The sequence below is a fragment of the Pantoea sp. genome, assembly GCF_032114055.1.
Lineage (GTDB): Bacteria > Pseudomonadota > Gammaproteobacteria > Enterobacterales > Enterobacteriaceae > Pantoea.
This window is the reverse complement of the sequence record NZ_DAMCTB010000007.1, coordinates 12,669-127,019: the sequence shown is the minus strand read 5'-3', so window position 1 is coordinate 127,019 and position 114,351 is coordinate 12,669. Positions and strand designations below refer to the sequence as shown.

The following is a 114,351-nucleotide window of genomic DNA, read 5'->3' as shown; positions in this document are numbered from 1 at the left end:
AGATGCAGCCATAGCGTAGTGCCAGGCTGGGGCCGTTCACTGTGGGACAAGCGTACCACCAGCGGCGTCTCACCGATGCGGCCATGCACCAGATTATCGGCGCCCAGCATCTCCAGCGTATCGACCCGCAGTGGAACGCCGCCCTGCTCACGGCTGCTCTGGCGGATATGTTCGGGCCGGATGCCCAGCACCACGGCGCGGTTGGCCCACTTCGCTTTCATGTCGCTGAGTGGCAGCGCGTGTGAGGCGTCGAGATTAAAGCGCGAGCCGTCGCTGCTGAACTGCCCTTTCAGCAGATTCATGGCGGGCGCGCCGATAAACGAGGCCACAAACTGGCTGGCAGGACGTTCGTATACCTCCGCCGGTGAACCAATCTGCTCCACCACCCCTTTGTTCATCACCATCACCCGCTGCGCCAGCGTCATCGCCTCAACCTGGTCGTGCGTCACATAGAGACTGGTGGTCTGCAGGCGGCGATGCAGCTGCTGCAGCTCCAGCCGCATCTGCACCCGCAGGCGGGCATCGAGATTGGAGAGCGGCTCATCGAACAGAAACACCGCCGGTTCGCGCACGATGGCCCGGCCCATCGCCACCCGCTGGCGCTGTCCGCCGGAGAGTTCGCGCGGCCGACGCATCAGCAGGTGATCCAGCTCCAGGCTGCGCGCCGCCTCCAGCACCCGCTGACGGATCTGCGCTTTGCCCATGCCACGGATTTTCAGGCCATAAGCCATATTCTGCTCTACGGTCATGTGGGGATAGAGCGCATAGTTCTGAAACACCATCGCGATGCCGCGATCTTTTGGCTCTTCCTGCGTCACGCGACGGTTATCAATGTAAATATCCCCGGAGCTGACGCGCTCCAGTCCGGCGACCATCCGCAGCAGCGTAGATTTACCACAGCCGGAGGGACCGACCATCACCATAAATTCGCCCTCATTGATGGTGACGTTCAGCGGCTGGATAATCTGATTCTTGCCATCGTAAGACTTGGTTACTGCCTGAAGGGTTACACCTGCCATCTTATTTCTCACTCTCAACCAGACCGCGCACAAAGGCACGCTGCATGACTAACACCACCGCCAGCGGTGGGATCAGGGTCAATAACATTGCCGCCATTACTTCGTTCCACTGGGTCGGCGAACCGCTGGTGGAGATCATGCTTTTGATACCCGCCACCGCCGTGCCAAGGCTGGCGTCATTGATGATCAGCAGTGGCCAGAGATACTGGTTCCAGCCGTAGATAAAGGTGATCACAAACAGCGCCGCCAGATTGGTTTTCGACAGCGGCAGAACGATGTCGATGAAAAAACGCATGGCGCTGGCACCGTCGATGCGCGCCGCTTCCACCAGCTCATCCGGCAGCGACATAAAGAACTGGCGGAACAGAAAGGTGGCGGTGGCGGACGCCATCAGCGGCAGGGTTAAGCCGCTGTAGCTGTCGAGCAGGTTGAGGTCAGCAATCACCTGCACGGTAGGGAAAATACGCACTTCGACCGGCAGCATCAGCGTGACAAAGATCAGCCAGAAAAAGAGCGTGCGCAGCGGAAAGCGGAACCAGACCAGCGCAAACGCCGACAGCATCGACACAGTAATCTTGCCGAACGTGATCCCCAGCGCCATGATCGTGCTGTTAAGTAGCATCAGGCCAAACGCCGGGCCGTTGCCGTTAACGCCATGAGTCCAGATGCGTGAGATGTTCTCCCACAGGTGTGTGCCGGGCACCAGCGTCATCGGCACCTGATAAACCGCCTCGTTATCCAGCGTGGCCGCCACAAAAGCGACATAGAGCGGAAACAGGATGGTGAGCACGCCCAGCACCAGTACGATGTGGCTGAAGAGATCCAGCCCGCGTCGATTCTCAATCATTGATATTGCACCTTACGTTCGACAAAGCGGAACTGGAGCACCGTCAGCCCGATGACCAGCAGCATTAGCACCACCGACTGTGCCGCGGATGAAGAGAGATCCAGCCCGGTAAAGCCTTCGCGATAGATTTTGTAGATCAGCGTCGTGGTCGCCTGCACCGGCCCGCCGCCGGTGGCGGCATCAATCACCGGGAAGGTGTCGAAGAAGGCGTAGATCAGGTTGACCACCAGCAGAAAGAAGCTGACCGGCGCAATCAGCGGCAGCGAGAGGTTGAAAAAGCGCCGTACCGGCCCCGCGCCGTCAATCGCGGCAGCTTCCACCAGCGATTTCGGGATCGATTGCAGGGCGGCAAAGAAGAACAGGAAGTTGTAGCTCATCTGCTGCCAGATCGACGCCAGCACAATCAGGAACATCGCCTGGCCGCTGTTCTGCGCGTAGTTCCAGTTGTAGCCGAGGTGGTTCAGCAGGTAGCTGAACAGGCCCAGTCCGGGATTAAACAGGAACATCCAGAGCACCGCCGCCACTACCGGCGCTACGGCGTAGGGCAGCAGCAACAGCGTCTGATAGAGACGGCGCAGGCGCACCACATAGTCCACCAGCGCCGCCAGCAGCAGAGACGAGAGCATACCGAACACCGTCACCATCCCGCTGAATGTCAGGGTGGTCCAGAGGGTGTCGAGGTAGTAGGGATCGGCAAACAGCCGCCTGAAGTTTTCCAGTCCGACAAAGCGGCTGGAGATGCCAAAGGGATCGAGGCTTTGCAGCGAATACCACAATGCTTCACCGGCGGGCCAGAGAAAGAAAATGGCGGTAATCAGCAGCTGCGGCAGCACCAGAAGATAGGGTAACAGGCTGGTGCGAAAGACCGGACGGGATGAAGACATGGCGTACCTGGCATCAGAAAGCGCGGGCCAGCTCAGGCTGGCCCGCAAGGAGAGATTATTTCACCTGCTGTTCAAAGCGGCGCAGCAGTGCGTTGCCGCGTTTCACTGCGTTATCCAGCGCGTTTTGCGGAGACTGCTTACCGGTCCAGACGCTTTCCAGCTCTTCGTCGATCACGGTACGGATCTGCGGCATGTTGCCCAGACGCATCCCTTTCGTGAACGGCAGCGGCGGCTTGTTCATCATCTGGCGGGTGGCGATATCCGCCCCCGGATTTTTGTCGTAGAAGCCCTGCTGCTTCGTCAGCGCGTAGGCGGCGGTGGTGATCGGCAGGTAGCCGGTTTTCTGGTGCCACTCTGCGGCGATTTCCGGCTTAGCCAGGAACTGCATGAATTCGGCGACGCCTTTGTAGGTTGCTGCATCCTTGCCTTTCATTACCCACAGGCTGGCACCGCCGATCAGGGCGTTCTGCGGCGCCTCCGGCACGGTATCGTCATAAGGCATCATGCCCACGCCGAAGTTGAATTTTGCGTAATGGCGGATATCGGCCAGCGATCCTGATGAGGCGGTCGTGATGCCGCAGTCACCGTTGTAGAACTTGGCGGTGGACTCATCCTTGCGGCCAAAGTAGGTGAAGTCCCCTTTTTTGTTCATCGCTTCCAGCAGTTCGATGTGGCGAACCTGCACCGGCTTGTTGAACTCCAGCACCGCATCCAGCCCGTCAAAGCCGTTGTTTTTCGTCGCCACCGGCAGGGCATGCCAGGCGCTGAAGTTTTCAATCTGAATCCAGCCCTGCCAGCCGCTGGCGTAGCCGCAGCTCATGCCCGACTTGCGCAGTGCGGCGGCATCCGTCGCCAGCTCCTGCCAGGTTTTCGGCGGCTGATCCGGGTTCAGGCCCGCTTTTTTAAACGCGTCTTTGTTGTAATAGAGCACCGGCGTTGAGCTGTTGAACGGCTGAGAGATCAGCTGGCCTTTGCTGTCGCTGTAGTATCCCGCCACCGTGGGCACGAACTGCTTCTCGTCGAAGGGGATGCCCGCGTCTTTAAACACCTGATGCACCGGCACAATCGCCTGAGAAGCCATCATGGTTGCCGTGCCGACTTCATAGACCTGCAGCACCGCAGGCGCTTTCCCGCTGCGCACTGCCGCAATCCCGGCGGCCAGGCTCTGCTCGTAGTTACCTTTGTAGGTCGGAACGATTTTGTAATCGGGATGCGTCTGATTAAAACGCTGTGCCAGCGAATCCACTTCTTTGCCTAACTCGCCTTCCATGGAGTGCCAGAAAGGGATCTCAGTGGCGGCAATCGCCTGGCCGCTGATCGCCAGACCGAGCAGCGCGCTCATCAGGCTACGACGAAAGATAACGACGGACATAAAGTTTTCCTGTGCAGGTAAATACGCGTGAAATCACGGATTTCTGGTTCGCGAAGTAACATGACACGGAAAAATGACGGATTAATAACAGGCAGATGACAGACGGGTGACAGGCTTTATTGAGGAAAAGAGGACGCTGGCAGCGCGGCGGCAAAACGCCCACGCTGCCAGTTTTTAGTGACATAAATTGCAGAGCGATTGAAGGCTGAAAAGAGCTGACTGAGGTTTTAAATCACGCCCATCAGGCCATCCTCACCGACACGCAAGGCCGTCAGCGGCGCAGGCAGTTCGACACCGGCCGGCGCACAGCATCCGGAGCGTACTGAAGTACGTGAGGAATGCGAGCACTGCCCGGTGTCGAAATGGCAAGTAAGCCAGGCCGCTAAATCTTAAGCACCCAAATAAGCGCTGCGGACGGCTTCGTTGGAAAGGAGCGCTGCACCGGTGTCTTCAAGTACGACATGCCCGTTCTCCAGCACATAGCCGCGATCCGCCAGCTTCAGCGCCTGATTAGCATTCTGCTCTACCAGGAAGATAGTCATCCCCTCGCTGCGCAGCTGCTCAATGGTGTCGAAGATCTGCTGGATAATGATTGGTGCCAGCCCCAGCGAGGGCTCATCCAGCAGCAGCAGACGCGGCTGGCTCATCAGCGCCCGGCCAATCGCCAGCATCTGCTGCTCACCGCCCGACATCGTACCGGCGCGCTGGATTTTACGCTCCTCCAGCCGCGGAAAGAGTTCATAGACACGCCGGATGCGCGTCAGATACTCCTGCCGGCTGGCAAAAAAGCCGCCCATCGCCAGGTTCTCTTCCACCGTCATGCGTGAAAAGACCCGTCGTCCCTCTGGCACGATGGCAATCGCCTCACGCATAATGCGCGACGTTTGCCAGTCAGTAATGACCTTGCCATCAAAGGTAATGGTGCCCTGGGTCGCGCGCGGTTCGCCACACAGCGTCCCCAGCAGCGTGGTTTTTCCGGCGCCGTTGGCGCCGATCAGGGTCACGATCTCGCCCTGGTTGATTGAGAGGCTGACGTTATGCAGCGCCTGAATCTTGCCATAGTGCGCACTGACGTTTTCAATGGTTAACATTGTCTCTGCCATCTCAGGCCTCTCCTAAATAGGCACGAATGACATCCGGATTATTACGAATCTCATCCGGTGTACCGTTAGCCAGTGGCGTTCCCTGATTCACCACGTAAATGCGGTCAGAAATCCCCATCACCAGTTTCATATCATGTTCAATCAGCAGCACCGACACCTTGTGTTCGCCCCGCAGTTCCGCAATCAGCGCATCCAGCTCATGTGTCTCTTTAGGGTTGAGACCTGCGGCCGGTTCATCCAGCATCAGGATCGCCGGGCGCGTCACCATGCAGCGCGCGATCTCCAGCCGGCGCTGCTGACCATAGGCCAGGTTGCCTGCCTGGCGGTTAGCCAGATCGAGCAGACCGACCCGCTCCAGCCAGGTCGCGGCACGGTCCAGCGCCTCACTCTCACTGCGGCGAAACGCCGGGGTTTTCAGCAGGCCGGAAAACACGCCGCTCTTCAGATGCTGATGCTGTGCGACCAGCAGGTTTTCAATGACCGTCATCTCACGGAACAGACGCACATGCTGGAAGGTACGAACGATGCCCATCCGTGCAATCTTCTGGCCCGGCAGACCTTCCAGATGCTGCTCACGCAGTTTAATACTGCCGCCGGTGGGTTTGTAAAAGCCGGTCAGGCAGTTAAATACGGTGGTTTTACCGGCACCGTTTGGCCCAATCAGCGACACGATCTCCTGCGGACGCAGCTCCAGCGCCACATTGTTTACGGCTAACAGGCCGCCGAAGCGCATCATCAGGCCTTCAACGGCTAATAAAGGCTTCATGCCTGCTCTCCTTTTTTACCGGTTCTGAGTTTCAGATGCGGACGTTTCATCGGCAACAGCCCCTGTGGACGCCAGATCATCATCAGCACCATCAGGCCGCCCAGCACCAGCATGCTGTACTCATTCAGATCGCGCATCAGTTCACGTGATACCACCAGCAGAATGGCCGCCAGGATTACCGCAAACTGAGAACCCATGCCGCCCAGAACCACAATGGCCAGCACAAAGGCGGATTCGACAAAGGTAAAAGATTCCGGACTGACAAAGCCCTGACGCGCCGCAAACAGCGTACCCGCGAAACCGGCAAAAGCGGCACTGATGGTAAAGGCGGTCAGCTTGATACGGGTCGGACTCAGGCCCAGTGAACGACAGGCAATTTCATCTTCACGCAGCGCTTCCCAGGCACGGCCCAGCGGCATCCGCAGCAGCCGGTTGATCACAAACAGCGTCAGGGCGACCAGCAGCAGCGCCACCAGATAGAGGAAAATCACGCGGTCGCTGGGGTCATATTTCAGGCCAAAGAATTCATGAAAGGTGCTCCAGCCCCCCTCAGAGACTTTGCGGCCGAACTCCAGACCAAACAGCGATGGCTTAGGGATCTGCGCAATGCCGTTAGGCCCGCCGGTGATCGCCGTATTATTCAGCAGCAGAATGCGTACAATCTCACCGAAGCCGAGCGTCACGATCGCCAGATAGTCGCCGCGCAGACGCAGTACGGGAAAGCCGAGCAGCAACCCGAACAGCGCCGAGACGATACCTGCCAGCGGCAGGCACTCCCAGAAGCCAAGGCCAAAATAGTGGTTCAGCAGTGCGAAGGTGTAGGCGCCGATGGCGTAGAAACCGCCATAGCCGAGCACCAGCAGTCCGGAAAGGCCAACCACGACGTTCAACCCCAGACCAAGCATCACATAGATCAGCGTCAGCGTGGCAATATCCACTGCGCCGCGCGAGACGAAAAAGGGCCAGGCGACGGCCACGACGATAAGCGCCAGCATAAAAATCTTCTGCTTCGGCGTGGAGCCGTCAATACCTGGCAGTACCAGCGCCGGGCCGGACACTTTTTTCAGACCACGCTGCCAGAACGGACGTAACAGCTGAAACAGGAAGACCACGCCGCAGCCGACAAAGATCCAGTTCCAGCGCACCTCGCCTGCACTCTGCACCACCAGGCGGGTGCCGTCGAGACCCAGGCGCAGACCCATAAAGAAGCTGGCCAGCACCAGCAGCATAACGGCAGAGAGCAGCGCGTTGATGAAGGAGGATTTCATACTTTTTCCACCTCCGGGCGACCCAGAATGCCGGTCGGCATCACCAGCAATACCCCAATCAGCAGCGCAAAGGAGACCACATCTTTATATTCCGTACTGAGATAGGCGGAGGTCAGCGCCTCGGCGATACCCAGTACCAGGCCACCAATCATCGCGCCAGGAATGCTGCCAATTCCGCCCAGTACGGCGGCGGTGAACGCTTTCATACCGGCCATAAAGCCGATAAAGGGGTTAATTGAACCGTAGAACTGACCCAGCAACACGCCAGCGACCGCGGCCATCGCGGCCCCGATGACAAAGGTCAGAGAGATCACGCGGTCGGTATTAATGCCCAGCAGGCTGGCCATTTTCAGATCTTCTGCGCAGGCGCGACAGGCGCGGCCCATGCGGGAATAGCGGATAAAGGTGGTCAGGGCCAGCATCGCCAGGAACGTCACGACCCAGATCACCACCTGCATGGTGGAGATGGTGGCGGCAAAGCCGTTGCTCTCGCCCACCGTCCACTGGCCGGTGATCAGCCCCGGCAGCGCCAGATCCCGTGAACCCTGCGTCAGGCTGACGTAGTTCTGCAGGAAGATCGACATACCGATAGCGGAGATGAGTGCAATCAGACGCTTTGAAGAGCGTACCGGTTTATAGGCAACGCGCTCAATGCTCCAGCCATAGGCGCTGGAGATCAGGATCGCCATGACGAAGCCCGCAGCAATCATCAGCCAGCCGGTGTCGATACCCATCATCATCAGGGCGGCAATCACAATAAAGGAGACATAGCTGCCGATCATATAGACTTCGCCGTGAGCGAAGTTGATCATGCCGATAATGCCGTAAACCATGGTGTAACCAATGGCGATCAGCGCGTAGGTGCTGCCCAGGGTAACCCCGTTAAGCATCTGCTGAATGAAATAAAGAAACTGCTCGGACATAGTGAAGACCTGCATGAGAACGGGAAAATCCCCTGCCGACGCGACAGGGGATTGCTCTGCTGATAAAACGCTTACTTAACTGCGGTAGACGAACCGTCTTTGTGCCATTTGAATACGCCGAACTCGAAGCCTTTCAGATCACCCTTCTGATCCCAGCTCAGGTTACCCATTACTGTCGGCACCGGCGCGCCACTCTTCAGGTTTTTCGCAATGGCTTCCGGCTCATCGCTCTTACTACGTTCGATGCCCGCCACCAGTGACTGAATAGCGGCATAGGTCGTCCAGACAAACGGGCCGGTCGGATCTTTACGGTTCTGTGCGCTGTTCGTTTTAATCGCGTCAACAATCGCCTTATTCTCTGGCAGCTGGTCATAACGCTTCGGCAGCGTCACGTAGATGCCTTCTGAAGCATCGCCTGCAATGTTGGAGAGCGAGGCGTTACCCACGCCTTCAGGTCCCATAAAGCCCGCTTTCAGGCCAGCCGCTTTCGCCTGGCGCAGGATCTGCCCCATTTCCGGGTAGTAGCCACCGTAGTAAACGAAGTCGACGTTCTCTTTTTTCAGGCGGGCAATCAGTGTGGAGAAATCTTTATCACCGGCCGTGATGCCTTCAAACAGCACGACATTGCCGCCTTTCTCTTTCAGGGTTTTCTGAACCGATTCCGCCAGGCCCTGGCCATACTGCTGCTTGTCATGCACCACAGCGATACGCTTAGGCTTGATCTGGTCGAGGATATAGTTGGCAGCGGTCGGGCCCTGATCGGAGTCCAGGCCGGTGGTGCGCATAATGGTTTCATAACCGCGTGCGGTCAGCTCCGGTGCCGTGGCCGCTGGCGTGATCATCAGGACGCCTTCATCGTTATAAATGTCAGAAGCAGGCTGGGTCGAAGAGGAGCAAAGATGGCCGATAACATATTTGATGCCGTCGTTAACAACCTTGTTTGCTACCGCCACAGCTTGTTTTGGATCGCAGGCATCATCATATTCCACGCCCACCAGTTTATTGCCGTTTACGCCGCCTTTAGCGTTGATATCCTTAATGGCCTGGGCGGCACCGGTGAACTGCATGTCGCCATACTGCGCGACCGGCCCCGTGACAGCACCGACGATAGCGATTTTGATATCGGCAGCCAGAGCAGCATGGCTCATTGCCAGCGCAACGCAACCCGCCAGTAATGCGCGGCCTTTACTCATTTTCATGCGGACTTCCCCATCTTGTTGTGTCTGTGATTTGTGGTTTGCAATGCCTGCCGGATAAAGCCGAAAAATGATGTTTATGAATGATTTAGCGCGCTTTTCCGGTATTTTCTGATAATAAGGCTATATTTTTCAGTTCATTAAACAGGAATTTTCTTCTTTAAATCAACTGACACATTGGGAAACAGCCCACCAAAGCAGCATAATCATCTGGTTGTTATGCAGCCATTTCAGTCGATTCTCCAGCGCGTTATGCTGGCATTTGCGCCGCTTATTGTTCTTTATCTCCTCAATCCTGGCATCCAGACCCGCTTTTGACCTGTTTTTAACTTAAAAAAGTGACGGCGCTCTGACTGTATAAATTCGCTACACTACGCCCTTTCGACCAGTACAGGTGTTTGTTATGAAACTCACTATTCAGCGCGTGACTATGCTGACCGCACAGGACCGCATCGATCTCGGTAAAGTCTGGCCGGATCTGGAGATAGAAAAACTGGAACAGCGTCTGGATGAGCGACATCGTCTTTATGCTGCGCGCTTTAACGATCGTCTGCTGGCTGCTCTGCAACTGGAAATCTCCGGCACGCACGGCAGGATTCACCGGCTGACAGTCCGTGATGTCACCCGGCGTCGTGGCGTTGGTCAGTATCTGCTGGAGGAGACGATCAGGCAGAACGGCTCTATTGCAGACTGGTGGATTGCTGATGATGGCAGTGACGATCAGCAGGTACGGGCGGCCTTTATGCAGGCATGCGGTTTTCGGGCGCAGAGTGATGGCTGGATATGGAGGGCAGAGTAAGCGTCCGGTGCTGAACGAAAAGAGAGCAGACAGGCGCCGGGTGGAGAAACAAAAAGGGCGACATCTTATGTCGCCCCTTGCGGTGTTGAAGTGCGTTACGCTTCGATCGCCATTCGCAGTTTTTTCATGGCGTTCTTTTCCAGCTGCCGTACACGTTCGGCGGAGACGCCATACTGGTCGGCCAGTTCCTGCAGCGTGGTTTTATTATCTTCGTCCAGCCAGCGGGCACGGATGATGTGCTGACTACGCTCATCCAGACCTTCCATCGCATAACTCAGCTTGTCAGCCGCGTGTGCATCCCAGTTGTCCTCTTCGATGCCGTCAGCAAAGTCAGAGGTTTTATCCTGCAGATAAAGCACCGGCGCCATCGAACGGCCTTCGCTGCTCTCGTCGTCGGCAGACATATCAAAGGTCATATCCTGCGCGGCCATACGCGACTCCATTTCGCGCACGTCTTTACTGCTGACGCCCAGCTCGCGGGCCACCATCTCGACCTCATCCTGGTTAAACCAGCCCAGACGCTGCTTGGTTTTACGCAGGTTAAAGAAGAGTTTACGCTGTGCTTTGGTGGTCGCGACTTTCACGATGCGCCAGTTACGCAGCACATATTCGTGGATCTCGGCTTTAATCCAGTGCACGGCAAACGAAACCAGACGTACGCCTACTTCAGGATTGAAGCGACGCACTGCTTTCATCAGGCCGATATTACCTTCCTGCACCAGGTCCGCCTGTGGCAGGCCATAGCCGGAGTAGTTACGAGCGATATGAACTACAAAGCGTAGGTGAGACAGGATCAGCGTCTTGGCTGCATCCAGATCGCCCTGGTAATGCAGCCGTTCAGCCAACGCTTTTTCCTCTTCAGCCGAGAGCATCGGCCAGGTGTTCGCCGCCCGGACGTAAGACTCCAGGTTGCCAAGAGGAGCAATAGCTAAAGTTTGCATTTCTTTGGTCATTCAAACCCTCACAAATTCAGTGGAATTGCCGCACATTTCCCTGCGCAGACGATACAGTAAGTCAACGTCGCGCGAAATCCGAAAGCAATCTGTGCTACTTAGAGTGGCAAAGTTATCCACAAGTTCAATTTAACGGGTGAATATTTTACACACAGATGACACGAAGGGAAGAGGGGAAGTGGTCCTCTGCACCCTATGTCGGTAGCAGAGGACTATTATAACAAAAAAATGTTGCAGGCGTTTACTGCGGCGTAAATCGACGTAAATGTTGTACGGTTGCGAGCCAGGCCGCGACCCAGCCAATGATGGCCGCAATCAGCAGCAGCAGCAGTGCTTCATCCCACGAAAAGCCCTCCAGCGAGAAGGTAGTGCCAAACACGGTTGCCACGCTGGCCACCACCGACTGCAGTCGCAGCACCAGAACTTCTGACAGCAGCAGCGACAGCACCGCGCCACTGAAGCCCAGCAGCGCCCCGCCATAGAGGAACGGACGCAGGATAAAGCCGTCGGTCGCGCCGATTAGCTTCTGCACGTTGATGGTGTCACGCCGGGCAAAGATACTGAGCCGGACGCTGTTGCCAATCACCAGGAACACCGCCACGATCATCAGCACGCCGATCATAGAGGCAACCTGCCCGACCAGGCCGGTCAGCGCCGCCAGACGGGCAAACCAGCTATCGTCCATGCGCACTTCATCCACGCCCTGCACTTTGGTGACCCGCTCGCGCAGGCTCTGCATGGTGTCTGCGTTCTGGAAATTCAGTTTCGGCGTAATGATGGCGACCGCAGGCAGCGGATTCTGCTCCAGCATATCCATCGCGCCGCCAAAGCCTGACCAGTTGCGAAACTCGTTCAGCGCCTCTTCGCGCGTCAGGTAGTTGACGTTATCCACCCCTTCGACCTGCCTGAGCTGCGCCACCACGTTTTCTGCCGCCGAGTCATCCAGGGTTTTGGAGAGGTAGACCGTTAGCTGCGGGGCCGGATACCACTGCGTGGCCGCCTGGCTGACATTCTTCCAGACCATATAGCAGACGCTGGGCAGCGTCAGGGAGATAGCGATGACCATCACCGTCAGCAGGGTGGCCAGCGGCTGACGCCACATGTCCGACAGCGTGCCGCGCAGCGCATAACGCCACTGCTCCTGCCAGCCGCCCTTCAGGGCTTTGCTCTTTGACGGCTGCTTCGTTTTCGGCGCAGCCGGGCGTTTAATACGTTTATTGACCATCGTGGCCTCCGTGCAGACGTCCCTGATTCAGCGTCATCATCCGGTAGTTGCGCCGGGCGATCAGGCCGCTGTCATGCGTCGCCATCAGAACGGTGACGCCGACGCGGTTAAACTCTTCGAACAGGCGCAGAATGTCTTCGGAGAGCGCGTCGTCGAGGTTACCGGTCGGTTCATCGGCCAGCAACACGGCCGGCTTGTTCACCACCGCACGGGCAATGCCCACACGCTGCTGTTCACCGCCAGAGAGCTGGATCGGAAAACTTTTCGCTTTGTCGAGCAGCCCGACTTTATCGAGTGCCGCCGAGACGCGACGGCGGATATCTTCGCCGCTGGCACCAGAGATAATCAGCGGGATCGCTACATTGTCATAGACCGAACGATCCATCAGCAGATGGTGATCCTGAAAGATCATGCCAATCTGACGACGCAGGAACGGCACCTCGCTGTTACGCAGGCGGGAAATGTCATGACCGCTGAACCAGATCTTTCCGGCACTCGGGCGCTCAATGCCACAAATCAGCTTCAGCAAGGTACTTTTACCGGCACCGGAATGGCCGGTCAGGAACGCCATTTCGCCAGGGCGCAGATGAAAATCGACCCCCTGTAGCGCCTGACGTCCGCCGAGATATGCCTTACTGACCTCTTCAAAGCGAATCATCCTAATTAGTCCTCTCGGGCAAACAGTGCCTCAATAAAATCGTCCGCCTTAAACGGTCGTAAATCTTCAATGCCTTCTCCGACGCCGATGTAGCGAATCGGAATACCGAACTGATCGGCCACCGAGAAGATCACGCCGCCTTTGGCGGTGCCGTCCAGCTTGGTGAGCGCAATCCCGGTCAGGCCGACCGCTTCGTTAAAGAGTCGGGCCTGGCTGACCGCATTCTGTCCGGTGCTGGCATCCAGCGTCAGCATCACTTCGTGCGGGGCTGACTCATCCAGCTTTTTCATCACGCGGGTGATTTTTTTCAGCTCTTCCATCAGGTGCGATTTGTTCTGCAGACGACCCGCGGTATCGGCGATCAGCACGTCAACGCCGCGCGATTTGGCGGCCTGAATCGCATCGAAGATCACCGATGCCGAATCTGCACCGGTATGCTGTGCAATCACCGGAATGTTGTTGCGCTGGCCCCACACCTGCAGCTGCTCAACCGCCGCCGCACGGAAGGTATCGCCCGCCGCTAACATCACTGACTTACCTTCAGCCTGATACTGGCGCGCCAGTTTACCAATGGTTGTGGTTTTACCGACACCATTGACGCCTACCATCAGGATGACAAACGGCGTTTTGCCTGAGACGTCCAGCGGCGCATCAACTTTCGCCAGAATTGAGGCCATCTCTGCCTTCAGCAGACCATACAGCGCTTCCGCATCACGCAACTGCTTGCGGTTCGCCTGCTGAGTCAGATGGGCAATGATGCGGCGCGTCGTTTCCACCCCGACATCGGCAATCAGCAGCTGCTCTTCCAGCTCGTCAAACAGATCATCATCAATCTTTTTGCCACGGAACAGGCTGACAAAACCGGAACCGAGGTTTTGTCGGGTTTTCACCAGGCTGCGCTTCAGGCGGGCGAAGAAGCCCTCTTTGCCCGGACGCTCCTGCTCCTGCGCGATGAGTGGCGCGGCGGCGAGCGGAAGGTCGCTGACGGTATCTGCTGACGGCTCTGTGGGTGCCGCCTGCGCTGCGTCAGCGTCATCCAGCGCCAGCGCGGTCAGTTCATCCTCAGACAGCGGCGCCTCTTCTTCGCGGTGCGGGGTTTCCACGACGTCAGCGTCATCCAGCGCCAGCGCGGTCAGTTCATCCTCGGACAGCGGCGCCTCTTCTTCGCGATGCGGGGTTTCCACGACGTCGGCGTCGCCCAGCGCCAGTGCGGTCAGCTCTTCTTCGCTTAACGGTGCGTCTGCCGGTTCTTCGTTGGCGACGGGGGTAATCACGCTGTCGGCGTCGATAACTGGTGCGGTATCGTGTTCAGGGGCGGCCTCAACCGGCTCAGCCTCATCCAGTAACTCAGGTGCCGCTTCATAAGGCGCGGCAGCGGTGACGTCCGCTTCACGCTGCTGTTCAGCCACCGTTTCGGTGATAGCAACCGTCTCTTCCGCCTGCGTTTCAGCCTGGCGGAGTGCCGGATCGTCCTGTTCTGTCTGCTGCGGAGCGGGTTCAGCAATTGCCTGGGTCTGCTCTTCCGCTACAGGTTGTTTCTCTTCCTCTTTGCCAAATCCCAGCCAGGAAAAAAAGCCACGTTTTTTCTCTTTTGCCATTGTGTGACGACACTCCTCGATGGCTTTGTCCTGGTCGCGCGTGGTTTCCAGGGGTAAATCAATGAAAGTTAGTCAGCGCCAGACCGGCGTAAACCACAGAATAATGCATGACTTCAGCAACTCAGTAGTCTAACACTTTCCTGCCAGCTCACCACAGCACCCTTTTTTAACGTTTCTTCTCGCCGATTCGCCCGTTAAACTACGCAACAAATTATGACGAGTTGTGAGCAAGATGAATAAAAACCCCCGCAGTACAGGCGGTGCCGGGCAGATTCGCATCATTGGCGGCCAGTGGCGCGGACGTAAATTGCCGGTGCCGGACAGTGCCGGACTGCGTCCGACGACCGATCGGGTGCGTGAGACGCTGTTTAACTGGCTGGCCCCCGTGCTGCCAGAGGCGCGCTGCCTCGACTGCTTTGCCGGAAGCGGCGCGTTAGGTCTGGAAGCCCTTTCGCGTTATGCGGGCTCGGCGACGCTGCTGGAGCTGGAACGTCCGGTCGCGCAGCAGCTGACAAAAAATCTGCAGACGCTGCGCGCCACAAATGGCACCGTGATTCAGACCAATGCGTTAAACTGGCTGGCCCAGCCCGGTGAACCCTTTGACGTGGTGTTTATCGATCCGCCGTTTCGTCAGGGACTCCTGGCGCAGACGTTACAGCTGCTGGAGAACAATCACTGGCTGGCCGATCAGGCGCTGATTTATGTAGAAAGTGAAGTGGAAAATGGCGCGCCGCCGGTGCCGCCAGCGTGGGACCTCTATCGCGAGAAAATAGCCGGACAGGTCGCTTATCGTTTGTATCAACGTCAACAGGAGACGCAGGATGTTACTTAATTTGGGGCGTCTGTTGATGCTATGCGTATGGGGATATTTACTGGCTAACGTGGTGCATCCCTACCCAAAACCGCTGACTTATTTCATCAACGTGGCGCTCTTTTTCATGATCATGATGCATGGTCTGCAGCTCGTCCTGCTGCGCGCAACGCAGACTAAAGATGCACCGCCGATTGACCGCGCCACACAGATCAAAGTATTCCTGTTCGGTGTTTTTGAACTGGTGGCCTGGCAGAAAAAGCATTTCCCACGCAAAAAATAGCGCGGGCAGGCATTCTGCACGTGGTTTACTGCAGGGGCGTGAAACGGATAAAGCGCGTTCCCTGCATCGTCAGCTCTCCCCTGGCACCTTTATCCAGCTGATGATACTCGCCCTCCTTTAGCTGCACTCTGATATCGCTGGCCCCGTTCAGTGGATGAAACAGCACCTCATACCGCATCTCTTCCCCGGCAATGACTTCGCGCTGACGTGAACGACGATTGGGCGCCGGGAATTCGCGTTTGCTGCGGACCTCGGCCTGCAGAGAACGCGCAGGTGCGGCGTCATTCACCGCGCCTTCGCGGCGCTGCTTGATAAACTGACGGGTCGCCAGCACGGCGATGATCGCCAGGACGATAACAAAGATTAACGGCGGTTTACTCATCGCATTCCCGTAGCGGTGAAGAGGAATCAGGCGGCAAAGCATACAACCAGAGTTGCCTGATTGTCACATCGCAGAGGCGTAACCTAAACTGGAAGGGATATTTTGGGATCTTTCACCATTCTGAGTAAAAAAGGGAGAAACAATGCTCTGGTCTTTCCTCGCTGTCCTGTTCTCCGGCTGGCTCTATGTCGATGCCAGCTATCGCGGCCCTCAATGGCAGCGCTGGCTGTTTAAACCGGTCACCCTGCTGCTGCTGGTCGGACTCGCCTGGCAGGCCCCGGTGCTGCAAAGCACAGACTATCTGATTCTGGCTGGTCTGGTCGCCACGCTGATTGGTGATGCGTTAACGCTGCTGCCGCGTCAGCAGATGCTCTATGCCATTGGGGCCTTTTTCCTGTCGCACCTGCTCTATACGCTCTGCTTCGCTGCCAGTATGACCATGACCTTCTTCTGGCCGATTCCGCTGACGCTGCTGATCATCGGTGCTGCCGTGATCGCTATCATCTGGAGCCGGCTGGAAGATCTGCGCTGGCCTGTCTGTACCTTTATCGGTATGACACTGGTGATGACGTGGATCGCCACTGAGCAGTATTTCTTCCGTCCGACCGATTACAGCTTCTCTATCATGGTTGGTGCCGGTCTGCTGTTGCTGGCCAATGTCGTCTGGTTCCTTTCGCACTATCGTCGTCGCTTCACCGCCGACAGCGCCATTGTCGCCGCCTGTTACTTTGCCGGGCACTTTATGATCGTGCGCTCGCTGTGGGTGGTCTGACAAAAGCGCCTTGACTCTGGAGTCGACTCCAGAGTGTAGGATGATGGGATGGGCAGCGTCGCTCATCCCTTTATCCGGAGGTCGTATGCAACATCACCATGCCTGTGGCTGTGGCAAACCCCGCGCCAGCCACACTGCCGTAAAACCGCTGTGCCAGGTGCCCCAGGCTCATCCCCTCACTCTTTCCCTCCAGGCTGCTACACCTGTGACGTCGGACAAGGCAGAGTGCTGCTGTGACAGCGCCTGCAGTGGCGGCAGTGACGCCGACGCGGCAGAGGAAAGTGACCGGCGAGGCCGCGTTTATCCCTTTAGCTGGCAGATTCAGGGAATGGATTGTCCCGCCTGCGCCCGCACCGTTGAAACCGCTGTTCGTCAGGTAAGTGGTGTCACCGACGCCCGCGTCCTCTTCAGCAGCGAGAAGCTGATGGTCAGCGCCGACACCGATGTGCAGAACGCGGTTGAACAGGCCGTGGAAAAAGCCGGATTCCGGCTGGCGCCTCCTTCTTCTCCCTCCGGCTCACCGGTCACGCCAGACTGGCAGCAAAACCGGATGCTGATTGTGCTGGCGCTGCTGGTACTCGCCAGCACCCTGCTCAGCCAGCTTGCGCCGGTCTGGGGCGATCGCCTGTTTGTGGTGACCACGCTGGCGGGCCTGCTCCCGGTGGCGCGCGCAGCCTGGCAGCGTCTGCGCAGCGGATCGCCGTTTACCATTGAGACATTGATGACCGTGGCATCGGCGGGCGCACTGATGATTGGCGCACACGCAGAAGCGGCGATGGTGCTGGTCCTGTTTCAGCTGGGCGAACGGCTGGAAAGTTACGCCGCCTCGCGGGCGCGCAGCGGCGTCACCCGCCTGATGGCGTTGCGGCCCGAATCGGCGATTCGCCTGCAACAGGGCAAAGGTGTTGAGGTGTCGGTTGCCGCGCTGCAACCCGGCGACGTCATTGAAGTCGCGGCGGGCAGCCGTTTACCGGTTGATGGCCGCTTACTCAGCCCGATGGCCAGTTTCGACGAGAGCGCCCTGACCGGCGAATCCCTGCCGGTGACGCGGAGCTGCGGCGAAACGCTGTCTGCCGGTGTCACCAGCGTTGACCGGCTGGTGCAGCTGGAAGTGGTGTCGAAGCCCGGTGAGAGCGCAATCGATCGTATCCTGCAGCTGATTGAAGAAGCGGAAACGCATCGCGCCCCGGTTGAGCGTTTCATCGACCGCTTCAGTCGTATCTATACGCCGCTGGTGATGCTGCTGTCGCTGCTGGTAATGGTGGTGGTGCCGCTCTCTGGCGCAGGCGACTGGCAGCCGTGGATCTACAAAGGGCTGACCCTGCTGCTGATTGGCTGCCCCTGTGCGCTGGTGATCTCTGTTCCGGCCGCCATCACGTCCGGGCTGGCGGCGGCGGCGCGTCAGGGTGCGCTAATTAAAGGCGGAGCGGCGATGGAGCGGCTGAGTTCGCTGCGCTGCATTGCGTTTGATAAAACCGGCACGCTGACGCTGGGCAAGCCCGAACTGACGCAGATCCTGCGGTTTGGCGCAGGCGACGAGACAGCGATCCTGACACTGAGCGCCGCCGTGGAACAGGGGGCAACGCATCCGCTGGCCAGCGCCATCGTGGCGGCCGCGCAGACACGCCATCTGACGCTGCCTGAGGCACACGATCAGCAGGTGCTGGCGGGACGCGGCATCAGTGCCCGCATCGCAGGCCAGCAGGTGCAGCTGCTGGCACCCGCGCATGCACCCGGCCTGACGGCGGCGCAACGCGCGCAGATTGCGCAGCGGGAAGCGGAAGGGGAAACCCTGGTCGTGCTGCTGCGCAAGGATGAGGTACTGGGTGCCCTGGCGCTGCGCGATCGGCTGCGCGACGACGCGGCCGCTGCGGTGCAGGCGCTGAAAAAACTGGGAATCGAAAGCCTGATGCTGACCGGGGATAACCCGCGGGCCGCCGCCACGATCGCGCGCCAGCTACAGATTGATTATCGCGCCAGCCTGCTGCCTGCCGACAAGGTTGCGGCGGTGCGCGAACGGAGTCAGCAACAGCCGCTGGCGATGGTCGGGGATGGCATCAACGATGCGCCCGCCATGAAGGCGGCGACCCTGGGAATTGCGATGGGCAGCGGCACCGATGTGGCACTGGAAGCGGCCGATGCGGCCCTGACGCAAAATCAGCTCGGCCACCTCGCACCCATGATTGCGCTGGCCCGCCGGACCCGCCGCATTATCCGTCAGAATATCGGCATTGCGCTGGGATTAAAGGCGATTTTCCTGGTCACCACCCTGCTGGGGCTGACCGGACTCTGGCTGGCGGTCGTGGCCGATTCAGGGGCCACCGCGCTGGTCACCGCCAACGCGCTGCGGTTACTGCGGCGACGTGCCTGAAGAGGGAGGTTAACGGCGGTCTGGCCCGCCGTCGTTAACCCGCCATGCCTTTGCGGATCAGAAACTGATAGGGCAGCGTGTCGGTCTGCTGTGCCAGCAGGCCGTGTTCCATAAAGCGACAGAAACCAGGAATATCGCGTGTGGTAGCCGGATCATCGGCGATGATCAGCAATGTCTCGCCATCCTGCAGGCTGCGTACGGTTTTGCGCACCATCATGACCGGCTCCGGGCAACGCAGGCCGCGGGCATCCAGCTGATGGTCGGCAGAGGAAAAAGCATCGCTCATAATCGACTCGGTTCAGGTAAGGGGCGCTCATTCTAGCGCGTGCAGGCGGCGACGCAAGGCGATAACGATTGCGTTAAAATTAACCATTGCATAAAAAGCACAACGCGGTAAGATGCCGCCGCTTTTTGCTCATAAAACTGCCCGTCACCGCTCGAACGGTGTCGCGCAATGGGTTCCCTCACCCCAACATTAAAAAGGTCGACTATGCTCGCATTTTCTTCACGTCAGCGCATGCATGCGCTTTTCTGGTTATCGCTGTTTCACCTGCTGGTGATCACCTCAAGTAACTATCTGGTCCAGCTGCCGGTTGCCATTTTTGGTTTCCACACCACCTGGGGCGCGTTCAGCTTTCCGTTTATCTTCCTGGCGACCGATCTCACCGTGCGTATCTTTGGCGCACCGCTGGCCCGACGCATTATTCTGGCAGTAATGATCCCGTCGCTGTTCATCTCCTATGGCATCTCTGCCCTCTTTTATCAGGGTGAATGGCAGGGCTGGCAGGCGCTGGAACAGATGAACCTGTTTGTCGCCCGTATCGCCTGCGCCAGCTTTATGGCGTACGCGCTGGGTCAGATCCTTGACGTTCACGTCTTCAACCGTCTGCGCCGTCTGCCCCAGTGGTGGGCCGCACCGGGCTGCGCCATGTTTCTGGGTAACATCAGCGATACGCTGGCCTTCTTCTTTATTGCCTTTTACAAGAGCCCCGATGCGTTTATGGCGCAGCACTGGGTCGAGATCGCCCTGGTGGATTACAGCTTCAAAGTGCTGATCTGCATGGTCTTCTTCCTGCCCGCTTATGGTGTGCTGCTCAATGCGGCGCTGAAACGACTGGCCGAACGTCAGGCCACCCGCCAGGTCAACTTCGGCTAAGCCGGGTTCTTCAGACGTCAGGGACTGACGGACAAACAGGCGTCTGACTCACCCGACGACTGGCCACCCTGCCATTCCGGCAATTATCCGCTAAGATCTTCTGACAATCATCAGGTTGCGTTTGCAGCCTGATTCCTGTTGTATTAGTGCCTGACCGGAAACTGAAAAAGGGATTCTGATGCGCAAGCTGGTGAAATATGTAGGAATGAGTTTACTGGTACTGGGCTTAGCGGCCTGTGACCAGAAGAAAGAGGACGCGGCGAATGACAACGGCGTCAGCGCCAGTCAGTCAGCGCAGACCGTCACGCTGATGGATGGCAAGCTGAGCTTCTCACTGCCACCCGGCATGTCAGATAAAAGCGGTAAGCTGGGTTCACAGACCACCAATATGCACGTCTATGCGGATGAAACCGGCGCACGCGCCATTATCGTGATTGCGGGCGAACCAACCAGCGACGGGTTGGATGTGCTGTCACAGCGTATGGAGCAGCAGCAGCGTAACCGTGACCCGCAGCTGCAGGTCGTGTCGAACAAATCTGTGACGCTGAAAGATCAGCCGGCGCAGCAGCTGGATACCGTGATTTCCGCCAACAATCAGACCTCCTGGTCTTCGGTGATTCTGGCGAAAGTTGATGGCAAGCTCGTGACACTGCAGATTACGCTGCCAGGCGATAATCAGCAGCAGGCGCAGAGCGACGCTGATGCGATTGTGAAAAGCATTACTCTGAAGTAAATCGGCTGGCTGGCTTCCCTGCCTGGCAGAGAAGTCAGCCTGTCAGCTTAAAACCGTTTTATAAACCTGCATTCTCGCGAATATATCTGCGGGCTTTCACCGCATATTCGAAGGGATTCGCCAGCGCCGGATCCTGTTCCGCTTCCACCACCATCCAGCCTTTATAACCGTAATCATCCAGAATCCTGAACACCGGCGTAAAGTCGATCACGCCATCGCCCGGTACGGTAAAGGTGCCCTTTTTAACGCCTTCCAGAAACGAAAGATGATTCTCCCGGACGTCGGCGACCACCTCATCACGCACATCCTTGAGGTGAACGTGGAAGATACGCGGCAGATGCGTTTCCAGCACTGCCAGCATCTTCTGCTGTGAGCCCTCAGAATAGTAGACATGGCCGGTGTCGTAGAGCAAACCGACCTGCTCATCGGTCATCGCCATAAAGCGATCGATCTCTTCCGTGGTCTGAATACCGGTGCCCATGTGATGATGCAGCGTCACGCGCATCCCCTTCTCCGCCGCGATCCGCGCCAGCTCGTTGTAGCCTTCTGCGGTTAAGCGCCACTCTTCATCCGTGAAAACGGGTTTCTGTTCAAATACCGCCAGTTCGGTGCCCTGAATACTTCTGCTCTGCTCTGAACAGCCAACCACCCGCGCGCCCATCGCATGCAGGAAGTTTATATGCTCCATGAACTCATTAAGGGTTTTCTCTCTGTCGCCACGGGCGAAAAAGGTACTGAACCAGGCGTTACAGATCTCAATACCGCGAATGTCGAGCATCGGTTTCAGAATCGCCGGGTCGCGGGGATATTTACTGCCGACTTCGCTGCCGGTAAAGCCAGCCAGTGCCATCTCGCTGACCGTCTGCTGAAAAGTATTTTCACTGCCAAGCGCCGGCATATCGTCATTGGTCCAGCCGATCGGCGCGATCGCCAGTTTTACGTTCTCTTTGTTCATTGTCGTGTTCCCGGGCCGCATTCAGGGCGAAATCAGTTGTAAAAAGCAGGACGCGGCGGCATCTCTACCGGCTCAATGGCACCGCTGTTTTGCGCTTTGATGCAGGCATCTGCGGCCACGGAGGCCGCAAAACCATCCCAGGCGGACGGGCCGGTCAGCTGACCTGCCTGGATATCGTTGATAAACGCCTGCAGCTCAACGTCATAGGCCTCGATAAAGCGATCTTTCCAGTCCACCAGGATGGTATTCGACAGACGGGCATCTTTGCGCAGTTGCACCGAAGAGGGTTCCGGCAGACGGGCAATGCCCTCTTCGCCGACCACTTCGCACTGAATGTCATAGCCATACGCGCAGTTCACGAAGATCTCGACGTCGATGCGCACCCCTTTCTGAGTTTCAAACAGCACAATCTGCGGATCTTTAAGCTGACCGTGTGACTTCGACGTGACACGAGGGAAGATCACCTGCACCGTTTTGTAGTCATCGCTGGTCAGCCAGCGCAGCACGTCCAGTTCGTGGATCAGGGTATTGGTAATCGCCATCGGCGTGGTGTAGCTCTCCGGCACGGTCGGGTTGCGGTGCGCGCAGTGCAGCATCAGCGGCTCACCAATGTCGCCGTCGGTGATCACCTTTTTCAGCGCACGGTAGCCTGCATCGTAAGGACGCATAAAACCGACCTGTACCAGACGTTTTCCCGCCTTGATCTCCGCATCAACAACCCGGCGGCAGCCCTCGGCGCTCATCGCCAGCGGCTTCTCGCAGAACACCGGTTTACCGGCAGCAATTGCCGCCAGGGTAAACTCTTCATGGGTCGGGTCCCATGAGGTCACCAGCACCGCATCGACATCGGGCGACTGAATCACATCATGGCCGTTCTGAAACACCTCCGCCTCGATGTTCAGGCGCTGGAGTGCGGCACGCGCGCCGTCGACGTTAATGTCAGAGACGGCCACAACCCGGGCGCCCTGCAGCACATGGCTGCAGCGGCGAATATGTTCCTGACCAATTGCACCTGTACCGATAACACCAAGCCTTAAAGTCATAATCACACCTGTGTAGGGTTCGTACGGAGAAGAGGAAAAAGGGTTTTAATTAATACTTTCGTGCCTGGCCCAGATGGCTGTTGAGCTTTTCTGCCACCGCCTGCGCACGTTCAGTTTTCGAGGCCTGCGCCACGCCGACATGCCACCAGCTGAAATATTTGTGGATCATGGTTTTTGGCAGCACTTTGATGTCAATAAGGGTGGAAACCGTCTGGGTACGTGCATCTTCCAGCGCGGCGTTGAGTTCCTCCAGCGTGGTCACACGGTAGGTTTTACAGCCGTAACCGGCCGCAATCGCAGCAAAATCGACCGGGATGAAGCCGCCGTCCAGTCTGCCGCTCTCCGGGTTACGGAAGCGGAACTCGGTGCTGAAACTGTCCATGCCGTGTTCCATCTGCAGGTTATTGATGCAACCGTTGGTCATGTTATCCAGCAGCACCACATTGATCTTCGCGCCTTCCTGAACCGACGTGACCAGCTCAGAGTGCAGCATCATGAAGGAGCCGTCACCGACCAGCGCATAGACCTCACGCTGCGGCTGGGCCAGCTTCGCGCCCAGTGCTGCATTGACCTCGTAGCCCATGCAGGAGTAACCATATTCGACGTGATAGGCGTTGTAATCCCGGGTGCGCCAGACGCGCTGCAGGTCGCCCGGCAGACTGCCTGCGGCCGCCACAATCACGGCGTCTTCTGGCAGCTGCGCATTGAGGGTGCCGACTACGCTGCTCTGCGTCAGCAGGGACTTCGTCAGACGGCGAAATTCAGCGAACACCGCTGCGCGATCAAGATGGTCAGCGATCTCCGGCACAAAGTCGTCATCGTGACAGGCGACCTGATAGACGCGCTGCGTCTCCTCCAGCAGCTGGCGCTGCGCCTGTGCAATCTGGCTGCCCCAGTCGTTGCTGTAGTGCTGTGAGGCCAGGCCAGCCGTCAGCGCCGTCAGCCCCTCGCGGGCGTCGGCCAGCAGCTGGACACCATCCAGCTTATAGCTGTCAAAATTGCTGACGTTAACGTTCAGGAAGCTGACATCGGGATGCTGGAAAATCCATTTCGAGGCGGTGGTGAAGTCGGTATAGCGGGTGCCGATACCGATCACTAAGTCGGCCTCTTTCGCCAGCAGATTAGCAGCCAGCGAGCCGGTTTCACCGATACCGCCCAGATTCAGGGGATGGTCTGAAACCAGCGTACCTTTGCCCGCCTGCGTTTCAGCGAAAGGGATCTGATAGCGTTCAGCGAACTGGCGCAGCGCCTCGCCCGCTTCGGCGTATTTCACCCCGCCGCCGCAGATAATGATCGGTTTACGCTTACGGGTGATCAGCGTCAGCGCATCGGCCAGCTGTGCCGCTACGGGCAGACGACGATCCAGCCGGTGTACCCGTTTCTGGAAGAAATAGTCCGGATAATCCCAGGCTTCGCCCTGCACATCCTGCGGCAGCGACAGCGTTACTGCACCGGTTTCGGCCGGATCGGTCAGGACGCGCATGGCATTAATGCAGGCAGACATCAGCTGCTCGGGACGGCTGACGCGATCCCAGTATTTGCTGACGGCACGAAAAGCGTCGTTGGTGCTGATACTGAGATCGTAGCTCTGCTCGATCTGTTGCAGCACTGGATCGGGCTGGCGGGTAGCGAAGACATCGCCGGGCAGCAGTAGCAGCGGAATACGGTTGGCGGTCGCGGTCGCCGCCGCAGTGATCATATTGGCCGCGCCAGGGCCCACAGATGAGCTGCAGGCGATAATCTGACGACGCAGTGACTGGCGCGCGAAACCGGTGGCGGCGTGGGCCATGCCCTGCTCGTTGCGGCCCTGCCAGACCACCAGATCGCCGCTATCCTGCTCCAGCGCCTGGCCCAGCCCCAGCACGTTGCCGTGACCGAAGATGGCGAAGATGCCTTTGACAAACTTCGTTTCGACACCGTCCACATCAATAAACTGATTATCCAGAAATTTAACCAGCGCCTGTGCCGTGGTCAGTCTGATTGTGCCCATATTCATCCTTACATGCTGGTGGACCCCGACCTGCGCGACATCCCGCCTTATGTAGTCATCGACGGAACAGGCGACCGGAATAACTGAAACGTGAGGCGATTATAAACAAATATATTTTTCATAAAACATGATTACAGAAGAAACATTTCATTTTGCGAGTGAGATCAAATTTAGTCGCTGCAGCGGGTCTGGCGGGGGATACCGGCCGGGAAATCCGGAACGTTTTATTGTGCCGGAATCGGGATGAAAAAATTCGTTTCAGTCATGCAGGGTGCCCTGGCCACAGCGAGATTCCTGCGATCGCCCTCACAAGCCTGATATAACACGCCTCGCGATAGCCGTTCCCGCACCCGCAAGTAAGGATGAGGAGTTTTACCTGGTTCACATATTTGCGACAGATATTTCATTCTGTATTGTATATGGAATTTTTATTCCTCATACTGCCGCTACAGTCCGTCAGACATTCACAGACCCGGGAGCCGTGCGTGCGTGACTCGTTACACCCGCCCGGCTAATCACAGAAGGAAACCACAGGTATGCGTACAGAACAGAAGCCGCTTGATGTGATTTGTATCGGGCGAATAGCCGTTGATTTTTATGGCCAGCAGATTGGGGCGAGACTGGAAGATGTCACCTCTTTTGCGAAATACCTGGGAGGATCGTCTGGCAATGTCGCCTATGGCACGGCCATTCAGGGACTGAAATCGGCGATGCTGGCGCGCGTAGGTGATGAGCACAATGGCCGCTTTCTGCGCGAAGCGTTACAGCGTGTGGGCTGTAACACCGATGCGCTGATCACCGATCCCCGGCGTCTGACTGCCCTGGTCATCCTCGGTATTAAAGACGAAGAGACGTTCCCGCTGATTTTCTACCGTGACAACTGTGCCGACATGGGTTTAGTGCCGGAGGATATCGACGAGGCCTTTATTACCTCTTCCCGCGCGGTGGCGGTAACCGGTACTCATTTGTCCCATCCACAGACGCGGGCAGCGGTGCTGAAAGCGCTGGATATCGCCCGCCGTCACGGCCTGCGCACCGCGCTGGATATTGATTATCGTCCGGTATTGTGGGGGCTGACCTCGCCGGGCGATGGCGAAACCCGTTTCATTGAGTCCTCTCAGGTCACTCAGCAGCTTCAGGAAGTGGTGCACTATTTCGATCTGATCGTCGGCACCGAAGAGGAGTTTCATATTGCCGGTGGCAGCACCGACACCCTGACCGCGCTGAAGAATGTGCGTCAGGCGAGCCAGGCGACGCTGGTCTGCAAACGCGGTCCGCTGGGTTGCGTGGTGTTTGAGGGTGACATTCCGGATAGCTGGGACCAGACGCAACTGCACACAGGCGTACGGGTGGACGTGCTTAACGTGCTGGGTGCGGGCGACGCCTTTATGTCCGGCCTGCTGCGCGGCTGGCTGAACGATGAAGGCTGGGAACAGGCGTGCCGCTACGCCAACGCCTGCGGTGCGCTGGTGGTTTCCCGCCACGGCTGCGCGCCTGCCATGCCAACCAGAGCGGAGCTGGATGATTTCCTGAGCCGCGATGACGCGGTACAACGTCCCGATCTCGACCCTCGCCTCAACCACCTGCACCGCGTTACCACCCGCAGGCAGTCGTGGCCGGAGCTGAATGTCTTCGCCTTTGACCACCGTAAACAGCTGGCGGAGATGGCTCAGGAAGCAGGTGTCGATGAAAGCCGTATCCCGCCGCTGAAGCTGTTATTGCTGAAAGCCGCACAGCAGGCGGCGGAAGAGGCGGGATTAGAGAATAAAAGCGGTATTCTGGCCGATACCACGTACGGGCAGAAAACGCTGAATGCGATCACCGGTAAGAACTGGTGGATTGGTCGCCCGATCGAGCTGCCAGGCTCCCGTCCGCTGCGCCTGGAGCATGGCAACATCGGCTCTCAGCTGATCGACTGGCCTGCGGAGCACGTTGTAAAATGTCTGGTCTTTTATCATCCCCATGACAGCGCTGAACTGCGAAATGAGCAGGACGCGCTGCTGCTCGATGTCTGGAAGGGCTGTAACAAAAGTGGTCACGAGCTGCTGCTGGAGGTGATCCTCCCTGAGCACCATCCGGACAAGAGCGAGGCCTTTTACGTGGAGATGCTGAGCCACTTCTACAGCCTGGGCATTAAGCCTGACTGGTGGAAGCTGCCGCCGCTTTCAGCTGAATGCTGGCAGACAATTGGCAGCCTGATTGAGCAGCAGGACCCTTACTGTCGCGGCATTCTGCTGCTGGGTCTGGATGCGCCCGAAGAGAAGCTGAAAGCCGGTTTTGCAGCGGCAGCGAATGCGCCCTGGGTAAAAGGCTTCGCGGTAGGTCGCACCATCTTTGGTCAGCCTTCGCGCCAGTGGCTGCAGGGTGAGCTGGACGATGAGGCGCTGATTGAAACCGTGAAAGGCAATTATCTGCGCCTGATTGCGTACTGGCGCGCTGCCCGCGCCTGATTTCCTGTTCTGCCCGACGCCATCCCGGACGGGATGGCGTTAATCTTTCTGACCCTATCTGCGTGGGCTGCTGTGGACCCGTGCAGTCCCGGGGAATCGTCCGGCAGGACGCAGAAGCCGCTATCCCTGGCATGTCCGGCCCGCGACGCGCTCCTTTTCTGACCCCGCTCCCTGTTCATGAAGCGCATCCGTTGCTGCCAGACCCGATTTTTCAGCATTCTGTCGTCATCCAGCCTGAAGCGTGTTTTTACCCGCTATATCCTTCTTCACCGCAGACGTTCAGCGCTGGTTTTTACACGGTTAGTGCCTGCAAGGCAGCGCAACCCGGCAGGCTGGGCTAATCTGTGAACCATTTCATAAAGGCATGAAATAAACCGTGCTGCTGACGCAAACAAATGAAATTTTCCATCCATCTGGTACTATAGCGCTCATTATGCAGCCATTATTCTCAGGACATGGGCAGAATTGATGAACAATAATCCCACCCAACTTTCTCTGTTGCAGGACGATATTCGTCGCCGCTACGAAACACTGAGTAAGCGGCTTAAACAGGTTGCGCGCTACATCCTTGATAACAGTAACAGTATCGCCTTTGATACCGTCGCCTCGATTGCTCAGCAGGCCGATGTGCCGCCTTCTACGCTGATCCGCTTTGCCAATGCGTTTGGCTTCAGCGGCTTCAACGAAATGAAACAGGTTTTTCGTCAGCACCTGATGGAAGAGACGGTCAACTACACCGAGCGCGCACGCCTGTTCCGTCAGACCGCGACCGACGACAGTGCCAGTGCGCCGGAGAGCCCGGCGGAGATCCTGAATGTCTTTACCATGGTGAACAGCCAGGCGCTGCAGCAGCTGGCGATGCAGGTCAATCCGGAGCAGCTCAATAAAGCGGTGAAGCTGCTGAACGAGGCCGAGAATATTTATGTCATCGGCCTGCGCCGCTCTTTCAGCGTCGCCTCTTATCTGGTTTATGCACTGCGTCATCTGGAGCGCCGTGCGTTCCTGATTGATGGCCTGGGCGGAATGTTTACCGAGCAGCTCAGCCTGGTAAACCCGAAAGATGTGGTCATCGCGATCAGCTATTCACCTTATGCGCGTGAAGCGGTTGAAGTGGTGGAGATGGGAGCCAAACGCGGCGCACATCAAATCGCGATTACCGACAGCCAGGTCAGCCCGCTGGCCGCCTTCAGCGATGTCTGCTTTGTGGTGCGTGAGGCCCAGGTCGATGGCTTCCGTTCTCAGGTCGCCTCTCTCTGCCTGGCACAAACGCTGGCGGTTTCCCTGGCGCTGAACAACGCTGAAACCTCCTGACGCCAGCCTGTTCGCATAGCACAAAGGGCAGCCCCTGGGCTGCCCTTGTGACTGCCTGAAACCGTTCAGGCACTATTCCGTGCGTGGATAGGCGTCGCTGTTCACCCAGGCGTGATCGTGCTCCCAGCTGAATTTCCACAGCCGTACCGGCCCTGCCATCACGTTCAGATAGTAGTTGTTGTAACCCGCCAGCGTCGCCACCGGATGATAGCCGCGCGGCACCATCACCACGTCGCGATTGTAGGGGGCCATACAGACATCCAGCGAACGGTCGTCGGTGTAGACGCGCTGCATAGCAAAACCCGGCTCCGGATCGAAACGGTGATAGTAGGTCTCTTCCAGATAGGTTTCGTTTTCACTCTCTTCCTGGTCGTGCTTGTGGCTGGGATAAGAGCTGGTGTCGCCCTCATTGGTGTAGACCTCAACCACCAGCAGAGTGTCTGCCGGTTCACTGTCAGGCAGAATATTGTGAACCAGACGCTGATTACGGCCTTTTCCGCGATGTTCGACGCCGACATCTGCGGGTGCAATCAGGCGAGCCGGGAGGTTTCCCTGGCCGGGTGCGTTACAGACGGCCAGCTCGAGATCGCTGTCTGCAAAAACAACCACTTCATCATCATGCGGCACATAAACGGAATAGGGCGGCACACGCTCAAAGGGCGACATGCGCTGACCAATACCGGGAAACTCAGCATGGCGGGTTTTGACTGAAGCCAGCCCGGCAACCAGCACCAGGCACAGCTCTTTGTCGCCGCTGCTCAGGTGCAGGGTTTGCCCTTTTTTCAGCAGATAAGCATCAAAGCCAACATAACGCCAGCCTGCCCGCGCAGGCGTGACATGCTGGATACGGCCCTGCGCGTCAGGGGCCTGAGCTTTTGCCAGTAAAGACATCCTGATCCTCCTCTCTGTCACCATTAACGCTGCGGGACCTCGCGGCACAGTGCCAGCGAATAGCGCGACCGGCAGAGTAGCCTGCCGGTCGCGCATCCTGAACAGCGTGGAAATTGATTAACCTAACGTTGGCATACTGAACTCAGAGACGGTCTGCTGGCCGGAGGGCCAGCGCACGGTGGCGGTTTTCATGCGGGTATAGAAGCGCACCCCATCCGGCCCGTGGACATTGAGTGCGCCAAAGACGGAACGTTTCCAGCCGCCGAAACTGTGAAACGCCATCGGCACCGGCACCGGCACGTTGACGCCCACCATGCCCGCTTCAACGTTCTGCACAAATTCACGCGCGGTATGCCCGTTGCTGGTGAAAATCGCGCTGCCGTTACCAAACTCATGGCTGTTAACCAGCTGCAGCGCCTGGGAGTAGTCCGGCGCGCGCATGATGCTCAGCACCGGTCCGAAAATCTCCTCACGCCAGATCACCATGTCCGGAGTAACGTTATCGAACAGCGTGCCGCCGACGTAGTAGCCTTCGGCGTGGCCTTCAACCTGGACGTGACGGCCATCGACCACCAGCTTCGCCCCTTCCTGTTCGCCTTTGTCGATGTAACCCAGCACTTTTTTCTGATGCGCCGCCGAGACCACCGGTCCCATCTCATTCTCATCCGCGCCCTGATTCATGCCGGGACCGATGCGCAGCGCCTTCACCAGCGGCGTCAGGCGGGCAATCAGTTTGTCGGCCGTATCGTCGCCCACCGCGACCACGACCGGCAATGCCATGCAGCGCTCACCGGCCGAACCAAATGCCCCACCCATGATGGCGTTAACGGTGGCATCCAGGTCGGCATCCGGCATAACAATGGCGTGGTTTTTCGCCGCGCCAAACGCCTGAACGCGTTTGCCGTGTGCGCTGGCCGTTTTATAAATATGTTCTGCTACGCCCGACGAGCCGACGAAGCTGACCGCCGCAATACGGGGATCCTTATAGAGCTGTTCGGCATCGTCATTTGAGCTGTGGACCACGTTGAAGACCCCATCAGGCAGGCCCGCTTCGGTCAGCAGTTCAGCCATGCGCACCGAGGCCGACGGGTCCAGCGCCGGGGGCTTCAGGACAAAGGTGTTGCCGCAGGCCAGCGCGATCGGGAACATCCAGAGCGGCACCATCGCCGGAAAGTTAAACGGCGTAATCCCCGCCACCACACCAACCGGCTGCATCAGCGAAAAACTGTCCACACCGCCGCCGACGTTCGGCGAATATTCGCCTTTGAGCAAGTGCGGGATCCCGCAGGCAAACTCAATGACTTCAATGCCGCGCGTCAGTTCGCCCAGCGCATCTGACCAGACTTTGCCATGTTCAGAAACAATCAGCGCCGCCAGCTCATCGCGATGCTGCTCCATCAGGGCTTTAAAGTTGAACAGAACGCGGGCGCGACGCAGCGGCGAGGTTTTCGACCAGTCGGCAAAGGCCTGATGGGCCACACCAATTGCCTGGGCTACTTCATCAGCGGTGCTTTGCGTCAGTTCGCGGATAACGTTTCCCGTGGCGGGATCGTAAACAGGAATGGTTTCGTTGCTGGCGCTGAGGGTGGTTTTACCACCAATGAAGTTACCTATGATCGTCATGATGTTGCCTCTTTAAATGGTGAAGTTCCCTGCAGACGGCCCCTGCAACCTGCCACGCTGCCTGACCAGGCAAACCTGAAAGCGTGGTACGAAGCTATTACAGTGGAATAAATTTTTCAAATAGTTATTTTTGGAAAATTTACTTTTAGCGGCACAGATCGCATTTTCTCTGCCGCTCTCGCGCTGAACAGCGCCTGTTGCCCGCAGGCCGCCATCCCCGGGCAACACCTGCCTCGCCGGGCCATTACCGGCGCGCGGATAAACCTGACTGCTGCCAGGCCCGTCTGGTTATCAGGCCTCTGCCTGGACTACGATAAATAATTAATGCGAGACCGATCTAAAAATTACCATTCCACAATTAACAATTAATGAAATAAATGTTTTCTTTAGCCCCATCCCCTCTCCCTTCCTGGAGTCATTGCATGGCTATCGATCCCACCCGTTTCTGTATTAATCGTAAAATTGCACCCCGGCTTTCACTGGAAGCTTTTTTCCAGCTGGTTCAACGCCTGGGACTGAATAAAGTTGAACTGCGCAATGACATGCCGGGAGGCAGCGTCACTGATGACCTCAGCGTCGACCAGCTACGGGCGCTGACCGACAGATATCAGATTGATATCGTCACCATTAATGCGCTCTATCCGTTTAACCGCATCGATGACGATCTGCTTGAACGCGCGGAGGCGCTGCTTCAGACAGCACAGCAGATTGGCGCCAGGGCGCTGGTGATGTGTCCGCTGAATGAGGGTGTCGTCCTCTCTCCTCAGCAGACCCAAGCGGCGATGCAGCAACTGGCACCGCGCTTTGCGCATTACGGCATTCAGGGACTGGTGGAGCCGCTGGGTTTCCCTGTCAGTTCGCTGCGTTCAGGCGTAGAAACCCAGCAGCTTATCGCGGCGGCAGGCGTGCCCTTTAAGCTGTTGCTGGACACCTTCCATCATCATCTCTTTGAGGAAGCGGAACAGACGTTTTCAACGGACATTGACGTGACACAGATTGGGCTGGTGCATCTGTCTGGCGTGGAAGATCGACGTCCGACCGCCGAACTTACCGATGAGGAGCGGATCATGCTGAGTGACAAGGATGTGCTGAAAAGCGTGGAGCAGGTCAGACGCCTGGAGAGGCTGGGCTATAAAGGAATCTACGCCTTTGAACCTTTCTCCAGCCAGCTTAACAGCTGGACCCCGGCAGAAACTGAACGCCAGATCCGCCACAGTATTGAGCTGTTGCAGGCCTGAGTGCGGCGTTGTGCAGGCCGCGGGCGGGGGAGACTACAGGGCGAACCGCCGCCCTGCCCGCTGCTAGTCTGAAGCTCCATCTGCCGCCTGCGGCGCCTGACGCCGCTGCAGGCGCAGCGTGCAGAAAAACGCAACACAGACCAGCAGCGCCGTCAGCAGATAGACGCGGGAGACGCCGGCGTAGGTCATGATGAATCCGGCCAGCGGGCCGGTAATGCCCAGCGAGAGATCCATAAAGGCGGTATAGGTTGCCAGCGCGCTGCCCTGGTTCTGCTGCGGCATCACCTTTACGGCTACCACCCCCAGCGCCGGAAACACCAGTGAGAATCCGGCCCCGGTCAGAAAGGCGCCCGCTTTAGCCATCCAGGGCTCGCCTGCTGCAGCGACCAGAAACAGCCCGGCAGCTTCAACGGCCAGGCAGACGCTGGCGACCCGCAGACCGCCGTGACGGTTAATGGCATTCGGGAAAAGCAGGCGCGCGCCGACGAAAGCGCCGCTGAACAGAGAGAGGGCAAAGGCGGCCCCTTCCCAGCCTCTCTCCTGATAGAACAGCGTAATAAAGGTGGCGATGACGCCAAACCCGGCCGAGCCCATCGCCAGAATGGCACCAAAACCAGCGACCTTGCCCAGTACCGCCCGAAACGGCAGCGGTCTGGCCCGGCTCGCTTTCACCGCCGGGCGCGGCACCGCGCAGGCGATGCCCACGACGCAGATAGCCACAATCACCAGCGAGAGCCACAGCAGCCCGCCCGCACGGAATATCATGACGCCCAGCGGCGCGCCTATCGCCATCGCGCCGTAGGTGACGATGCCGTTCCACGAGATGACACGGCCGATGTGCAGCGAACCGACCCGCGCCACGCCCCATAGCGAGGTGCCGGTACCGGTAAAACTCTGGCCCACGCCCAGAATCAGCCTGCCCAGACAAAGCAGCGTCAGGCTTACCAGCGGCGAGGCGATCAGCGCCGCCAGCAGAATACACAGCCCACTGATCAGACAGCCCACCAGGCCCGTCACCACCACTTTTTTGGGCCCCCAGAGATCGGCATAGCGTCCGGCATGCGGTCGGCTCAGCAGCGTCGCCACATACTGCAGGCTGATGACGAGCCCGGCCCAGAACGCGCTGAAGCCCAGTTGCTCATGAACCCATCCCGGCAACACTGCCAGCGGCAGACCAATAGTGAGATAACTGACAAAGTTGTAGGCTACGATCGAGAGGATCAGCAGAGAGATGCTCAGGTTTCCGGCTGGCGTATTCGGTTCCGCTGCAGGCTGTTCAGGCATGTGTCCTCACGCGCATATTTGGCTGAATGATAAGGTTTATCTTTTCACTATACCTGCTTTCATCACCGGTGCATCAGAATGGCCCGGCAATCGGGTGGCTGGCCCTGCCCCATCAGGCCGCCGTTAATCGGAAAACCTTCCTGCCAGTGCGACCGCAACAACAGACCAGGGTGGCGCTGATTCGCCAGCCGTTCTGCCGTTGTGATTTACCGTTTCTCTGATAAATCAGCTTGTTAATTTTCTTTCAGCTAAACTGGTAAAGCCAATTGACGTCACGGGAGAGGGCATGAGCGAGCTGCAGCGGGAAAAGATCGGGCAAAATATTCTGATTAAACTGGCGATGCTGGTCATCATCCTCGCTGGTATCCGGGCTGCGTCCGATATTCTGGTCCCGCTTCTGCTGGCGGCTTTCTTTGCTATTGTCCTCAATCCGCTGGTCACGATGCTGATGCGACGGGGCTTTCGTCGCGGACTGGCGATCGGGCTGGTGATCACGGTAATTTTCTGTGTAATCGTCCTGCTGGGTGCGGTCATCGCCAGCTCGATGAGCGAGTTTTACGATCTCTACCCGCAACTGCGCGCCACCATGGAGCAGAAAATGACGGTGCTGCAACATCTGGCTGCGGGCTTTCATCTCAATATTTCCACCAATGCGCTGGTTCAGCATTTCGATCCGAATACCATGATGAACCTGGCCAGAGCGGCGCTGAGCGGCTTTTCCGGCGCGATGACCAACACCGTCCTGCTGGTGCTGACCGTGGTTTTTATGCTGTTTGAGGTCCACCACCTGCCTTACAAAATGCGTAACGCGCTGGTGAACCCGAAAATCCGCATCGCCGGGCTGCATAAGGCGCTGAAAGGGGTCACCCACTATCTGGCACTGAAAACCCTGGTGAGCCTGATTACCGGGCTGTCGGTCTGGCTGACGCTCTTTCTGCTGGATGTGAAGTTCGCACTGCTGTGGGCCGTTGTGGCGTTTATCCTCAACTTTATTCCCAACATTGGCCCGATTATCGCCGGGATTCCGCCTTTCCTGCAGGCGCTGCTGCTGAACAGCCTGTTTGATGCGGCGATGGTGGCGGCGCTGTTTACCGCAATCCACATGGTGTTCGGTAACATGCTGGAACCACGTCTGATGGGACGCGGGCTTGGCCTGTCGACACTGGTGGTGTTCCTGTCGCTGGTGTTCTGGGGCTGGCTGCTGGGGCCGGTCGGCATGCTGCTCTCGGTGCCGCTCACCAGCATCACTAAAATCCTGATGGAAACCACACCAGGTGGCAGCCGTCTGGCGATCATGCTGGGTACAGGCAGACCGAAGCGGGCGCGCGGATTAACCAAGTAGCTGCTGCTGAACGTGCTGCAGATGGCGCGCCATCGCCTGGCGGGCTGCCGGTTCATCACCCGCGACAATCGCCTGAGCGATCTGCTGATGATCGTCATTCATCCCCTGCGCGACGCTATTATCGGCAAAATAGCGTTCCAGTCGCTGCACATGCGGGCTGTAGCGCCGGTTCCACAGCTGCTCCAGCATCTCACGCAGCAGATCGTTACCGCTCATCTCGCTGATTAACAAATGAAAGCGTTTATCCTGCGCCAGAAAAGCCGCATCGTTCTCATTGTGCTGCTGCAGTTCTGCGGCCAGCGCCAGCAGTGCTGCCCGCTGCGCATCGGTACCATGACGGGCCGCCAGGCCCGCCAGCATCGCCTCAAATGCCTCACGCGCCTGCAGAAGGTCCTGCAGACTGCAGGTTTCACGCTCCTGCGGCATGGCGCGCTGCGGCAGCGGCTGTGCAACAAAGACGCCAGTGCCGGTGCGGATGTCGACCCAGCCGGTCATCTCCAGTGCAATCAGTGCCTCACGCACGGACGAGCGGCTGACGCCCAGCTGCTTTGCCAGCTCGCGCTCCGGCGGCAACAGCCCTCCCGCCACAAAGTCGCCGCGCGCGATACCCTCCATGATGGCGTTAGCAATCTGGCGATAAAGACGCTCAGTTTTGATTACCGTCAGGCTCATTAGCCTCTCCTTTATTCTGCTTAACGCCCGTTACGGCCGCTGCAGTTTGTCACGCTGAGATCCGGATCACGGCCCGGTTTTGCCCGCTATCATACTCTTGGTCCAGCGGCCTGACCACTGGGCCATATCACAGTTAAGGAGTAAAGATGGAACATACATGGCGATGGTACGGCCCGAACGACCCGGTTTCACTGGATGATGCGCGTCAGGCAGGCGCAACCGGCATCGTGACGGCGCTGCACCATATTCCTAATGGCGAAATCTGGCCGGTTGAGGAGATTAAAGCGCGTCAGGCATTGCTGGCGGAAAAAGGGCTGGTCTGGTCGGTGGTGGAGAGCATTCCGGTTCACGAAGCGATCAAAACCCAGCGCGGCGACTACCTTCGTTATATCGCCACTTATCAGCAGTCGCTACGTAATCTGGCCGCCTGCGGCATTGATACCGTCTGCTACAACTTTATGCCGGTACTGGACTGGACGCGCACGGATCTCGCCTGGACGCTGCCGGATGGCGCAAAAGCGCTGCGCTTTGACGCCGACGCGTTCGCTGCCTTTGAGCTTTACCTGCTCAGGCGGCCGGGCGCAGAACAGGATTACAGCGCGGCTGAGCAGCAGGCCGCCGCTCAGTGCTTCGCCGCCATGAACGAAGAAGAAAAAAATACCCTGGTTCGCAATATTATCGCCGGGCTGCCGGGCGCCGAAGAGGGTTACACCCTGGAGCAGTTCCAGGCCCAGCTGGCGCAGTATGACGGCATTGATAAAGCAAAACTGCGCGAACATCTGGCGACCTTCCTGCGCGCCATCGTGCCGGTCGCGGAAGAGACGGGCATCCGGCTGGCGGTGCATCCGGACGATCCACCGCGTCCTATCCTGGGCCTGCCGCGCATTATCTCTACTCAGGAAGATATGCAGTGGCTGAAGGAGACGGTAGACAGCCTGCATAACGGCTTCTGTTTCTGCACCGGCTCCTATGGCGTCCGGGCCGACAACGCGCTGGTTGAGATGGCAGAAACCTATGCGGATCGCATTAACTTCGTTCACCTGCGCGCCACCAAACGCGAGGAGAATCCGGCCAGCTTCCATGAAGCGGCCCATCTGGCGGGTGACGTCGATATGGTCGGCGTGATCAAAGTCATTCTGGCGGAAGAGCAGCGCCGTCGCCGGGCCGGCCAGCAAAGGGCGATCCCGATGCGGCCCGACCATGGTCATCAGATGCTGGATGACCTGCATAAGCGCACCAATCCCGGCTACTCTGCCATCGGCCGCCTGAAAGGGCTGGCTGAACTGCGCGGCGTCGAAGTGGCACTGAAACAGATCTTTTTTTCCGATCAGGTGTAAAGTGAACGCTGGCCCGCCCGCAGGCAGGCCAGCGTTTTGCTATCCGCTGGCATGAATGCCGCTTTACCCTCCATGTTACCTCTCTTTGTCCACGTTATACGCCACACCAACGCCGGTAAAACAACCTGTCAATAAATGCAAAATCTGGTCGATAATTGACATGAGTCAGTTTCGTGATTAGTCAAAACGCTAATCTGCACCGCCCGGAGAAATGCTATGCTGCGCAACTGATTAGCCCCTCCCTATGAAACTCATAATTATTCCGAGGAGTTAATAGTGCCGCGACTCAAACATAAACAGGACTATGCCAGGCTGATTATTGTAATTGCCGGTCTGTTACCGCTGCTCATTGGCATTTTCTTTACGGGTATCGACGCGCGGCATACCGTCCAGCAGCAGCAAATCAACGCGGCCAGCACCCTGCTATCTCAGGCCGAGAGAATGAGTGACAGCGCCTGGGATATGGTGACAAAACTCCGCCAGTTTCAGCATCAGCCCTGTCAGAAAATCGCAGGTCAGCTTCAGCGAATCGGTGCCCTGAATGCGTATTTCCGTACCATTGGCAAAGTGGAACAGGGTAAAATCGTCTGCTCATCAGCGTTTGGCTCAGCGCCAGGCGAACTGAAAGAGATGATCATGCGCGACCCGCCAGTCACGGGTAAAGCCTGGTGGAGCCTCTCCATTGCCGGAACATCGGGTGTACCGGACCGTCCGGCTGTCATTTTTATGCGCCAGCTGCCTGATGGCGAAGGCTTCTGGTCCGTCATTGATGGTCAGTATCTGATTGATTTTATGCGGGCTATCAGCAGCACACATCTCTATTATTTCCGCATGGTGTTCAGCGATGGTGCGCCCATCTCATTTGGCGATCCGCAAATCGCCACATCCGGCTGGTTTGAACCGATGGTTTATCAGGCGGCGTCCAGCCGCTATCCCATATCGGTGACGCTGGTGGCCTCGCCGGCTGAGCTGATCGCCGCCTGGCGTCAGGTCATTTTTATTATCATGCCAATGGCCGCTATTTTCTCTGTTGTGCTGATGCTGGTGGTGGCGAACTGGCTGCAACGACGCCTGTCATGGCGCGATGAAATCCGGCGGGCTATCACCAGCGGTCAGTTCAGGGCCCATTATCAGCCGGTCTATGATAACCGGCTGCAACGCTGCAGCGGCGCAGAAGTGCTGCTGCGGTGGGTAACACCTGACGGCAACGGCGTACGGCCGGATATTTTTATCGGGGCAGCAGAAGCCGAAGGCATGATTGTGCCGCTGACCCGGCATCTGCTCGATCTGGTCGTAAAAGATGTGCAAAGCTGGCAGGTTGTGCCCCAGTTTCATCTGGCCATTAACGTCGCGGCAGATCATCTGCAGCATCCCGAATTTGTCAGCGATATGCTGCACTTTGCCGAGCGGGTAAAGCACAAGCAGTTTCTGATTACGCTGGAGCTGACCGAACGCAGTCTGATTCAGGAAGGCCATGAGGTCGCCCGCAAACTGGATCGATTACGGGGGTATGGCATGAAGGTGGCCATTGATGATTTTGGGACCGGCCACTGTTCGCTGAGCTACCTGCAAACCTTCACGCTGGATTATCTCAAGATTGATCGCGGCTTTATCAATGCAATCGAATCCCTTGAAGGCAGGACCCCGGTGCTGGACGCGATTATCCAGCTCAGCCATCAGCTGGAACTGAAAGTGCTGGGTGAAGGTGTTGAGAGCGCATTGCAGTTCCACTATCTGCAACGGCGCGGGGTCGTCTTTATTCAGGGCTACTACTATGCCCGCCCGATGGGCAACGCGGCACTCATCGCCTGGCTGACAGAACAGGGTATGCAGCCTGTGGAGGATACCTCTACCCTTCAGGCGCTGCAGGGAATCAGTGCCTGAATGCAGGCGACACCCACGTTGCTGGTTACACAACAGCCATTCACGCTGTGTTCAGCCTTTTCGCCTGTTCTGCCGGGCTGGCTGTCCGGCCTGACCAGAACGCAACGATCTGCGCTATCGGTCACATCCGCTCTTACCCCTCCTGAGGCCTGATGCGCTGAAAAAACCAGCACTCGTCACTCAACGTGATAATTTTTTAGCGTTGCTAAACAGCGCAAATTCCTCCTTACAAAGGTCAGTTATGGCTCAAACATGACAGATATCACACAAAAACGGTATACTCTGTCGCTGTTCGGGATAATTACAACAGTAATTATTGTGTCAACGAACGCCTGAGTAGCGCTTATTTACGGCTATGCTTAAATTTCTCAACGCAGCGGTCTGACTGCTTTATACCGGCTCGCGCCGTTGAGAACTTTCGTGTTCCATTACAGGGTAATTCTATGAAATTGCGTAGGAAGCGTGTAAAACCAATGGGGATCAATGATGTCACCATCATTGATGATGCCCGTTTACGTAAAGCTATCACCGCGGCCTCTCTGGGTAACGCGATGGAGTGGTTCGACTTTGGGGTTTATGGCTTTGTCGCCTATGCGCTGGGTAAGGTCTTCTTCCCCGATGCGTCGCCGGGTGTTCAGATGATTGCAGCACTGGGGACCTTCTCCGTACCCTTCCTCATCCGTCCGCTGGGTGGTCTGTTCTTCGGTATGCTGGGCGACAAATATGGTCGTCAGAAAATTCTCTCTATCACCATTATCATCATGTCGATCAGCACCTGCTGTATCGGCCTGATACCCTCCTATGCTTCTATCGGCATCTGGGCGCCGATTCTGTTGCTGCTCGCCAAGATGGCGCAGGGCTTTTCCGTGGGCGGTGAGTATACCGGTGCCTCAATCTTTGTGGCCGAGTATTCACCGGACCGCAAACGCGGCTTTATGGGAAGCTGGCTCGACTTTGGTTCCATCGCAGGCTTTGTGCTGGGCGCGGGACTTGTCGTACTGATCTCCTCGATTATCGGCGAAGAAAACTTCCTTGAGTGGGGCTGGCGTCTGCCGTTCTTCGTGGCGCTGCCGCTGGGGATTATCGGTCTTTACCTGCGTCATGCGCTGGAAGAGACGCCCGCTTTCCAGCAGCACGTCGATAAACTGGAACAGGGCGACCGTGAAGGCCTGCAGGATGGCCCGAAAGTCTCTTTTAAAGAGATTGCGACCAAACACTGGCGCAGCCTGCTCTCCTGTATCGGTCTGGTTATCGCTACCAACGTCACCTACTACATGTTGCTGACGTACATGCCAAGCTACCTCTCTCATAACATGCACTACAGTGAAGATCATGGTGTGATGATCATCATCGCCATTATGATCGGTATGCTGTTTGTTCAGCCGATGATCGGCATGATGAGTGACCGTTTTGGCCGTCGTCCCTTTGTCATTATCGGCAGTCTGGCCCTGTTAATCTTCTCGATTCCCGCCTTCATGATGATCAACAGCGGCGTGCTGGGTATGATTTTCGGTGGTCTGCTGCTGATGGCGGTCATCCTCAACTCCTTTACGGGCGTGATGGCTTCCTCCCTGCCGGCCATGTTCCCGACGCACATTCGCTACAGTGCGCTGGCCAGTGCGTTTAACATTTCGGTGCTGGTCGCCGGTCTGACGCCAACCCTGGCGGCCTGGCTGGTCGAAACGACCAATAACCTCTACATGCCCGCCTACTATCTGATGGTGGTGGCCGTGATTGGTCTGATTACCGGTCTGTTCATGAAAGAGACGGCGAACAAGCCGCTGAAAGGCGCGACGCCGGCCGCCTCCGACATGGAAGAAGCCCGCGAAATTCTGCAGGAGCATCACGATAACATCGAGAATAAAATCGAAGATATCGACGCAGAGATCGCCCGTCTGGAAGCGAAACGTAAAAACCTGGTGCAGCAGCATCCGGATATTAACGAGTAATCGTTCTGCTCTCCCGCCGCCCGGCGGGAGAGCACCTTTCCCCGCGCATTACCGCACACAAACCTTCATGCTGCACGGATAATGAGAGTAAACTGTCGTTACTTTTTTCACCTGTGTAAGAATGAAAATGTCTGATTATTCCCTTATCCAGCGCCCAAGAAGATTGCGCGCCAGCGCCTCAATGCGTGAAATGTTCCAGGAGTCCTCGCTGAGCCTGAACGATCTGGCTCTGCCTATCTTTGTTGAAGAAGAAGTCGACGATTACAAACCGATTCAGGCGATGCCTGGCGTGATGCGTATTCCGGAAAAGCGTCTCGCTTATGAGATCGAGCGTATCGCTAAAGCAGGTATCCGCTCGGTGATGACCTTTGGTATTTCGCACCATACCGATGCTACCGGCAGCGATGCCTGGAATGAAAACGGTCTGGTAGCGCGCATGTCCCGTATCTGTAAGGAGACGGTGCCTGAAATGATCGTGATGTCCGACACCTGTTTCTGTGAGTACACCAGTCACGGCCACTGCGGCGTGCTGTGCGATCACGGCGTCGATAACGATGCAACCCTGGCTAACCTGGGCAAGCAGGCCGTCGTCGCAGCCGCAGCCGGTGCCGATTTTATCGCCCCCTCGGCCGCGATGGACGGTCAGGTTGAAGCGATTCGCCGGGCTCTGGACGCAGCAGGCTTTACGCAGACGGCGATCATGTCCTACTCCACTAAGTTCGCCTCTTCGTTCTATGGCCCGTTCCGTGAAGCCGCCGGCACTGCACTAAAAGGCGACCGCAAAACCTACCAGATGAACCCGATGAACCGCCGGGAAGCGATCCGTGAATCTCTGCTCGACGCGGCACAGGGTGCCGATTCGCTGATGGTGAAGCCGGCAGGCGCCTATCTGGATATCCTGCGCGATATCCGTGAGCGTACCGAACTGCCGCTGGCGGCTTATCAGGTGAGTGGCGAATACGCGATGATTAAATTTGCGGCTCAGGCGGGTGCCATTGATGAGCGTAATGTGGTGCTGGAGAGCCTGGGCGCGATCAAACGTGCCGGTGCAGACCTCATTTTCAGCTATTTCGCTCTTGATCTTGCAGAACAAAAAGTGCTCTGATTCCCTCCTTATCAGGAGCGTGGCCGCTGTGCCACGCTCTTCTCCGCCGTAAGGCAAACACCAGAACCTGGCTTCAGTTCAGACAAAAGGTCTCTGTGATGAAAGCACCTGGAATTCCTGCCGACGAGGCACAACGTTTATCGCAGTTGCGTGCGCTGAACATCATGAACACCCCAGCGGAAGAGCGTTTTGATCGCCTGACCCGCCTGGCACGTCGCCTGTTCAACGTTCCTGTCGCGTTAGTCAGCCTGCTGGAGGCTGACCATCAGTGGTTCAAATCCGCCCAGGGCTATGAAGCCGCCGGATCGCCACGCAGTATCTCGTTATGCGGTCACGCCATCCTGCAGGATGAGATCATGATTGTCGAAGATACGCACAACGATGTACGGTTTCATGATAATCCACTGGTCACAGGCGAGCCACACATCCGCTTTTATGCGGGCTGTCCGCTACGCGCACCTGGTGGTGCCAAAATGGGCACGCTTTGTATTATCGGTCGTGAGCCGCGTCAGTTTAATGAAGAGGATCAGGCCACCCTGCGTGACCTGGCGGCGATGGCCGAAGCAGAGCTGGTCGCATTTCAGACCGCCACCTGTGATGAACTGACGCAGATTACTAATCGTCGCGGCTTTATGACGCTGGGAGAGATGGTGCTGAATGAGTGCCGGATGAAAAACCAGCCAGCCTGCCTGACCTTTCTCGATCTCGACAAATTCAAGCAAATCAACGACACGCTTGGCCATCGTGAAGGCGACCGCGCGCTGATGGACTTTGCTGATGCCATGAAGGTGGTGTTTAAGCACTCCGATCTGTTTGCCCGTCTGGGTGGCGATGAGTTTGTAGTGCTGCTGAATGGGCGTGGCCAGGCGCAGAGCGAAGCCCTGTTAGCGCAGTTTGCCCGCTATCTGCGCCAGCAGTCGATCAGCCTGAATCGCCGCTATCACCTGCAATTCTCTTCCGGCATCGTGGAGTTTGACGCGGCACATCCGCAATCACTGGAGCAGTTGCTGCACGATAGCGATAAGCAGATGTACCTGAGCAAAAAGCAGAAACAGGTCACGATATAAGGTCGGGCATCGCCGCGTCGGCGGGATCAGGGGCGTGCCAGATCGTCGATCAGCGCCTGATTAAATTTCGCCGGTTCTTCCATTTGTGGCGCGTGTCCCATGCCGGGAAATTCAATTAACCGCGCGCCGGGGATACGTTGCGCCGCCGCTTTACCCAGTACCGCATAATCTCCCAGTCGCGCTTTGACTTCCGGCGGGGCGATATCACTGCCGATAGCGGTGGTATCGGCGGTGCCAATCATCAGCGTTGTGGGCACCCTGATGTCACCCAGCTCATAGAATACGGGCTGCGTAAAGATCATGTCGTAGAGTAAAGCGGAGTTCCAGGCGACTTTCAGGTGCCCGGGCCCACTATTCAGACCAGCCAGCATATCGACCCAACGGTCATATTCGGGTTTCCAGCGTCCCGCATAGTAGGTCTGCTGCTCATATTTCCTGATGCCTGCTGCGCTGACGCTGAGCTCGCGCTGATACCACTGATCGATGGAGCGCCACGGTGCGCCCTTCGCTTTCCAGTCCTCCAGCCCAATCGGATTGACCAGCACCAGCTTCTGCGTCTGCTCCGGATACATCAGGGCATAGCGGGTAGCCAGCATCCCGCCTGTAGAGTGGCCAACTATCACCGCCTGTTTCACACCCAGCTGTGCAAGCAGCTGATGGGTATTGGCGGCCAGCTGCTGAAAACTGTACTGGTAACGATCGGGCTTGGTGGCGCTACAAAAACCAATCTGGTCAGGAGCAATCACGCGATACCCCTGCTGGCTCAGTGCCTGAATAGTCTCTTCCCAGGTCGCGCCGCAGAAGTTTTTGCCATGCATCAGTACCACCGTTTTGCCGTTGGCCTGTTGCGCCGGGCTGACATCCATATAACCCATGCTCAGCGATTGCTGCTGAGACTGAAAATTGAAATGGTGCAGCGGCCAGGGCCAGGTAAAGCCTTCCAGCTGTTCACCATAAACCGGCGGGACACTGGCTAAGGCCTGTGCAGATAAAGCCAGCGAGGTAAGCAACGCGGCAAGCGGTTTTTTTAACACATAAGTCGGGCTCATCCGATGTTCTTCCGGGGAAAAGTAAATCCTAAGCCTGGCATATCACCGTCAGAAGTCGATTGATCCCCTGTGTGATAGCAGCAGAGAGGGCTGAAAAGGCGGTGCCGTTTCATCATTAAGCCACAGCCTGTCGCCCGCTCATCATTTACTTCACAACTATCAACACAACAATTACAACTCACCCCTTTTTATTAAAAACAGATCGTCAAATGAATATCCTTCGAAATAAAGATTCAAATGCTGAAAAATCTTTACGCAAAGAATAAGCACATTAAGATAAAAAATTCATTATTGCCGGACCTGAAACAGGGAGGCGCTATGACCCACCATAAATATAATGAAAGTATAATTATCTCTATCACCGAGTGGATTAATAACAATCTTGACCAGCGTTTAAGCGTGAATGATATTGCGGAAAAGGCAGGCTACTCAAAATGGTATTTGCAAAAGCTCTTTACCCGTTATCACAATGAAACGCTGGCGCGCTATATCCGCAGGAGAAAACTCAATGCCAGCGTCAATGATTTAAAGCACAGTGGCACACCGATCATTACTCTGGCGCTGAAATACCATTTTGAGAGTCAGCAATCCTTTACCCGCTCCTTCAGGCAGATTATGGGCTGTACGCCCAGCGCCTGCCGAAAGCGTCGGCTGCGCGACGGTGCGAAGCAACAGTCGGGCAATGCGGATAATCTCTGTGCGCAGTGCAGTTACAGACAGCACGAGAGCAGCGAGCCGGTGTCAGTCTCCTCACACGGCACTGCACAGACAGTGGCGCTTCACGACGCCGGATAATCAGGACTCATCCGGCTGATAATATTGCACACCAATCTGAATACGCTCACGCCCCTGGCTGATGCGATGACGATTGGTGTCGCGCAGTGAATAGACACAGCCGCAATACTCCTGTTGATAAAAGCTTTCGCGCTTACTGATTTCAATCATGCGCGATGAACCGCCGCCTTTACGCCAGTTAAACTCCCAGTAAAGCAGATCCGGATAGGCGGCTGCGGCACGTACACCGCAACTGTTAATCTGCTTCATATCTTTCCAGCGCGAAATCCCTAAACAACTGGTCATGACCGGAAAGCCGTTTTCATGCGCATAGAGTGCCGTGCGCTCAAAGCGCATATCGAAGCACATGGTGCAGCGCTCGCCCCGTTCCGGCGACCATTCTAACCCGCGCGCGCGTTCAAACCAGTTATCCCGGTCGTAGTCAGCATCCACAAAGGGTACGCCAAACTTTTCAGCAAAGCGGATATTCTCCTCTTTGCGCAGTTCATACTCTTTAAGCGGATGAATGTTCGGGTTGTAGAAGTAGATCGTGTAATCAATGCCGGAGGCCAGCATGGCTTCCATCACTTCGCCCGAACAGGGCGCGCAACAGGAGTGCAGCAGGACTTTGTTATGACCATCCGGCAGAGGTAATGGCTGACGCTGGAAAGGTTCAGACATAAGCACCTTCAATCAATGACAGAAAAGCGGCAGTGTAATGCCACAGGCGGAGAGTTGCAAAAGCTGACCAGGCCGGCCCTGCTTTGCGTAATCGTGCCGCCATTCCGTTTTCCTGCCGCTGTGCCATCCCGCTGATCTCTTGCGGTTTCTCTCCCCGGTTTCCTCTGTCAGAGCGCGTGATGTGCTGAAGTGTGATCGGCGCCACACTGGTATCGGCTATGTTTACATAACGTTAACAATATTGACATTACATCGATGCAGGGAGATTCAGTATGGGCGTAGCAAAGCGGTCAGGACATCAACAGAACCGGTTCACCTGGTTCGTCTGTTTTATGGCGGCGCTGTCCGGCCTGCTGTTTGGCCTGGATATCGGCGTGATTGCGGGGGCTCTGCCCTTTCTGGCAAAGGATTTGCAGATCACCAACCATCAGCAGGAGTGGGTGGTCAGCGCGATGATGTTTGGCGCCGCGCTGGGGGCGCTGGTCGCAGGCTGGATGTCGTCAAAGCTGGGGCGTAAAAAGAGTATGCTGGCGGGCGCGACGCTGTTTGTCATCGGTTCGCTGTGGTCGGCCTTTTCCCCCGATGTCACCTCGCTGGTCTGCGCCCGCGTGATGCTGGGTCTGGCTGTGGGGATCGCCTCTTATACCGCCCCGCTCTATCTGGCGGAGATCGCACCGGAACGGATCCGTGGCTCGATGATTTCGATGTATCAGCTGATGCTGACGACCGGGATTGTGGTGGCTTACCTCTCTGACACCGCTTTCAGCTACAGCGGCAACTGGCGCGCGATGCTGGGGATTATCGCTATCCCGGCAGTGATCCTGTTTATCGGCGTGCTGTTTCTGCCGAACAGCCCGCGCTGGCTGGCTGCGCACGGACGCTTCAACGAGGCACAGCGGGTACTGGATCGCCTGCGCAGCAGCAGCGAACAGGCGCGTGAGGAGCTGGAAGAGATTCGCGAGAGCCTGCAGGTAAAGCAGCGCGGCTGGTCACTGTTCCGCTCGAACGGTAACTTCCGCCGTGCGGTGTGGCTGGGAATGCTACTGCAGGTGATGCAGCAGTTTACCGGCATGAATGTCGTGATGTACTACGCGCCTAAAATCTTCAATATTGCCGGTTTCTCCAGCACCAGCGAACAGATGTGGGGCACGGTGGTTGTCGGACTGGTCAACATGCTGGCCACGCTGATTGCTATTTTCTTTGTTGATCGCTGGGGCCGCAAACCGATGCTGACAACCAGTTTTCTGGTGATGGCGATCGGGATGGGTGCGCTGGGTACACTGTTGCACGTCGGCGTTGAAACCGATTTTCGCAAATATTTCGCCGTGGCGATGCTGCTGATGTTTATTGTTGGCTTTGCGATGGCGGCCGGGCCGGTGATCTGGCTGCTCTGCTCAGAGATACAGCCGCTGAAAGGGCGTGACTTCGGTATCACCGCCTCCACTACCACCAACTGGGTCGGCAATATGATAGTGGGCGCCACCTTTCTGACGCTGCTGGACCAGCTGGGCAATGCCAACACCTTCTGGTTCTACGGCGCGCTTAATCTGGTGTTTATCCTGCTGACGCTGATGCTGGTGCCCGAAACGAAACATGTGACGCTGGAGCACATCGAACGCAACCTGATGAAGGGCAAGGCGCTGCGTGATATCGGGGCGTAAACGCCCCGCGTCAGCTTACCATTGCAGCGTCTGGCCAGCGTAGTCGACGTAGTGATGGCCGCCACGTCCCTGCCAGTGAGAGAGCTGCTGAACAATGCCCGCGGCGCTCTCTTCAGCGGTCAGGGGAGCATTTTCTCCCCCCATGTCGGTTTTCACCCAGCCGGGATGCAGCGTCAGCAGCGTCCCGCGCTGCGCGTCCACCGCGCCGGTCAGCGTACGGCTCAGCATATTCAGCGCGGCTTTGCTGGCTGCGTAGATCGGCATCTGCGCCGTGGGATTTTCGTTCAGGCTGCCGAGCTGCGAAGAGGTAATCGCCAGCACGCCCTCCGGCTGCAACAGTGGCAGCAGAATCTCTGCACTGCGAACCGGCGCGATCGCATTGGTCAGGAAGAGCTGTGCCAGCGCCTGATCGTCACTCTGCACCAGCGTCTGATGTGCAGGGCCGCTGATACCTGCGTTGATCAGAATCGCTGCAAACCTTTCCTCACGCAGCTGACCGGCAAGCTGCTGCACCGCCGCCGCGTCGGTCATATCCAGCGCATGCCAACGGATGCCGGGCTGGTTACCCTGCTCCGGAATGCCACTGCGGTGCGTGGCCGTGACCTGCCAGCCCTGCCCGGCGAACGCCTGTGCGACGGACAGACCAATACCGCGCGATGCCCCAATAATCAGAACCGCTTTTTGCTGAGCCATATTCACTCCTGGTTGATTGTCTCATGACAAGCTTAACGGCTAATCCGCTCACGCCATGGCCAGGTGTGCGGTCGGGCGAAAGTATCGTTTGCGCGCGGAGAGAACGTCATCCGTCTCCGGTTTATTACTGGCAGGCAAAAACGCTGAAACAACTTAACCCGGCGTGTCCTGGCTTTTCGCATCCGGGCTGTCGCTATCCTCACTGCCCTGGCTCTTTTCGACCTCCTGAGGATGTCCCATAGAAAGTGCGGTGGCACTGGCAGGATCGAACAGCGACAGACTCTCAATCTGGTCAACCATAATCACTTTGCGGAACGACATGGCATCCTTGGGCGAAGAGTCGAGCGTGATGTTGTGCTCGGCATACCATTTGCTGTAGTTATGCTCCACCGCCAGCTTCAGTGTCTTACTGTCGCGATAGCCGCTCAGCATCGGAATCAGCACGATATTTTTGGTGCTCTCATATTCAAAGGTCGAAGCGTGAACCATGCCGATGTAGATACGGCGCGACTTCAGGGTAATCCACGCCAGCTCCCCCTCTTCCATACACTGAAACAGCAACTGCTCTACGCCATTGGAGCGCGACAGGCGCTGATAAAGATCTTTACGACCTGAGACGTTGAGCCGCGCGCTGCCCGCCCAGTTTGAGCGATAGAGGCAGAGCAGAATGGCAAAGGTGAGCATTACCACCACCGGCGCCTGGATGCCAAGGAAGCTCCAGTTCATAAATTCCACCTGCCACTTCAGGTGGACACCGGGGATCATCTGTACGGCATTGGCGATACCGGAGACGCAGAGCAGCAGTAACCAGACCAGTCCGGTCGCGAATACCCCCTGCAGAACGAAGATACAGCCGTAAAGCGCCACCAGGAAATAGACATCCCAGCCTGACGAGCGGCGGACTTTAAAACGGCTGTTCAAATCACGGCTGGTATACCAGTAACCACTGACCATCAACACCATAAATATCGCGGTACCCACCTCATACTCCCTTTAACGTGTTCACATGGCGGGCAAAATCTTCATGAACTTCCTCGCTCAGCGTATTAACTGAGATATTGCCGTTTTCATCAACGATGATCCTTTCACCCTCTGCGATGGAGTCATTAATATCCTGACGGCTCATGATCTGCAGAAATTTCTCGGGACTGGCAAAGACCGACTTAATCAATTTGAACATTACGATCCACCTGATAGCCTGAAAACATGAAGTATGTGACCGAATCCACACTCTCGCCTGATTAATTTCAGGTGATATTTCTTAAAATCAATTAATTAGCGAAGCGGTAAGCGGTCAGAAGGCGCCGTTTACCGCAGAAAACTTCAACGTTACCAGCAGCCTGCCGTTACATCCTGCCATTATGCTGCACAGACCTGCCGCGTTATCTGGTCATCTCTGCGCCAGAAAGCACTAAGCTCAGTAGTCAGCCTTTTTCTGTCACCCTGTCTGAAACGCATCGAGGAATGTTTGCATGAAACTACGAACACTGGGCCGTACCGGCCAGCGCGTCTCTGAAATTGGTTTTGGCGCCTGGGCCATTGGCGGCACCTGGGGAGAAGTGAGCCTGGAGGATGCCAGGGCCGCCCTCAACGCCGCGCTGGATGCGGGTGTCACGTTTATCGATACCGCCGATGTCTATGGCGATGGCCGCTCCGAAAAAATCATTGCGGAGGTGCTGAATGCACGTGGCGGGGAACGCCCTTTTGTGGCCACCAAGCTGGGCCGTCGCCTCTCGCCCCACGTCGCCCAGGGTTATACGGCAGACAACCTCAACGCCTTTATCGACCGCTCACGGGAAAATCTGCAGACCGACACCCTGGATCTGGTGCAGCTGCACTGTCCGCCCACGGAGGTTTACTACAACCCGGATGTTTTCGCCGTCATGGATGAGATGGTGGCCGCCGGGAAGATTCGTCACTATGGCGTCTCCGTTGAGAAGGTCGAGGAAGGCCTGAAGGCGCTGGAGTTTTCCAACGTCTCGTCCATTCAGCTGATCTACAACATTTTTCGCCAGCGTCCGGCAGAACGGCTGCTGCGTGAAGCAAAACAGCGCGATGTGGCGATCATTGCCCGGGTGCCGCTGGCCTCTGGCCTGCTGACCGGCAAGATGCGCGCCGACAGTGTGTTCGCTGCTGACGACCACCGCAGCTTTAACCGCGAGGGTGAGGCGTTCGATAAAGGCGAAACCTTCTCAGGCGTACCCTATGAGATTGCACTGGACGCGGTCGGGGAGATTCGGCGACGGGTGCCGGGTGATATCACGATGGCAATGTTTGCGCTGCGCTGGATCCTGATGAACGAGGATGTCAGCGTGGTCATCCCTGGCGCGAAAAACCGTGAGCAGGCGGAAGCCAACGCCCGCGCCAGCAGCGTGGAGGCTCTCTCTGCAGAGACGATGACCGCGCTGAAGCAGATCTATCAGGAAAAGATTGCGCCGCATGTGCATCAGCGCTGGTAAAGGCGCGTTACAACGCCTGGGCGCAGGCCCAGGCGGAACTCCATGCCCACTGAAAGTTGTAGCCGCCCAGCCAGCCAGTGACATCGGCGACTTCACCGATAAAGTAGAGGCCCGGCACCGCGCGCGCTTCCATCGTTTTCGAAGAGAGCTGGGTAGTATCCACGCCGCCAAGCGTGACTTCCGCCGTCCGGTAGCCCTCGGTGCCATTTGGCTGAATGCGCCAGGCGTGCAGCGCCTGCGCCAGCTCGCTTTGCTGTCTGCTGTTAAGCTGCTTCAGGGTGACATCCGGCACTATCTTCATCCCCTGCAGCACTTCCACCAGGCGCTTCGGCAGGATCTTCGCCAGGCTGTTTTTCAGGCTCAGGTTGGGGTGCGCGTTGCGCTGTGCCGTCAGAAACGCCTCCAGCGGGGTCGCAGGCGACAGATCGACCGTGACAAACTCACCCGGCAGCCAGTAACTGGAAATCTGCAACACCGCCGGGCCGGAGAGGCCGCGATGGGTAAACAGCATCGCTTCCTTAAAGCGTGTGCCGTCCTGCGCGTCAATCGTGGTGTCCAGCGCGACACCTGACAGCGTCTGCAGCTGCTCCAGCAGGGGTTTGTGCAGCGTAAAAGGCACCAGTGCGGCGCGCGTTGGATAGACGCTCAGGCCGAATTGCTCCGCGATTTTGTAGCCAAACGGCGAGGCGCCCAGACCGGGCATCGACAGGCCGCCACTGGCGATGACCAGCTTCTGCGCCTGAACGGTGCTGCCGTTGAGCTGCAGCGTATAACCGCTGTCTTCGCGCGCCACGCTGAGCACTTCGCTGCGCAGCCGCAGCTTGACATTGCCTTTATCACATTCAGCCAGCAGCAGATCGACAATCTGTTGAGCAGAATCATCGCAGAAGAGCTGGCCCAGGGTTTTCTCGTGCCAGGCGATACCGTGGCGATTAACCAGGTCGATAAAATCCCACTGGGTGTAACGCGCCAGCGCCGATTTACAGAAGTGGGGATTGTGCGACAGATAGGCCGCCGGTTCAGTGTAGAGATTGGTGAAGTTGCAGCGGCCCCCGCCAGACATCAGAATCTTACGTCCTGGCTTTTTACCGTTATCCAGCAGCAACACGCGCAGGCCTCGCTGTCCCGCCTGAGCGGCACAGAACAGCCCTGCGGCACCGGCACCAATAATGATAACGTCAAACTGTTCCACTGCGGTTTACTCACTTAACTGGAAAGGCGCAGATTGTAGTGGTCTGCTCTCTGAGACGCCAGCGTCAAAAAATTGCCGTAAATGTGTCATATTGTATCTGACTGATATCTGACCCTTTTTCACCTCTCTGCCTGATCCTTTTACGACGAAAGGCCAAATTAGCACTATATTTTGCTTTCCCATACCGCACGTTGTCGCGGATAATGCGCCGCGTTCATGTCCTCCAAAAATGGCGTAACGTTTATGCTACATCTGTTTGCTGGTCTAGACCTCAGTACTAGCCTGTTATTGGTTCTTGCCCTGCTGTTTGTATTGTTTTACGAAGCAATCAACGGTTTTCACGACACGGCCAACGCAGTTGCGACGGTCATCTATACCCGTGCTATGCGGGCCCAGCTTGCTGTGGTCATGGCCGGTGTATTCAACTTCTTTGGCGTGCTGCTCGGTGGATTGAGCGTCGCTTACGCTATTGTTCACATGCTTCCCACCGATCTGTTGCTGAATGTAGGATCGGCGCACGGTCTCGCCATGGTGTTCTCTATGCTACTGGCGGCGATTATCTGGAACCTCGGCACCTGGTATCTCGGGCTGCCTGCCTCCAGTTCCCATACGCTGATTGGCGCTATCATCGGTATCGGTCTGACCAATGCTCTGATGAACGGAACGTCGGTCGTTGATGCGCTTAACATTCCGAAAGTGCTGAATATCTTCCTCTCGCTGATCCTGTCGCCGATTATCGGTCTGGTGCTGGCAGGTGGCCTGATCTTTATTCTGCGCCGCTACTGGAGCAGCACCAAAAAACGGGCGCGTATTCACATGACGCCTGCCGATCGTGAAAAGATCGACGGCAAGAAAAAGCCACCGTTCTGGACCCGTATCGCCCTGATTGTTTCGGCAATCGGCGTGAGTTATTCGCACGGCGCGAACGACGGTCAGAAAGGGATTGGCCTGATTATGCTGGTGCTGATCGGCGTGGCGCCCGCCGGATTCGTGGTCAACATGAACGCCTCCGGTTATGACATCACGCGCACCCGCGACGCAGTCAATCATCTGGAGCAGTATTATCAGCAGCATAATGCATCGCTGACGCACATCATCCAGATGGCACCGCCTGAGCTGCCTACCCCGGAAGAGGTGCCTGCGACCAGCCCGAAAGAGTTCCACTGTGACAGTGCACGCGCCTTGCAGGCGGTACAGAGTGCGCAGATGCTGCTGAACAACCTGCAGAGCTACGATCAGCTGACCGTAGAACAGCGCGGTCACATGCGTCGCCTGCTGCTGTGTATCTCTGATACCGCGGATAAAGTGGCCCGACTGCCGGAAACCTCCGCAGATGACAAGCGCTTCCTCAATAAGCTGAAAAGCGACCTGCTTGGCACCATCGAGTACGCGCCGATCTGGATTATTGTGGCCGTCGCGCTGGCGCTGGGCACCGGTACGATGATTGGCTGGCGTCGTGTTGCCACCACCATCGGTGAGAAGATTGGTAAAAAAGGCATGACCTATGCGCAGGGGATGTCAGCGCAGGTCACCGCGGCGCTGTCAATTGGCATCGCCAGCTACACCGGTATGCCGGTTTCCACCACGCACATCCTCTCCTCTTCTGTCGCTGGCACCATGCTGGTCGACGGTGGCGGATTGCAGAGCCGGACCATCAAGAATATCGCCATGGCATGGGTCTTTACCCTGCCGGTCTGTATTCTGCTCTCCGGTTCCCTCTACTGGATTGCCCTGAAACTGGTGTAATCTCCGCGAAAAAGGGCGACTCAGGTCGCCCTTTTTTAATGCCAGATCGCCAGCCCCACCAGACTGATCATCACCAGCCCGCACAGCGCGCTGGTCAGAATGAACTGCCCCCGCACCCGCTCACAGCGCCGGATAAACTCATCGTCGTGATGATCAAGATAACGCTTTGCCCAGATATAGGTTACCAGCCGCACCTGTTTGCTCGGCTGACCGTGAGAAGTGAAAAATCCCGCACCATCGACATACTGATACAGCAGCGGGTCACAGCCCCGCAGAACCGCCAGCAGAGCGCGCAGCGATGAAAAATAGCGCGCCATATTGACGATACACACCACACAAAGAGCCCAGAAAAGCGCAATAGTGCTGATCATCTTCTCTCCCTCCCGGCCGGTATTGCAGCCGCAGACCCCGCGTCATGCACTGAGCCCGCCTGCAAATATCACCAGCCACTGAATCACCGGACTGCAAAAATTTTCGACCCCCTGAGCGGCTGCGAATCGGACCGCCTTTTTTCAGTGTAGGAGAAATCTTTACATTTTTTCCAACGATGATTTTCGTTCAGCGCGAGTAAATTCTGAACAGTCCTGATCGGCTGCACAAGCCAGACGGACGACGGCAGCATTTGCGTTGAGAGAGGGCTATACTCTGGGGATAACAACACTATCACCTGCAACGCAGGCAGACACTTTGGTGGCGCTTATCGCCCGCTCACGCAAGGATTTCGTTAAGCTGTGACGCGGCGGGAACACCGGATGCCATCCTTAATCTCGTGAAAGGAGTTTTATCATGGCTTATAAACACATCCTGATTGCAGTAGACCTTTCCCCTGAAAGTCAGTTGCTGGTGGATAAGGCCGTCTCGCTGGCACGTCCTTACGATGCCAGAATTTCCCTGATTCACGTTGATGTGAATTATTCCGATCTCTACACCGGCCTGATTGATGTCAATCTGGGGGATATGCAGAAGCGTATCTCTGAAGAAACCCATACCGCACTGAAAGGATTATCGGATGCAGCAGGCTATCCCATCAGCGAGACGCTGAGCGGCAGCGGCGACCTGGGGCAGGTGCTGGTCGATGCGATTAAGAAATATGATGTCGACCTGGTGGTGTGCGGTCACCATCAGGACTTCTGGAGCAAGCTGATGTCCTCTGCACGCCAGCTGATCAACACCGTGCACATCGACATGCTGATTGTGCCGCTACGCGATGAGGACGACGCGTAATCCCGTTTCCCGAAGCCGGCATCCGCCGGCTTTTTTATGCAGAAAAAGCCTTTTCTGTGCCCGCTGAATAGCGGACAGCAACAGGAAAACTGAACAAACACCACCGCCGGATGACGCCCTGACAGGCGTAACGCGCCGCAGTGACGCGACGCGCTTTATCAGGCCTGGCTGACCGCCTTCCGCCCCTTTTCTTCTCCGTCGCACACCATGAATCGCCTTACTGAAAAAGCACGGAAGCGTGCCTGATCAGCCGGGCGAAATCCGTCTCTGTCATGCCCCGGTGTGAGTCTGCCCCGCCAGAGGCGGGTAGATATCAAAGCGATGGCTTTTGGTCACGACCGCTGCCTGCGTCTCTACGCCAGCCAGCGGCGGGGCGTAGTCGGGCCGTTTGACCACAATGCGCTTCTTCGCCAGCCGGCGGGCCGGTTCCAGCAACGCATCGGCGTCTTCGTCGGGGCCGACCAGCGACTGGAATACCCGCATCTCCTTTTTCACTAGCGCACTTTTCTGGCGATGAGGATACATCGGGTCAAGATAAACCACATCGGGCTGCGGCGTAATCTCACCCAGCGCCTGCGCGCTGGCGGCGTGGATCAGCGTCAGCCTTTCGCGCAGCCAGGGCCCGATTTCGGCATCCTGATAACCGCGCTGCAGGCCATCTTCCAGCAGTGCAGCCACTACCGGATGGCGTTCCAGCATCCGTACCCGGCAACCCAGCGCCGCCAGCACAAACGCATCCCGCCCCAGCCCGGCCGTGGCATCGACCACATCCGGCAGATAACTGCCTTTGATGCCGACCGCTTTCGCCACGGCTTCACCGCGCCCGCCACCAAAGCGACGGCGATGCGCCATCGCGCCGGTTACAAAATCGACAAAAATGCCGCCCAGCTTTGGCTCATCACGCTTGCGCAGTTCCAGATGCGTGCCCGTCTGCACCAGGGCCAGCGGCGCGGCGTCGTCATGCTCCAGCTGCCAGCGCTGCGCTAAAAGTGATAAGGCGCCGTCTCCGGCGCCCGCTTCATCAAGTAAACAGATTTTCACGAACCGACTTATCCCTGAATGCCGTAATGTTCCAGCATCGCATCAAGCTGTGGCTCGCGTCCGCGGAAGCGTTTAAACAGCTCCATCGGCTCTTCCGATCCCCCGCGCGTCAGGATGTTATCCAGGAACGACTGACCGGTTTCGCGGTTAAAGATGCCCTCTTCTTCGAAGCGGGAATAGGCATCCGCCGCCAGCACGTCGGCCCACAGGTAGCTGTAGTAACCGGCCGCATAGCCACCTGCAAAGATATGGCTGAAGGCATGCGGGAAACGGCCCCACTCCGGCCCCGGAACGACCGCCACTCGGCTTTTCACTTCGCGCAGGGTTTCCAGAATCTGTGCACCTTTCGCCGGGTCAAACTCGGTATGCAGGCGGAAATCGAACAGACCAAACTCAAGCTGACGCAGGATAAACAGCGCCGCCTGGTAGTTTTTGGCCGCCAGCATTTTGTCCAGCAACGCTTTCGGCAGCGGCTCGCCCGTTTCATAGTGACCGGAGATAAACGCCAGCGCGTCAGGTTCCCAGCACCAGTTTTCCATGAACTGACTTGGCAGTTCGACCGCATCCCACGGTACCCCGTTGATGCCGGAAACGCCTGCCGCTTCGATGCGGGTCAGCATGTGGTGCAGACCGTGCCCGAACTCATGGAACAGCGTAATCACTTCGTCATGCGTAAACAGCGCCGGTTTGCCTTTTACCGGGCGGTTAAAGTTACAGGTCAGGTAGGCGACCGGTTTCTGCAGGCTGCCATCGGCTTTGCGCATCTGGCCCACGCAGTCATCCATCCAGGCCCCGCCGCGCTTGTGCTCACGCGCGTACAGGTCAAGGTAGAAGCTGCCACGCAGTTCACCGGTTTCGTCAAACAGATCAAAGAATTTCACGTCCGGGTGATAAACCTCTACGTCGGTACGCTGCTTCGCCGTAATGCCGTAAATACGTTTGACTACCTCAAACAGGCCGGCGACGGCACGTTCTTCCGGGAAGTAAGGGCGCAGCTGCTCATCGCTGATGGTATAGAGATGCTGCTTCTGTTTTTCACCGTAATAGGTGAGATCCCACGGATTGAGCTGCGTGACGCCATGCTCTTTCTGAGCAAACGCGCGCAGCTGTTCCAGCTCTTTTTCACCCTGAGGACGGGCGCGCTCAGCCAGATCGTTGAGGAAGTCGATGACCTGAGACGGGCTCTGCGCCATTTTGGTCGCCAGCGATTTATCGGCGTAGGAGTCAAAGCCCAGCAGCTGTGCCAGTTCATGACGCAGCGCCAGCTCTTCCGCCATAATAGGACCGTTATCCCACTTACCGGCGTTCGGCCCCTGGTCGGAGGCGCGCGTTGCATAAGCGCGATACATCTCTTCTCGCAGCGCGGCGTTATCGCAGTAGGTCATGACAGGCAGATAGCTTGGAATATCCAGCGTCAGCAGCCAGCCCTCCTGCTCTTTGGCTTCAGCCTGCGCTTTCGCCGCCGCCAGCGCGCTTTCCGGCATACCGGCCAGTTCATTTTCGTCGGTGATGAGCTTGCTCCAGCCCATGGTGGCATCCAGCACGTTGTTACTGTAAGCCGAGCCCAGTTCGGAGAGGCGCGCGGCAATTTCGCCATAGCGCTGCTGCTTCTCTTCAGGCAAGCCGATGCCGGAGAGTTCAAAATCACGCAGGGCGTTATCTACCGCTTTCTTCTGCGCCAGATCCAGTGCGGCATACTCGTCACTTGCTTTCAGGCTGCAATAGGCCTGATAGAGCCCTTCATGCTGACCGACCCAGGTGCTGTATTCAGAGAGCAGCGGCAGCGTCTGCTCATAAGCTTCGCGCAGCGCCGGGCTGTTTTTCACCGAGTTGAGGTGGCTGACCGGGGAGAAAATACGGCTCAGACGGTCGTCGGTTTCGGCCAGCGGCTGAACCAGGTTACCCCAGGTATAGGGCGCGCCCTGTGCCACGACTTTTTCAACTTCTGCGCGACACTGGCTGAGCACTTCTGTCATAGCAGGCACGACGTGTTCAGGCTGAATGGCAGAGAAAGGAGGAAGCGTAAAAGAGGTCAGTAGTGGATTGGTCATAGCGCAGTCCTTTATGGATGTATGGGGCGCAGCGGGTCGCGCAACGCAATTTAAGTAACATGCGGCTTAGTGTAGCGAAAATCAATGGTGGTCAGAGGGCGAGGGGAAAGAAACGTGGAACGCATTGCCCGGGGCGCACGGTTTTTTTGTCTGCTACAGGCTGCGATAGCCGCGGGACATGTCAGGTTCTGCCGCCGGATGCAGCGCGGACAGAGGCCCCTGCTGACGTCAGCGTCATGCTGGCCCGATTTGTTCTCTCGCTTTCGCCCCATCCGCAGGTCATCCCTGATATAATCGCGGATTCTCATGCTTTTCCTGCGTCGGTTGCTGTGCGTCGTTCTGTGGGTAATACGTGGGGTAATAATTGGGATAAATTGATTTTCCATCAATTAAAACCTTATACATTCAACAGGATAAACAATGCTGAGTTATCGCCACAGCTTCCATGCTGGCAACCATGCTGACGTGCTGAAGCATACCGTTCTGAGCCTGATCATCACGGCGCTGAAAGAGAAAGAGAAACCGTTTTTCTACCTGGATACCCATGCTGGCGCAGGCCGCTATCAGCTCAGCGGCGAGCACGCCGAGCGTACCGGTGAATATCTGGAAGGGATTGCCCGGATCTGGCAACAGCCCGATGCGCCCGCACTGCTGCAACCCTATTTTGAGGCGATCGAAGCCCTGAATCGCGGGCCCGCGTTGCGTTACTACCCCGGCTCCCCGTTGATTGCCCGTCATCTGCTGCGTGAGGATGACAGACTGCAACTCACCGAACTGCACTCCAGCGACTATCCGCTGCTGCGTAACGAATTCAGCAAAGATAAGCGCGCCCGCGTCGATCGTGCCGATGGTTATCAGCAGTTAAAATCGAAGCTGCCCCCGCTGTCACGTCGCGGTCTGGTGTTAATCGATCCGCCCTATGAGATGAAAAGTGATTATCAGGCGGTGGTGAAAGGGATTCAGGAAGGCTACAAACGCTTCAGCACCGGCATTTTTGCGCTGTGGTATCCGGTGGTGTTACGTCAGCAGATTAAACACATGCTGCGCGACCTGGAAGCGACCGGCATTCGCAATATTCTGCAGATCGAACTGGCGGCTCGTCCGGACAGCGATCAGCGCGGCATGACTGCCTCCGGTATGATTGTGATCAACCCGCCGTGGAAGCTGGCCGACCAGATGAACACCGTGCTGCCCTGGCTGCATAAGAAGCTGGTCCCGGCGGGCACAGGGCACGTCGCCGTAAACCCGATCGTTCCTGAGTAATGTCATTATGTGGATTATGCTGGCGGCCGCACTGGCCGCACTGCAATCCGCCCGGCGGCTGGCGCTGCTGCTGGCTGCTCTCGCCGCGCTGGCAGGGTTTTATTATCAGGTGCTGACGTGGCCGGTTTTGCCGCTGCTGGCCGGAACCGCCGCGCTGGTTGCGCTGCGCCGCTATGACCCGACGCCTTCATGGCAACAGATTCTGAGCGAAGCACTGCTGGTGCTGATCGCCCTGGGATTGCTGCTTCATCTCTTTCCCGGCTTTAACAATCCTGTGCAGGTCGATGGCATCAAAGTGGGCGCGCGAAGTCTGCCGTTCAGTTTCTTCTTCAATTTCGACAAAGCCCTGATCCCCTTTGTGCTGCTGGCCTGCCTGCCGACGCTGTTCCGCGCCCGGGCCTGCCCGCCGCGTTATCCATGGGTCGCGGCGCTGGCGTTAATCGCCGCCGTGCCGCTGCTGCTCTGCTGCGCCGTGCTGCTGGGCGGTCTGGCGTTTGAGCCGCACTTTCCCTCGTGGCTGCCCGCTTTTATGCTGGCGAATCTGTTTTTTGTCTCGCTGGCCGAAGAGGCGCTGTTTCGCGGTTACCTGCAACAGCGGCTCAGGGAGGCGCTGGGCGGGCTCCCCGCGCTCGCGATCAGCGCGCTGCTGTTCGGACTGGTGCATTTCACCGGCGGGATACTGCTGGTGATTTTCGCCACGCTGGCGGGCCTGCTGTACGGCCTGGCGTGGCACTGGAGCGGTCGTTTATGGCTGTCGACCGCCCTGCACTTTGCGCTTAATCTCACGCATCTGCTTTTCTTTACCTACCCGGCTCTGCATCACTAAACCGTGAAGACGGCCAGATCTGAAGCCAGTTCGGTGTGGGGAAAAATCGTCTGGCACTCCGCCAGCAGGCGGCTCATGTCTCTGGCCAGATAGCGGGAGCTGAAGTGGGTAGCGATCAGCCGTTTTGCCCCGGCACGTTTAGCCAGATCGGCGGCCTGCAGGGTGGTGGAGTGGCCGCGTCCGTTGGCCTTTTCCATCATCGCCGCCTCCAGCGTGGTTTCATGTACCATCAGGTCAACATCCGACGCCAGTTGCAGCGCGACCCCGGTGGGGGCGGTGTCGCCAAAGATAGCCAGTTTTTTGCCGGGCGTCGCTGGCCCCAGATAGTCCGCGCCGTTGATCACCCGGCCATCCTCCAGCGTGACGCGCTCGCCCTGCTTCAGCTGCTGAAACCACGGGCCGCGCGGCACCCCTTCGGCCTTAAGCCGCTCCGCATCTAGCAGGCCCGGTTTGTCATGCTGTTCAATACGGTAGCCATAGCACTCCACCGGGTGGTTCAGCGGCCAGGCGCTGATGCGGAACTCCCCGTCATCCAGCGTCCAGCCCGCCTCAATCTCAATAAGGGTCAGCGGATAGTCGGTGTAGGAGCCGCTGATCGACAGCGCCGTCTCCACAAAGGTTTTTAACCCCTTAGGCCCATAGACCGTCATCGGTGTGGTCAGCCCGGCCATCGATCGGCTGGTCAGCAGGCCTGGCAGCCCGAAAATATGGTCGCCATGCAGGTGGGTAATAAAAATCTTGTCCACCTTGCCCGGTTTCAGGCTGGAGCGCATAAACTGTAATTGCGTCCCCTCCCCGCAGTCGAACAACCAGGTTTCACCGCTCTGCGCACGGGTAAAAGCAATGGATGTGACGTTACGTTGCAGGCTGGGAGCACCGCCGCCGGTGCCAAGAAAAGTGAGGTGCATGGTATGCTTCCCTGTCAGCGATGAAAAAACAGAACCCTATTACAATCATAGGCGCAATCTTTGCGTCATTTCGACCCGCAGCGTTACACTCAACCCCAATTTTTATGCAACCGGATGGATACTTCAATGACCCGACATTTCGACTATCTCGCCATTGGCGGCGGCAGCGGCGGCATCGCCTCAATTAACCGTGCAGCTATGTATGGCCAGAAATGCGCCCTGATTGAAGCGAAAGAGCTGGGCGGCACCTGCGTGAACGTAGGTTGCGTGCCGAAAAAGATCATGTGGCACGCCGCGCAAATCGCTGAGGCTATCCATCTCTACGGCCCCGATTATGGCTTCGACACCACGGTGAACCGTTTCGACTGGGCCACGCTGGTGAAAAACCGCAGCGCCTATATCGATCGTATCCACAACTCCTATGACAACGTGCTGGGTAAAAATAAAGTTGAAGTGATCAAAGGCTTTGCCCGCTTCGTCGATGCGCACAGCGTGGAAGTGAACGGCGAGATTATTACGGCCAACCACATTCTGATCGCCACTGGCGGTCGTCCGGTTCACCCCGCGATTCCGGGCGCAGAGTACGGCATTGATTCTGATGGCTTCTTTGAGTTGGATGCACTGCCAAAGCGCACAGCGGTAGTCGGCGCGGGCTACATCGCGGTCGAGCTGGCGGGCGTGGTCAACGCACTGGGCTCGGAAACCCATCTGTTCGTGCGTAAACACGCGCCGCTGCGCAGCTTCGATCCGCTGCTCTCCGAAACGCTGGTCGAAGTCATGAATACCGAAGGCCCGGCGCTGCACACCGAAGCCGTGCCGGAATCGGTCACGAAAAATGAGGATGGCAGCCTGACGCTGCGACTGGAAAACGGCAGCGAATACACTGTGGATTGCCTGGTCTGGGCGATTGGCCGTGAGCCTGAAACGGACAACCTTAATATTCAGGCCGCTGGCGTGGCGCTGGACGAAAAAGGCTATATCCGCGTGGATAAATTCCAGAACACCAACGTGTCAGGCGTCTACGCGGTGGGCGATAACACCGGTGCGGTCGAGCTGACGCCGGTGGCGGTAGCCGCAGGCCGCCGTCTCTCTGAGCGCCTGTTTAACAATAAGCCGGATGAACATCTGGACTACAGCAATGTGCCAACCGTGGTCTTCAGCCATCCGCCGATTGGCACCGTGGGCCTGACTGAGCCGCAGGCGCGCGAACAGTATGGCGACGATCAGGTCAAAATCTACAAATCGTCGTTTACCGCGATGTACAGCGCGGTCACTCAGCATCGCCAGCCGTGCCGCATGAAGCTGGTCTGCGTCGGTGCCGATGAAAAGATTGTCGGCATTCACGGTATCGGATTCGGTATGGATGAGATGCTGCAGGGCTTCGCCGTGGCGCTGAAGATGGGCGCGACCAAGAAAGACTTCGACAACACCGTGGCGATCCACCCGACCGCAGCGGAAGAGTTTGTGACCATGCGCTAAGCCGCACGGGCTTCAGCAACAGAACAGGCGACCCCGGTCGCCTGTTTTTTTTACCTCTCTTCCGCCGGTCGGGCTTGCTGAGCGTGCAGCGGCGCACCGCGCCGGGGCAACTCAGCCGACCCGCTCCAGCCAGCGGACATAGGCCTGATCCCACAACGCCGCAGGCGTTCCCGCTTTGCCCAGACCAAATCCATGCCCGCCTTTGCTGATCTGAATCAGCTCAACCGGCACACGATTGCGGCGACAGGTGTCGCGCATCAGTTCGGTATTAAAGGGATTGGAGGTGTGATCGTCCTCGGCCTGGGCCAGGAACGTCGGCGGATAGCGCCGGGTGACAAAGTTCTGTACCGACCAGTTCGCCTCATCCTGCGGCGTGGCATTTTTGCCGACCATCATCAGATGGGTGCTGGTGTGCTGATAGGGGGCTTCCAGGGTAATCACCGGATAGATCAGCCCGACGCTGTCGACGCTGGGTACCACCTCATCCAGCGAATCGATGGCAGGATAGGATGCAAAGTCCGGCCGCGCCGCCGCCAGCCCCAGCAGGTGGCCGCCTGCCGAAAAGCCCAGCACATGCACCTTGCGTTCGAAGGATCGCACCAGCCGGATGGCGCGCTGCGCATCCTGCAGCGGAGCCAGCCGGCCCGCCTGCCACTTCTCATGCGGCAGCCGATAGCTGAGCACGTAGGCGGTGTAGCCACTGGCGTTAAGCCAGCGCGCCACCGGCCAGGCTTCGCGTCCCATGCCGATCCAGCGATAGCCGCCGCCTGCGGCGATTAATACCGCTTCGCCATTGGGATTCTCAGGCTTAAAGCGCTGAATCGCCGGGCTGACGATATTTGACCAGGAACCGGTACTGTTAATCCGCAGCGGCCCCGATGGGCCGCCGCCGCCTGGCGGATCGTCCGGCCAGAGGGGAATAATGTCATCGCGGGCAAATAATTTGCCGGTGGTCATGGAGAGCCCAAGCGCTCCCGTGCCGAGAATAAAGCGTCGACGCGTAATCATAATGCCTGTTAAGTGATGCCAGAGTAATAAGCCAGCCGTTGCGGCGGGCTGAAGGAGAATCAACAGATGCAAGGCTGATGCCATGGCTGGCGATTATGTACGCAATACTCCCCGAAAAGCCATAAAAAAACGCGCCCGGCAGGCGCGTTTTTTTCTCATGCAGCGCGGTTAATCTTCCTGCTGAAACTGCGCCATGACCGCCTGTTCACACTGCTGCTCATTGACGCGCAGTTTGGCGCGCTCATCATCACCCAGCTGCAGCCAGGCGCTGGCGACTTCGCGCGCGGACTCTTCATCGAATTCAGGCTGATTCATCGCCGACGGCGACTGACTGCTGGCCACGGCCGACTTCATCTGCTCGACATACTGGTCCGCCGTCGCAACTTTTTTTTCACCGCTGACGATGTGGCACAACTGGCTGGCATAAACATTCTGTTCCGTGTCAGCGTCGTCTGCTGCCAGCGCGCTGCCGGAAGCGAGGATGCTCAGCAGCACTATCTGAGTCACTTTCATTTTTTAACTCCTGTTCTTATGGGTTACGCCTTGCGCTGACGGGCTTCAATGCGCTTCTGACGCCAGTTCAGCAGCGGGGATACGGTGGTGCCATGGATCACTACGCTGCAGACCACCAGTGTTAACGCCATGTTCGTCATGATTTCCATCTGGGGGCCTTCCATGCCGTGCGTCCAGGCGTAGGCGATGTAGTTCAGACTGCCTATTCCCCGGATGCCCAGCCAGCCGATCAGCAGACGCTGACCCAGCGGCAGTCCGGCGCGCAGCGTCACCAGCCACACAGCCAGCGGTCGCACCACCACGAACAGCGCCAGCCCGAGCAGCACGCCGTAGATATTCCAGTGCTGCGCCAGCGTGACGCCGAGCACCACCATCATGCCAGCCGCCAGCAGACGCTCAATAGTATCGCCAAAAGAGAGGGCGTCGCCTACTACAAACCCAATCGATTTCACCATATTGCTGGTGCCCTGATTCGCCAGCCGTTTATTGGGATTAACCAGCGCCTCGGCGGGCAGTACCCGCTCGTCGTCAGAGAGATCGTCGGGCTGATGACGCCGGAAAACGCCCAGCTCTGCCCGGCGCAGCCCCAGCCCGGCGGCAAAAGCGGCCAGGAAGCCCGAGGCGCCCAGCCACTCCACCAGCGAATAACTCAGCGCGATTAGCGCCAGCGCGAGGAAATCGTTGGGCGCGACGTCGCCATTGGCGTTGCGCAGGCGGGTCGCCAGTACCCCAATCAACTGTCCCAGAACAAAGCCGATGATCAGCCCGCCACCGATTGCCCAGACCACCTCAACGGCTCCCCAGTGCGCCAGCATCGCGCCGCTCAGGGGCTCGCCATTGAACAGCAGCAGCGCCAGCATCAGCAGCGGCAGCGCAGAACCATCGTTCATACCCGCTTCGCTGGAGATCGCCACCCGCAGCGAATCATCATCCTGCGCATCATTCACCGAGATTAAGCTCGCCAGCACTGGATCGGTGGGCGCGACGATCGCCCCAAACGCCAGCGCGATTGGCCACGCGAGTCCCACCACGTAGTGCGCCAGCAGGGTCATCGACGCCACCGTCAGCAGCATGGCGGGAAACGCCAGCTTCAGCCCGGTGTGCCAGCAGTGATTCTGCAGTGGCAGCCGCAGCTTAAGGCCGGTGATAAACAGTGAGGCGGCCATGGTGATCTCAGTGATGTGCGCCACGGCTTCAGAGTGGGTGACGATATCGATATGGATAAGGTCGAACCCCCACGGACCACACAGGATCCCGGCGATAAGAAACAGGCCAAATGAGGTCACGGGGCCCCGGTGAATCCATCCGGAAGCCAGTGACATCAGCAGCAGAAGGCCGCCCGTCGCTGCTGTCCAGGCTAAAAAGTTCATAACACTCCAGATTATTTCGGGTTTATGAATAAGCCTGGCACATTTTTTGATGAGCGAGACAATCAGTTTTTCAGGTGACGGCTGGCGAAACGCACGGCCAGACTGGCGGCACCGGCCAGGGTCGCCAGCGTCACCACGCCATTCCAGCCCCAGTTCGCCAGCGCCAGACTCCCGAGTGCGGCACCGCTGGCCATCCCGATAAACACCACGGTAAACAGCAGCGCATTAAGGCGGCTGCGCGCTTCAGGTGCCAGGCCATAGACCAGCGTCTGATGCGCCACCAGCGTGGCCTGTACCCCCAAATCAAAGCCAATGGCCGACAGCACGATCAGCGCCAGCTGGGCCGCGACCGGCAGCAGCGGCAGCAGAAACATCAGCGCAAAAGAGAGCGTCACCAGGCCTGCGCCCACCAGCGTCACCCGCGCCGGACCGATGCGGTCAGCAAAACTGCCCGCCAGCGGTGCCGCCATCGCCCCCGCTGCGCCCGCCAGGCCAAAGGCCCCGGCGATGGCACTGTCGAGATGAAAACGGTCACTGAGCATCAACGCCAGCGTCGACCAGAAGGCGCTGAAGGCGACGGAGAGCAGCCCCTGCGCCAGCGCGGCCCGGCGCAGCGTCTGGTGGTGCCGCCAGAGATGCACCAGCGACAGCAGCAGACGCGGATAGCTCACCCGGGTGCCCGGCGCGAAGCGTGGCAATACCCGCCATAGCGTCAGCGTAATCAGCAATACCGATAGCGCGGCGATCATATAGAGCGTGCGCCAGCCAAAATATTCCGCTACCACCCCGCTGACGACCCGCGACAGCAGGATCCCCACCAGCAGCCCGGTCATCACCGTGCCGACCGTTTTTCCCCGGCTGCGTTCCGGTGCCAGCGCCGCCGACGCAGGCACAATGTCCTGGGCCACGGTGGCGGTCAGGCCGGTTACAAAGCTGGCGATCAGCAGCGCGCTGAGTCCGCCGGAAAAGCCACACAGCAGCAGCGCCGCCACCAGCAGCAAGCCCTTGATAAAGATGATGGTCCGGCGGTCATGACGGTCGCCCAGCGGTGCCAGCAGCAGAATGCCCAGCGCATAGCCCGCCTGGGTCAGCATCGGCACCATGCCAACTGCGCCGATGCCCGCATTAAACTGCCGGCTGATGATCTCCAGCATGGGCTGGCTGTAGTAGATCGACGCGACGCTGAGTCCGGCCCCGGCGGCCAGAGTGAACACCAGCGGCGTGGCGAGCGGTTCGTTGTGGGAGTGGGTCTGTATGGCTGACATGGTTCTGTTCCTCGCTGTTTTCTGCCGCCATTAGAGCGCATCACGTTTATACGCGGTAGACTGACTGCAGGCAAAACCGTTATGCGTGGAACGTATGAATAACTCAAACAGCAGCGATCGCATTGACCTGATGCAGACCTTTATCCGTATCGTCGAGAGCGGCAGCTTATCCGCCGCTGCCGTTCAGCTCGGTACCACGCAACCGACGGTCAGCCGTCGCCTGCAATCTCTGGAGCAGCGGCTCGGCCTGAAGCTTATCCTGCGCACCACCCATGCCCTGAAGCTCACCGATGATGGCGAACGCTGCTACGCACAGGCGCGGGAGCTGCTGGCGACCTGGCATGCGCTGGAAGATGCACTGACCGATGCCAGTGACGATCCGGTGGGAACGCTGCGGGTGCGCGCGCCACACGCCTTTGGTCAGGATCAGCTCATCGCCCCGCTGGTCGACTATCTGAACCGCTATCCCCGGCTCAATATTGAGTGGATGCTGAATGATCGGACACCTGACTTTATCGCGGAAAACGTTGACTGCGCGATTCAGGTCGGCGCACCCACCGATCCCTCTGTCGTCGCCATTCTGCTGGCCGAAGTGCCGCGCATTGTGGTGGCGGCCCCGACGCTGCTGGCCCGGCAGCCGCCGATAGAACATGTGGAACAGCTGCGCAATCTGCCGTGGCTGGCGCTGACCAGCTTTTACCGTAATGAAGTGGCGTTGCAGAAGATTGATGACGGCCGGCCGGTAAACCTGCCGATTACGCCGCGGCTCGCCAGCGACAGTCTCTATGCCGTGCGGAAAGCGGCACTGGCAGGCATGGGTGCGGCGATTGTCTCCTCCTGGGCGGTGCAGGAGGATCTGGCTGCGGGCAGCCTGGTGCAGTTGGTGCCCGCCTGGCAGGCTCCGCCCCTGCCGGTGTGGCTGACCTATCCTTGGGCGAGTTACTATCCGGCCCGGCTGCAGCACTTTTTTGCCATGATCAAAGAGGTCATGCCGCAGCTGGCCGGCACGCGTCCGGCCTCGCCGCGCGCTCAGCCAGCGGAGTAATCAGAAAAGCAGGAAGAGCGGTTAAAACAGGTGCCCGCGTCAGCGGGCTACCGGAGGCGTGAAGTTACTTCTTATCGCTGCGCGACAGCTTATCCAGCCAGCCCATCACAAAGGCGGAGAGCACAAAGGTCAGGTGGATAATCACGTACCACATCAGCTTGCCGTTATCGACATTGCGCGCTTCCATAAACACCCGCAGCAGGTGAATCGAGGAGATGGCGACGATAGAGGCGGCCACTTTGTTCTTCAGCGAGCCGGAGTCCATTTTACCCAGCCAGCTCAGCTTCTCTTTATCTTCGTCGATATCGAGCTTGGAGATGAAGTTCTCATAGCCTGAGAGCATCACCATCACCAGCAGGCCGCCGACCAGCGTCATATCCACCAGCGACAGCAGCAACAGGATCAGATCGTTTTCCGCAATGCTGAAAATGTTGGGCAGCAGGTGAAAAATTTCCTGGAAAAATTTAATGGTCAGCGCCAGCAACCCCAGCGAAAGTCCAATGTAAACCGGAGCCAGCAGCCAGCGCGATGCATACATCAGGTTTTCGGTAAAACGTTCCATACAATCCCACACGTAATCAGACAGGTCCGGGAGTATAACCGATTCACTGTGAAGTTATTTCAGCCCTTCTTCAGAAATTTCAGGTGCGGGCGGCAGAGGCAGTGAGAGACGAAAAGCCGCGCCCCCTTCGGCCCGGTTCTCAGCCCAGATCTGCCCGCCGTGGCTCTCAATAATGGTCTTGCAGATTGCCAGCCCCAGCCCCACGCCCGGCACCGCTGACTCTTTATCACCGCGTGAGAACTTATCAAATATCCGGCTGAGATCTGCGTCCGCGATGCCCGGCCCGCCATCCCAGACCGAAATCTCCAGCCGGTTAGCGGCGCACCAGGCGCGGATACCGCGCGGCGCACAGTTACCGGCGTACTTCAGGCTGTTCTCAATCAGGTTGGTGAAGACCCGCTCCAGCAGCGTGCTGTCGCCCTTGATCAGCACAATGTCAGCCGGCAGGTCGAGCTGAACCTCATGCCCTTTCAGCGACGGTGCCATGCTGCTCAGCGCGCCGCCGATCACCTCCTCCAGCGCCAGCCACTCTTCCCGCAGATTCAGCCCGCCCGACTGGATACGAGCCATATCCAGCATGTTGCTGACCAGCCGGATGGTGCTCAGCGTCTGTTCACGGATCTGACTCGCCTGCGGCACATATTTTGAGTTATCACCGGCAAGGTCGAGCATCAGCATCTCTGCCTGACCAAACAGCACAGTCAGCGGGGTGCGCAGGTCGTGTGACAGCGCCGACAGCAGCGCATTGCGCAGCTGTTCCCGCTCAGCCGCGAGCCGGGACACCGCCTCGCTGTGCGACAGCGCCATCCGCTCCAGGGCATTGGCGATCAGCACGGTAAACGTCTCCACCAGCCGCTGCTGCTCCGGGATCATCAGCTGACGCAGGTTCTGCGGCTCCACCACCAGCAGGCCACGGCAGTGCACGCCGCTTTTCAGCGGCAGAATCTGATAAGGCACCGCCGGTAAGGTGTCCGTGCCCGCACCCGCCGGCTGGCCTTTGCTGTAGCTCCATTTCGCAATCGCCCGATCTGGCTCGCTGGTGGAAAGCGCCTCGCCGACCGGCTGCAGCTCACCCTGCTCATCCGGCAGCAGCAGCAGACAGCGCGCCTGGAGCGTGACGTCGAGTACCCGCTGGCTGGTGGCGGCGATATCCTGCGGCGTTAACGCGCTGCCCAGCGATTTCGCCATCTCGTAGAGCTGACGCGCCCGCTGCTCACGATAGCGGGCGACCCGTGCCTGATAGCGCACGCCCGCCGTGAGATTACCGACGATGACGCCCACCGCCAGCATCACACCGAAGGTCACCAGATATTGCAGATCGGAGACCGCCACCGTGCCGGTCGGCGCCACAAAGAAGAGGTCAAAGGCGACGATATTTATCATCGTGGCGATCACGGAGGGCCAGCGGCCATAGCGCAGCGCCACGATCACCACCGCCAGCAGATAGATCATCACGCAGTTGGCGGGATCGAAGTTGATCAGCACCGACTGACCAGCGGCGGTGACGACGATGCAGAGCACCAGCGCCATCATCACGCCGCGCAGTTGCATCCGCCATTTTTCGCTGCTGGCACGGCCATCCGGCAGCGGATGGGGCGCATCCCTGAGCGGCTCATCCAGCGCCACCACCAGCAGATCGAGATCCGGCCCCAGCTGCCCCAGCCGTTCGGCAAAACTGTCGCGCCGCCAGCGCCGCAGCGGACGACGGCCGGTGACAATTTTGCCCAGGTTGTGCTCGCGGGCGTAGCCCAGCACCGCCTCCGCCTCATCCGGCTCCGAGAGCGTGGCGGTTTCGGCACCCAGCTCCTGTGCCAGCTGTAAGGTACGCAGAATGGCCCGTCGCCGGGCTTCCGGCAGCCGGTTAAGCCGGGGTGTTTCGACATAGACCGCGTGCCACTCACTGCCGAGTCGCGCGGCCAGCCGGGCGGCGGTGCGCACCAGCTTTTCACTGCCGCTGTCGTCGCCAATGCAGAGCAGAATCGCGTCGCGGGTGTGCCAGACGCGATCCCGGCCCTGTTGGTCGCGCCAGGCACGCATCTGATCGTCCACCCGGTCAGCGGTGCGGCGCAGGGCCAGCTCACGTAGCGCGAACAGGTTACCTTTGCGGAAAAAGTTTTCGATGGCGCGTTCCGCACGGTCGCCAATGTAAACCTTGCCCTCTTTCAGCCGCTGACGCAGATCGTCGGGTGGCAGATCGACCAGCACCACCTCATCGGCGCTGTCGAAGAAGGGATCGGGCACGGTTTCACGTACCTGAATGCCGGTCACGCCGCCGACCACATCGTTGAGGCTTTCCAGATGCTGCACATTTACGGTGGTCAGGACATCAATGCCCGCCTCCAGCAGCTCCTCGATATCCTGCCAGCGTTTGGGATGGCGCGAACCCTGTACGTTGGTGTGCGCCAGCTCATCCATCAGGATCACCCCCGGATGGCGGGCCAGCGCGGCATCCAGATCGAACTCTGCATGGCGTGAACGCCCCGTGGCACGGCGCGGCAGCAGGGTTAACCCCGTCAGCAGCTGGGCGGTTTCCGGGCGGTCATGGGTTTCCACCACGCCGATCAGGACATCCAGCCCCTGCGCACGCAGCCGCTGTGCCTCCTGCAGCATGGCGTAGGTTTTGCCTACGCCTGCACAGGCACCAAAGTAAATTTTCAGTCGCCCGCGATGCGTTTCGCGGTTCGCCTGCAGCAGCGCGTCGGGGTCGGGACGCTGAGGTTCGTGGTTCATCGCTTTCTTAACACCCTTACAGTTCGTTGAGCGCCATATTCAGCTGCAATACATTGACAGTCGGCGTCCCCAGGAAAGGCATCAGCGGACGGTGCGTCATCTTCTCAATCAGCGCCTCTACCTGCGGCAACGGCAGCTGGCGGCTGGCAGCGATACGCGGTGCCTGCCACAGGGCAGCCTGCACCGAAATATCGGGGTCCAGGCCGCTGGCGGAGGCGGTGACCAGCTCAACTGGCACCGTGGCAGACGCCTGCGGATTGGCGGCGCGCAGCGCCGCGACGCGCTCCGCCACCGCCTTGTCCAGCGCCGGGTTGCTGGCGGCCAGATTGCTGCCGCCGGAAGAGAGCGGGTTATAGGGCTTATCGCTGGTGGCGGAAGGGCGGCCCCGGAAATAACCGGGCTGCGTGAAGTTCTGGCCAATCAGCGCTGACCCGCGATCAGCGCCCCGCTCTTCCAGCAGCGAACCGCCGGACTGAAAGGGAAACAGCCACTGCGCCAGTCCGGTGGTGAGGAAAGGATAAACCACACCGGTAACCAGCGTAAGCAGCAACAGCAGTAAAACGGCCGGACGTAACTGACTCATTTTTCTCTCCTCAGGCCATGCCTGATAACACTAACAGCAGATCGATGGCTTTGATGCCGACGAACGGCACCAGCAGACCACCCAGCCCGTAAATCAGCAGGTTGCGGCGCAGCAGGGCCGCCGCGCTGAGCGGACGATAGCTGACGCCTTTCAGCGCCAGTGGGATCAGGAAAATAATCACCAGCGCGTTAAAGATCACCGCCGACAGAATGGCGCTGGCGGGCGAGTGCAGCTGCATCACGTTAAGCATGTTGAGCTGCGGATAGGTCGCCGCAAACGCGGCCGGAATGATGGCAAAATATTTCGCGACATCGTTGGCGATACTGAAGGTGGTAAGCGAACCGCGCGTCATCAGCATCTGCTTGCCGATGTGTACCACCTCCAGCAGCTTGGTCGGGTTCGAGTCGAGGTCGACCATGTTGCCCGCCTCTTTTGCCGCCTGTGTACCAGAGTTCATCGCCACCGCCACATCCGCCTGCGCCAGGGCAGGCGCGTCGTTGGTGCCGTCACCGGTCATCGCCACTAATCGCCCTTCCGCCTGATACTGGCGAATCAGCGCCAGCTTCGCTTCCGGCGTCGCCTCAGAGAGAAAATCATCCACGCCCGCTTCTGCGGCAATCGCGGCGGCGGTCAGCGGGTTATCGCCGGTGATCATCACGGTTTTGATGCCCATTTTGCGCAGCTCGGCAAAGCGCTCTTTGATGCCGCCTTTCACGATATCCTTCAGCGCCACGACGCCCAGCACGTTCGCACCCTCGGCTACCACCAGCGGCGTTCCGCCGGTGCGGGCGACCTCTTCCACCTGGGCGTTAACCTCAGCCGGAAAACGCCCCTGATTCGCTTCGATGTGGCGACGTACCGCATCCACTGCGCCCTTGCGGATCAGGCGATCCTGCACGTTAACGCCGCTCATGCGGGTCTGAGCAGAGAAGGGAATAAAGCTGGCCCCCATGCTGCTGAGATCGCGTTCGCGCAGATTAAACTGCTGTTTCGCCAGCACCACGATGCTGCGGCCTTCCGGCGTCTCATCGGCCAGCGAGGCGAGCTGCGCGGCGTCGGCCAGCTGCTCTTCGCTCACGCCCGGCGCGGGCAGGAACTGCGTCGCCTGACGGTTGCCGAGTGTGATGGTGCCGGTTTTATCCAGCATCAGCACGTCCACATCTCCGGCTGCTTCGACCGCACGGCCACTGGTGGCGATCACGTTGGCCCCCAGCATCCGGCTCATACCGGCTACACCAATCGCCGACAGCAGGCCACCGATGGTGGTCGGGATCAGGCAGACCAGCAGCGCCACCAGCACCGTCACGCTGACCGGCGTGCCGCCCCAGGCTGAGAAAGGCCAGAGCGTCACCGTGGCCAGCAGAAAGACGATGGTCAGCGACACCAGCAGAATGGTCAGTGCGATCTCATTCGGGGTTTTACGGCGTTTCGCGCCCTCGACCATCGCGATCATCCGGTCAAGGAAGGTTTCGCCCGGGTTGGCGCTACAGGTGATCACCAGCCAGTCCGAGAGGATGCGGGTCCCGCCGGTCACAGAAGCGAAGTCCCCACCCGATTCACGGATCACCGGCGCAGACTCACCGGTAATCGCGCTCTCATCCACCGAGGCACCGCCCTCCACGACTTCGCCGTCGCAGGGAATGATGTCACCTGCCTCCACCAGCACCGCGTCGCCTTTACGCAGCTGATCGGCAGCCACCTGCTGCCACTCTGCGCCATAGCGCGCCGTCGCGAGTTTTTTGGCAAAGCTGGTCTTTTTTACCCCTTTCAGACTGCTGGCCTGCGCCTTACTGCGCCCTTCCGCCAGCGCCTCCGCCAGGTTAGCGAACAGCACGGTAAACCAGAGCCAGAGCGCAATCGCGCCGGTAAAGCTGGCGCTGCCGCTGACGCGGCCAGTCAGCATCGCCAGCGCCAGCAGCGAGGTCAGAACGCTGCCGAGCCAGACGACAAACATCACCGGATTACGGAACTGCACCCGCGGATCGAGCTTTTTCACCGCATCCCAGGCCGAGGTACGCAGCAGGGCTGCGTCAAATAATGCCTGTTGTTGACGACTCATGAGGATTGTCCCTGAACAAGTTGCAGATGCTCAGCCACCGGACCCAGGGCCAGAGCAGGAATAAAGGTCAGTGCACCCACCAGCAGAACGGTGCCGATCAGCAATGCAATAAACAGCGGGCCGTGCGTGGGCAGCGTACCGTTACCTGTCGGCTGCACTTTTTTCACCGCCATCGCGCCGGCAATGGCCATGACCGGAATAATGATGCCGAAGCGGCCCAGCAGCATGCAGGCAGCCAGTAACAGGTTCCAGAACGGGGTGTTAGCACTCAGCCCGGCAAAGGCACTGCCGTTGTTGTTGGCCGCAGAGGAGACCGCGTAGAGCACTTCGCTGAAGCCGTGAATGCCCGGGTTAGCCATGCCGCTGCGTCCGGCGTCCGTCATCATCGCCAGGGCCGTGCCGATCAGCACCAGCGCCGGGGTGACCAGAATTGCCAGCGCGGTCATCTTCATCTCCCATACATCGACTTTTTTCCCGAGGAACTCCGGGGTACGGCCAATCATCAGTCCGGCAATAAACACCGCCAGCAGCACAAACAGCAGCATGCCGTAGAGTCCCGCACCGACGCCGCCAAAGACCACCTCGCCCAGCTGCATCAGCCACATCGGCACCATTCCGCCCAGCGCGGTAAAGGAGTCGTGCATCGCATTCACCGCGCCGCAGGAAGCCGCCGTGGTAATCACCGCAAACAGGCTGCTGTTGAGAATGCCAAAGCGTGTCTCTTTGCCTTCCATGTTGACGGCGCTGTCTGCGCCCAGCCGCAGGAAGTGCGGATTACCCTGCAGTTCGGCCCACATCACCACCGCTACGGCCACAACAAACATCAGCGTCATCGCCCAGAGCAGCATGTGGCCCTGACGGCGATCGCGCACGCTTTCACCGAATGCAAAGCAGAGCGCCGCCGGGATCAGGAAAATGCTGAGCATCTGCACCAGGTTGGTCAGCACGGTCGGGTTCTCAAACGGATGGGCGGAGTTCGCGTTGAAGAAGCCTCCCCCGTTGGTGCCCACCATTTTGATCGCCTCCTGGGACGCCACTGGCCCCATCGGCAGCGTCTGCTGCACCCCTTCCAGGGTGGTGAAGCTGTGATAGGGCAAAAAGTTCTGAATCGTGCCCTGACTGACAAAGAACAGCGCCATCAGCAGGCTGATGGGCAGTAAAACGTAGAGCGTAATGCGCGTCAGGTCGCGCCAGGCATTACCCAGTGTCGCGCTGCTGCGATTCGCGAAGCCCCGAATCAGAGCAAATGCCACGGCGATACCGGTGGCGGCAGAGAGAAAGTTCTGCACCGTCAGGCCCACCATCTGACTGAAATAGCTCAGGGTGCTTTCGCCACTGTAGGATTGCCAGTTGGTATTGGTCACGAAGCTCACGGCAGTATTCAGCGCCAGATGCCAGCTCAGGCCAGGCAGCTGCCGGGGATTCAGCGGCAGCGAGCCCTGCATCAGCAGAATCGCCAGCAGCAGCACGAAACCCAGCGCATTGAACAGCAGAATCGCCAGCAGGTAGTGCGGCCAGCGCATCGCCGACTGCTGTGCGCCCAGCAGCCGCCATAATGGCGCCTCCACGCGGGCAAAGAGCGGTTTGTCCGCTATTAACGACGCCAGCCCCCGTCCCAGCGGTTGCGCCAGTACCATCAGCAGCACCAGATAAAATGCGATAAGTAAAAAAGCATTGGCCGCCATCAGAAAGCCTCCGCATTTAACAGGGCATAGACCAGATAGCCCAGTAACAACACCACCAGCACAATGCCGGTTATTACGCCCACGCTCACAGGAACCTCCAGAGGTTTGGATTGATGGCTTAGCTTGCGCGGAGACGTATAAAGAAGGGGTTAAAATGCAGCGGGCAGGCGTAAAAATTGTGTAAAAATGGCGAAATATCAGGCGACTTCCAGCGCCCAGATGCGATTCAGGTCAACGCTGTTCCATCGGGTGCTGTCCTCTGCGCCCACGATGCTGTCGGTGCAGAAACTGTCGCCCAAATCGAGCTCTTGCGGTTTCACTTCACGCTGGGCGTGCAGCGACCAGAAGACATGCACACAGGGACGCATCAGCGATTTTTCGCCCGCTTTCACCACCAGTGCCACCCGGCCGGAGGCCAGACGCACCAGCGAGCCCACCGGATAGATGCCGATGGTGCGTATAAAGGTGTGCAGCAGGGCCGGATCAAAGTGGCCACGCCAGCTCATCATCTGATGCATGGCCTCTGCCGGTGTCCAGCCGTTGCGGTAGGCGCGGGTCGAAGTCACGGCATCATAGACATCGCATACCGCCGACATGCGCGCATAGAGCGAAATCTCCTCGCCCTTCAGCCTGTGCGGATAGCCACTGCCATCATATTTTTCATGATGATGCAGGGCGATATCGATCAGATCGCTGCCCGCATCGCACTCAATCAGGATCTGTGCGCCCACCACCGGATGCTCACGCATCACCCGCAGCTCCTCGTCGTCCAGGCTGCCGGCTTTGTTCAGGATCGCCAGCGGCACGGCGGCTTTACCGACGTCATGCAGCAAACCGCCCATGCCCACCCGGCGCAATGCGTGTTCATCCAGGCCCAGCTTTTTACCCAGCGCAATCATGAGTCCGCAGACGGCCATCGAATGCAGATAGGTATAGTCATCATGATTTTTAAGCCGCGCCACGCTGAGCATGGCCGAGGGTTCACGCGTGATGGACCCGGCGATCTCATCCACCAGATCCATCATGTAGTCCAGCTTCAGGCTGTTGCCCAGCCTGGCCTCATTGAACATCGCCAGCACTTTAGGTTTACCCTGCTGAAAGATCTGCTGTGCCTGATCCAGCTCCTGAAAAAAGGGCGTCCGGACAGTGGGTTTCGTGGCGATAGGGATGGCGATCGGTACCTGAACCGATCGATCGAGATCGATCCAGAGCTGGCGGATCCCTTCATGACGTAACAGGTCGATTTGTCGTGGATCGGCGATCAGCATCTGATTATGAATGCGCTGGTCCTTTACCCACCACACTTCCAGCTTGTGGATAAACATACCGGGGCGCAGTTCATCGATAGTAATCAGCTTTATCACGCTATCACTCCTTTATATCTGCGGGTGGTAAGGTGATATCGGCAGCTGGATAAATTTTCTTCAGGCTGTTTTGGGCGAAGTACGTGGCTGCCTGTGTGGTCAGAGGAGCGGCCTCCTGCTTCACTCTCTGCTCAGTATGATTAAGTCATTGTTGCCTTTAGACTACGCGGGTCAGCACCGGCTCCCCGCGGGCAAACGCCAGCATGTTTTCAAACACCAAATCCGCCATCGCCGCCATTGTTTCGCGGGTACTGCTGGCGATATGCGGTGTAATCACCACATTGTCGTGCTGGCGCAGGGCGTCAGGAACCTGGGGCTCCTGTTCAAACACATCCAGCCCGGCACCGGCGATCTGCCCGTTTTCCAGTGCTGCCACCAGCGCATGCTGATCTACCACACTACCGCGCGCGATGTTGATCAGATAGCCCTGCGGACCCAGCGCCTGCAGCACCTCTGCGTTGATAATATGGCGGGTCGCGGCACCACCTGGCAGCGTCAGCACCAGAAAATCGGCCTGCTGCGCCAGCGCAACCAGGCTGTCATGGCGGGTATAGGGCAGATCGGGCTGCGAACGCGGGGTGTAGTAGTGAATCTGCATATCAAACGCCTGCGCACGCCTGGCCACCGCCTGACCGATATTGCCCAGCCCGACGATGCCGCACACTTTGCCGCCAATTTTGCTGCTCAGTGCAAAGCGACCCTGCAACCAGTGCCCGGCGCGCGTAAAGCGATCGGCCTCGCTGATGCGGCGCGCCACATCCAGCAGCAGCGCCATGCCCAGATCGGCGACGCAGTCATTCAGCACTTCTGGCGTGTTGGTGACGACAATACCGCGTGACCGGGCGGCTTCCATATCAATGCTGTCATACCCGACGCCGTTGCTGCAGATCGCTTTCAGGTTGGGTAGCGCGGCAATCAGTGCGGCGGAGGCGCCCATTACCGCGTTGCCGCTGGTGACCAGTATGTCGATGGCAGCGCCCTGTTCAGCCAGAAAAGTCGCCTCATCTTCCGCTTCCCACAGCCGGAAGGCAGTAAATGTCTTTTCAATATTCGCTATCAGCTGCGGTGGCAGAAACTTTCCTTTAATCAGAACATTACATCGCTTTAATGCCATTTTGTTTCTCCTGACGGGTTAAGGCTGCCGGGCGAGGAGTCTCTTCCCCGACGCGTTCAATTGGTCCCATCACCAGCAGGAACAGCAGCGCCGCCACCAGGCAGTGCGCCGCGACAAACGCCAGCCCAATGCTGTAGCTGCCGGTCAGCCCGACGATGATGCCGAACAGCAGCGGCGTGGTGAAACCGGCAATATTGCCGATGCCGTTAAAAATGGATCCCGCCAGACCGACCGCCTCTTTGGGTGCCGTGTCGCTGATTACCGTCCAGGTTCCCGCACCTGCCGCGATGCCTTTGCCGAAGAAGGCAAACGACATAATGGCGATGATGCCGCCGTTACCGGGCATGATCGCCGCCAGCACCAGGCTTGATGCCATCAGCATGCCAACGATATAGGGCGTTTTACGCGCCCAGGAGACGCTCCAGCCCCGGGCGATTAACTTATCTGACAGGTAACCGCCGCTGATGCCGCCGAGAAAACCAAACAGCGCCGGGGCAATGGTGGCGAAACCCGCCTCCATAATGTTCATGCCGCGCGCCTGCACCAGATAGATCGGGAACCAGGTAATAAAGAAGTAGCTGAGCGCGATGATGCAGTACTGGCCAAGATAGGCGCACCACAGCATGCGACTGGTAAGAAGCTTTCTGAACATCGCTTTGCTGATCGGTGGCCGCGCTTTCAGCGTCTGTGCCGCATCGATATCTACCAGTGCCCCGCCGTCTACGATATGGCGCAGTTCACTTTCCGACACGCCGGGATGGTTGCGCGGCTCGCGCATCCAGGCCGCCCAGACGAACACCGCCAGCAGGCCGATACCGCCCAGGACAAAGAACGGCCATTCCCAGCCAAAGCGCGACACCAGCCAGCCCGAAAGCGGCGAGAAGATGGCGACCGCAAAATATTGCGCTGAGCTGAACAGCGATGAAGCGCGTCCCCGCTCCGAGCCGGGAAACCACATAATCACCACGCGCGCATTGGCCGGAAAGCTGGGTGCCTCAATCAATCCCAGCATAAAGCGCAGACCAAACATCAGCATCAGCGCACCGGTCATGCTACTGGAAAACTCACCCACAAATCCCATTGCCAGCGTTGAAACAGACCAGAGTGCCAGCGTAACGCCATACACTTTTTTAGCCCCGAAGCGGTCAAGGAAGAGTCCGCCGGGGATCTGCCCGATAACGTAGGCCCAGCTGAAGGCTGAAAGGATCAGTCCCAGCTGGATCGCTGACAGACCGAACTCCTCTTTGATCGCCGACCCGGAGATCGAGAGGATCGAGCGGTCGGCGTAAGCCACAACCGACAGAAACAGGATCAGGCAGAGGATCCAGATACGAACATGGGTTGTCCGTTGAGGCATTGCGTGTTCAGGCATGGGCTGAATTCCTTAAAAAGGGGCGGGTTACGCCACGATGTTTTTTTCAGGAATAACGCTGAGATTTCCCGCTTCAGGAAATATAGATAGGACGCTAACGAAGGGATATTGTGCAGATGCTGGGATCGTCTGGCCCAATTAGACGATTTTCTGGCAACGGCCACAACCGTCCGTGCGGTGCTGCACAAAAGTCTGAAAAGCCCCGGCTTCCTGCCGCAGAGTGTGCGTCTTGTCGCGGATTTTGCAGGCGCTGCGCACTATGACGCAGTGATTTCAGGCCAAAATGTGGTATCGCCAGCAAGAGTGAAAAGGGCGGGTTGTCAAACCTCACGCCTGTCCATAAGCTGCCAATGATGCTGTTTGTCCATTCCGAATAAAAACGAAAAATCCATTTCATCCGGTTAACCTCGGGAGTCTGCAATGAAAAAACGTGCCTGGGCCCTGCTCTGTCTGCTCGCACTTTCCACCTCCGCGCTGGCGGAAAAAATCGGCGTTTCAATGGCCTATTTTGACCAGAACTTTCTCACCCTTATTCGTCAGGCGATCGACAAAGAGGCCAGAGCGCAAAAGCTTGATGCGCAGTTTGAAGACGCCCGGGGAGATGTGGGCCGCCAGACCGATCAGGTGCAGAGTTTTATCAGCGCAGGCGTAGACGCGATCATTGTCGATCCGGTTGACTCCGCCAGCACGCCTGCCCTGACCAGACTGGCACAGCAGGCGCATATTCCGCTGGTCTACGTTAACCGCACGCCGGGCGATAAAACCCTGCCGCCGGGCGTGGTGTTTGTGGGATCGGATGAACGCGAATCTGGCACGCTGCAGATGGAGGCGCTGGCGAAGCTGGCAGGTTATCGCGGCAATGTCGCCATTATGATCGGTAATCTCAGCGACGCGGGTGCGTTGCAGCGCACCCGGGATGTGGAACAGGTAGTCGCAAAGTATCCCGGGATGAAAGTGGTGCTGAAACAGACCGCCAACTATGCGCGCAACGAGGGGATGGATTTAATGCTCAGCTGGCTGTCGAACGGCGAAGCAATTGATATTGTTGCCGCCAACAATGATGAAATGGCGATTGGTGCCACGATGGCGATTGCGCAGGCGAAGCCGAAAAAGCCCATTCTGGTCGGCGGTATCGATGCCACGCCGGATGGACTCAAGGCGCTGGCGAACGGCGCACTGGCAGTGACGGTATTCCAGGATGCGCAGGGTCAGGGCAAAAAATCGGTTGAGGTCGCGCAGCAGCTGATTAAAGGTCAGAAAGTCGACTCACATCAGTGGATCCCGTTTGAGCTGGTGACACCGCAAAACATGCAGCAATACAGCAGTAAGAATCCGTAGAAGGAGGCGGAGTGGCTGTGCCGCCGCTCCGTTTCTCACTCTCCGTGCAGCAGCTTCGCCATCATCACCACATCACGTAACTGCCCTTCGCGCAGGGCAGCCTGACGCTTCACCCCTTCACGCTCGAAGCCCAGCCGCTCATAAAGGCGCAGCGCCCGGTCATTGTCGTGAAACACTTCCAGCTCCATGCGGGTAATGCCCAGCCAGTTGCGGGTATAGTCGAGTGCGGTGCGGATCAGACGCTCGCCCACGCCGCGACCGGCAAAATCGGGATGCACACCCAACCCGAAGCTGATGCAGTGGCGGGTGCGCGGTTTATTGTCCACAAACAGTGTCAGCTCACCGGCCAGCACGCCGTCGATTTCTGCCACAAAGGCGATAAAGCCCTCGGCATCCATTCTGGCGAATTTTTTCTCCCACGTTGCCACGCTGGGAAACGGCAGTTGCAGCGTCCAGGGGTAAACATCGGGATGGCTGTACAGTCGTTGATAGGCTGCTGCGTCCTGCGGTTCCCGCGCCCGAATGGTGATTTCCATATTTTCTCCTTTTAGCCTGACAGGGTTCATGCACTAAGCTGTAGCTCTTAACCGGACGGAAAGAGTATCACTATGTTGTATCGCCGTTTTGAACGCTTTATCAATATTTTTCATGACGCGCCTGCCGATTCGCCCCCTTCAACGGTCTGGTCGTTTTATTTCTACTATCTGCGGCAGGTCTGGCCGAGCTTTGCCGCCCTGCTGGTGGTGGGACTGGCGTCAGCCCTGATCGAAGTGTCGCTGTTCAGCTATCTGAGCCGCATCATTGACATGGTCAATCACTCCACGCCCGCTACGCTGTTCCGGGATAACTGGCCACTGCTGCTGTGGATGGCGACAGTGGCGCTGATTCTGCGGCCGGTGTTTATCGGCCTGCATGACATGCTGGTTCACCAGAGCATCAGCCCCGGCATGACCAGCATGATCCGCTGGCAGCATCACAACTACGTGCTGCGCCAGAGCCTCAACTTTTTCCAGAGCGACTTTGCCGGGCGCATCGCCCAGCGCATTATGCAGACCGGCAGTTCACTGCGTGACTCGGCGGTGCAGCTGGTGGACGCCATCTGGCATGTCCTGATCTACGCCGTCACCGCGCTGGTGCTGTTTGCTGGTGCTGACTGGCGACTGATGATCCCGCTGATTATCTGGATGGTGGCCTACAGCGCCTCGCTACGCTTCTTTGTGCCACGCGTGAAAACACGTTCGGTGGTTTCCTCAGAAGCCCGTTCGAAGCTGATGGGCACGATTGTGGATGGCTATACCAATATTGCTACCCTCAAGCTGTTTGCCCACAGCGACCTGGAACGTCAGTATGCGCGAGAGGCAATTCAGGAACAGACGGAGAAAACCCAGCACGCCGGCCGCATGGTTACCAGCATGGATCTGACCCTGTCTGCCCTCAATGGCCTGCTGATTGTCTCAACCTCCGGGCTGGCACTGTGGCTGTGGAGCCAGTCGTTAATCAGCGTCGGGGCAATTGCGCTGGCGACCGGGCTGGTGATCCGCCTGGTCAATATGTCCGGCTGGATCATGTGGGTGGTGAACGGGATCTTCGAGAATATCGGCACCGTACAGGATGGCCTGAAAACCATTGCGCAGCCGCTGAGCGTGCAGGATGCGCCGCAGGCGACGCAGCTTCAGGTAACGCGCGGTGAAATCCGCTTTGAGGATGTGCGTTTCGATTATGGCGGTGGCCGGCAGGTGATCGACGGGTTTAACCTCACTATCAGGCCTGGCGAGAAGATTGGCCTGATCGGTCCGTCAGGCGCGGGTAAGTCGACGCTGGTGAATCTGCTGCTGCGGCTCTATGACCTGAACAGCGGGCGGATTGTGATCGACGATCAGGACATCGCCGCTGTCACGCAGGAGAGTCTGCGCAGTCAGATTGGCATGATCACCCAGGACACGTCGCTGCTGCACCGCTCCATCCGTGAAAACCTGCTCTACGGGCGTCCCGACGCCAGCGACGCGGCGCTGCAGCTGGCGATTAAGCGCGCGCGCGCCGATGAGTTTATTCCGCTGCTCTCCGATGCGCAGGGCCGCATGGGGCTGGATGCACACGTCGGCGAACGCGGCGTCAAGCTCTCGGGCGGCCAGCGTCAGCGCGTAGCGATAGCCCGTGTGCTGCTGAAGGATGCACCGATTCTGATCATGGATGAAGCGACCTCGGCGCTCGACTCCGAAGTCGAGGCGGCCATTCAGGAGAGCCTGGAGTCGTTAATGCAGGGCAAAACCGTGATCGCCATTGCGCACCGCCTCTCCACTATCGCGAAGATGGATCGGCTGGTGGTGCTGGACAAAGGCGGCATTGCTGAGATGGGCAGCCACCATGAACTGCTGGCGAAAAACGGCCTCTATGCCCGGCTCTGGCAGCATCAGACCGGGGGATTTGTCGGCGTCGATTAATTGCCGCGGCGATAAGGCAAGGCGTCGCGGGCCTCTTCCGCCCAGCCGCGCACGCCTTCCCGCTCCTGCACCAGAAAATCAGCGACGGCATCACGCAGACCGGGATGCAGCAGATAGTGCCAGGAGTGAGTGAGCTGCGGCTCAAAGCCGCGCACCAGCTTGTGTTCACCCTGCGCGCCCGCATCAAACCGCGTGAGCCCCTGCTCAATCGCCAGTTCCATTCCCTGATAAAAACAGGTTTCGAAGTGCAGCCGGTCAAACTCCGCCAGGCAGCCCCAGTAGCGGCCATAGAGCGTCTGGCTGTCCCGCAGGTAAAAGGCCATCGCCGCCGGCTGCTGCTGCAGGCGAGCGATCACGACCACAATGTTCTGCGGCATCCGTTCTGCCAGCCGGCTGAAAAAGGTGCGCGTCAGATAGGGCCGCTGACCGCGCACCGCATAGGTGTTGGCGTAGCAGGTGTAGACAAAATCCCACTGATCTTCACGCAGCTGATCGCCCGGATAGCGGTCAAATACAAAGCCGCTCTGCGCCACCTGTTCGCGCTCTTTTCGCAGCTGTTTGCGCTTGCGCGACATCAGCGTATCCAGGAAGTCCTGAAAATCGCGGTAGCCGCGATTGTGCCAGTGATACTGACAACCGAGCCGCGACAGCCAGTCGGGCTGCCCGGCCAGCAGCTGGTCAGCCCGGGCATCGGTAAAGTTGATATGCGCCCCGCTCAGCCCCTGCTGTAACAGGCTCGCCGGCAGGGCCGACAGCAGCTGCGCAGCGGCGGCCGGATCCCCCAGCAGACGTGCGCCGCTGACCGGGCTGAAGGGGATCGCGCCCAGCCATTTCGGGTAGTAGCGGATACCGGCGCGCTGGCTGGCATCCGCCCAGGCGTGATCGAAAACATACTCGCCCTGTGAATGATATTTCTGATAGCCCGGCAGCGCGGCGCGGGTCACGCCCTCTTCCTGCCACAGCAGATGATCCGGCTGCCAGCCCGCCTCAGGCCGGACGCTGCCGCTCTCTTCTAACGTGAGCAGAAAGGCGTGGCGCAAAAAGGGCTGGTCATCGGGCAACAGCGCATCCCACTCGGCGGCCGGGATGGCTGCCAGTGACGTCAGGTGAATCAGCGACATGAAATACTCCAGACAGCGTCGGGCAGAGCGTCAGTCAAGCAGGTTTTCCGCCGCGGCGAAAGGGTTAAGGCACACAAAGTGAAGGCTGCATCCCCTGAACACAGCCTCTATACTGCGACTTTACCTCAGCAGGACTTCGCCATGGATCGACTCGATTGTGACCGGATGTTTGTCACGGTGCTGGAAACCGGCAGCTTTTCGGCGGCGGCGTTACGTCTCGGCACCAGCAGCAGCCAGGCCTCCAAGCTGGTGTCAAAGCTGGAGCAGCAGCTTGGTGTGCAGCTGTTTAAGCGCAGCACGCGCGCCCTGTCGCCGACCGACGTTGGCCGCAGCTACTATGAGCGGGTAAAACACCTGCTGGACGCCTTTGAGACGCTGGACGCCAGCGTGCGCGAAAGCGCCACCACCCCCACCGGCAGGCTGAAGATCAGCGCACCCGGCTCATTTGGTACAGCGGTGCTCTCTCAGGTGCTGGTCGCCTTTGCGCGGCGCTATCCACTGATTGAACTGGATGTCAGCTTTTCCGATCGGGCGGTCAATATCGTCGATGAGGGCTTTGATATGGCGATCCGGATCGGCAACCTCAGCGACAGCAGTCTGGTGGCCCGCAAGCTGGGCGAGGTGCATGTGCGCATCGCCGCCTCGCCGGTTTACCTTGAGCAGTTCGGCACCCCGCAGCACTGGCGCGACATGACACAGCACCAGTGCATTATCGACACCAATTTTCGCGATCCCTGGCACTGGCCGTTCAGCAGCAGTGATGAGAGCCGCGAGATTGTCACGGTGCCGGTCCGGGGCCGTCTGCGCTTCGCCAATACCGAAGCCTGCCTGCAGGCGGCGGTAGCCGGACTGGGAATTGCGCGCCTGCCCGGCTTTATCGCGGCCCCTGCGCTGCAGCGCGGGGAGGTTGTCCGTCTGCTGGAGAACTTCGACACCCCGCCGCTGGGCCTGTTTGCGGTCTATCCGCCTGCCCGTCACCTGCCCCATCGGGCGCGCCTGCTTATCGACTTTCTGGTCACCCACTTCACCCACTTTCCGCCCACGTAATTTCTTCCATAATGGAATAAATGATTGTCTTTATGACCGGATTATCAGTCATTTAGTCATCAGTTATGCTGCGACTCAAAATCACAGAGGAGTCGCACGATGTTAGTAGAAGGCAAATGGAGTAGTGACTGGCATCCGGTGCAGGCCACCGATAAACAGGGCGGTTTTGTTCGTCAGACGTCCGGTTTCCGGCATTTTATCAGCAGCGATGGCTCCACAGAGTTTGCCGCCGAACCCGATCGCTACCATCTCTATGTGGCGCTGATCTGCCCGTGGGCGTCGCGCGCCCTGATCGCCCGCAAACTGAAAGGGCTGACGTCGCTGATTAGCGTATCCGTCGTCGAGCCACAGCTCGGCGCGCAGGGCTGGCGCTTCGGTCATTACCCTGGCGCGCAGCCCGATCCGCTGAACAACGCGCAGTATCTGCATGAGATCTACACCCGCGTCGCGCCCGATTATACGGGCCGCGCCACCGTGCCGGTCCTGTGGGACAAGAAAACCGGCACTATCGTCAGCAATGAATCGGCGGACATCGTGCGCATGTTTAACAGCGGCTTTGGCGAACTGGCCGACAACCGTATCGATCTCTACCCGCTGGCGCTGCGTGCGGAGATTGATGCGCTGAATGAGCGTCTCTATCCGCGTCTCAACAATGGCGTTTACCGCGCGGGCTTTGCCACCACCCCGGTAAGCTACCAGGCGGCGTTCAGTGACGTCTTCAGTCAGCTTGATGAACTGGAAGCTCTGCTGGGCGATGGCCGCACCTTCCTGCTGGGTGAGCGGCTGACGGAAACCGATATCCGGCTGTTCGTCACCCTGATCCGCTTTGACGCGGCCTATCATGGCCTGTTCAAATGCAACCTGCGCCGGGTACGCGACTATACGCTGCTGAATCGCTATCTTAAGAGCATGCTGTCGGTTTCTGGCATACGCGAAACGGTCAATATCGACCATATCAAACAGGGTTATTATTCGATCAAGGCACTGAATCCGAACGGGATTGTTCCGGCAGGCCCCGATCTGAGTGAATACGGTTTTTAAAGGAGCAACGATGGCAAAGGCACTGGTGATTTTTCTGCATGGCGTGGGCAGCAATGGCGACGACCTGGCTCCGATTGGCCGTCACTGGGCGACGCTGTTGCCGGATGTGGTTTTTGCCTCTCCCAACGCCCCGGAACCTTTTCCCGTCGGCATGGGTTATCAGTGGTTCAGCCTGACGGACGTGACACCGGAAAACCGTCCGGGCCGGGTGCGGGCGGCGCGGGCCGCGTTTGACGCGACGCTGAGCGGGATTATCGCGCAGCACGGCTTCGCCGACCGCTGGCAGGATGTGGTGCTGGTCGGTTTTTCCCAGGGGTCAATCATGGCGCTGGATGCGCTGGCCTCCGGCCGTTATCCGCTGGCGGGCGTGGTCGCCTTTTCCGGCCGTCTGGCGGTTGATGGCGAACTGACGCCGCAGCCCCATGTGCCTGCACTGCTGATCCACGGTCAGGCTGATGAGGTTATCCCGTGGCAGGAGAGCGAATCTGCCGCCACACGACTCCGGGCCGCCGCAGTGCCGGTCGCGACGCAGTTTGAACCCGCCACCAGCCACACCATCTCTGCGCAGGGCGCGATGCACGCTGCCGCGTTTATCGCGCAATGCTTACAGGACTAGCCCCAGCAGCGGGTTAACGCCTGCCATGCCTTGTCCGCCGCGACGCCGGGCGGCAGGCGTTTCAGCGCATCATTGAAGACTTCAATGCCTACCGGCCCCTGATAGCCCGCGCTTTTCAGTTTATCGACAAAGCGTCTGACGTCGATTATTCCCTCGCCCGGCAGCAGACGCTGGTGTTTCGCCATCGCCATCAGGCTCTGCTTATCCTGAGCGGGAATAGCGGCCATATCGCAGAGCTGCACTTCATAAATGCGGTCGGCAGGGATGCCGTCCAGCTGCGAGGCATCGCCGCCCCGTGCGCAGATATGGAACAGATCGACCACCAGCCCGATGTTGGGCTGATCGAGCCGCTGCAGTCGCTGCCACGCCAGCGGCAGGGTGTTATCTACGCTGCACCACGCCATAGGTTCATACATGATGCGCATGTTGTGACGCGCGGCTTCCGACGCCATCCAGCGCAGGTCATCATCAATCTGATCGGCGCAACAATCCTCACGGGTGGTGGCCGGGGCCTGTATGGTGTCGCAGCCCAGTGCCTGAGCCATCTGAATAAACTGCCGCAGCTCGTCGCGCTTCTCTGCGCGCAGCTCACCGGGCGCGCCGCTGAAATCACGCAGCACCTGAAGGTTGGTAAAGCCTGGCCCCTGCTGTGCGGCGATCGCCGCCAGCGCCGCCGCGCCGCCGCTGTGCGCCTCAACATCTTCGCGCCAAATCTCTACCTGATCGAAACCGGCGTCACGCGCCGCCTGCAGCTTCTGACAGGGTTCACCGCTCAACAGCACCAGGTTAAGGAAGGTCGGTTGGGTTTGCATGGCTCTGCTCCTTAGTCCGGAATAATCGGTGAGTTCAGGCTCCGCGCACGCTGCGCGTCACCTGAATCCCCTCTGATCTCTGACGCGTCGCGGCCCGCTTATCGCCGGTCAGCTCAGCAGCGTTACCAGCGCAAAACCGGCAAACGCCATCAGCAGCGAGCCAATCACATGCACCAGCGCACTGGTCATCGCCCAGAGATACTTCCCTGATTGTAGCAAGCCCATTAATTCTGCCGTGAAAGAGGAGAAGGTCGTCAGCCCGCCGCACAGTCCGGTGACGATCAGCAGTTTCCAGACCGGGTCGATATCGGGATGGCGGACAAACCAGGCCATCGCCCCGCCGATCACCACACCGCCGATCAGATTCACCAGCAGGGTGCCGGGTGGCAGATTAGGAAAGAGTGCATTAAAGCGCACCGAGAAGAACCAGCGCAGCACACAGCCGGCTGAGCCGCCGATCATCACAGCCAGTAAGGGTTTCAACATATTCTGCTCCTGATTGCAGATTCACGCCGGGCTGAGGGGAAAGGCAGAGATATACAGCGCCTGACACCTCCGCTCCCGCGAAAGGATTGAGTGTCAGGCGTCATCAGCCGGTGTAAGCCCACCGGCGGTTGGGAAAGGTGGTACGCCATCACCTTGCGCCGCTGATGATACGACGCCGGTCTGCGGCTGGCAAGCGAACGCACAGGGCGGCTGAATTGCTTGACGGCGGCGCGGCTGACGGGGTAATGCTGATGCTTTACAGCCTGTTGCGGAGATCCCATGCGTACCCTGATTTTTGACACTGATATCGGCGTGGATGACGCCTTTGCGCTGGCCTACGCGGCGCGAACGCAGCATCTGCTGGGGATTACCACGGTATTCGGCAATGTGCCGGTGGGTCAGGCGGTGAAAAACGCCCGGCTGTTTTGCGAAAAAATGGCGATTGAGGCGGAGGTTTACCGCGGCTGTTCACGGCCGCTGGCACTGGCCCCCTCTGCACCCGCTGCGCTGCACGGTCAGGACGGTCTGGGCGATGCCTTTGAAAATGCGTACAGCGACCAGGCACCAGGTGCGGTGCAGTTTATTATCGACAGCGTACGGGCACAGCCGCATCAGATTACGCTGGTGGCGATAGGGCCGCTGACCAATATCGCCACGGCCATCAATCAGGCGCCGGATATCATTCCGCTGGTGAAGGAGCTGGTGATTATGGGGGGTGCCTTTGGTACCGATGGCCACAGCGGCAATGTGACGCCCTTCAGTGAATTCAATATCTGGAAAGATCCGCACGCCGCCGATCAGGTGCTCGCCTCGGCGCTGAAGGTGGTGGTGATCCCACTGGACGTCACGCATAAGGTATTAATCAGCAGCGACGATGTGGAGCGTCTGAATCAGCCGGTGCTGAGTGCCATCTGTCGCCCTTATCTGGCTTATAGCCTGGCGAAAGAGGGATTCAGCGGCATGGCGCTGCACGATACCCTGGCGGTGGCATGGCTGACCCTGCCCCAGGCCTTCACCCTCACCGAAAGCCCGCTACGGGTGATCACAGAGGGCATCGCCTGCGGCCAGACGGTGCGCAGGCTGAGCGCGCTCGCCTCACGAGCCGATCCGTTTGCCGGTCTGCCCGCCAAGCAGGTGGCGCTCGCCGTGGACGCGGATGCGGTGCGGGCGCACTTTTTTGAAACCCTGACCGCCGCGCCCTGACGCCCGTTAGCGGTCGAAATGGATCACGCCTTTGATCAGTTCACGGTTGTTGATCACCTGCGCTTCAAACGTTTCATCCAGCGTCGAGAAGGCCAGGTGATGATTCAGCATCATGTCGGCGCGTAACTGGCCGCTGGCCATCAGCGTACACACCCGGTCAAAATCCTCGCGGGTGGCGTTGCGGCTGCCCATCAGCGTGGTCTCTTTCTTGTGAAATTCACTGTCCGGGATCACCAGATCGCCTTTGTGCAGGCCGACATAGACGACAGTGCCGCCGTGCCGCATCAGGTTAACCGCATTGTTCATCGCGGCCGGGTTGCCCGTGGCGTCAATCACCTTCAGCGCCAGCCGGCCACCAAACTGTTCGCGCAGCGCCGCAATAAATGTCTCTTCAGCCGGATTAAGTGCGGTCAGGCCAAGCCGATCGGTGACATGCTGGCGACGACATTCGCTGGTATCCGCTACCACTACCTGTGCGCCGCTGGCGGCCGCAATGGCGGCAACGCCCAGCCCGATCGGCCCGGCACCGACCACCAGCACCTGCTCATCCGCCACTACCGCGGCACGCCGTACCGCATGGGCGCTGATGGCGAACGGCTCAATCAGCGCGGCCGCCTCTGGTGCCACCTCATCAACAGCCAGTAACGTACTGACCGGCACGCTCAGGTAGTCGCTGAAGCCGCCATCCTGATGCACGCCAATCACGGAAATCTGCTCACAGCAGTTGGTGCGGCCGCTCTGGCAGGCGTCGCACGTCAGGCAGGAGATGTAAGGCATCAGTGCCACCCGCTGGCCCGGCTGCACACCCTCAGCGCCACTGCCCAGCGCCACCACTTCTGCACAGATTTCATGACCCAGCACACGCGGATAGCTGAAAAACGGCTGATTGCCGGACCAGGCGTGAATATCCGTGCCGCAGATCCCGGCGGTCAGGATCTTAATCAGCGCCTCGCCAGCGGCGGGTGTCGGCAGGTCGCGGCGGGCCCATACCATTCTGCGGGGTTCTGCGATGAGCAGAGCTTTCATTGTTGTCATGGTGATTCTCCGGTTGTCCTGCAGGCAGTTAGGGCGAATCCGCTACGCCGCGCAGCGCCGGTCTGCGGGAAGTGTGAAGCACGACGATTTTTTTGGGCTTTGAATGGTTTTTAATGCATAAAAAACCGGAGAGTGCGATGAGCCGCAGTCAGAATTTGCGTCAGAACGTCATTAACCAGATGCTTGAAAGTATTGCGCAGCATCACATCCGTTCTCCCCTGCCACCGCAGGCGGCACTGGCCGAGATGTTTAATATCAGCCGCACCACGGTGCGCCATACCCTGCACTATCTGCATCAGCGTGGCGTACTCGACAAGGTGGCACAGACTTACGTGATCGTACGCGAACCCTGTGAAGATGACCGCTTCAGTGCTTTAACGCCGCCGGTTGAGCAGCAGGCCAGCCACGTCGAACAGATGTTTTTTAACCTGATTAACCAGCGGCAACTGGTGCCCGGTGACACTTTCAGCGAACTGCAGCTGGCGCAGCAGGTTAAGGTCAGTCCGGTAGTCGTCCGCGAGTTTCTGCTGCGCTTTATGCGCTATGACCTGCTGGAACCGGTCCGGCGGGGTCAGTGGCGGATGAAAAAATTCACTCAGGATTACGCAGAGAAGCTGTTTGAACTGCGCGAAATGCTGGAAACCCACGCCCTGAGCCGCTTTCTGAATCTGCCCGCCAGCGATGAGCGCTGGGTGCAGGCGCGGGATCTGCTGGATCGTCATCGATCGATGCGCGACACCATCGCCAGCAACTATCGCCACTTTGCGGCGCTTGACCGGCAGATGCACTCGCTGATCCTGTCTGCCGCCAACAACCCCTTTTTTAATCAGTCGCTGGAGATTATCTCCGTGATCTTTCACTCGCATTATCAGTGGGATGAGAGCGATCTGAAGCAGCGCAACATTGTAGCGCTGGAGGAGCACATGGCGATTCTGACTGCGCTGATTGGGCGTCAGGATATCGACGCGCTTTGTGCCTTACATAGCCATCTGGCTACGGCCAAAACCTCCATGGTCCGTTCTATCGGCCAGTACAATTAAAAACCGATTAAAAACCGCAAAGCATTAGCTCCCGCACGATTCAGAAACATCTATGCAACATCCTTATCTCTTTGCTTCTAGTCTCGACTTCAACGTCACGGCGGCCGCTTGCCGCTGCGCGCAGACCCCTTCTCACCATAACGATAAGTACCCAGTTTCGGGAGAGTGCAATGGAAAAGACCTCAGTAACCGGCCGCGACCGCGCAGCCGGTGAGATGACACCAGACCAGGATTTCGTGCCGATGCGCAGCGACGTGGTGCGCTCCCCGCGTATCCGCAAGGTGCAGGTAACAGCGATGCTGCTGCTGTTGTTCGCGGCCATCATCAACTATCTGGACCGCAGCTCGCTGTCCGTGGCGAACCTGACGATTCGCGATGAGATGGGGCTGAGCGCCACCGAAATCGGCGTGCTGCTCTCCGCCTTTTCGCTCGCCTACGGGCTGGCGCAGCTGCCGTGCGGTGCGCTGCTGGATCGCAAAGGGCCGCGCATTATGCTCGGCATCGGCATGTTTATCTGGTCGCTGTTCCAGGCCGCCTCTGGCCTGGTACATAACTTCACGCAGTTCGTACTGGTCCGCATCGGCCTCGGCATTGGCGAAGCGCCGATGAATCCGTGTGGCGTGAAAGTGATTAACGACTGGTTCAACATCAAAGATCGCGGCATGCCGATGGGGATGTTTAATGCGGCATCGATGATTGGGCTGTCGGTAGCACCACCAATCCTGGCGGCAATGATGCTGGTGATGGGCTGGCGAGGCATGTTTGTCACCATCGGTATCCTCGGCATGTTCCTCGCCATCGGCTGGTATATGATTTACCGCGATCGCGACAACAACACCCTGAGCGCCGAAGAGATCCACTATCTGCAGGCGGGCAGCGTGGCGTCACGCAAAGAGCCGATCAGCTTCAGAGAGTGGCGCGGCCTGTTTAAACAGCGCACCATGTGGGGCATGATGATTGGCTTCAGCGGCATCAACTATACCGCATGGCTCTATATCGCCTGGCTGCCGGGCTATCTGCAGTCCACCTATCACCTTGATCTGAAAAGCACCGGCCTGCTGGCGGCGATTCCGTTCCTGTTTGGTGCGGCGGGCATGCTGCTGAATGGCTATGTGGTTGACGCGCTGGTGCGTCGCGGCTTCAACGCGGTGAAAACCCGTAAAGTCTGCATCGTCAGTGGGATGCTGCTCTCAGCCGGATTTACCGCCGTGGTGACCCGTGCCACCGACACCACCAGCGCCGTGACGCTGATTGGAATGGCGCTGTTCTGCATCCATTTCGCTGGCACGTCATGCTGGGGATTGATCCACGCCAATGTTACCGCCCGCATGACCGCGTCGGTCGGCAGCATCCAGAACTTTGCCAGCTTTATCTTCGCCTCGTTCGCGCCGGTCATCACCGGCTGGGTACTCGATACCACGAAATCCTTCAGCCTGGCGCTGATGATTTGCGCCTGCGTGACGCTGGTCGGCGCACTCGCCTACCTGCTGCTGGTGCGCCAGCCGATTACCGACGGCGACTAGTCGCCGCTGACGGCGCGGCGGCTACGTCAGCGCCGTCAGGGTCACGCCATATTTCGCGCCATAACGCTTAATACCCGCCACGACCTTCTCCGTGCTGAGCGGCGGCGGCGGCGGCAACAGTGCGGCCCGTTCGCGCAATGCCGAGTCGAAGCGGGAGAAGGTCGCGAAATCACGCGGGAACCGTTCTTCATCCACCCCGATAAAGACCCCCTCATCGCGGGCATGGGCGAGCAGCGTCCGCCAGCGATCAATCTCCGCCAGCCCGATGCTCTCCGTGCCGTGAGAAAAGAGCATCATGTCGATATTGCGGAACGGCGGCTGTTTTTCGAGGAAGCGTTGCAGCGCCGCAGCGGAGGGTTCAGTGCAGAACACCAGCCAGAATGGTATCGCCTGCTGCTGCTGCGTACACCATGGGTCCATCAGCAGGAAGCTGTCCACCGTCAGCCGGGTGGGTAAAATGCCTGCCGCCAGATACCAGTCGCGGTAGATCTCTGCTACCACATAACTCATCGCCTCCGGGTCTTCATAACGAATCTCCATCAGCGTCCAGCTCTGTGCCGCCGCCAGTTTTTTCAGCGGTGAGATGAGGTAGCCATCAAGTCCCCACTCCGCTTCCGGCACGTGATCGGTGATAGCGGGTGGCGTCCAGCGCTCCCGGTCAACGCCGTAACGGGCAAGGTATTCCGCGACTCTCGGCCCGCCCTGCAGATACTCTTTTTCCGTGGCACCGCCGAGCGCGCCGAACTGGAAGAACGAGCGGTCGCTGGTGCGCGTCACCGGCCACTGACGGGTGCAGTGATTGATAAACAGCGTCGATCCGGCCGGCAGGCTGCCCATCAGAAATTCGTTGAAGGCCAGCGGCAGGTCACGCAGTTTCAGCCGGAAATAGCGCATCTGGTCCAGCATCAGGCGATCCTGATTCGGGTCATGCATGTGGTGAACCGCCAGCCGCGGCCAGGCGGCCAGCAGTGCCGCGGCAATCTCTTTGCCCTGCTCAAAACTCGCCATTGCATCGTCAGGATCGCTGCCGGACGCCCGGACAGGACAGAGAAAGGTCTGCGGCAGCCAGGGCACGCTCATCGCCGACGCCAGATGCACCAGCGCCCCGTTCGATGAACCAATAAAGGCGGCCGGATATGCCTGCTGGGGATATTCGCTCACCATCCACTCGGCAATCCCTTCCATATCCAGCTCGCCCGCCTGATGCAGGCTGATCCCCTCGGCCAGGCCGCCCAGCGCATAGCCCCACTCACGCAGCCCGGTGGGCAGACGGTTCAGCGAGGGCAGCAGGCGATCCAGCGTCGGTGACTGGCTGGGACTGGTAAAGGGACGATCGTGAAGCGCATTGGCCAGTGCCAGCAGCATGGCGGCCGCAGAGTCAAAACGGGCAATGCCTTTGGGCGGTTTACTCATGCTGATTCTCCTGCTGGATACGCGCCAGGAAGGGGCGGATGGCGTTGCAGAAACTCCACGGATAGACGTAGTGCAGCGTGTGGGTGCCGTCGCGCAGCGTCAGACGTTCACTGCGCGGCATCAGCGCGGCAAGTTCATCCAGCCAGCGCGCCGGACAGATCGGATCGCGCGAGCCGCGCAGCAGCAGCGTGGGGGCAGTGATGTAGGTGAGGCGATGCTCAATGTGATCCCGCATCATGGCACGTATCGTGCCAAAGGCGCGCCACAGCCCTGCCTTAGCATAATCAATGCGGGCCAGCGGCCCCGGTGGCCGGCGTGTTTCCAGTCGTCCATTGCGCCAGCTACGCCAGAGCTGACGCGGCAGGCTGCGGGCGTGACGATCAACCGTTGGCCCCTGCAGCACCAGCCCGGCCACTGCCTGAGGATGTTTCACCGCCAGCGCCGCCAGAATCTGACAGCCGAACGAATTCCCGACCCAGATGGCACGCTGAAAACCGTTATGCTGCAACCAGAGCCAGAGCACGTCCGCCTGTTGATCCACTGACATCAGGGGGGCTGACGCTGGCAGCGCACTGGCGCCGAAACCTGGCAGATCCGGCACCAGCACGTGGTAGTCGCGACCCAGCGCCAGCGCCAGCGGCTCCATAGCCCGGCCCGACATCACCAGACCATGGATCAGCACCACCGGCAGACCCTGATCGTCGTTTGGCGTGACGCGGGTAAACATGCGCCAGTCGCCAATCTGCTGAAAGTAACCGGCCAGTCCGGCGTGATGACTGCGCGGCGACACTGGCGGCGTCTGCTTCAGCGCCTGCCAGCGTTTCATGCCCCATAGCGTCGCCGCCAGACCCAACCCCACGCCTGCCACAATCGCTGCCTGTTTTCGTCGATGCTTCTGAATCATCCGCTGCTCCTGATTGGGGGAGAATAATTCAGTGTAGGCCGGGATCGAACAGGCGGCGGGTTTATGGTGGGTTAGTCGGGATTAGGGCAATGAGTTTTGGCAGGGGAATTCAGTTCCTGTATGGAATAAGGCTTGTCCGCTAAGAACAGGGAGTGAAAATTCGCAATTTTCAATGTGGGTTGCCCGCCTGTCGCCGGAACATTCGGGATAACTTACTTTCCTCTCCCGGCCGGACTGCAGCAAAAAGGGCCTCTGCAAGCCCTTTACTTAATCAGAAAACCGTTAAGTCCTTCTCAGAAACTTTGCCAGTTGTCATTGCCCGCAACGGCAACGGCAGGAACCGGGCGCCGGACGGCCGCGACCGGTGCGGGAAGATCAGAGGGGCGGGCTGTCACACGGGACGCTGAGAGGGTAAACGTGTTTACCAGTTGATTGAGCGCTGCAGCCTGCTCCATCAGAGAGCGTGAGGCCGCAGAAGCCTCTTCAACGAGCGCGGCATTCTGCTGTGTTACGTCGTCCATCTGATTGACGGCCTGATGCACCTGCCCTATTCCCTGAGACTGCTCACTGGCCGCCACGGATATCTCATCCACAAGGTCAGTGACCTGGCGCACGGCATCGTTCATTCTGGATATGTTTTCCCCTACGCCTTCTGCCTGAGCAGAGCCGGCTTCAACGAAGCCCATTGATGATTCAATCAGCTCCTTGATTTCGCGTGCCGAAGATGAGGATCGCTGTGCAAGATTGCGGACTTCACCAGCCACGACGGCAAAACCACGGCCCTGCTCTCCGGCACGGGCCGCTTCAACCGCAGCGTTCAGGGCGAGGATATTGGTCTGAAAAGCAATTCCTTCAATCAGCGCGATAATGTCAGTGATTTTCGCTGAGCTTCCTCTGATATCGCCCATTGTCGACAGGAGTGTGCGAACGCGACCGGCACTGTCTTCTGAGATCTCATGTGCATTCTTCGCCAGCTGGCTGGCCAGACGGGTGTTTTCAGCGGTCTGGCGAACCGTCTCGCTCAGCTCAGACATGCTTGCAGCAGTCTGCTCCAGGGAGGCCGCCTGTTCCTCGGTGCGCGATGAGAGGTCTTCGTTACCCGCTGTTATCTGTGCTGACGCAGAGCTGACGGACTGGGCTGACGCTTCAACTTTTGACAGTGATAAGGATACGTTTTCAACCAGATGGTTAAATGCCCGGGCCGTCATGCCGATTTCATCCTTGCGGGACGCGTCAACCCGGAGTGTCAGGTCAAGCTTTTCGCTGGCACTTTCCATCGTTTCACGCATACCGTTAAGCTGGCCCCGGATGCCAAAAATAGTCCTGAGTGCAAAGAAAGCCAGCGTGATGATGGCCAGCGCTGAACCGCCGATCAGACTCCACACTGTCATTTTATAGGTTCTGTCATTTTCTTTACGCAGGCTGTTGCTGACGTCTACATTGAACTTCAGTTGCTTCTGATAACCCGCAATCAACTGACGTGCAGCTTCACCAATGCCATCGCTTCCCTGAAGCGCTCCCAGTGCTACGGCATCATTCTGAGCCCGTGAGCCTGCCAGGAATGCCGGAAGCGTGGATTCAATGCGTTTCAGAATGGTGAAGGCCGACTCGGTCATCTGGCGGTCCTCTTCATTAGAAACGTCGTTCTTCAGGTAGTATTCGTTCAGTGAAGTAATGTTTCTGATGGTCGCGTCAATCTGCTTCTCAATGTCGGCCTGCCGCCGCGGCTCCGTTGCGCTCTGATGGCGGTAGAGCCAGATAATAAGGGAGTTACTTCCGTCGACCATTTTACCGATGTCCAGCAGCGACGGAACGGTATTCTCCTGAACGTACTGAAAGCGGGTCTGAAATCCTCCGGCAACGATCACTGCCACGATGACCATCGTGACCAGTGCTGCCGAAAGGAGCGAAAAGGTGAGCAGTAATCGCTGTGCAATTGTCATCTTTATTTCCTGCCGTTATAAGTCATTGATCTATTAAAAATTTTCTATAAACCAAACTTCCAGCTTATTTATCGGCAAAAAAAAGAAATTAATTATACAAAAGGAAGGCTATCGATTTAGTGAAATGTAAATGTTCATAAAATAATAATTTTTTCAATTTTTTCCGGAAACAAATCGCCTGAAATTCTGACCGCTCGCTGAATAAGCGCATGATACAGAAAAGACCCGCTGGCGGGTAAGGAAGACTGAGCCATCTCACTGCCAGCGCAGTAGCCAGCAGCTGAGAAAGTACAGTGGCGTACAAAAAACTCCCGCAATGCTCTGCAGATGGCTCTGAAAGGGTTAAAGGTCTGCGACCGGAAAGTGGTGAGGAAGCCGATAAATTCCAGCAATAACATCCCGCAGCTGGAGCTGTTAATAAAAATTAATCTGCATTTCACCTGAGTATTCAGGCGGCCAGCCTCTTTTTTTACAAAGCCTCTTTTCAGGCATAACTCAGCCCATTGTTATGAAGTTCCGCTTCTGGCACAAAGCGAAAAGCTGATAATCAGAGGAGTGGCAGCAGAACAGTTGCATCAGAAGCGCGTACAGGCGGGATTTAATCAGAAAGAGCAAAAGCAAAGGATGATAATCACCGGTCTGTCCCTGACCGCGATTATCGAGGGTTTCCTGCGGGGTGTTTAGCTCATGGCACCCGGCGGTACGTGTCTGAACGTCGCAACATAAGCGCGGAACACGTATTTGAAAATGCGTTTCATGCAGCACCTGATTCAAATTTAGTTGAAGATATACTGAAAAAGTATAGCCGCTGCGCGTTTTAACAGCAAATAAATTTGAACCAGATCACAAAAAAGGCCGCTTATAGGTCAACAGCCCTACGCCATATAGCCGAGATGCTCTAACAGGATGGTAGAGCCAATTGCAATCAGCACCACGCCGCCCAGCACTTCCGCCCATTTGCCCAGAACCGGGCCAATAAAGCGTCCAACCAGCACCCCGGTCGTTGCCATCACGGTGGTCGCGGCGCCGATAGTCAGTGCGGTGGTCACGATGTTTACCTGTAAGAAAGCCAGACCGACGCCGACGGCGAGCGCATCGAGGCTGGTCGCCACGGCGGTGGTGGCCAGCACCATAAAGCCATGGCTTTGCGGCGCTTCACAGGGCTCTGCAACCGCTGTCTGACGCAAGCCTTCCATCATCATGCGGCCACCCAGAAACGCCAGCAGACTAAAAGCTACCCAGTGATCCCACGCCATAATGTAACGGCTGGCAGCCAGTCCAAGTGCCCAGCCAATCAACGGGGTTAACGCTTCGATAGAGCCAAAAATCAGACCGGTACGCAGTGCTTCTTTAAAACCAGGACGATGCAGGGTGGCACCTTTGCCCAGGGCAGCAGCAAATGCATCCATCGACATGCCAAGCGCAAGAATCAGAGTAGCAATAAAGGTCATGATTTATTCACCTGGGGCGAAAAAGCGGCAATTCACGCTGAATTCACCACACAAAGTGTTCAGTTATAAAAAAGTGGGCGCAGTCTACCATGCAAACCGGAAGATAAAAAGACAGTAAAATCATGGATTTAAGTATAGCAAAGGCTATAACTCTTATCATTCGCTATAGATGGCGCTAAGTCGATGGCAGCAAAGCGTTTTCTGCGCTTTCCGCTGCCAGTTCTGCCCTGCCTGTGGCCCTGCTTCACGACGCTGCCATTGAACCGCGCCGCCGATTACCGGAAAATGTCGGGCTGATAAACAAGGGAACCGGTTATGAATAACCCTTTTGAAACGTTGATCGTGCCGGGTGGCATTTTGCTGCTGGGCTTTCTTTCGGCACTGCTGCTGCCTGCGCCCGCTTTCAGCCTGACGGTGGCACAGCATCTGTTGCAGATATTTCATCTGCAGGATCTGAATCAGCTCTACACGGTGGTGTTTTGCGTCTGGTTTTTGGTACTGGGCGCACTGGAATTTTTTGTGATCCGTTTTGTCTGGCGTCGCTGGTTCAGGGTCTGACGGCACAATGCGCGTCCACCAGCGCTTTTAATTGTGCGGCGCTGCGGGCGTAACCGTCACGCGGCAGATGGGCCGCGCCCAGTAACAGGCCTGCACAGTGCTGAGCCGCATCCTGATACCAGGCTGACAGCGGCGAAGGCGCCAGCCCCCACTCTGCCGCCTGTTGAGCAATAAGCTGATCCGGGGAACCCGCGGGCAGGCGGACCATTACCGCCAGCCCTGCACGCTGCAGGTCCGGAAAATGAGGCTGCAGCGCGGCGACCATCTTTTCCAGCCGATCGTGATACACCCGCTTCATCCGCCGCAGATGCCGCATGAAGTGACCTTCCCGCAGAAACGCCGCGACCGCATTGTGCAGCAATCCTGCCGATGCCGGCGCGAGTAACGCGCACACCTCACCGAATCGGGCGGTCAGTGCGGGCGGCACCACCACAAAACCGAGCCGCAGCTGCGGCGTCAGCGTCTTGCTGAATGTGCCGATATGCAGGACCCGCCCCTCGCGGTCGAGTGCGGCTAACGCAGGCGCGGCGCGATGACCCGGCTGGAGCTCACCCAGATAGTCATCTTCAATAATCCATCGCTGTTCGCGGCTGGCCCAGTCAAGCAGAGCATGGCGGCGCACCAGGCTCATCGTCATACCCAGCGGTGCCTGCTGGCCCGGTGTCACCAGCGCGAAGGCGGCCTCCGGCGCACGCGTCATTCCGACAGCGACCTGCATCCCCCTCTTCATCAACAGGTACCCCAACCGGCCTGACCCGCAGCGCTTCCACCGCGCCGCGCGCCCGCCAGAATCCGGGATCTTCCAGCCACGCGGTTTTGCCCTGAAAATCCATCGCCAGGCCAATCAGGCCCATCGCACCTGCATAGCCACTGGTAATAATGATCTGGTCTGCCTGACAGCGCAGACCGCGCGCCACGGCCAGATAGGCCACAAGCGCCTGACGCAGTGCCAGGCTACCACGGGGATCGGGATAGCTGGCTGGTCGGCTTACCTGCATTCGCGCCTGCCGCTGCAGGATGCGCAGCCAGACTTTGGCCGGAAACGCATCACTGGCGGGCGTCCCCATCTGGAAGGTCAACGGCGGCACATCAAAGACCTCGATCGCCTCAGAACAGGGCGGAGGGCACACGGCGTCAGCGCGAGCCGGTTTTAAGGGCGGCAAGGCGCTGACAAAGGTGCCCGCCGCGCCCCGCGTCTCCAGAAACTGACCATCAGCCAGCATGTCATAACTGGCACGGACGGTACCGCGAGCAACGCCGAGTTGTGCGGCCAGATCGCGGCAGGAAGGCAGACGTGCCCCAGGCTGTAAACGTCCTTCCCCAATCGCCTGCTCAATCAGCAGGCGTAGCTGTTCGCTAAGCCCACGTGACGCACCCCGTTGCAGCATCAGCGAGGAAAGGGGCGATGGACCAGTCAGACTCTCATTTTTTGGCACTTTATCTGCTCCATCCAGAGGCCGAAAATCGCTTCATCAACCCTGAACCCTGACTGAGGCAACACGATGAGCGAACGTATCAATTTTCACCAGGCAGCACCGGCAGGCATGGAAGCACTGAGCGGCGTAAACGGTTATCTGTCACAAACCGATCTGCCGCTCACTCTACTGGAACTGCTGTTCCTGCGTATATCCCAGATTAACGGCTGCGCTTACTGCATTGATATGCATACAAAAGCGCTGAACAAAGCCGGGATGAGCTGGGAGAAAATTGTGCTGACGCCGGTCTGGCACGAATCCGGCACCCTGTTCAGCGAAAAAGAGAAGGCGGCCCTGCAGTGGGCGGAGTGCCTGACGCTGATTGCACAGAACGGCGCGCCGGACGCGAACTATACCGCGCTAAGGAAGCACTTCTGTGAGAAAGAGATTGTCGATCTGAACATTGCGATTGGCCTGATGAACACCTACAACCGCATGGCGATAAGTCTGAAAAAGCTGCCCGCCTGTGCGAATGCGTCATAAGCGAAACCGATGCGTGCGCCACTGCGCGCGCATTTTAAGACTCACAAAAATGTAACATTGTTTTTACACATACAGCCGATGCGCATCTTCTGACCCTATTCCCGTTATTCCTTTTTGCATAATAAATCGCTAAATTTCAGCCAATTAAATAATTCCTCACGGTTATCACGCATTCAGGGGTTGCACCATCATGGGGCTTTTCCGCAACATCATTTTTCTGTTAACTTACTGACTTAACGATAAAAAAACGCTAATCCTGTACAGTACCTGATGATTAATTCTTATGCTGAATCATTTCTGCATTTAAAAAATAAACAAATGTTTAATTCAGATGCGAGAATGTTATATTCAGAGGACAAAGCATAACGTGCAGTTAACGCGTTATCACCGCTTTAACCTATACCTGAGACTTAACCTTTGAGAAATAGCGCAACGCGCTCATCAGAAGCGTGACTATTTCGCCTGCGAAACTGTTGGGCTTCAGGTCAACAGAAGAGGAGATGTCGCCTCATGTGCAATTCAGCTGTAAACCTTGCGCTCGCGATGAGTGCCATGGCAAAGGACACCACTACCGCGCAGGAGCGCAAAGACGTTGACGTGCTGCTGATTGGCGCAGGTGTGATGAGCGCTACCCTCGGCGCATGGCTGCAGGATTTAGAACCGGACTGGTCCATCGAAATGGTGGAGCGGCTGGATAGCGTGGCTGAAGAGTCGTCCAACGGCTGGAATAACGCCGGGACCGGTCATGCGGCGCTGGCCGAGCTGAACTATACGCCTCAGCAGGCGGATGGCAGCATCGACATCTCCAAAGCGGTGACGATTAACGAATCGTTTCAGATTTCCCGCCAGTTCTGGGCCTGGCAGGTTCAGAAAGGGAATCTGCGCAACCCGAAAAGCTTTATTCACAGCACGCCACACATGAGCTTTGTCTGGGGCGACGACAACGTCGACTTCCTGCGTAAGCGCTACAAGGCGCTGCAGAAAAGTACCCTGTTCCGTGGTATGGCTTACTCCGAAGATCCACAGCAGATTGCCCGCTGGATCCCGCTGGTGATGAATGGCCGCGATCGCCGCCAGAAAGTGGCCGCGACATGGACTGAGATGGGCACCGACGTCAACTTCGGTGAAATCACCCGTCAGCTGATTGCCGCCCTGGAGAAGAAAGCAAACTTCCGACTGCGTCTGCGTCAGGAAGTGCGTGAGCTGAAGCAGCTCGCCGACGGGCGCTGGCAGGTCACCCTGCAGTGCCTGAACAGCGGCACTCGTCGCACGCTGGTCGCAGGCAAAATCTTTATTGGCGCAGGCGGCGCGGCGTTACCGCTGCTGCAGAAAGCCGGTATTCCGGAAGCTCACGGCTACGCCGGTTTCCCGGTAGGCGGATCATTCCTGGTCACCGAAAACCCGCAGGTCGTCGCTCAGCACATGGCCAAGGTCTATGGCAAAGCCAGCGTGGGTGCACCGCCAATGTCCGTGCCGCACGTCGATACCCGCGTACTGGATGGCAAGCAGGTCCTGCTGTTTGGTCCGTTCGCGACCTTCTCCACTAAGTTCCTGAAGCAGGGTTCGCTGATGGATATGTTCACCTCGCTGAACAGCAGCAACATGCTGCCAATGGTAAAAGTGGGCCTGAAAAGTTTTGATCTGGTGAAATACCTGATGGATCAGGTACTGCAAAGCGATCGCGACCGCATGGAGGCCCTGCGCGCCTATGTTCCGCAGGCGAAGCAGGAGGACTGGCGCCTTGTCACCGCGGGTCAGCGTGTGCAGATCATCAAGAAAGATGAGAAAGAGGGTGCGGTATTACGCCTGGGCACCGAAGTCGTCGCCTCACAGGATGGCACGATTTCTGCCCTGCTGGGTGCCTCACCGGGCGCCTCTACGGCAGCACCGATTATGCTGGAGCTGCTGCATAAGGTCTGTCCTGAGCAGATGAAGACGCCGGAATGGCAGAATAAAATTCGTGCCGTGATCCCCTCCTGGGGACGCAAACTCAACGGCGATGTGGCGCTGACGGAAAAAGTGTTAGCCGAAACCAGCCGTATTCTGCAACTCGACTACTCTCCGGTTACCCCAATGGCGGCCAACGACGAAGGCCGTGAAACCGCATTCGTGGTCGGCAAGTAATTCAGCGCCATCCAGAAAAAGGCTCCGCACGGCGGGGCCTTTTTTATTGGCCGATTGCCTGGTCGTCCTGACTATTCTCTATTAGGGTTAAGGCATCTTTTCGCTGAACGCTCAAGAGGAAACGGCATGTCTTACTCCCCCGGCTCATCGGAATTCACGCTGCTTGACCGCTACTGGCGGGCGGCTAACTACCTCTCCGTCGGACAGATCTACCTGATGGATAACCCGCTGTTACGCGAACCGCTAAGGCCAGAGCACATCAAACCGCGCCTGCTGGGCCACTGGGGCACCACGCCAGGGCTGAATTTTATTTACGCCCACCTCAATCGCGCGATCCGCAGGCACGATCTGAATATGATTTATCTCTGCGGGCCAGGACACGGCGGCCCCGGCATGGTGGCAAACACCTGGCTGGAGGGCAGCTACAGCGAGATCTATCCGCAGGTTTCACAGGATGCAGCGGGCATGCAGCGCCTGTTTAAGCAGTTCTCTTTTCCCGGCGGCATCCCCAGTCACGCGGCACCGGAAACGCCGGGCTCGATCAACGAAGGCGGTGAGCTGGGCTATTCGCTCTCTCATGCTTTCGGGGCGGCCTTCGACCACCCCGACCTGATCGTGCCGTGCGTGATTGGTGACGGCGAGGCGGAAACCGGGCCGCTGGCCTCCAGCTGGCACGGCATCAAATTCCTCAACCCTGAACGTGACGGCGCGGTGCTGCCGATTCTGCACCTTAACGGCTATAAGATTGCCAACCCGACGCTGCTGGGGCGCAGCAGCGACGAGGATCTGCACCAGCTGTTCAGCGGCTACGGCTATGAGCCGCTGTTTGTCTGCGGACATGAACCGGAAAAAATGCACCCGCTGATGGCGGAGACCCTGGAGCGGGCACTGGCAAAAATTGCCGCTTATCAGCAAGAGGCGCGCAGTGGCAACGCCAGCGCCGACGTGCCGCGCTGGCCGATGATCATCCTGCGCAGTCCCAAAGGCTGGACCGGCCCCGAAACGGTCGACGGCAAAAAGGTGGAAGATTTCTGGCGAGCCCATCAGGTGCCGGTCGCAGCCTGCCGCGAAAATGAAGGACATCGCCAGATCCTGGAGAACTGGATGCGCAGCTACCAGCCCGACGACCTGTTTGATGAGCAGGGCCGGCTGAAGCCGGAGCTGCAGGCGCTGGCACCCGAAGGCGATAAGCGGATGGGCGCATCGCCTTATGCTAACGGCGGCCTGTTGCGCCGCGAACTGGATACGCCGGAGATGGCGGACTTCGCCTGCGAGGTCAGCGAACCGGGCGCGCAGGTAGCGCAGGCCACGGAACATCTGGGACGTTATCTCAGCGCGCTGTTCCTGCGTAACCGCGATAATTTCCGCCTGTTCGGGCCTGATGAAACCGCCTCTAACCGTCTGACGCCGGTTTTCGATGTGACCAGCCGCACCTGGCTGGAACGCACCGAGCCTTACGATGAGCAGCTGGCGCGCGATGGCCGGGTCATGGAAATCCTCAGCGAGCATCAGTGTCAGGGCTGGCTGGAGGGCTATCTGCTGACCGGCCGCCACGGGCTGTTCAACTGCTATGAAGCCTTTATCCACATCGTCGATTCGATGTTTAATCAGCACGCCAAATGGCTGAAGGTGTCGCGCAAGCTGGGCTGGCGTAAGCCCATCTCATCGCTTAACTATCTGCTCTCCTCCCACGTCTGGCGGCAGGATCATAACGGCTACAGCCATCAGGATCCGGGCTTTATGGATCACGTCGCCAACAAGAAAGCGGACATTGTGCGCATCTATCTGCCGCCCGATGCCAATACGCTGCTGTGGGTGGGCGATCACTGCCTGCGCACCTGGAACCGCATCAACGTGATCGTGGCGGGCAAGCAGCCTTCGCCACAATGGCTGGATATCAGCAGCGCGGTAGCCCATTGCGAAGCGGGTATGGGCGAATGGCGCTGGGCGGGCACGACGCCCGATAATGCAGAGCCGGACGTGGTGATGGCCTGTGCCGGTGATGTGCCGACGATGGAGACGCTGGCGGCAGTCGACCTGCTGCGCGGAATGCTGCCCGAACTGCGCATCCGCGTGGTGAACGTGGTCGATTTGCTGGCGCTGCAGCCGCAGGAGCAGCATCCGCACGGCAAACCGGATGAGGCATTCGACGCGCTGTTTACGCAGGATAAGCCGGTGATTTTTGCTTTCCACGGCTATCCGGCGCTGATACATCGTCTGACCTATTCGCGTACCAATCACCGCAACTTCCATGTGCGCGGCTTTAACGAAGAGGGAACTACTACCACGCCCTTTGATATGACCGTGCTGAACGAACTCGATCGCTATCATCTGGCGCAGGAGGCGATCCTGCGTGTACCGGGGCTGGCGGCGGCACATCCGGAACTGCTGGAGGATTTACAGCAGCGGCTGGCGGAACATCATCGTTATGTGCGTGAGCATGGTGAAGATCTGCCCGAGGTGCGGAACTGGAAATGGCCGTCGGCCACCGCACCGGGTGCGCCCGACTAAGCAGCCAGCAGCGCGTCGGTCAGCATCCAGACGGTGGTCGCCACCAGCGACAGCGCCATCAGGCTGTTAAAGAGCTGACGTTTCCAGGCAATCTGCAGATGGCTGCGCAGGCGATCGCCCAGCGCAGCCCAGATCAGGATGCAGGGCAGGTTCAGCAGCATAAAGCCGGTCATCACCGTCAGAACCCCGCTGCTGGCGCTGTAGAGCAATGCAACGTTGGTTGCCATCAGCCAGGCCTTGGGGTTAATCGCCTGGAAGCAGGCGCCGCCCACCAGCGTCATCGGCTGCGGCCGGTTTCGCGCTTCCGGCGCAGCGGCGCGGAAAATTTTCCAGGAGAGCCACAACAGATAGGCGCAGCCTGCCAGCGTCAGCGGCAGGCGAACCGCCGCCATCCCGTGCAGCAGCAGCTCCAGTGCCATCCCGGCAATCAGCGTCTGTATCGCACAGCCGATTAAAATGCCGAATACCATCGGCAGGGTTCGCCGCATGCCAAAATTAACGCCGGAAGTCGCCAGCAACAGGTTGTTCGGGCCTGGCGTAATAGACATCACGGTAACGTAACTGAAGAAAGAGGGATCAAGCATCATAACGCTCCTGAAAAACAGACAGAACGCTATGCTACGGCGGGAAAAGAGATGGTAACAGTGACACAAAATTACTATTGTTATGGTTACAGTTACTGTTAATTGCAATTGTACCCATTCTGTCCGGAGGCGACTGTGTCCCTTGTTCCCACATCCGATCGGCCCCTTTATCAGCAGCTGGCCGAGAGCTTCGCCGAGGCCATTCATCAGGGCACGCTGAAACCCGGCAAACGTCTGCCCGCAATCCGGCGCGTGGCTCAGTCCCATCAGGTCAGCGTCAATACGGTGCTGAATGCCTGGCAGATGCTGGAAGATCGCGGCCTGATTGAGGCGCGGCCGCAGTCAGGCTATTACGTGCGCGGCGTTTTACCCGCTGTAATCCGGCACGGTGAGCATAAAACCCGGGTACGCGATCCCGGCAGCGGCAAGCTTGATCTGATCGATAAGGTCTTTGCGGCCCAGAATCATCCCGACTATATCAACATCTCGCTGGCCTGCCCGCAGGACAGCGAACTGTTTCCGGCGGCGCGTATCGCCAGGATTACCGCCTCATTGCTGCGTCGTTATCCCGGCATCATCGGGCGTTATGCGCTTCCGCCTGGTAGTGAGCGCTTACGGGAGGAGATTGCGCGACGGGCACTTCACGCCGGGCAGACCCTTACAGCGGATGAGATTACCCTGACCCACGGCTGTATGGAGGCGCTTCAGCTCGCTCTGCGGGCGGTGACCCAGCCGGGTGACTGCGTCGGGCTGGAGTCACCGACCTACTTTTTCCTGTTTCCCCTGCTGGCCTCACTGGGCCTCAGGGCGCTGGAAATCCCTACCGATCCCCAGCAGGGGTTGTCACTGGATGCGCTGGAGATGCTGCTTCAGGAGCAGCGCATCCAGGCGCTGATTGCTATGCCTGGCGTACAGAATCCGCTGGGCTGCAGCATGTCGCTTTCGAATAAGAAGCGGCTGGCGAAGTTAGTGAATACTTACCACGTCCCGCTGATAGAAGATGGGCTCTATGACGAACTGCAGTTCGACTGGCCGCTCTCGCCGCCCGTTAAAGCCTTTGACCGCGATGGCTGGGTTATTTACTGCACCAGTTTTACCAAAACCGTCGCGCCCGATTTTCGTATTGGCTGGACCGCTGCAGGCCGTTTTCATGATGCGATCGCCCGCCTGAAAGCCGTGTCGTCAATGGCCGAATCCGCCCTGCTCTCGGAAACCCTGGCGGAGTTTCTGGCGTCCGGCGGTTATGACCACCATCTGCGCACCCTGCGTCGGCGCTACGCCGCCAATCTGGATGAGGCCCGCGGGCTAATCGCCCGATACTTCCCCACGGGTACCCGTGCGACGCTGCCGCGCGGCGGCTTCGTTTTCTGGGTTGAGTTGCCGGGCGGCGTGAATACCACCGCGATGTTTGACCGGCTGTTGCAGGAGAAAATCTGCGTCACGCCCGGCGCACTTTACTCCCTGAGTGAGCGCTATAACCATGCGCTGCGCCTCTCCTGCTGCTATCCGTTTGATGCGCGTTACACTCAGGCGATTAAACGCGCGGGCGAGATCGCCTGTGAGATGGCGGCGCTGCCAGCCGGTGAGGATCAGGGTGTGCCGTTGCGGCCCCAGACGGTGTAGCCACGCCGTTCGGTCAGGCGTTCATAATAGGTGCGCACCGCCGGATAGTCAGGATGATCGAGCGGGGTTTCAAACCAGCGATTGACGGCCAGCCCGATCGGAATGTCCGCAAGGGTGAAATTCCGTCCGGCCACGTAGCGTCCGGTTTTTTCCAGCTGCTGGTTGAGAATGTTCATGGTATGCGCCCAGCCTTTACAGGCAGCAGCCAGCAGACGCGGGTCCTGATGAGCCGGCGAGTTGCGCACTAGCGACATAAAGGCATAACGCCAGGAGGTGTTGAGTTCGGTGGATTGCCAGTCCATCCACTGGTCGACAGGCGCGCGCGTCTGGGGATGAAGAGAGTAGAGCCATTCGCCGCCATAGGCATTGGCCAGATAGCGCAGGATGGCATTGGATTCCCACATCACGAAGTCATCATCCTTCAGGACCGGCACCATCGCATTAGGATTCAGCGCCATGAATTCCGGCAGGTGCGTGGAGCGGAATCCATCACCCCACTCTTCGCGCTCGTAGTCCAGATCCAGCTCGTCACACAGCCATAACAGTTTGCGCACGTTGATTGAGGAAGCGCGTCCCAGGATCGTTAGCATTCACAGTCTCCGACAAAACCTTTAACTTATTGATAACGCTGTTGGCGGTGATAAGCAATCTTCCGGCAGAGAAAAGGCCATACTCAACCCAGAGCAAGGAGTCACCATGCAGGTCGCGTTTAAGCAAGTCGATGTGTTCACTTCATCTGCCTTTAACGGCAATCCGCTGGCGGTGATTATGGACGCGCAGGGGTTAAGCGACGGTCAGATGGCCGCGATTGCCCGCTGGACGAATCTGTCAGAAACCACCTTTGTCCTGCCCCCGCAGCACGAAGAAGCTGATTACCGGGTGCGTATTTTCACCGTGGAAGGCGAACTGCCGTTTGCCGGACATCCGACGCTGGGCACCGCACACGCCCTGCTGGAGGCGGGCTGGCCGACCCGCAACCCGGACATCATCGTACAGGAGTGCGGTGTCGGTAACGTCGCGGTCAGGCGTAACGAGGCGGGCGAACTGGCGTTTACGGCACCGGCTGCGACGCTGATGCCCTGGCAGGATGCCCTGCTGAGCAGAGCGTTAAACAGTGATGCGTTCGACCTGACGCAAAGCCCGACCGTGGTGGATATGGGGATTCGCTGGCTGCTGGTGCCTATGGTCAGCGCCGAAGCCGTGCTGGCACTGCAGCCCGGCGTCAGCGATCTTCAGCAGCTGATTCTTCAGGCGGGCGTTTCGGGTGTGATGCCCTTTGGTCGTTTGCCTGCGGGTGAGCAGGAACAGTATGAAGTGCGGAGTCTGCTGGTCGAGCATGGCAGCCTGACCGAAGATCCGGTGACCGGCAGCGCCAACGCCTGTCTGGCACGTTATCTGGCGATGACCGGCCAGACGACGCCTTACCGCGTTCGCCAGGGCACGGCGCTGCAGCGTGCCGGTCGGGTGAGCGTGACCTTTGCCGGAGAAACGATCTGGATAGGAGGTCATACTCTGACCGTCATCGACGGCACGATCGCCCTGTAAGAGAGGCGGCATTCGCAGACGGGTTATCGCGACGCCGCCCGCCGTTAAATTCCCTGCCCGCCTGACGCTTCAATACGCTGCGCGGTGATCCAGCCCGTTTCGTCACTGAGGATGGCGCTGATGGCGTCGCCAATATCATCCGGCAGGCCGACGCGACCCAGCGCCGTCAGCCCGGCGATCTGGTCGTTTATCTCGCGGGTATCGCGCACCCGGCCACCGCCGAAGTCGGTTTCTATCGCCCCCGGTGCCAGGATATTAACCCGGATGCGCCGTTCACCCAGCTCTTTGGCCTGATAGCGCGTCAGCACCTCCATCGCCCCTTTCATCGACGCATAGGTCGCAGAGCCTGGATAGACCAGGCGGGTCAGCCCGCTGGAGATATTCAGGATGCGGCCTCCATCACCGATTAGCGGCAGGAGTTTCTGCGTCAGGAAGAAGGGGCCCTTAAAATGCACATTCATCAGCGCATCAAATTCCGCCTCAGTGGTGTCGGCAAAAGGCTTGTAGTGGCTATGTCCGGCATTGTTCACTAAATAATCAAACGTGTCGCGCCGCCACTGCTGCTGAAGTATTGCCTTTACCTCTCCGGCAAAGCGATCAAACTGCCCGGTTTCGCCAACATCCAGTGCCAGCGCGACGGCACGCCTGCCCAGCGCCTCAATCTCTTTCACTACGGCCTGCGCTTCATCGGCATGACTGCGGTAGGTCAGAATAATATCTGTGCCTCTGGCAGCCAGTTTTAATGCGCCATTCCGGCCTAAACCGCGGTTGGCACCCGTAATTAACGCTATTTTTTGATTCATCTCTCACGCCTGTTGAAAAATTGAACACGCCTTAAGGATATTCGCCGGTTCCTGATCTATAAACAGGGCTAAGCGCGCATCACTGTTTCAATAACAACAACAATCGGTGAACAATATGGACAAAATTCACGCAATGCAGGTGTTTGTGCGGGTGGCCGAAATGGGCAGTTTTACCCGTGCAGCGGAAAGTTTAGGCGTCCCCAAAGGCAGCGTATCGCGACAGATTCAGGCGCTGGAGAATCAGATGGCAACACGTCTGCTGCATCGCACCACGCGCCGGGTGCAACTCACGCAGGATGGGCTGGTCTATTACGACCGTTGTCTCGATCTGTTGTCGATGATTGATGATATGGACAGCCTGTTCCAGCATGAACCCGCCTCACTCAGCGGTAAGCTCCGGGTGGATATGTCGGTGGCGATGGCGACCGGTTTTATCCTGCCGCGGCTGCCGGAATTTTTGCAGCACTATCCCGGCATTGAGATTGAACTGAGCAGCAGCGACCGCCAGGTGGATGTGATACGGGAAGGCTTTGACTGCGTGATTCGGGTCGGTGAGCTCAAAGACTCGGGGCTGATTGCGCGAAAAATTGGGACCCATACCTTGATCAACTGTGCCAGCCCTGGCTACCTTTCGCGTTTCGGCATGCCGACCCGGCTGGAAGAGCTGTCTCAGCATGCGATGGTGCACTACAGCCAGCAGCTTGGCCAGGCCTCACCCGGTTTTGAATATTTCGATGGCCGCCAGTGCCACTATGTTCACACCGGCGGTGTGGTGACCGTAAACAGTACGGAGACCTATCGCGCCGCCTGCCTGGCCGGTCTGGGGATTATCCAGGTGCCCGCGGCCGGCATTCAGTCACTACTGGAACGCGGTGCGCTGGTGGAGGTGCTGCATCGTTTCCCCGCCCGCCCCATGCCGATCCATCTGCTCTATCCGCACCGGCGCAATGTGGCACGTCGCGTCAGGGTATTTATGGAGTGGCTGAGTCAGGTACTACAGGAGTACGTCACCTGAGCGGCTATACTTTGATTTTCATGATAAACAGGACAGCGAAGGTCTATGACAGACAAGCAGGAAAATTCACAGGATAAGCAGCCAGAAAAACCGCTTATCGATATTAAAACCGGTAATCACACCGTCGATGAGTCGATTGTTCGCGTGTCGCGCTTCGCCGCCTGGTTTCAGGCTATTCCGGCGGTCGCGCATTTTATTCGGGCGATCGACCGTTTTAACGATCGGCTCGGCAGCCAGTTTGGCGCAGCGATTACTTATTTCTCATTTTTGTCGCTGATCCCGATTCTGATGGTGTCGTTTGCAGCTGTGGGTTTTGTGCTGGCATCCAATCAGAGTCTGCTAACCGATATCATCAACAAGATCGTCAGCAGCATCAGCGATCCGACGCTGGCTACCACGCTGAAGAATACGGTAAACACCGCCATTCAGCAGCGTGCCACGGTAGGGATTACCGGTTTACTGCTGGCGCTCTATTCCGGCCTTAACTGGATGGGCAATCTGCGCGAAGCGATTCGTGCGCAGTCGCGCGACGTGTGGGAGCGGCAACCGGATGACAAAGAGAAAATCTGGAAGCGCTATATCCGTGATTTTCTGTCGCTGACCGGTCTGATGCTGGCGCTGGTGATTACGCTGTCGCTGACTTCAGTGGCCGGTTCTGCGCAGGCGGTCATCGTGAGCGCGCTGGGGCTGGATGGCATCGACTGGCTGCGGCCCGCGCTGACTATTATCGCTACCTCGATCTCTGTCATGGCTAACTATCTTCTGTTTCTCTGGATTTTCTGGATACTGCCGCGTCATAAGCCGCGCAGGAAGGCACTGTTTCGCGGCACCCTGCTGGCCGCCATCGGCTTTGAGGTGATTAAGTTTGTGATGACGCTGACGCTGCCAAAGCTGGCGACCTCGCCGTCAGGCGCGGCCTTTGGTTCGGTGCTGGGTCTGATGGCGTTTTTTTACTTCTTCGCCCGCCTGACGCTCTTCTGTGCCGCCTGGATTGCCACGGCTAAATATAAAGACGATCCGCAGATGCCTCAGGCAGGCGCAAAACAGAAAGCATCGTAACCGGCTAACAACCGCGGAAAATGCTCCCCCTCAGCTACTTTTTAATCAGATAACAGGATGAATAGCTGAGGGGTCACTTTTATTTCGCCCTTTCTCAGAGTATCCCGCCAGATATCACCCGGTTTTCCCCGGTATCGCCCGGCATTTGTCGCACCACAGAAATTATCCTCTTTTTGCCCGCTGAAGCCAGACGTGGCGCGGGTTTTCACCATTGAATGCACCCTGGCAGATGCGTAAGATTCTTTGTCTGTATTTACAAATAAGAAACAGTTATGCAAGCCTCCCTCACAGACACACTCGACAAACAGCAGGACCCCACGCCCGTTAACTCACGCAGTAAAGTGGTGATTGCGTCGCTGGTCGGAACGGCCATCGAATTCTTCGACTTTTACATTTACGCTACGGCTGCGGTCATTGTTTTTCCGCACATTTTCTTCCCGCAGGGGGATGCCACGGTCGCCACGCTCCAGTCGCTGGCCACGTTCGCCATCGCCTTTGTGGCGCGTCCGATTGGCTCGGCGGTGTTCGGACACTTTGGTGACCGCGTAGGGCGCAAGGCGACGCTGGTGGCCTCGCTGCTGACCATGGGGATCTCTACCGTGGTGATTGGCCTGCTGCCAGGCTATGAAACCATCGGCGTGCTGGCACCGCTGCTGCTGGCGCTGGCGCGTTTTGGTCAGGGGCTGGGGCTGGGCGGTGAATGGGGCGGCGCGGCGCTGCTGGCGACAGAGAATGCGCCAGCGAAGAAGCGTGCACTCTATGGCTCCTTTCCTCAGCTGGGTGCGCCGATTGGCTTTTTCTTTGCAAACGGGACATTTCTGCTGCTCTCGTGGCTGCTGACTGACGAGCAGTTTATGCAGTGGGGCTGGCGCGTACCCTTTATTCTCTCTGCCGTACTGGTGCTGATTGGCCTCTATGTGCGCGTGTCGCTGCATGAGAGTCCGGTGTTCGCCAAAGTGCAGAAAGAGAAGAAGCAGGTTCGGGTGCCGATTGCCGCGCTGCTGAGCCAGCATCTGACCGCCACTATTCTCGGCACCTTTATTATGCTGGCGACCTACACGCTGTTTTACATCATGACGGTCTATTCGATGAGCTACGGGACCACGCCTGTGCCTGCCGGCCTGGGTATTCCGCGTAACAGTATGCTGTGGATGCTGATGCTGGCGGTGATTGGTTTCGGGGTCATGGTGCCGATTGCCGGCCTGCTGGCGGACCGGTTTGGTCGCCGCAAAACCATGATCACTATTACGCTGATGATCATCGCATTTTCGTTCCTGTTCCCGGCGATGCTCGGTTCCGGTTCACAGGCGCTGGTGATGGTGTTTCTGCTGCTGGGCCTGAGCATTATGGGCCTGACGTTTGGCCCGATGGGCGCGCTGCTGCCGGAGCTCTTCCCGACGGAAGTCCGTTATACCGGTGCCTCGTTCTCTTACAATCTCTCCTCGATTCTGGGTGCCTCTGTAGCACCTTATATCGCGACCTGGCTGAATGCGCATTATGGCCTGCAGGCTGTGGGGTTCTATCTGGCGTCAATGGCGGCGCTGACGCTGATTGCGCTGCTCGCCTGTAAAGAGACGCGTCATCAGACGCTGTATGATGTGTAATCTTCCCTGGTGAAGGGAAGTCAAACCCGGCAGATGCCGGGTTTTTTTTATGGTGCAGGCTTAAAGAGTACAACCGCTCTGAAGGGCTAAACAAAGCATCGCCTTATGTTCAGGCGCCAGGCTCAGGGAGTATACGCCCTTCGCAAAGACGCAAAACCCGCCATCCCTGGCCCGCTATGCTTTGCTACAGGCGTATGCTCCCATCGCGTTAAGTGGATCAGCTATCTGTCACAAGATCCTGATCGTGCTTAAAGTAACAAAAATGAGGCGAGGCCATTCTTACAGCAATTAAGCAGTCTGAGGGCACTGGCAACACGGTCAGAAGAGGAAAGCGTCTCGCGCCATGGACAAAAACGCCGGGAGCGTTTTTGAACAACGTAAAGCGTTGGCCCGTTTACGGGCGCACCTCAGGGATGAGGTGCGTAATCGCGCGGGCCGGGCATGCCAGGGATTGGCTTAAGCGTCTTTCCGATCTGACCGCGTTGCCTGTGCAGGCTCGGTCTCACAGCGAAGCAGGCAGTGCAGGCAGTGCAGGCAGTGCAGGCAGTGCAGGCAGTGCAGGCAGTGCAGGCAGTG

General features: G+C 58.2%; 100 protein-coding genes, 1 pseudogene and 1 riboswitch (1 of these 102 cut by a window edge). Of the genes and pseudogenes, 42 read left to right on the top strand and 59 right to left on the bottom strand.

The features are described 5' to 3' along the window. From RT657_RS13340 to RT657_RS13300, 9 genes are all read right to left on the bottom strand, one after another. On the bottom strand, positions 1-1,019 hold the 5' portion of the coding sequence (locus RT657_RS13340; RefSeq protein WP_313655024.1) for a sn-glycerol-3-phosphate import ATP-binding protein UgpC. 55 nt of this gene lie to the left of the window's left edge; 1,019 of the gene's 1,074 nt are visible here — the first part of the coding sequence; the start codon lies at positions 1,017-1,019; its stop codon lies beyond the left edge, outside the window. Between the two features lies 1 nt (position 1,020). Next, positions 1,021-1,866, bottom strand: a complete 846-nt coding sequence (gene ugpE / locus RT657_RS13335; RefSeq protein ID WP_313655022.1) for a sn-glycerol-3-phosphate ABC transporter permease UgpE — start codon at positions 1,864-1,866, stop codon at positions 1,021-1,023. Further along, positions 1,863-2,750 (bottom strand): sn-glycerol-3-phosphate ABC transporter permease UgpA, encoded by an 888-nt coding sequence (gene ugpA, locus RT657_RS13330; protein WP_313655021.1) that lies wholly within the window; start codon positions 2,748-2,750, stop codon positions 1,863-1,865. Before ugpA ends, ugpE begins: the two co-directional genes overlap by 4 nt. Positions 2,751-2,805: 55 nt before the next feature. Further along, entirely contained in the window at positions 2,806-4,122 is a 1,317-nt protein-coding gene (ugpB, locus tag RT657_RS13325) for a sn-glycerol-3-phosphate ABC transporter substrate-binding protein UgpB (protein WP_313655020.1), read from the bottom strand. 389 nt (positions 4,123-4,511) lie between these two features. Next, a complete protein-coding gene (gene livF / locus RT657_RS13320) occupies positions 4,512-5,225 on the bottom strand; it encodes a high-affinity branched-chain amino acid ABC transporter ATP-binding protein LivF (protein ID WP_313655018.1) in 714 nt (237 codons plus the stop codon). Position 5,226: 1 nt separating this feature from the next. Continuing rightward, positions 5,227-5,991 (bottom strand): high-affinity branched-chain amino acid ABC transporter ATP-binding protein LivG, encoded by a 765-nt coding sequence (livG, locus tag RT657_RS13315; protein ID WP_313655016.1) that lies wholly within the window; start codon positions 5,989-5,991, stop codon positions 5,227-5,229. Then, positions 5,988-7,259 (bottom strand): high-affinity branched-chain amino acid ABC transporter permease LivM, encoded by a 1,272-nt coding sequence (locus tag RT657_RS13310; protein ID WP_313655015.1) that lies wholly within the window; start codon positions 7,257-7,259, stop codon positions 5,988-5,990. Before RT657_RS13310 ends, livG begins: the two co-directional genes overlap by 4 nt. Further along, the gene (gene livH, locus RT657_RS13305; RefSeq protein WP_313655014.1) at positions 7,256-8,182 is read right to left on the bottom strand and encodes a high-affinity branched-chain amino acid ABC transporter permease LivH; all 927 of its coding nucleotides are present in this window, start codon (positions 8,180-8,182) and stop codon (positions 7,256-7,258) included. Before livH ends, RT657_RS13310 begins: the two co-directional genes overlap by 4 nt. 71 nt (positions 8,183-8,253) lie before the next feature. Further along, entirely contained in the window at positions 8,254-9,381 is a 1,128-nt protein-coding gene (locus RT657_RS13300) for a branched-chain amino acid ABC transporter substrate-binding protein (RefSeq protein ID WP_313655013.1), read from the bottom strand. Between the two features lie 400 nt (positions 9,382-9,781). Between RT657_RS13300 and panM the strand changes: the two genes are divergently transcribed. Next, positions 9,782-10,177: an aspartate 1-decarboxylase autocleavage activator PanM gene (panM, locus tag RT657_RS13295; RefSeq protein WP_313655011.1), complete on the top strand. Its 396-nt coding sequence runs from the start codon at positions 9,782-9,784 to the stop codon at positions 10,175-10,177. Between the two features lie 95 nt (positions 10,178-10,272). On the opposite strand, the gene rpoH is transcribed toward panM, so the two are convergent. The 4 genes from rpoH to ftsY all read right to left on the bottom strand — a co-directional run bounded on the left by rpoH (position 10,273) and on the right by ftsY (position 14,611). Then, positions 10,273-11,130, bottom strand: a complete 858-nt coding sequence (rpoH, locus tag RT657_RS13290) for an RNA polymerase sigma factor RpoH (RefSeq protein WP_010253314.1) — start codon at positions 11,128-11,130, stop codon at positions 10,273-10,275. A gap of 241 nt (positions 11,131-11,371) precedes the next feature. After that, positions 11,372-12,355, bottom strand: coding sequence for a permease-like cell division protein FtsX (gene ftsX / locus RT657_RS13285; RefSeq protein ID WP_313655009.1), 984 nt, complete (start codon positions 12,353-12,355; stop codon positions 11,372-11,374). Then, a complete protein-coding gene (gene ftsE, locus RT657_RS13280) occupies positions 12,345-13,013 on the bottom strand; it encodes a cell division ATP-binding protein FtsE (protein WP_128086063.1) in 669 nt (222 codons plus the stop codon). Before ftsE ends, ftsX begins: the two co-directional genes overlap by 11 nt. Before the next feature lie 5 nt (positions 13,014-13,018). Next, positions 13,019-14,611 (bottom strand): signal recognition particle-docking protein FtsY, encoded by a 1,593-nt coding sequence (gene ftsY / locus RT657_RS13275; RefSeq protein WP_313655007.1) that lies wholly within the window; start codon positions 14,609-14,611, stop codon positions 13,019-13,021. A 232-nt stretch (positions 14,612-14,843) separates the two neighbouring features. Between ftsY and rsmD the strand changes: the two genes are divergently transcribed. Next, complete coding sequence (rsmD, locus tag RT657_RS13270) at positions 14,844-15,443, top strand: 16S rRNA (guanine(966)-N(2))-methyltransferase (RefSeq protein ID WP_313655006.1); 600 nt, start codon at positions 14,844-14,846, stop codon at positions 15,441-15,443. Beyond that, positions 15,433-15,705 (top strand): DUF1145 family protein, encoded by a 273-nt coding sequence (locus RT657_RS13265; RefSeq protein WP_313655005.1) that lies wholly within the window; start codon positions 15,433-15,435, stop codon positions 15,703-15,705. The genes rsmD and RT657_RS13265 overlap by 11 nt, the downstream gene beginning before the upstream one ends. Positions 15,706-15,730: 25 nt before the next feature. On the opposite strand, the gene RT657_RS13260 is transcribed toward RT657_RS13265, so the two are convergent. Continuing rightward, positions 15,731-16,087 (bottom strand): DUF2500 domain-containing protein, encoded by a 357-nt coding sequence (locus RT657_RS13260; RefSeq protein ID WP_313655003.1) that lies wholly within the window; start codon positions 16,085-16,087, stop codon positions 15,731-15,733. 142 nt (positions 16,088-16,229) lie between these two features. On the opposite strand from RT657_RS13260, the gene RT657_RS13255 reads away from it, so the two are divergent. Together RT657_RS13255 and RT657_RS13250 are read left to right on the top strand one after the other, a co-directional pair. Then, a complete protein-coding gene (locus tag RT657_RS13255) occupies positions 16,230-16,859 on the top strand; it encodes a lysoplasmalogenase (protein ID WP_313655002.1) in 630 nt (209 codons plus the stop codon). An 85-nt stretch (positions 16,860-16,944) separates the two neighbouring features. After that, the gene (locus RT657_RS13250) at positions 16,945-19,230 is read left to right on the top strand and encodes a zinc/cadmium/mercury/lead-transporting ATPase (RefSeq protein ID WP_313655001.1); all 2,286 of its coding nucleotides are present in this window, start codon (positions 16,945-16,947) and stop codon (positions 19,228-19,230) included. A gap of 34 nt (positions 19,231-19,264) precedes the next feature. Here the strand turns inward: RT657_RS13250 and tusA are convergent, their stop codons facing one another. Then, positions 19,265-19,516 carry a sulfurtransferase TusA gene (tusA, locus tag RT657_RS13245; RefSeq protein WP_010253330.1) on the bottom strand — a complete coding sequence of 84 codons (252 nt, stop codon included), beginning with the start codon at positions 19,514-19,516 and terminating at the stop codon, positions 19,265-19,267. Positions 19,517-19,720: 204 nt separating this feature from the next. Between tusA and RT657_RS13240 the strand changes: the two genes are divergently transcribed. Continuing rightward, positions 19,721-20,386, top strand: coding sequence for a 7-cyano-7-deazaguanine/7-aminomethyl-7-deazaguanine transporter (locus tag RT657_RS13240; RefSeq protein WP_313654999.1), 666 nt, complete (start codon positions 19,721-19,723; stop codon positions 20,384-20,386). Between the two features lie 178 nt (positions 20,387-20,564). Next, positions 20,565-21,119, top strand: a complete 555-nt coding sequence (locus RT657_RS13235) for a DcrB family lipoprotein (RefSeq protein ID WP_313654998.1) — start codon at positions 20,565-20,567, stop codon at positions 21,117-21,119. A 58-nt stretch (positions 21,120-21,177) separates the two neighbouring features. On the opposite strand, the gene iolE is transcribed toward RT657_RS13235, so the two are convergent. From iolE to iolD, 3 genes are read right to left on the bottom strand one after another with little or no spacing between them, the layout of a single operon-like run. Continuing rightward, complete coding sequence (gene iolE, locus RT657_RS13230) at positions 21,178-22,074, bottom strand: myo-inosose-2 dehydratase (protein ID WP_313654997.1); 897 nt, start codon at positions 22,072-22,074, stop codon at positions 21,178-21,180. Between the two features lie 32 nt (positions 22,075-22,106). Next, positions 22,107-23,117 carry a Gfo/Idh/MocA family oxidoreductase gene (locus tag RT657_RS13225; protein WP_313654996.1) on the bottom strand — a complete coding sequence of 337 codons (1,011 nt, stop codon included), beginning with the start codon at positions 23,115-23,117 and terminating at the stop codon, positions 22,107-22,109. A gap of 49 nt (positions 23,118-23,166) precedes the next feature. Continuing rightward, a complete protein-coding gene (iolD, locus tag RT657_RS13220; protein ID WP_313654995.1) occupies positions 23,167-25,107 on the bottom strand; it encodes a 3D-(3,5/4)-trihydroxycyclohexane-1,2-dione acylhydrolase (decyclizing) in 1,941 nt (646 codons plus the stop codon). A gap of 536 nt (positions 25,108-25,643) precedes the next feature. Here iolD and iolC point away from each other — a divergent pair. Beyond that, on the top strand, positions 25,644-27,557 hold the full coding sequence (gene iolC, locus RT657_RS13215) for a bifunctional 5-dehydro-2-deoxygluconokinase/5-dehydro-2-deoxyphosphogluconate aldolase (RefSeq protein WP_313654994.1): 1,914 nt from the start codon (positions 25,644-25,646) through the stop codon (positions 27,555-27,557). 468 nt (positions 27,558-28,025) lie between these two features. Then, positions 28,026-28,868, top strand: a complete 843-nt coding sequence (locus RT657_RS13210) for a MurR/RpiR family transcriptional regulator (protein WP_293773263.1) — start codon at positions 28,026-28,028, stop codon at positions 28,866-28,868. 72 nt (positions 28,869-28,940) lie between these two features. Here the strand turns inward: RT657_RS13210 and iolB are convergent, their stop codons facing one another. After that, positions 28,941-29,759, bottom strand: a complete 819-nt coding sequence (iolB, locus tag RT657_RS13205) for a 5-deoxy-glucuronate isomerase (protein WP_313654992.1) — start codon at positions 29,757-29,759, stop codon at positions 28,941-28,943. A gap of 117 nt (positions 29,760-29,876) precedes the next feature. Then, on the bottom strand, positions 29,877-31,382 hold the full coding sequence (locus tag RT657_RS13200; protein WP_313654991.1) for a CoA-acylating methylmalonate-semialdehyde dehydrogenase: 1,506 nt from the start codon (positions 31,380-31,382) through the stop codon (positions 29,877-29,879). A gap of 422 nt (positions 31,383-31,804) precedes the next feature. Between RT657_RS13200 and RT657_RS13195 the strand changes: the two genes are divergently transcribed. Next, positions 31,805-32,620, top strand: coding sequence for a TIM barrel protein (locus tag RT657_RS13195; RefSeq protein WP_313654990.1), 816 nt, complete (start codon positions 31,805-31,807; stop codon positions 32,618-32,620). A 63-nt stretch (positions 32,621-32,683) separates the two neighbouring features. Here RT657_RS13195 and RT657_RS13190 read toward each other — a convergent pair whose 3' ends face one another. Then, on the bottom strand, positions 32,684-33,904 hold the full coding sequence (locus tag RT657_RS13190; protein ID WP_313654989.1) for an MFS transporter: 1,221 nt from the start codon (positions 33,902-33,904) through the stop codon (positions 32,684-32,686). A gap of 286 nt (positions 33,905-34,190) precedes the next feature. Here RT657_RS13190 and RT657_RS13185 point away from each other — a divergent pair, with 286 nt between their 5' ends. After that, positions 34,191-35,246: an AI-2E family transporter gene (locus tag RT657_RS13185; protein ID WP_313654988.1), complete on the top strand. Its 1,056-nt coding sequence runs from the start codon at positions 34,191-34,193 to the stop codon at positions 35,244-35,246. Here RT657_RS13185 and RT657_RS13180 read toward each other — a convergent pair. Beyond that, positions 35,235-35,918 (bottom strand): FadR/GntR family transcriptional regulator, encoded by a 684-nt coding sequence (locus RT657_RS13180; RefSeq protein ID WP_313654987.1) that lies wholly within the window; start codon positions 35,916-35,918, stop codon positions 35,235-35,237. The genes RT657_RS13185 and RT657_RS13180 overlap by 12 nt on opposite strands. Before the next feature lie 146 nt (positions 35,919-36,064). Here RT657_RS13180 and uxuA point away from each other — a divergent pair, with 146 nt between their 5' ends. The 5 genes from uxuA (at position 36,065) to RT657_RS13155 (ending at position 43,260) form a co-directional block, all read left to right on the top strand. Next, positions 36,065-37,255, top strand: coding sequence for a mannonate dehydratase (gene uxuA, locus RT657_RS13175; protein WP_313654986.1), 1,191 nt, complete (start codon positions 36,065-36,067; stop codon positions 37,253-37,255). 276 nt (positions 37,256-37,531) lie between these two features. Then, entirely contained in the window at positions 37,532-39,139 is a 1,608-nt protein-coding gene (locus tag RT657_RS13170; protein ID WP_313654985.1) for an EAL domain-containing protein, read from the top strand. A gap of 443 nt (positions 39,140-39,582) precedes the next feature. After that, a complete protein-coding gene (gene proP / locus RT657_RS13165) occupies positions 39,583-41,088 on the top strand; it encodes a glycine betaine/L-proline transporter ProP (protein WP_313654984.1) in 1,506 nt (501 codons plus the stop codon). A gap of 127 nt (positions 41,089-41,215) precedes the next feature. Then, positions 41,216-42,193: a porphobilinogen synthase gene (gene hemB / locus RT657_RS13160; protein WP_313654983.1), complete on the top strand. Its 978-nt coding sequence runs from the start codon at positions 41,216-41,218 to the stop codon at positions 42,191-42,193. A gap of 98 nt (positions 42,194-42,291) precedes the next feature. Then, positions 42,292-43,260: a sensor domain-containing diguanylate cyclase gene (locus RT657_RS13155; RefSeq protein WP_313654982.1), complete on the top strand. Its 969-nt coding sequence runs from the start codon at positions 42,292-42,294 to the stop codon at positions 43,258-43,260. A gap of 26 nt (positions 43,261-43,286) precedes the next feature. Here RT657_RS13155 and RT657_RS13150 read toward each other — a convergent pair whose 3' ends face one another. Then, on the bottom strand, positions 43,287-44,309 hold the full coding sequence (locus tag RT657_RS13150; RefSeq protein WP_313654981.1) for an alpha/beta hydrolase: 1,023 nt from the start codon (positions 44,307-44,309) through the stop codon (positions 43,287-43,289). A gap of 318 nt (positions 44,310-44,627) precedes the next feature. On the opposite strand from RT657_RS13150, the gene RT657_RS13145 reads away from it, so the two are divergent. Continuing rightward, positions 44,628-45,104: a helix-turn-helix domain-containing protein gene (locus RT657_RS13145; protein ID WP_313654980.1), complete on the top strand. Its 477-nt coding sequence runs from the start codon at positions 44,628-44,630 to the stop codon at positions 45,102-45,104. Here RT657_RS13145 and RT657_RS13140 read toward each other — a convergent pair whose 3' ends face one another. Further along, positions 45,105-45,764: an epoxyqueuosine reductase QueH gene (locus tag RT657_RS13140; protein WP_313654978.1), complete on the bottom strand. Its 660-nt coding sequence runs from the start codon at positions 45,762-45,764 to the stop codon at positions 45,105-45,107. It abuts the gene before it with no gap. A gap of 272 nt (positions 45,765-46,036) precedes the next feature. Here RT657_RS13140 and RT657_RS13135 point away from each other — a divergent pair, with 272 nt between their 5' ends. Further along, positions 46,037-47,425, top strand: coding sequence for a sugar porter family MFS transporter (locus RT657_RS13135; RefSeq protein ID WP_313654976.1), 1,389 nt, complete (start codon positions 46,037-46,039; stop codon positions 47,423-47,425). A gap of 15 nt (positions 47,426-47,440) precedes the next feature. Here the strand turns inward: RT657_RS13135 and RT657_RS13130 are convergent, their stop codons facing one another. From RT657_RS13130 to RT657_RS13120, 3 genes are all read right to left on the bottom strand, one after another. After that, positions 47,441-48,118, bottom strand: coding sequence for an SDR family oxidoreductase (locus RT657_RS13130; protein WP_313654974.1), 678 nt, complete (start codon positions 48,116-48,118; stop codon positions 47,441-47,443). A 153-nt stretch (positions 48,119-48,271) separates the two neighbouring features. Further along, a complete protein-coding gene (locus RT657_RS13125; RefSeq protein ID WP_313654973.1) occupies positions 48,272-49,099 on the bottom strand; it encodes a hypothetical protein in 828 nt (275 codons plus the stop codon). Position 49,100: 1 nt separating this feature from the next. Next, positions 49,101-49,298, bottom strand: coding sequence for a hypothetical protein (locus RT657_RS13120; RefSeq protein WP_313654972.1), 198 nt, complete (start codon positions 49,296-49,298; stop codon positions 49,101-49,103). 292 nt (positions 49,299-49,590) lie between these two features. Here RT657_RS13120 and RT657_RS13115 point away from each other — a divergent pair, with 292 nt between their 5' ends. Continuing rightward, positions 49,591-50,577: an aldo/keto reductase gene (locus RT657_RS13115; RefSeq protein ID WP_313654971.1), complete on the top strand. Its 987-nt coding sequence runs from the start codon at positions 49,591-49,593 to the stop codon at positions 50,575-50,577. A 7-nt stretch (positions 50,578-50,584) separates the two neighbouring features. Here the strand turns inward: RT657_RS13115 and RT657_RS13110 are convergent, their stop codons facing one another. Then, on the bottom strand, positions 50,585-51,769 hold the full coding sequence (locus RT657_RS13110) for an NAD(P)/FAD-dependent oxidoreductase (RefSeq protein ID WP_313654970.1): 1,185 nt from the start codon (positions 51,767-51,769) through the stop codon (positions 50,585-50,587). A gap of 243 nt (positions 51,770-52,012) precedes the next feature. Between RT657_RS13110 and pitA the strand changes: the two genes are divergently transcribed. Further along, a complete protein-coding gene (gene pitA / locus RT657_RS13105; RefSeq protein ID WP_313655127.1) occupies positions 52,013-53,515 on the top strand; it encodes an inorganic phosphate transporter PitA in 1,503 nt (500 codons plus the stop codon). A 35-nt stretch (positions 53,516-53,550) separates the two neighbouring features. On the opposite strand, the gene uspB is transcribed toward pitA, so the two are convergent. After that, positions 53,551-53,886, bottom strand: coding sequence for a universal stress protein UspB (gene uspB / locus RT657_RS13100; protein ID WP_313654968.1), 336 nt, complete (start codon positions 53,884-53,886; stop codon positions 53,551-53,553). A gap of 415 nt (positions 53,887-54,301) precedes the next feature. Here uspB and uspA point away from each other — a divergent pair, with 415 nt between their 5' ends. After that, positions 54,302-54,739 carry a universal stress protein UspA gene (gene uspA / locus RT657_RS13095; protein WP_128085023.1) on the top strand — a complete coding sequence of 146 codons (438 nt, stop codon included), beginning with the start codon at positions 54,302-54,304 and terminating at the stop codon, positions 54,737-54,739. Between the two features lie 270 nt (positions 54,740-55,009). Here the strand turns inward: uspA and rsmJ are convergent, their stop codons facing one another. Continuing rightward, a complete protein-coding gene (rsmJ, locus tag RT657_RS13090) occupies positions 55,010-55,780 on the bottom strand; it encodes a 16S rRNA (guanine(1516)-N(2))-methyltransferase RsmJ (RefSeq protein ID WP_313654967.1) in 771 nt (256 codons plus the stop codon). A gap of 8 nt (positions 55,781-55,788) precedes the next feature. Beyond that, the gene (gene prlC / locus RT657_RS13085) at positions 55,789-57,831 is read right to left on the bottom strand and encodes an oligopeptidase A (RefSeq protein WP_313654966.1); all 2,043 of its coding nucleotides are present in this window, start codon (positions 57,829-57,831) and stop codon (positions 55,789-55,791) included. Between the two features lie 420 nt (positions 57,832-58,251). On the opposite strand from prlC, the gene RT657_RS13080 reads away from it, so the two are divergent. Continuing rightward, complete coding sequence (locus RT657_RS13080) at positions 58,252-59,094, top strand: 23S rRNA (adenine(2030)-N(6))-methyltransferase RlmJ (protein WP_313654965.1); 843 nt, start codon at positions 58,252-58,254, stop codon at positions 59,092-59,094. A 7-nt stretch (positions 59,095-59,101) separates the two neighbouring features. Further along, positions 59,102-59,920, top strand: a complete 819-nt coding sequence (locus RT657_RS13075) for a CPBP family intramembrane glutamic endopeptidase (protein ID WP_313654964.1) — start codon at positions 59,102-59,104, stop codon at positions 59,918-59,920. Here the strand turns inward: RT657_RS13075 and rnz are convergent. Beyond that, positions 59,917-60,828, bottom strand: a complete 912-nt coding sequence (rnz, locus tag RT657_RS13070) for a ribonuclease Z (RefSeq protein ID WP_313654963.1) — start codon at positions 60,826-60,828, stop codon at positions 59,917-59,919. The genes RT657_RS13075 and rnz overlap by 4 nt on opposite strands. A 126-nt stretch (positions 60,829-60,954) precedes the next feature. On the opposite strand from rnz, the gene gorA reads away from it, so the two are divergent. After that, positions 60,955-62,307, top strand: coding sequence for a glutathione-disulfide reductase (gene gorA / locus RT657_RS13065; RefSeq protein ID WP_313654962.1), 1,353 nt, complete (start codon positions 60,955-60,957; stop codon positions 62,305-62,307). Positions 62,308-62,418: 111 nt separating this feature from the next. On the opposite strand, the gene RT657_RS13060 is transcribed toward gorA, so the two are convergent. The 4 genes from RT657_RS13060 to RT657_RS13045 all read right to left on the bottom strand — a co-directional run bounded on the left by RT657_RS13060 (position 62,419) and on the right by RT657_RS13045 (position 66,463). Continuing rightward, complete coding sequence (locus tag RT657_RS13060) at positions 62,419-63,315, bottom strand: alpha/beta hydrolase (protein ID WP_313654961.1); 897 nt, start codon at positions 63,313-63,315, stop codon at positions 62,419-62,421. 168 nt (positions 63,316-63,483) lie between these two features. Further along, positions 63,484-63,828, bottom strand: coding sequence for a hypothetical protein (locus RT657_RS13055; RefSeq protein WP_313654960.1), 345 nt, complete (start codon positions 63,826-63,828; stop codon positions 63,484-63,486). A 23-nt stretch (positions 63,829-63,851) separates the two neighbouring features. Further along, entirely contained in the window at positions 63,852-65,198 is a 1,347-nt protein-coding gene (locus RT657_RS13050; RefSeq protein WP_313654958.1) for a cation:proton antiporter, read from the bottom strand. Positions 65,199-65,260: 62 nt separating this feature from the next. Beyond that, the gene (locus RT657_RS13045; RefSeq protein ID WP_313654957.1) at positions 65,261-66,463 is read right to left on the bottom strand and encodes an MFS transporter; all 1,203 of its coding nucleotides are present in this window, start codon (positions 66,461-66,463) and stop codon (positions 65,261-65,263) included. Between the two features lie 94 nt (positions 66,464-66,557). Between RT657_RS13045 and RT657_RS13040 the strand changes: the two genes are divergently transcribed. Then, positions 66,558-67,508, top strand: a complete 951-nt coding sequence (locus RT657_RS13040) for a LysR family transcriptional regulator (protein WP_313654956.1) — start codon at positions 66,558-66,560, stop codon at positions 67,506-67,508. A gap of 64 nt (positions 67,509-67,572) precedes the next feature. On the opposite strand, the gene RT657_RS13035 is transcribed toward RT657_RS13040, so the two are convergent. The 9 genes from RT657_RS13035 to RT657_RS12995 form a co-directional block, all read right to left on the bottom strand. After that, positions 67,573-68,070: a TIGR00645 family protein gene (locus RT657_RS13035; protein WP_111139303.1), complete on the bottom strand. Its 498-nt coding sequence runs from the start codon at positions 68,068-68,070 to the stop codon at positions 67,573-67,575. A 54-nt stretch (positions 68,071-68,124) separates the two neighbouring features. Next, on the bottom strand, positions 68,125-70,800 hold the full coding sequence (kdpD, locus tag RT657_RS13030) for a two-component system sensor histidine kinase KdpD (RefSeq protein ID WP_313654955.1): 2,676 nt from the start codon (positions 70,798-70,800) through the stop codon (positions 68,125-68,127). Between the two features lie 16 nt (positions 70,801-70,816). After that, positions 70,817-71,383, bottom strand: coding sequence for a potassium-transporting ATPase subunit KdpC (kdpC, locus tag RT657_RS13025; RefSeq protein ID WP_313654954.1), 567 nt, complete (start codon positions 71,381-71,383; stop codon positions 70,817-70,819). Between the two features lie 10 nt (positions 71,384-71,393). Then, complete coding sequence (gene kdpB, locus RT657_RS13020) at positions 71,394-73,442, bottom strand: potassium-transporting ATPase subunit KdpB (RefSeq protein ID WP_313654953.1); 2,049 nt, start codon at positions 73,440-73,442, stop codon at positions 71,394-71,396. Next, on the bottom strand, positions 73,439-75,127 hold the full coding sequence (gene kdpA / locus RT657_RS13015; RefSeq protein WP_313654951.1) for a potassium-transporting ATPase subunit KdpA: 1,689 nt from the start codon (positions 75,125-75,127) through the stop codon (positions 73,439-73,441). The genes kdpB and kdpA overlap by 4 nt, the downstream gene beginning before the upstream one ends. After that, positions 75,127-75,216: a K(+)-transporting ATPase subunit F gene (gene kdpF / locus RT657_RS13010; protein WP_313654949.1), complete on the bottom strand. Its 90-nt coding sequence runs from the start codon at positions 75,214-75,216 to the stop codon at positions 75,127-75,129. The genes kdpA and kdpF overlap by 1 nt, the downstream gene beginning before the upstream one ends. Before the next feature lie 108 nt (positions 75,217-75,324). After that, positions 75,325-76,491 carry an HD-GYP domain-containing protein gene (locus RT657_RS13005; RefSeq protein ID WP_313654948.1) on the bottom strand — a complete coding sequence of 389 codons (1,167 nt, stop codon included), beginning with the start codon at positions 76,489-76,491 and terminating at the stop codon, positions 75,325-75,327. Between the two features lie 157 nt (positions 76,492-76,648). Further along, on the bottom strand, positions 76,649-77,605 hold the full coding sequence (locus RT657_RS13000; protein WP_313654947.1) for a 2-hydroxyacid dehydrogenase: 957 nt from the start codon (positions 77,603-77,605) through the stop codon (positions 76,649-76,651). Next, positions 77,586-78,977 carry an MFS transporter gene (locus tag RT657_RS12995; protein WP_313654946.1) on the bottom strand — a complete coding sequence of 464 codons (1,392 nt, stop codon included), beginning with the start codon at positions 78,975-78,977 and terminating at the stop codon, positions 77,586-77,588. The genes RT657_RS13000 and RT657_RS12995 overlap by 20 nt, the downstream gene beginning before the upstream one ends. A 420-nt stretch (positions 78,978-79,397) precedes the next feature. On the opposite strand from RT657_RS12995, the gene RT657_RS12990 reads away from it, so the two are divergent. Then, a complete protein-coding gene (locus tag RT657_RS12990) occupies positions 79,398-80,315 on the top strand; it encodes a sugar ABC transporter substrate-binding protein (RefSeq protein WP_313654945.1) in 918 nt (305 codons plus the stop codon). A gap of 35 nt (positions 80,316-80,350) precedes the next feature. On the opposite strand, the gene RT657_RS12985 is transcribed toward RT657_RS12990, so the two are convergent. Continuing rightward, positions 80,351-80,851 carry a GNAT family N-acetyltransferase gene (locus RT657_RS12985; RefSeq protein ID WP_313654943.1) on the bottom strand — a complete coding sequence of 167 codons (501 nt, stop codon included), beginning with the start codon at positions 80,849-80,851 and terminating at the stop codon, positions 80,351-80,353. Positions 80,852-80,923: 72 nt separating this feature from the next. On the opposite strand from RT657_RS12985, the gene RT657_RS12980 reads away from it, so the two are divergent. Then, on the top strand, positions 80,924-82,756 hold the full coding sequence (locus RT657_RS12980) for an ABC transporter ATP-binding protein (RefSeq protein WP_313654941.1): 1,833 nt from the start codon (positions 80,924-80,926) through the stop codon (positions 82,754-82,756). Here RT657_RS12980 and RT657_RS12975 read toward each other — a convergent pair. Next, positions 82,753-83,877, bottom strand: coding sequence for a GNAT family N-acetyltransferase (locus RT657_RS12975; RefSeq protein WP_313654940.1), 1,125 nt, complete (start codon positions 83,875-83,877; stop codon positions 82,753-82,755). The two genes, RT657_RS12980 and RT657_RS12975, sit on opposite strands and share 4 nt — an antisense overlap. A 141-nt stretch (positions 83,878-84,018) precedes the next feature. On the opposite strand from RT657_RS12975, the gene RT657_RS12970 reads away from it, so the two are divergent. The 3 genes from RT657_RS12970 (at position 84,019) to RT657_RS12960 (ending at position 86,581) form a co-directional block, all read left to right on the top strand. Beyond that, the gene (locus tag RT657_RS12970) at positions 84,019-84,924 is read left to right on the top strand and encodes a LysR family transcriptional regulator (protein ID WP_313654939.1); all 906 of its coding nucleotides are present in this window, start codon (positions 84,019-84,021) and stop codon (positions 84,922-84,924) included. Between the two features lie 99 nt (positions 84,925-85,023). After that, positions 85,024-85,965 (top strand): glutathione S-transferase family protein, encoded by a 942-nt coding sequence (locus RT657_RS12965; RefSeq protein WP_313654938.1) that lies wholly within the window; start codon positions 85,024-85,026, stop codon positions 85,963-85,965. Positions 85,966-85,975: 10 nt separating this feature from the next. After that, a complete protein-coding gene (locus RT657_RS12960) occupies positions 85,976-86,581 on the top strand; it encodes a dienelactone hydrolase family protein (RefSeq protein ID WP_313654937.1) in 606 nt (201 codons plus the stop codon). Here the strand turns inward: RT657_RS12960 and RT657_RS12955 are convergent. Together RT657_RS12955 and crcB are read right to left on the bottom strand one after the other, a co-directional pair. Beyond that, complete coding sequence (locus tag RT657_RS12955; protein WP_313654936.1) at positions 86,578-87,393, bottom strand: sugar phosphate isomerase/epimerase family protein; 816 nt, start codon at positions 87,391-87,393, stop codon at positions 86,578-86,580. The two genes, RT657_RS12960 and RT657_RS12955, sit on opposite strands and share 4 nt — an antisense overlap. 108 nt (positions 87,394-87,501) lie before the next feature. Further along, positions 87,502-87,879: a fluoride efflux transporter CrcB gene (crcB, locus tag RT657_RS12950; RefSeq protein WP_313654934.1), complete on the bottom strand. Its 378-nt coding sequence runs from the start codon at positions 87,877-87,879 to the stop codon at positions 87,502-87,504. 87 nt (positions 87,880-87,966) lie between these two features. Then, positions 87,967-88,041, bottom strand: a riboswitch (Fluoride riboswitch). A gap of 117 nt (positions 88,042-88,158) precedes the next feature. On the opposite strand from crcB, the gene RT657_RS12945 reads away from it, so the two are divergent. Continuing rightward, entirely contained in the window at positions 88,159-89,082 is a 924-nt protein-coding gene (locus tag RT657_RS12945) for a nucleoside hydrolase (protein ID WP_313654933.1), read from the top strand. A gap of 6 nt (positions 89,083-89,088) precedes the next feature. On the opposite strand, the gene RT657_RS12940 is transcribed toward RT657_RS12945, so the two are convergent. Continuing rightward, complete coding sequence (locus RT657_RS12940) at positions 89,089-90,117, bottom strand: zinc-binding alcohol dehydrogenase family protein (protein WP_313654931.1); 1,029 nt, start codon at positions 90,115-90,117, stop codon at positions 89,089-89,091. 137 nt (positions 90,118-90,254) lie between these two features. Between RT657_RS12940 and RT657_RS12935 the strand changes: the two genes are divergently transcribed. Both RT657_RS12935 and RT657_RS12930 read left to right on the top strand, forming a co-directional pair. Then, the gene (locus RT657_RS12935; protein ID WP_313654930.1) at positions 90,255-91,157 is read left to right on the top strand and encodes a GntR family transcriptional regulator; all 903 of its coding nucleotides are present in this window, start codon (positions 90,255-90,257) and stop codon (positions 91,155-91,157) included. 170 nt (positions 91,158-91,327) lie between these two features. Next, the gene (locus RT657_RS12930; protein WP_313654929.1) at positions 91,328-92,680 is read left to right on the top strand and encodes an MFS transporter; all 1,353 of its coding nucleotides are present in this window, start codon (positions 91,328-91,330) and stop codon (positions 92,678-92,680) included. A gap of 21 nt (positions 92,681-92,701) precedes the next feature. On the opposite strand, the gene RT657_RS12925 is transcribed toward RT657_RS12930, so the two are convergent. The 5 genes from RT657_RS12925 to mntP form a co-directional block, all read right to left on the bottom strand. Continuing rightward, positions 92,702-94,093 (bottom strand): hypothetical protein, encoded by a 1,392-nt coding sequence (locus RT657_RS12925; RefSeq protein WP_313654927.1) that lies wholly within the window; start codon positions 94,091-94,093, stop codon positions 92,702-92,704. Continuing rightward, entirely contained in the window at positions 94,086-94,997 is a 912-nt protein-coding gene (locus RT657_RS12920) for an alpha/beta fold hydrolase (RefSeq protein WP_313654926.1), read from the bottom strand. Before RT657_RS12920 ends, RT657_RS12925 begins: the two co-directional genes overlap by 8 nt. Positions 94,998-95,290: 293 nt before the next feature. Next, the gene (locus RT657_RS12915; protein ID WP_313654925.1) at positions 95,291-96,940 is read right to left on the bottom strand and encodes a methyl-accepting chemotaxis protein; all 1,650 of its coding nucleotides are present in this window, start codon (positions 96,938-96,940) and stop codon (positions 95,291-95,293) included. 680 nt (positions 96,941-97,620) lie between these two features. Continuing rightward, complete coding sequence (gene azuC, locus RT657_RS19595; RefSeq protein WP_409521002.1) at positions 97,621-97,698, bottom strand: stress response protein AzuC; 78 nt, start codon at positions 97,696-97,698, stop codon at positions 97,621-97,623. A 117-nt stretch (positions 97,699-97,815) separates the two neighbouring features. Further along, positions 97,816-98,391 carry a manganese efflux pump MntP gene (gene mntP, locus RT657_RS12910; protein WP_313654924.1) on the bottom strand — a complete coding sequence of 192 codons (576 nt, stop codon included), beginning with the start codon at positions 98,389-98,391 and terminating at the stop codon, positions 97,816-97,818. Positions 98,392-98,706: 315 nt separating this feature from the next. Here mntP and RT657_RS12905 point away from each other — a divergent pair, with 315 nt between their 5' ends. After that, on the top strand, positions 98,707-98,949 hold the full coding sequence (locus RT657_RS12905; RefSeq protein WP_313654923.1) for a DUF1158 domain-containing protein: 243 nt from the start codon (positions 98,707-98,709) through the stop codon (positions 98,947-98,949). Here the strand turns inward: RT657_RS12905 and RT657_RS12900 are convergent. After that, positions 98,939-100,385: pseudogene (locus tag RT657_RS12900) on the bottom strand (PLP-dependent aminotransferase family protein). The gene RT657_RS12905 and the pseudogene RT657_RS12900 sit on opposite strands and share 11 nt — an antisense overlap. 66 nt (positions 100,386-100,451) lie before the next feature. Here RT657_RS12900 and RT657_RS12895 point away from each other — a divergent pair. From RT657_RS12895 to RT657_RS12885, 3 genes are all read left to right on the top strand, one after another. Further along, positions 100,452-100,907, top strand: a complete 456-nt coding sequence (locus RT657_RS12895; RefSeq protein WP_313654922.1) for a carboxymuconolactone decarboxylase family protein — start codon at positions 100,452-100,454, stop codon at positions 100,905-100,907. Between the two features lie 510 nt (positions 100,908-101,417). Beyond that, entirely contained in the window at positions 101,418-103,031 is a 1,614-nt protein-coding gene (gene mqo, locus RT657_RS12890) for a malate dehydrogenase (quinone) (RefSeq protein ID WP_313654921.1), read from the top strand. A gap of 126 nt (positions 103,032-103,157) precedes the next feature. Further along, a complete protein-coding gene (locus RT657_RS12885) occupies positions 103,158-105,542 on the top strand; it encodes a phosphoketolase family protein (protein WP_313654920.1) in 2,385 nt (794 codons plus the stop codon). Here the strand turns inward: RT657_RS12885 and RT657_RS12880 are convergent. Beyond that, entirely contained in the window at positions 105,539-106,126 is a 588-nt protein-coding gene (locus RT657_RS12880) for a LysE family translocator (RefSeq protein WP_128085220.1), read from the bottom strand. The two genes, RT657_RS12885 and RT657_RS12880, sit on opposite strands and share 4 nt — an antisense overlap. Before the next feature lie 135 nt (positions 106,127-106,261). On the opposite strand from RT657_RS12880, the gene RT657_RS12875 reads away from it, so the two are divergent. Further along, positions 106,262-107,749: a PLP-dependent aminotransferase family protein gene (locus RT657_RS12875; protein ID WP_313654918.1), complete on the top strand. Its 1,488-nt coding sequence runs from the start codon at positions 106,262-106,264 to the stop codon at positions 107,747-107,749. Here the strand turns inward: RT657_RS12875 and RT657_RS12870 are convergent. Further along, a complete protein-coding gene (locus RT657_RS12870; protein WP_111141119.1) occupies positions 107,716-108,339 on the bottom strand; it encodes a glutathione S-transferase family protein in 624 nt (207 codons plus the stop codon). The genes RT657_RS12875 and RT657_RS12870 overlap by 34 nt on opposite strands. A 106-nt stretch (positions 108,340-108,445) precedes the next feature. Here RT657_RS12870 and RT657_RS12865 point away from each other — a divergent pair, with 106 nt between their 5' ends. Further along, complete coding sequence (locus tag RT657_RS12865) at positions 108,446-109,294, top strand: PhzF family phenazine biosynthesis protein (RefSeq protein ID WP_313654917.1); 849 nt, start codon at positions 108,446-108,448, stop codon at positions 109,292-109,294. A gap of 44 nt (positions 109,295-109,338) precedes the next feature. Here the strand turns inward: RT657_RS12865 and RT657_RS12860 are convergent, their stop codons facing one another. Then, positions 109,339-110,097, bottom strand: a complete 759-nt coding sequence (locus RT657_RS12860; protein WP_313654916.1) for an SDR family oxidoreductase — start codon at positions 110,095-110,097, stop codon at positions 109,339-109,341. A gap of 115 nt (positions 110,098-110,212) precedes the next feature. Between RT657_RS12860 and RT657_RS12855 the strand changes: the two genes are divergently transcribed. The 3 genes from RT657_RS12855 (at position 110,213) to RT657_RS12845 (ending at position 113,775) form a co-directional block, all read left to right on the top strand. Continuing rightward, on the top strand, positions 110,213-111,112 hold the full coding sequence (locus tag RT657_RS12855; protein WP_313654914.1) for a LysR family transcriptional regulator: 900 nt from the start codon (positions 110,213-110,215) through the stop codon (positions 111,110-111,112). Positions 111,113-111,157: 45 nt separating this feature from the next. Beyond that, a complete protein-coding gene (yhjD, locus tag RT657_RS12850) occupies positions 111,158-112,171 on the top strand; it encodes an inner membrane protein YhjD (protein ID WP_313654913.1) in 1,014 nt (337 codons plus the stop codon). 272 nt (positions 112,172-112,443) lie between these two features. Next, complete coding sequence (locus tag RT657_RS12845; RefSeq protein ID WP_313654911.1) at positions 112,444-113,775, top strand: MFS transporter; 1,332 nt, start codon at positions 112,444-112,446, stop codon at positions 113,773-113,775. Positions 113,776-114,351: the final 576 nt, after the last annotated feature.

What these genes read in the sequence shown, in the direction of transcription:
- ugpE (WP_313655022.1), bottom strand. Translation starts at nt 1,866, where the DNA reads ATGATTGAGAATCGACGCGGGCTGGATCTCTTCAGCCACATCGTACTG.
- ugpA (WP_313655021.1), bottom strand. Translation starts at nt 2,750, where the DNA reads ATGTCTTCATCCCGTCCGGTCTTTCGCACCAGCCTGTTACCCTATCTT.
- ugpB (WP_313655020.1), bottom strand. Translation starts at nt 4,122, where the DNA reads ATGTCCGTCGTTATCTTTCGTCGTAGCCTGATGAGCGCGCTGCTCGGT.
- livF (WP_313655018.1), bottom strand. Translation starts at nt 5,225, where the DNA reads ATGGCAGAGACAATGTTAACCATTGAAAACGTCAGTGCGCACTATGGC.
- livG (WP_313655016.1), bottom strand. Translation starts at nt 5,991, where the DNA reads ATGAAGCCTTTATTAGCCGTTGAAGGCCTGATGATGCGCTTCGGCGGC.
- RT657_RS13310 (WP_313655015.1), bottom strand. Translation starts at nt 7,259, where the DNA reads ATGAAATCCTCCTTCATCAACGCGCTGCTCTCTGCCGTTATGCTGCTG.
- livH (WP_313655014.1), bottom strand. Translation starts at nt 8,182, where the DNA reads ATGTCCGAGCAGTTTCTTTATTTCATTCAGCAGATGCTTAACGGGGTT.
- RT657_RS13300 (WP_313655013.1), bottom strand. Translation starts at nt 9,381, where the DNA reads ATGAAAATGAGTAAAGGCCGCGCATTACTGGCGGGTTGCGTTGCGCTG.
- panM (WP_313655011.1), top strand. Translation starts at nt 9,782, where the DNA reads ATGAAACTCACTATTCAGCGCGTGACTATGCTGACCGCACAGGACCGC.
- rpoH (WP_010253314.1), bottom strand. Translation starts at nt 11,130, where the DNA reads ATGACCAAAGAAATGCAAACTTTAGCTATTGCTCCTCTTGGCAACCTG.
- ftsX (WP_313655009.1), bottom strand. Translation starts at nt 12,355, where the DNA reads ATGGTCAATAAACGTATTAAACGCCCGGCTGCGCCGAAAACGAAGCAG.
- ftsE (WP_128086063.1), bottom strand. Translation starts at nt 13,013, where the DNA reads ATGATTCGCTTTGAAGAGGTCAGTAAGGCATATCTCGGCGGACGTCAG.
- ftsY (WP_313655007.1), bottom strand. Translation starts at nt 14,611, where the DNA reads ATGGCAAAAGAGAAAAAACGTGGCTTTTTTTCCTGGCTGGGATTTGGC.
- rsmD (WP_313655006.1), top strand. Translation starts at nt 14,844, where the DNA reads ATGAATAAAAACCCCCGCAGTACAGGCGGTGCCGGGCAGATTCGCATC.
- RT657_RS13265 (WP_313655005.1), top strand. Translation starts at nt 15,433, where the DNA reads ATGTTACTTAATTTGGGGCGTCTGTTGATGCTATGCGTATGGGGATAT.
- RT657_RS13260 (WP_313655003.1), bottom strand. Translation starts at nt 16,087, where the DNA reads ATGAGTAAACCGCCGTTAATCTTTGTTATCGTCCTGGCGATCATCGCC.
- RT657_RS13255 (WP_313655002.1), top strand. Translation starts at nt 16,230, where the DNA reads ATGCTCTGGTCTTTCCTCGCTGTCCTGTTCTCCGGCTGGCTCTATGTC.
- RT657_RS13250 (WP_313655001.1), top strand. Translation starts at nt 16,945, where the DNA reads ATGCAACATCACCATGCCTGTGGCTGTGGCAAACCCCGCGCCAGCCAC.
- tusA (WP_010253330.1), bottom strand. Translation starts at nt 19,516, where the DNA reads ATGAGCGATGCTTTTTCCTCTGCCGACCATCAGCTGGATGCCCGCGGC.
- RT657_RS13240 (WP_313654999.1), top strand. Translation starts at nt 19,721, where the DNA reads ATGCTCGCATTTTCTTCACGTCAGCGCATGCATGCGCTTTTCTGGTTA.
- RT657_RS13235 (WP_313654998.1), top strand. Translation starts at nt 20,565, where the DNA reads ATGCGCAAGCTGGTGAAATATGTAGGAATGAGTTTACTGGTACTGGGC.
- iolE (WP_313654997.1), bottom strand. Translation starts at nt 22,074, where the DNA reads ATGAACAAAGAGAACGTAAAACTGGCGATCGCGCCGATCGGCTGGACC.
- RT657_RS13225 (WP_313654996.1), bottom strand. Translation starts at nt 23,117, where the DNA reads ATGACTTTAAGGCTTGGTGTTATCGGTACAGGTGCAATTGGTCAGGAA.
- iolD (WP_313654995.1), bottom strand. Translation starts at nt 25,107, where the DNA reads ATGGGCACAATCAGACTGACCACGGCACAGGCGCTGGTTAAATTTCTG.
- iolC (WP_313654994.1), top strand. Translation starts at nt 25,644, where the DNA reads ATGCGTACAGAACAGAAGCCGCTTGATGTGATTTGTATCGGGCGAATA.
- RT657_RS13210 (WP_293773263.1), top strand. Translation starts at nt 28,026, where the DNA reads ATGAACAATAATCCCACCCAACTTTCTCTGTTGCAGGACGATATTCGT.
- iolB (WP_313654992.1), bottom strand. Translation starts at nt 29,759, where the DNA reads ATGTCTTTACTGGCAAAAGCTCAGGCCCCTGACGCGCAGGGCCGTATC.
- RT657_RS13200 (WP_313654991.1), bottom strand. Translation starts at nt 31,382, where the DNA reads ATGACGATCATAGGTAACTTCATTGGTGGTAAAACCACCCTCAGCGCC.
- RT657_RS13195 (WP_313654990.1), top strand. Translation starts at nt 31,805, where the DNA reads ATGGCTATCGATCCCACCCGTTTCTGTATTAATCGTAAAATTGCACCC.
- RT657_RS13190 (WP_313654989.1), bottom strand. Translation starts at nt 33,904, where the DNA reads ATGCCTGAACAGCCTGCAGCGGAACCGAATACGCCAGCCGGAAACCTG.
- RT657_RS13185 (WP_313654988.1), top strand. Translation starts at nt 34,191, where the DNA reads ATGAGCGAGCTGCAGCGGGAAAAGATCGGGCAAAATATTCTGATTAAA.
- RT657_RS13180 (WP_313654987.1), bottom strand. Translation starts at nt 35,918, where the DNA reads ATGAGCCTGACGGTAATCAAAACTGAGCGTCTTTATCGCCAGATTGCT.
- uxuA (WP_313654986.1), top strand. Translation starts at nt 36,065, where the DNA reads ATGGAACATACATGGCGATGGTACGGCCCGAACGACCCGGTTTCACTG.
- proP (WP_313654984.1), top strand. Translation starts at nt 39,583, where the DNA reads ATGAAATTGCGTAGGAAGCGTGTAAAACCAATGGGGATCAATGATGTC.
- hemB (WP_313654983.1), top strand. Translation starts at nt 41,216, where the DNA reads ATGTCTGATTATTCCCTTATCCAGCGCCCAAGAAGATTGCGCGCCAGC.
- RT657_RS13155 (WP_313654982.1), top strand. Translation starts at nt 42,292, where the DNA reads ATGAAAGCACCTGGAATTCCTGCCGACGAGGCACAACGTTTATCGCAG.
- RT657_RS13150 (WP_313654981.1), bottom strand. Translation starts at nt 44,309, where the DNA reads ATGAGCCCGACTTATGTGTTAAAAAAACCGCTTGCCGCGTTGCTTACC.
- RT657_RS13145 (WP_313654980.1), top strand. Translation starts at nt 44,628, where the DNA reads ATGACCCACCATAAATATAATGAAAGTATAATTATCTCTATCACCGAG.
- RT657_RS13140 (WP_313654978.1), bottom strand. Translation starts at nt 45,764, where the DNA reads ATGTCTGAACCTTTCCAGCGTCAGCCATTACCTCTGCCGGATGGTCAT.
- RT657_RS13135 (WP_313654976.1), top strand. Translation starts at nt 46,037, where the DNA reads ATGGGCGTAGCAAAGCGGTCAGGACATCAACAGAACCGGTTCACCTGG.
- RT657_RS13130 (WP_313654974.1), bottom strand. Translation starts at nt 48,118, where the DNA reads ATGGCTCAGCAAAAAGCGGTTCTGATTATTGGGGCATCGCGCGGTATT.
- RT657_RS13120 (WP_313654972.1), bottom strand. Translation starts at nt 49,298, where the DNA reads ATGTTCAAATTGATTAAGTCGGTCTTTGCCAGTCCCGAGAAATTTCTG.
- RT657_RS13115 (WP_313654971.1), top strand. Translation starts at nt 49,591, where the DNA reads ATGAAACTACGAACACTGGGCCGTACCGGCCAGCGCGTCTCTGAAATT.
- pitA (WP_313655127.1), top strand. Translation starts at nt 52,013, where the DNA reads ATGCTACATCTGTTTGCTGGTCTAGACCTCAGTACTAGCCTGTTATTG.
- uspB (WP_313654968.1), bottom strand. Translation starts at nt 53,886, where the DNA reads ATGATCAGCACTATTGCGCTTTTCTGGGCTCTTTGTGTGGTGTGTATC.
- uspA (WP_128085023.1), top strand. Translation starts at nt 54,302, where the DNA reads ATGGCTTATAAACACATCCTGATTGCAGTAGACCTTTCCCCTGAAAGT.
- prlC (WP_313654966.1), bottom strand. Translation starts at nt 57,831, where the DNA reads ATGACCAATCCACTACTGACCTCTTTTACGCTTCCTCCTTTCTCTGCC.
- RT657_RS13080 (WP_313654965.1), top strand. Translation starts at nt 58,252, where the DNA reads ATGCTGAGTTATCGCCACAGCTTCCATGCTGGCAACCATGCTGACGTG.
- RT657_RS13075 (WP_313654964.1), top strand. Translation starts at nt 59,102, where the DNA reads ATGTGGATTATGCTGGCGGCCGCACTGGCCGCACTGCAATCCGCCCGG.
- rnz (WP_313654963.1), bottom strand. Translation starts at nt 60,828, where the DNA reads ATGCACCTCACTTTTCTTGGCACCGGCGGCGGTGCTCCCAGCCTGCAA.
- gorA (WP_313654962.1), top strand. Translation starts at nt 60,955, where the DNA reads ATGACCCGACATTTCGACTATCTCGCCATTGGCGGCGGCAGCGGCGGC.
- RT657_RS13060 (WP_313654961.1), bottom strand. Translation starts at nt 63,315, where the DNA reads ATGATTACGCGTCGACGCTTTATTCTCGGCACGGGAGCGCTTGGGCTC.
- RT657_RS13055 (WP_313654960.1), bottom strand. Translation starts at nt 63,828, where the DNA reads ATGAAAGTGACTCAGATAGTGCTGCTGAGCATCCTCGCTTCCGGCAGC.
- RT657_RS13050 (WP_313654958.1), bottom strand. Translation starts at nt 65,198, where the DNA reads ATGAACTTTTTAGCCTGGACAGCAGCGACGGGCGGCCTTCTGCTGCTG.
- RT657_RS13045 (WP_313654957.1), bottom strand. Translation starts at nt 66,463, where the DNA reads ATGTCAGCCATACAGACCCACTCCCACAACGAACCGCTCGCCACGCCG.
- RT657_RS13040 (WP_313654956.1), top strand. Translation starts at nt 66,558, where the DNA reads ATGAATAACTCAAACAGCAGCGATCGCATTGACCTGATGCAGACCTTT.
- RT657_RS13035 (WP_111139303.1), bottom strand. Translation starts at nt 68,070, where the DNA reads ATGGAACGTTTTACCGAAAACCTGATGTATGCATCGCGCTGGCTGCTG.
- kdpD (WP_313654955.1), bottom strand. Translation starts at nt 70,800, where the DNA reads ATGAACCACGAACCTCAGCGTCCCGACCCCGACGCGCTGCTGCAGGCG.
- kdpC (WP_313654954.1), bottom strand. Translation starts at nt 71,383, where the DNA reads ATGAGTCAGTTACGTCCGGCCGTTTTACTGCTGTTGCTGCTTACGCTG.
- kdpB (WP_313654953.1), bottom strand. Translation starts at nt 73,442, where the DNA reads ATGAGTCGTCAACAACAGGCATTATTTGACGCAGCCCTGCTGCGTACC.
- kdpA (WP_313654951.1), bottom strand. Translation starts at nt 75,127, where the DNA reads ATGGCGGCCAATGCTTTTTTACTTATCGCATTTTATCTGGTGCTGCTG.
- RT657_RS13000 (WP_313654947.1), bottom strand. Translation starts at nt 77,605, where the DNA reads ATGGCATTAAAGCGATGTAATGTTCTGATTAAAGGAAAGTTTCTGCCA.
- RT657_RS12995 (WP_313654946.1), bottom strand. Translation starts at nt 78,977, where the DNA reads ATGCCTGAACACGCAATGCCTCAACGGACAACCCATGTTCGTATCTGG.
- RT657_RS12990 (WP_313654945.1), top strand. Translation starts at nt 79,398, where the DNA reads ATGAAAAAACGTGCCTGGGCCCTGCTCTGTCTGCTCGCACTTTCCACC.
- RT657_RS12985 (WP_313654943.1), bottom strand. Translation starts at nt 80,851, where the DNA reads ATGGAAATCACCATTCGGGCGCGGGAACCGCAGGACGCAGCAGCCTAT.
- RT657_RS12980 (WP_313654941.1), top strand. Translation starts at nt 80,924, where the DNA reads ATGTTGTATCGCCGTTTTGAACGCTTTATCAATATTTTTCATGACGCG.
- RT657_RS12975 (WP_313654940.1), bottom strand. Translation starts at nt 83,877, where the DNA reads ATGTCGCTGATTCACCTGACGTCACTGGCAGCCATCCCGGCCGCCGAG.
- RT657_RS12970 (WP_313654939.1), top strand. Translation starts at nt 84,019, where the DNA reads ATGGATCGACTCGATTGTGACCGGATGTTTGTCACGGTGCTGGAAACC.
- RT657_RS12965 (WP_313654938.1), top strand. Translation starts at nt 85,024, where the DNA reads ATGTTAGTAGAAGGCAAATGGAGTAGTGACTGGCATCCGGTGCAGGCC.
- RT657_RS12960 (WP_313654937.1), top strand. Translation starts at nt 85,976, where the DNA reads ATGGCAAAGGCACTGGTGATTTTTCTGCATGGCGTGGGCAGCAATGGC.
- RT657_RS12955 (WP_313654936.1), bottom strand. Translation starts at nt 87,393, where the DNA reads ATGCAAACCCAACCGACCTTCCTTAACCTGGTGCTGTTGAGCGGTGAA.
- crcB (WP_313654934.1), bottom strand. Translation starts at nt 87,879, where the DNA reads ATGTTGAAACCCTTACTGGCTGTGATGATCGGCGGCTCAGCCGGCTGT.
- RT657_RS12945 (WP_313654933.1), top strand. Translation starts at nt 88,159, where the DNA reads ATGCGTACCCTGATTTTTGACACTGATATCGGCGTGGATGACGCCTTT.
- RT657_RS12940 (WP_313654931.1), bottom strand. Translation starts at nt 90,117, where the DNA reads ATGACAACAATGAAAGCTCTGCTCATCGCAGAACCCCGCAGAATGGTA.
- RT657_RS12935 (WP_313654930.1), top strand. Translation starts at nt 90,255, where the DNA reads ATGAGCCGCAGTCAGAATTTGCGTCAGAACGTCATTAACCAGATGCTT.
- RT657_RS12930 (WP_313654929.1), top strand. Translation starts at nt 91,328, where the DNA reads ATGGAAAAGACCTCAGTAACCGGCCGCGACCGCGCAGCCGGTGAGATG.
- RT657_RS12925 (WP_313654927.1), bottom strand. Translation starts at nt 94,093, where the DNA reads ATGAGTAAACCGCCCAAAGGCATTGCCCGTTTTGACTCTGCGGCCGCC.
- RT657_RS12920 (WP_313654926.1), bottom strand. Translation starts at nt 94,997, where the DNA reads ATGATTCAGAAGCATCGACGAAAACAGGCAGCGATTGTGGCAGGCGTG.
- RT657_RS12915 (WP_313654925.1), bottom strand. Translation starts at nt 96,940, where the DNA reads ATGACAATTGCACAGCGATTACTGCTCACCTTTTCGCTCCTTTCGGCA.
- azuC (WP_409521002.1), bottom strand. Translation starts at nt 97,698, where the DNA reads ATGAAACGCATTTTCAAATACGTGTTCCGCGCTTATGTTGCGACGTTC.
- mntP (WP_313654924.1), bottom strand. Translation starts at nt 98,391, where the DNA reads ATGACCTTTATTGCTACTCTGATTCTTGCGCTTGGCATGTCGATGGAT.
- RT657_RS12905 (WP_313654923.1), top strand. Translation starts at nt 98,707, where the DNA reads ATGAATAACCCTTTTGAAACGTTGATCGTGCCGGGTGGCATTTTGCTG.
- RT657_RS12895 (WP_313654922.1), top strand. Translation starts at nt 100,452, where the DNA reads ATGAGCGAACGTATCAATTTTCACCAGGCAGCACCGGCAGGCATGGAA.
- mqo (WP_313654921.1), top strand. Translation starts at nt 101,418, where the DNA reads ATGTGCAATTCAGCTGTAAACCTTGCGCTCGCGATGAGTGCCATGGCA.
- RT657_RS12885 (WP_313654920.1), top strand. Translation starts at nt 103,158, where the DNA reads ATGTCTTACTCCCCCGGCTCATCGGAATTCACGCTGCTTGACCGCTAC.
- RT657_RS12880 (WP_128085220.1), bottom strand. Translation starts at nt 106,126, where the DNA reads ATGCTTGATCCCTCTTTCTTCAGTTACGTTACCGTGATGTCTATTACG.
- RT657_RS12870 (WP_111141119.1), bottom strand. Translation starts at nt 108,339, where the DNA reads ATGCTAACGATCCTGGGACGCGCTTCCTCAATCAACGTGCGCAAACTG.
- RT657_RS12865 (WP_313654917.1), top strand. Translation starts at nt 108,446, where the DNA reads ATGCAGGTCGCGTTTAAGCAAGTCGATGTGTTCACTTCATCTGCCTTT.
- RT657_RS12860 (WP_313654916.1), bottom strand. Translation starts at nt 110,097, where the DNA reads ATGAATCAAAAAATAGCGTTAATTACGGGTGCCAACCGCGGTTTAGGC.
- RT657_RS12855 (WP_313654914.1), top strand. Translation starts at nt 110,213, where the DNA reads ATGGACAAAATTCACGCAATGCAGGTGTTTGTGCGGGTGGCCGAAATG.
- yhjD (WP_313654913.1), top strand. Translation starts at nt 111,158, where the DNA reads ATGACAGACAAGCAGGAAAATTCACAGGATAAGCAGCCAGAAAAACCG.
- RT657_RS12845 (WP_313654911.1), top strand. Translation starts at nt 112,444, where the DNA reads ATGCAAGCCTCCCTCACAGACACACTCGACAAACAGCAGGACCCCACG.